This window comes from Paenibacillus sp. MER TA 81-3, from assembly GCF_023713585.1.
Classification (GTDB): domain Bacteria; phylum Bacillota; class Bacilli; order Paenibacillales; family Paenibacillaceae; genus Paenibacillus_B; species Paenibacillus_B profundus.
The window spans coordinates 230686-331287 of sequence record NZ_JAMAWB010000007.1; the positions used below are offsets into that span (position 1 = coordinate 230686).

88 protein-coding genes, 9 tRNA genes, 1 other RNA gene and 1 pseudogene (1 of these 99 only partly in view) are annotated in these 100602 nt (G+C 48.6%); 18 read left to right on the top strand and 81 right to left on the bottom strand.

Annotated features, from left to right (window positions below):
* Both M3650_RS12210 and M3650_RS12215 read right to left on the bottom strand, forming a co-directional pair.
* Positions 1 to 256, bottom strand: the 5' portion of a protein-coding gene (locus M3650_RS12210) for a hypothetical protein (protein ID WP_157259447.1). The gene continues 179 nt to the left of window position 1, outside the view; the window shows 256 of its 435 coding nt (coding positions 1-256); the start codon lies at positions 254 to 256; the stop codon falls past the left edge of the window.
* A 213-nt stretch (positions 257 to 469) separates the two neighbouring features.
* Positions 470 to 2239: an oleate hydratase gene (locus M3650_RS12215; protein WP_019419824.1), complete on the bottom strand. Its 1770-nt coding sequence runs from the start codon at positions 2237 to 2239 to the stop codon at positions 470 to 472.
* Between the two features lie 176 nt (positions 2240 to 2415).
* On the opposite strand from M3650_RS12215, the gene M3650_RS12220 reads away from it, so the two are divergent.
* The 3 genes from M3650_RS12220 (at position 2416) to M3650_RS12230 (ending at position 5028) form a co-directional block, all read left to right on the top strand.
* Complete coding sequence (locus M3650_RS12220; RefSeq protein ID WP_019419825.1) at positions 2416 to 2613, top strand: TetR family transcriptional regulator; 198 nt, start codon at positions 2416 to 2418, stop codon at positions 2611 to 2613.
* Positions 2614 to 2628: 15 nt separating this feature from the next.
* Positions 2629 to 2967: a TetR-like C-terminal domain-containing protein gene (locus M3650_RS12225; protein WP_251575062.1), complete on the top strand. Its 339-nt coding sequence runs from the start codon at positions 2629 to 2631 to the stop codon at positions 2965 to 2967.
* A 555-nt stretch (positions 2968 to 3522) separates the two neighbouring features.
* Positions 3523 to 5028, top strand: coding sequence for an IS1182 family transposase (locus tag M3650_RS12230; protein WP_251575063.1), 1506 nt, complete (start codon positions 3523 to 3525; stop codon positions 5026 to 5028).
* Positions 5029 to 5424: 396 nt separating this feature from the next.
* Here the strand turns inward: M3650_RS12230 and ssrA are convergent.
* From ssrA to M3650_RS12310, 16 genes are all read right to left on the bottom strand, one after another.
* Positions 5425 to 5789: a transfer-messenger RNA gene (ssrA, locus tag M3650_RS12235) on the bottom strand.
* Positions 5790 to 6057: 268 nt separating this feature from the next.
* Positions 6058 to 6531, bottom strand: a complete 474-nt coding sequence (gene smpB / locus M3650_RS12240) for an SsrA-binding protein SmpB (RefSeq protein WP_019422025.1) — start codon at positions 6529 to 6531, stop codon at positions 6058 to 6060.
* Positions 6532 to 6678: 147 nt separating this feature from the next.
* Entirely contained in the window at positions 6679 to 7515 is an 837-nt protein-coding gene (locus M3650_RS12245; protein ID WP_019422024.1) for an MgtC/SapB family protein, read from the bottom strand.
* 516 nt (positions 7516 to 8031) lie between these two features.
* Positions 8032 to 11193 carry a ribonuclease R gene (rnr, locus tag M3650_RS12250; RefSeq protein WP_251575065.1) on the bottom strand — a complete coding sequence of 1054 codons (3162 nt, stop codon included), beginning with the start codon at positions 11191 to 11193 and terminating at the stop codon, positions 8032 to 8034.
* A gap of 334 nt (positions 11194 to 11527) precedes the next feature.
* Positions 11528 to 11764 (bottom strand): preprotein translocase subunit SecG, encoded by a 237-nt coding sequence (secG, locus tag M3650_RS12255; protein ID WP_251575067.1) that lies wholly within the window; start codon positions 11762 to 11764, stop codon positions 11528 to 11530.
* Positions 11765 to 12035: 271 nt separating this feature from the next.
* The gene (gene pdxK, locus M3650_RS12260) at positions 12036 to 12857 is read right to left on the bottom strand and encodes a pyridoxine/pyridoxal/pyridoxamine kinase (RefSeq protein WP_251575072.1); all 822 of its coding nucleotides are present in this window, start codon (positions 12855 to 12857) and stop codon (positions 12036 to 12038) included.
* A gap of 79 nt (positions 12858 to 12936) precedes the next feature.
* Complete coding sequence (locus tag M3650_RS12265; protein ID WP_251575073.1) at positions 12937 to 13794, bottom strand: DUF4097 family beta strand repeat-containing protein; 858 nt, start codon at positions 13792 to 13794, stop codon at positions 12937 to 12939.
* The gene (locus tag M3650_RS12270) at positions 13795 to 14490 is read right to left on the bottom strand and encodes a DUF1700 domain-containing protein (protein ID WP_251575074.1); all 696 of its coding nucleotides are present in this window, start codon (positions 14488 to 14490) and stop codon (positions 13795 to 13797) included.
* Positions 14491 to 14502: 12 nt separating this feature from the next.
* The gene (locus tag M3650_RS12275) at positions 14503 to 14877 is read right to left on the bottom strand and encodes a PadR family transcriptional regulator (protein WP_483311740.1); all 375 of its coding nucleotides are present in this window, start codon (positions 14875 to 14877) and stop codon (positions 14503 to 14505) included.
* Positions 14878 to 14958: 81 nt separating this feature from the next.
* Entirely contained in the window at positions 14959 to 15165 is a 207-nt protein-coding gene (locus M3650_RS12280; RefSeq protein ID WP_251575077.1) for a hypothetical protein, read from the bottom strand.
* An 11-nt stretch (positions 15166 to 15176) separates the two neighbouring features.
* On the bottom strand, positions 15177 to 16463 hold the full coding sequence (eno, locus tag M3650_RS12285) for a phosphopyruvate hydratase (protein ID WP_019422016.1): 1287 nt from the start codon (positions 16461 to 16463) through the stop codon (positions 15177 to 15179).
* 72 nt (positions 16464 to 16535) lie between these two features.
* The gene (gene gpmI / locus M3650_RS12290) at positions 16536 to 18077 is read right to left on the bottom strand and encodes a 2,3-bisphosphoglycerate-independent phosphoglycerate mutase (protein ID WP_251575079.1); all 1542 of its coding nucleotides are present in this window, start codon (positions 18075 to 18077) and stop codon (positions 16536 to 16538) included.
* Position 18078: 1 nt separating this feature from the next.
* The gene (gene tpiA / locus M3650_RS12295) at positions 18079 to 18831 is read right to left on the bottom strand and encodes a triose-phosphate isomerase (protein ID WP_019422014.1); all 753 of its coding nucleotides are present in this window, start codon (positions 18829 to 18831) and stop codon (positions 18079 to 18081) included.
* Positions 18832 to 18910: 79 nt separating this feature from the next.
* The gene (locus M3650_RS12300) at positions 18911 to 20092 is read right to left on the bottom strand and encodes a phosphoglycerate kinase (protein ID WP_251575081.1); all 1182 of its coding nucleotides are present in this window, start codon (positions 20090 to 20092) and stop codon (positions 18911 to 18913) included.
* 316 nt (positions 20093 to 20408) lie between these two features.
* Entirely contained in the window at positions 20409 to 21413 is a 1005-nt protein-coding gene (gap, locus tag M3650_RS12305) for a type I glyceraldehyde-3-phosphate dehydrogenase (protein WP_019422012.1), read from the bottom strand.
* A 36-nt stretch (positions 21414 to 21449) separates the two neighbouring features.
* Positions 21450 to 22505, bottom strand: a complete 1056-nt coding sequence (locus M3650_RS12310; RefSeq protein WP_251575083.1) for a sugar-binding transcriptional regulator — start codon at positions 22503 to 22505, stop codon at positions 21450 to 21452.
* A gap of 344 nt (positions 22506 to 22849) precedes the next feature.
* Between M3650_RS12310 and M3650_RS12315 the strand changes: the two genes are divergently transcribed.
* From M3650_RS12315 to M3650_RS12330, 4 genes are all read left to right on the top strand, one after another.
* Positions 22850 to 23434 carry a TetR/AcrR family transcriptional regulator gene (locus M3650_RS12315; RefSeq protein ID WP_019422010.1) on the top strand — a complete coding sequence of 195 codons (585 nt, stop codon included), beginning with the start codon at positions 22850 to 22852 and terminating at the stop codon, positions 23432 to 23434.
* Between the two features lie 243 nt (positions 23435 to 23677).
* On the top strand, positions 23678 to 24013 hold the full coding sequence (locus tag M3650_RS12320) for a DMT family transporter (protein ID WP_019422009.1): 336 nt from the start codon (positions 23678 to 23680) through the stop codon (positions 24011 to 24013).
* The gene (locus M3650_RS12325; protein ID WP_019422008.1) at positions 24013 to 24327 is read left to right on the top strand and encodes a DMT family transporter; all 315 of its coding nucleotides are present in this window, start codon (positions 24013 to 24015) and stop codon (positions 24325 to 24327) included. The genes M3650_RS12320 and M3650_RS12325 overlap by 1 nt, the downstream gene beginning before the upstream one ends.
* Positions 24328 to 24514: 187 nt before the next feature.
* Positions 24515 to 24589: transfer RNA gene (locus tag M3650_RS12330), tRNA-Arg, on the top strand.
* 668 nt (positions 24590 to 25257) lie between these two features.
* Here M3650_RS12330 and M3650_RS12335 read toward each other — a convergent pair.
* Together M3650_RS12335 and M3650_RS12340 are read right to left on the bottom strand one after the other, a co-directional pair.
* Complete coding sequence (locus tag M3650_RS12335) at positions 25258 to 26010, bottom strand: heparinase II/III domain-containing protein (protein ID WP_251575085.1); 753 nt, start codon at positions 26008 to 26010, stop codon at positions 25258 to 25260.
* Entirely contained in the window at positions 25985 to 27145 is a 1161-nt protein-coding gene (locus M3650_RS12340; RefSeq protein ID WP_251575087.1) for a hypothetical protein, read from the bottom strand. The genes M3650_RS12335 and M3650_RS12340 overlap by 26 nt, the downstream gene beginning before the upstream one ends.
* 124 nt (positions 27146 to 27269) lie before the next feature.
* On the opposite strand from M3650_RS12340, the gene M3650_RS12345 reads away from it, so the two are divergent.
* Positions 27270 to 29612, top strand: coding sequence for a helix-turn-helix domain-containing protein (locus tag M3650_RS12345; RefSeq protein ID WP_251575089.1), 2343 nt, complete (start codon positions 27270 to 27272; stop codon positions 29610 to 29612).
* Positions 29613 to 29759: 147 nt separating this feature from the next.
* Here M3650_RS12345 and M3650_RS12350 read toward each other — a convergent pair whose 3' ends face one another.
* From M3650_RS12350 to M3650_RS12360, 3 genes are all read right to left on the bottom strand, one after another.
* Positions 29760 to 30635, bottom strand: coding sequence for a carbohydrate ABC transporter permease (locus M3650_RS12350; protein ID WP_251575090.1), 876 nt, complete (start codon positions 30633 to 30635; stop codon positions 29760 to 29762).
* 81 nt (positions 30636 to 30716) lie between these two features.
* Positions 30717 to 32252, bottom strand: a complete 1536-nt coding sequence (locus M3650_RS12355) for an extracellular solute-binding protein (protein ID WP_251575091.1) — start codon at positions 32250 to 32252, stop codon at positions 30717 to 30719.
* A gap of 84 nt (positions 32253 to 32336) precedes the next feature.
* Positions 32337 to 33296 (bottom strand): ABC transporter permease, encoded by a 960-nt coding sequence (locus M3650_RS12360; RefSeq protein WP_251575092.1) that lies wholly within the window; start codon positions 33294 to 33296, stop codon positions 32337 to 32339.
* Positions 33297 to 33611: 315 nt separating this feature from the next.
* Between M3650_RS12360 and clpP the strand changes: the two genes are divergently transcribed.
* The gene (gene clpP / locus M3650_RS12365; RefSeq protein ID WP_019422002.1) at positions 33612 to 34193 is read left to right on the top strand and encodes an ATP-dependent Clp endopeptidase proteolytic subunit ClpP; all 582 of its coding nucleotides are present in this window, start codon (positions 33612 to 33614) and stop codon (positions 34191 to 34193) included.
* A 212-nt stretch (positions 34194 to 34405) separates the two neighbouring features.
* Entirely contained in the window at positions 34406 to 35440 is a 1035-nt protein-coding gene (locus M3650_RS12370) for a LacI family DNA-binding transcriptional regulator (RefSeq protein ID WP_251575184.1), read from the top strand.
* A gap of 123 nt (positions 35441 to 35563) precedes the next feature.
* Here M3650_RS12370 and M3650_RS12375 read toward each other — a convergent pair whose 3' ends face one another.
* The 7 genes from M3650_RS12375 to M3650_RS12405 all read right to left on the bottom strand — a co-directional run bounded on the left by M3650_RS12375 (position 35564) and on the right by M3650_RS12405 (position 42316).
* Positions 35564 to 36283 (bottom strand): MgtC/SapB family protein, encoded by a 720-nt coding sequence (locus M3650_RS12375; protein ID WP_251575094.1) that lies wholly within the window; start codon positions 36281 to 36283, stop codon positions 35564 to 35566.
* Between the two features lie 48 nt (positions 36284 to 36331).
* Entirely contained in the window at positions 36332 to 37174 is an 843-nt protein-coding gene (locus tag M3650_RS12380) for a sugar ABC transporter permease (protein ID WP_019421998.1), read from the bottom strand.
* Positions 37174 to 38475: a carbohydrate ABC transporter permease gene (locus M3650_RS12385; protein ID WP_285848427.1), complete on the bottom strand. Its 1302-nt coding sequence runs from the start codon at positions 38473 to 38475 to the stop codon at positions 37174 to 37176. Before M3650_RS12385 ends, M3650_RS12380 begins: the two co-directional genes overlap by 1 nt.
* An 86-nt stretch (positions 38476 to 38561) precedes the next feature.
* On the bottom strand, positions 38562 to 39857 hold the full coding sequence (locus M3650_RS12390; protein WP_251575095.1) for an extracellular solute-binding protein: 1296 nt from the start codon (positions 39855 to 39857) through the stop codon (positions 38562 to 38564).
* 35 nt (positions 39858 to 39892) lie between these two features.
* Complete coding sequence (locus tag M3650_RS12395) at positions 39893 to 40516, bottom strand: histidine phosphatase family protein (RefSeq protein WP_233695612.1); 624 nt, start codon at positions 40514 to 40516, stop codon at positions 39893 to 39895.
* Positions 40517 to 40573: 57 nt separating this feature from the next.
* Positions 40574 to 41206, bottom strand: coding sequence for a histidine phosphatase family protein (locus M3650_RS12400; RefSeq protein ID WP_251575096.1), 633 nt, complete (start codon positions 41204 to 41206; stop codon positions 40574 to 40576).
* An 84-nt stretch (positions 41207 to 41290) separates the two neighbouring features.
* Complete coding sequence (locus M3650_RS12405) at positions 41291 to 42316, bottom strand: LacI family DNA-binding transcriptional regulator (RefSeq protein WP_251575188.1); 1026 nt, start codon at positions 42314 to 42316, stop codon at positions 41291 to 41293.
* A gap of 449 nt (positions 42317 to 42765) precedes the next feature.
* Between M3650_RS12405 and M3650_RS12410 the strand changes: the two genes are divergently transcribed.
* Positions 42766 to 43221 (top strand): hypothetical protein, encoded by a 456-nt coding sequence (locus tag M3650_RS12410; protein WP_251575097.1) that lies wholly within the window; start codon positions 42766 to 42768, stop codon positions 43219 to 43221.
* A gap of 81 nt (positions 43222 to 43302) precedes the next feature.
* Here the strand turns inward: M3650_RS12410 and M3650_RS31955 are convergent, their stop codons facing one another.
* From M3650_RS31955 to M3650_RS12430, 5 genes are all read right to left on the bottom strand, one after another.
* The gene (locus M3650_RS31955; RefSeq protein WP_285848428.1) at positions 43303 to 43431 is read right to left on the bottom strand and encodes a hypothetical protein; all 129 of its coding nucleotides are present in this window, start codon (positions 43429 to 43431) and stop codon (positions 43303 to 43305) included.
* A gap of 191 nt (positions 43432 to 43622) precedes the next feature.
* The gene (locus M3650_RS12415) at positions 43623 to 44291 is read right to left on the bottom strand and encodes an ABC transporter ATP-binding protein (protein ID WP_251575098.1); all 669 of its coding nucleotides are present in this window, start codon (positions 44289 to 44291) and stop codon (positions 43623 to 43625) included.
* A gap of 19 nt (positions 44292 to 44310) precedes the next feature.
* The gene (locus M3650_RS12420; protein ID WP_251575099.1) at positions 44311 to 45600 is read right to left on the bottom strand and encodes a hypothetical protein; all 1290 of its coding nucleotides are present in this window, start codon (positions 45598 to 45600) and stop codon (positions 44311 to 44313) included.
* A 357-nt stretch (positions 45601 to 45957) separates the two neighbouring features.
* Positions 45958 to 46176: an aspartyl-phosphate phosphatase Spo0E family protein gene (locus M3650_RS12425; RefSeq protein ID WP_251575190.1), complete on the bottom strand. Its 219-nt coding sequence runs from the start codon at positions 46174 to 46176 to the stop codon at positions 45958 to 45960.
* Between the two features lie 162 nt (positions 46177 to 46338).
* A complete protein-coding gene (locus tag M3650_RS12430) occupies positions 46339 to 47625 on the bottom strand; it encodes a helix-turn-helix domain-containing protein (RefSeq protein WP_251575101.1) in 1287 nt (428 codons plus the stop codon).
* A gap of 266 nt (positions 47626 to 47891) precedes the next feature.
* Between M3650_RS12430 and M3650_RS12435 the strand changes: the two genes are divergently transcribed.
* From M3650_RS12435 to M3650_RS12450, 4 genes are all read left to right on the top strand, one after another.
* Entirely contained in the window at positions 47892 to 48533 is a 642-nt protein-coding gene (locus tag M3650_RS12435; RefSeq protein ID WP_251575102.1) for a M23 family metallopeptidase, read from the top strand.
* 57 nt (positions 48534 to 48590) lie between these two features.
* Positions 48591 to 49169: a hypothetical protein gene (locus M3650_RS12440; RefSeq protein WP_251575103.1), complete on the top strand. Its 579-nt coding sequence runs from the start codon at positions 48591 to 48593 to the stop codon at positions 49167 to 49169.
* A 432-nt stretch (positions 49170 to 49601) separates the two neighbouring features.
* Positions 49602 to 51902 (top strand): helix-turn-helix domain-containing protein, encoded by a 2301-nt coding sequence (locus tag M3650_RS12445; RefSeq protein ID WP_251575105.1) that lies wholly within the window; start codon positions 49602 to 49604, stop codon positions 51900 to 51902.
* An 863-nt stretch (positions 51903 to 52765) separates the two neighbouring features.
* Positions 52766 to 52927, top strand: coding sequence for a hypothetical protein (locus M3650_RS12450; protein ID WP_251575106.1), 162 nt, complete (start codon positions 52766 to 52768; stop codon positions 52925 to 52927).
* 437 nt (positions 52928 to 53364) lie between these two features.
* Here M3650_RS12450 and M3650_RS12455 read toward each other — a convergent pair whose 3' ends face one another.
* From M3650_RS12455 to M3650_RS12480, 6 genes are all read right to left on the bottom strand, one after another.
* Positions 53365 to 54972, bottom strand: coding sequence for an extracellular solute-binding protein (locus tag M3650_RS12455; protein WP_251575107.1), 1608 nt, complete (start codon positions 54970 to 54972; stop codon positions 53365 to 53367).
* A 122-nt stretch (positions 54973 to 55094) separates the two neighbouring features.
* Positions 55095 to 56006 (bottom strand): carbohydrate ABC transporter permease, encoded by a 912-nt coding sequence (locus M3650_RS12460; RefSeq protein WP_019421970.1) that lies wholly within the window; start codon positions 56004 to 56006, stop codon positions 55095 to 55097.
* 16 nt (positions 56007 to 56022) lie between these two features.
* Complete coding sequence (locus M3650_RS12465; protein WP_019421969.1) at positions 56023 to 56988, bottom strand: ABC transporter permease; 966 nt, start codon at positions 56986 to 56988, stop codon at positions 56023 to 56025.
* A gap of 436 nt (positions 56989 to 57424) precedes the next feature.
* The gene (locus tag M3650_RS12470) at positions 57425 to 57706 is read right to left on the bottom strand and encodes a hypothetical protein (RefSeq protein WP_251575109.1); all 282 of its coding nucleotides are present in this window, start codon (positions 57704 to 57706) and stop codon (positions 57425 to 57427) included.
* 38 nt (positions 57707 to 57744) lie between these two features.
* Positions 57745 to 58476 (bottom strand): hypothetical protein, encoded by a 732-nt coding sequence (locus tag M3650_RS12475; protein WP_251575110.1) that lies wholly within the window; start codon positions 58474 to 58476, stop codon positions 57745 to 57747.
* Positions 58477 to 59161: 685 nt separating this feature from the next.
* A complete protein-coding gene (locus M3650_RS12480) occupies positions 59162 to 61453 on the bottom strand; it encodes a helix-turn-helix domain-containing protein (RefSeq protein ID WP_251575112.1) in 2292 nt (763 codons plus the stop codon).
* A 234-nt stretch (positions 61454 to 61687) separates the two neighbouring features.
* On the opposite strand from M3650_RS12480, the pseudogene M3650_RS12485 reads away from it, so the two are divergent.
* Positions 61688 to 62047, top strand: a pseudogene (locus tag M3650_RS12485) (alpha/beta fold hydrolase); the annotation flags it as partial.
* 242 nt (positions 62048 to 62289) lie between these two features.
* Here the strand turns inward: M3650_RS12485 and M3650_RS12490 are convergent.
* The 5 genes from M3650_RS12490 to M3650_RS12510 form a co-directional block, all read right to left on the bottom strand.
* Positions 62290 to 63333, bottom strand: a complete 1044-nt coding sequence (locus M3650_RS12490; RefSeq protein ID WP_285848429.1) for an ABC transporter substrate-binding protein — start codon at positions 63331 to 63333, stop codon at positions 62290 to 62292.
* Positions 63334 to 63391: 58 nt separating this feature from the next.
* Positions 63392 to 64210: an ABC transporter permease gene (locus M3650_RS12495; protein WP_019421962.1), complete on the bottom strand. Its 819-nt coding sequence runs from the start codon at positions 64208 to 64210 to the stop codon at positions 63392 to 63394.
* On the bottom strand, positions 64207 to 65058 hold the full coding sequence (locus tag M3650_RS12500) for an ABC transporter permease (protein WP_251575114.1): 852 nt from the start codon (positions 65056 to 65058) through the stop codon (positions 64207 to 64209). The genes M3650_RS12495 and M3650_RS12500 overlap by 4 nt, the downstream gene beginning before the upstream one ends.
* Positions 65055 to 66026 carry an ABC transporter ATP-binding protein gene (locus M3650_RS12505; RefSeq protein WP_285848430.1) on the bottom strand — a complete coding sequence of 324 codons (972 nt, stop codon included), beginning with the start codon at positions 66024 to 66026 and terminating at the stop codon, positions 65055 to 65057. Before M3650_RS12505 ends, M3650_RS12500 begins: the two co-directional genes overlap by 4 nt.
* A gap of 374 nt (positions 66027 to 66400) precedes the next feature.
* Entirely contained in the window at positions 66401 to 67171 is a 771-nt protein-coding gene (locus M3650_RS12510) for an SIMPL domain-containing protein (protein ID WP_251575118.1), read from the bottom strand.
* Between the two features lie 368 nt (positions 67172 to 67539).
* Between M3650_RS12510 and M3650_RS12515 the strand changes: the two genes are divergently transcribed.
* Positions 67540 to 68031: a hypothetical protein gene (locus M3650_RS12515; protein WP_251575119.1), complete on the top strand. Its 492-nt coding sequence runs from the start codon at positions 67540 to 67542 to the stop codon at positions 68029 to 68031.
* 715 nt (positions 68032 to 68746) lie between these two features.
* Here the strand turns inward: M3650_RS12515 and M3650_RS12520 are convergent.
* The 16 genes from M3650_RS12520 to M3650_RS12595 all read right to left on the bottom strand — a co-directional run bounded on the left by M3650_RS12520 (position 68747) and on the right by M3650_RS12595 (position 84390).
* A complete protein-coding gene (locus tag M3650_RS12520) occupies positions 68747 to 69013 on the bottom strand; it encodes an HPr family phosphocarrier protein (RefSeq protein ID WP_019421956.1) in 267 nt (88 codons plus the stop codon).
* A 138-nt stretch (positions 69014 to 69151) separates the two neighbouring features.
* Positions 69152 to 70084 carry a DNA-binding protein WhiA gene (gene whiA / locus M3650_RS12525; protein ID WP_019421955.1) on the bottom strand — a complete coding sequence of 311 codons (933 nt, stop codon included), beginning with the start codon at positions 70082 to 70084 and terminating at the stop codon, positions 69152 to 69154.
* A gap of 6 nt (positions 70085 to 70090) precedes the next feature.
* Positions 70091 to 71077, bottom strand: a complete 987-nt coding sequence (locus tag M3650_RS12530) for a gluconeogenesis factor YvcK family protein (RefSeq protein WP_019421954.1) — start codon at positions 71075 to 71077, stop codon at positions 70091 to 70093.
* Between the two features lie 11 nt (positions 71078 to 71088).
* Complete coding sequence (gene rapZ, locus M3650_RS12535; RefSeq protein ID WP_233695582.1) at positions 71089 to 71985, bottom strand: RNase adapter RapZ; 897 nt, start codon at positions 71983 to 71985, stop codon at positions 71089 to 71091.
* A 28-nt stretch (positions 71986 to 72013) separates the two neighbouring features.
* Positions 72014 to 72964, bottom strand: a complete 951-nt coding sequence (locus tag M3650_RS12540; RefSeq protein ID WP_251575121.1) for an ROK family glucokinase — start codon at positions 72962 to 72964, stop codon at positions 72014 to 72016.
* A gap of 194 nt (positions 72965 to 73158) precedes the next feature.
* Complete coding sequence (gene trxB, locus M3650_RS12545; protein WP_233695581.1) at positions 73159 to 74124, bottom strand: thioredoxin-disulfide reductase; 966 nt, start codon at positions 74122 to 74124, stop codon at positions 73159 to 73161.
* Positions 74125 to 74226: 102 nt separating this feature from the next.
* On the bottom strand, positions 74227 to 76185 hold the full coding sequence (locus M3650_RS12550) for a tetratricopeptide repeat protein (RefSeq protein WP_251575122.1): 1959 nt from the start codon (positions 76183 to 76185) through the stop codon (positions 74227 to 74229).
* Positions 76186 to 76390: 205 nt separating this feature from the next.
* Complete coding sequence (locus M3650_RS12555) at positions 76391 to 77341, bottom strand: ribose-phosphate diphosphokinase (RefSeq protein ID WP_251575124.1); 951 nt, start codon at positions 77339 to 77341, stop codon at positions 76391 to 76393.
* Between the two features lie 370 nt (positions 77342 to 77711).
* Positions 77712 to 78407 (bottom strand): bifunctional phosphoribosyl-AMP cyclohydrolase/phosphoribosyl-ATP diphosphatase HisIE, encoded by a 696-nt coding sequence (gene hisIE / locus M3650_RS12560; protein WP_251575128.1) that lies wholly within the window; start codon positions 78405 to 78407, stop codon positions 77712 to 77714.
* Positions 78404 to 79162 carry an imidazole glycerol phosphate synthase subunit HisF gene (hisF, locus tag M3650_RS12565; protein ID WP_251575131.1) on the bottom strand — a complete coding sequence of 253 codons (759 nt, stop codon included), beginning with the start codon at positions 79160 to 79162 and terminating at the stop codon, positions 78404 to 78406. The genes hisIE and hisF overlap by 4 nt, the downstream gene beginning before the upstream one ends.
* A 19-nt stretch (positions 79163 to 79181) precedes the next feature.
* The gene (hisA, locus tag M3650_RS12570) at positions 79182 to 79928 is read right to left on the bottom strand and encodes a 1-(5-phosphoribosyl)-5-[(5-phosphoribosylamino)methylideneamino]imidazole-4-carboxamide isomerase (protein WP_251575133.1); all 747 of its coding nucleotides are present in this window, start codon (positions 79926 to 79928) and stop codon (positions 79182 to 79184) included.
* Between the two features lie 49 nt (positions 79929 to 79977).
* Complete coding sequence (hisH, locus tag M3650_RS12575; RefSeq protein WP_019421945.1) at positions 79978 to 80601, bottom strand: imidazole glycerol phosphate synthase subunit HisH; 624 nt, start codon at positions 80599 to 80601, stop codon at positions 79978 to 79980.
* A gap of 3 nt (positions 80602 to 80604) precedes the next feature.
* The gene (gene hisB, locus M3650_RS12580; protein WP_251575136.1) at positions 80605 to 81213 is read right to left on the bottom strand and encodes an imidazoleglycerol-phosphate dehydratase HisB; all 609 of its coding nucleotides are present in this window, start codon (positions 81211 to 81213) and stop codon (positions 80605 to 80607) included.
* Between the two features lie 53 nt (positions 81214 to 81266).
* A complete protein-coding gene (hisD, locus tag M3650_RS12585; RefSeq protein WP_251575137.1) occupies positions 81267 to 82544 on the bottom strand; it encodes a histidinol dehydrogenase in 1278 nt (425 codons plus the stop codon).
* Positions 82545 to 82599: 55 nt separating this feature from the next.
* The gene (gene hisG, locus M3650_RS12590; RefSeq protein WP_251575139.1) at positions 82600 to 83238 is read right to left on the bottom strand and encodes an ATP phosphoribosyltransferase; all 639 of its coding nucleotides are present in this window, start codon (positions 83236 to 83238) and stop codon (positions 82600 to 82602) included.
* Positions 83239 to 83265: 27 nt separating this feature from the next.
* Complete coding sequence (locus tag M3650_RS12595) at positions 83266 to 84390, bottom strand: ATP phosphoribosyltransferase regulatory subunit (protein ID WP_251575142.1); 1125 nt, start codon at positions 84388 to 84390, stop codon at positions 83266 to 83268.
* A 709-nt stretch (positions 84391 to 85099) separates the two neighbouring features.
* Here M3650_RS12595 and M3650_RS12600 point away from each other — a divergent pair.
* A complete protein-coding gene (locus tag M3650_RS12600; RefSeq protein WP_251575143.1) occupies positions 85100 to 85297 on the top strand; it encodes a hypothetical protein in 198 nt (65 codons plus the stop codon).
* Between the two features lie 86 nt (positions 85298 to 85383).
* Here the strand turns inward: M3650_RS12600 and M3650_RS12605 are convergent, their stop codons facing one another.
* The 19 genes from M3650_RS12605 to M3650_RS12695 all read right to left on the bottom strand — a co-directional run bounded on the left by M3650_RS12605 (position 85384) and on the right by M3650_RS12695 (position 100408).
* A complete protein-coding gene (locus M3650_RS12605; RefSeq protein ID WP_251575145.1) occupies positions 85384 to 86568 on the bottom strand; it encodes an acyltransferase in 1185 nt (394 codons plus the stop codon).
* 45 nt (positions 86569 to 86613) lie between these two features.
* A complete protein-coding gene (locus M3650_RS12610) occupies positions 86614 to 87858 on the bottom strand; it encodes a polysaccharide deacetylase family protein (RefSeq protein WP_251575147.1) in 1245 nt (414 codons plus the stop codon).
* A gap of 188 nt (positions 87859 to 88046) precedes the next feature.
* Positions 88047 to 88541: an acyltransferase gene (locus tag M3650_RS12615; protein WP_251575148.1), complete on the bottom strand. Its 495-nt coding sequence runs from the start codon at positions 88539 to 88541 to the stop codon at positions 88047 to 88049.
* Complete coding sequence (gene ppaX / locus M3650_RS12620; RefSeq protein WP_251575151.1) at positions 88538 to 89191, bottom strand: pyrophosphatase PpaX; 654 nt, start codon at positions 89189 to 89191, stop codon at positions 88538 to 88540. Before ppaX ends, M3650_RS12615 begins: the two co-directional genes overlap by 4 nt.
* A gap of 3 nt (positions 89192 to 89194) precedes the next feature.
* Positions 89195 to 90364, bottom strand: coding sequence for a prolipoprotein diacylglyceryl transferase (lgt, locus tag M3650_RS12625; RefSeq protein WP_251575157.1), 1170 nt, complete (start codon positions 90362 to 90364; stop codon positions 89195 to 89197).
* A 45-nt stretch (positions 90365 to 90409) separates the two neighbouring features.
* Positions 90410 to 91348 carry an HPr(Ser) kinase/phosphatase gene (hprK, locus tag M3650_RS12630; protein ID WP_019421934.1) on the bottom strand — a complete coding sequence of 313 codons (939 nt, stop codon included), beginning with the start codon at positions 91346 to 91348 and terminating at the stop codon, positions 90410 to 90412.
* Between the two features lie 417 nt (positions 91349 to 91765).
* A complete protein-coding gene (locus M3650_RS12635) occupies positions 91766 to 92887 on the bottom strand; it encodes an ABC transporter ATP-binding protein (protein ID WP_019421933.1) in 1122 nt (373 codons plus the stop codon).
* Between the two features lie 103 nt (positions 92888 to 92990).
* Positions 92991 to 94103, bottom strand: a complete 1113-nt coding sequence (locus M3650_RS12640) for a PucR family transcriptional regulator (RefSeq protein WP_251575160.1) — start codon at positions 94101 to 94103, stop codon at positions 92991 to 92993.
* 147 nt (positions 94104 to 94250) lie between these two features.
* Positions 94251 to 95672: a VOC family protein gene (locus M3650_RS12645; protein WP_251575161.1), complete on the bottom strand. Its 1422-nt coding sequence runs from the start codon at positions 95670 to 95672 to the stop codon at positions 94251 to 94253.
* A gap of 110 nt (positions 95673 to 95782) precedes the next feature.
* Complete coding sequence (locus M3650_RS12650; RefSeq protein WP_251575162.1) at positions 95783 to 97447, bottom strand: RNA polymerase sigma factor; 1665 nt, start codon at positions 97445 to 97447, stop codon at positions 95783 to 95785.
* Positions 97448 to 97629: 182 nt separating this feature from the next.
* Positions 97630 to 99177: a chitinase gene (locus M3650_RS12655; RefSeq protein WP_251575164.1), complete on the bottom strand. Its 1548-nt coding sequence runs from the start codon at positions 99175 to 99177 to the stop codon at positions 97630 to 97632.
* 458 nt (positions 99178 to 99635) lie between these two features.
* A tRNA-Lys gene (locus tag M3650_RS12660) sits at positions 99636 to 99711 on the bottom strand.
* 6 nt (positions 99712 to 99717) lie between these two features.
* Positions 99718 to 99803 (bottom strand) — tRNA-Tyr (locus tag M3650_RS12665).
* 9 nt (positions 99804 to 99812) lie between these two features.
* Positions 99813 to 99888, bottom strand: a tRNA-Phe gene (locus tag M3650_RS12670).
* Positions 99889 to 99943: 55 nt separating this feature from the next.
* Positions 99944 to 100020: transfer RNA gene (locus tag M3650_RS12675), tRNA-Asp, on the bottom strand.
* Between the two features lie 9 nt (positions 100021 to 100029).
* A tRNA-Thr gene (locus tag M3650_RS12680) sits at positions 100030 to 100105 on the bottom strand.
* Between the two features lie 7 nt (positions 100106 to 100112).
* Positions 100113 to 100188, bottom strand: a tRNA-Val gene (locus M3650_RS12685).
* Positions 100189 to 100219: 31 nt separating this feature from the next.
* Positions 100220 to 100296: transfer RNA gene (locus M3650_RS12690), tRNA-Met, on the bottom strand.
* A 23-nt stretch (positions 100297 to 100319) separates the two neighbouring features.
* A tRNA-Ser gene (locus M3650_RS12695) sits at positions 100320 to 100408 on the bottom strand.
* Between the last annotated feature and the right edge of the window lie 194 nt (positions 100409 to 100602).

A 100602-nucleotide genomic window follows, 5' to 3' on the forward strand; every position in this document is an offset into this window, starting at 1 on the left:
TTTCTGAGATATTAGGTCTATATTTTTTCTTAACATAAAGTTTATTAGCAGTATGATCGATTATTACTTTTTTTAATCGCTCCCTTTTAGTAACGAATACCGGTGTGTTCAGAATAATTGCTAGCCAGATTATATTATCCAATTGAGGCTTATTGGTTCCTTTTCTCCATCCCCATATCTTAAAGGGCATTCTTTGTACGTCTCTAGCAAACTCCGCAAGATTATTATCATAATGTTTGTAAATGATCTTTTCCAATATTTTTTGAATGGAGTCTTTTGTATCATTATTTTTTAAATACTGAGTAGTAAGGATTATCTGTTTCGACCATTAGATAAACTTTGCAATCTATTAAGGCAGATAGTAGGAGGATCAATCTTGTTTTAATAAAAAAATGAGGCTGAAGCACGGTGATTTGATTCTCTCACCATTGTGCAACAACCTCATAGCTTTACATCTATTCGTTTTCGTTTAGATCAACTTATACTCTTTAAGCAGCTGCATGATTCTGGTGTGAGAAATTTTTTGCACACCCGTCATTGATGCTAATTGGATTGCTGGAGGCAGCTCCATATCGGTTAGTTTCTTGCCGTCCATCATTTTCGCTGTGGAATCCATCAACACGCGGACATCATAAGCGGATCCAAATACTTCTGGCACGCCGCGGTCAATGTCAAGAAGCGTGTACACAGCTTCCATGGCGGTACGTACCGAATACTCTGTGGTGAATACCGTGTCTCGCGGTGTTTCGGCAAAGTTACCGATAAAGGCAGCGTTGACACAACCATCAGGAACTACATTCGGACGATCTCCCGCAGCTCTTGGCATGAAGTAAGATGTAACATAAGGCATCATGCAAGGGACACAGTTTGCGGAGTTTACGGCAAGATCGTGAATCTCTGCTTCAGGTACGCCGATGTGGTAGAGCCATTCTTTCGTGATCTCGATACCCGTGCAGTCCTTCATCGGTTTCTTGATGTAGTCACCTGGCACGTCGCAATACAAGCTGTATACCCATACGACAAGCTGGTCTTTTGGCTGGGATTTGAAGTGAGGCTGTCGGTTCAAGGTAAAGCTCATCAGCCATTTCGAATCTTTTACCGTCACGATACCGCCGGTAACGACCTTTCCGCTGAATGGATCGCGCTTGCAGATTTTTTCGATATAAGGCGGAATCCGGTCATCTAGCGTTGTAATGGTGGCAGACTCCCAGTTGCTTTCCGCAATGTTGCCACAGAATTTGTCTGGACGGCCAAAGGCAGGATCTTGCTCCGCGATCTTCTTCCAAAGCTCCCAGCTTCCCCCGAGGGAGGTGTTCATAATGGCGGGAGTGTTGTTGTCGCCTAAAGTGGAGCTTTCGGTATTGCTGCCATTGGTGATGAATACCAGATCATTTTCAGTCAGGTCAATGTGTTTTTCTTGTCCGTTTTGAACATAGACCAGCTTTTTAGCAACTTTCTTGTTCTCCGTAATATCAAACTCAACATTAGCTACGGTCGTTGCATATTGGAAGGTGACACCATGGCCTTTCAAATACTTCATTAGCGGCAGTGCAAGAGACTCGTACTGATTATATTTTGTAAATTTCAACGCTGAGAAATCTGGCAATCCCCCGATATGATGAATGAATCTAGCGATATATCTGCGCATTTCCATGGCGCTGTGCCAAGGCTCAAACGCAAACATCGTCTGCCAGTAAAGCCAGAAATTCGAGTTAAAGAAATCTTCCGAGAAGACATCTGTAATTTTCATATCTTCAAGCGCTTCTTCTGGAGTAAAGAACAACTTGATAATTTCCATCGAAGCGGTTTGAGTAAGTGTGAATTTGCCATCGGTATGTGCATCCTCACCACGATTGAGGATAGCACGCTGCAAGGAGAAGTTCGGATCCTCCTTGTTGAGCCAGTAAAATTCATCTAATACCGATGCACCCTCTGTTTCAAGTGAGGGAATAGAGCGGAATAGATCCCAAAGGCATTCGAAGTGGTTTTCCATTTCCCGTCCACCGCGGATAATGAAACCCCGGCCGTCATCGTAGATGCCGTCTAATCCACCTCCGGCAATATCGAGTTCCTCAAGAATATGAATGTTTTCCCCCTTCATCTGACCATCACGTATGAGGAATGCGGCTGCGGACAGTGATGCAAGACCAGAGCCGATCAGATAGGCGGATTTTTGATCAACACCGAGTGGTTTCTTTGGACGGGCAAAAGCTTCATAGTTACCATTGCTATAATACATCCTTATAACCTCCTTTAGTGTTCCTGACACCTCCACTTTATAGGAGTGTGAATGGAATAAAAATAGACAGTAAAAGCCCTGTGTCTAAAATTTAAACTTCAGGTGCCATGTGTCTAAAAAATCTATAGGTTATGGCAAAATAATAAGAAACATTACACCCTAAGGAGAGGTTTCCTATGCATCCGTACACCAAGCATGCATTGGCTGATGCATTGAAGGATATGCTGGGCACCAAGACTTTAGATAAAATAACGGTTAAAGACTTGGTGGAAGCCTGCAAGTTGAATCGCCAAACCTTTTACTATCATTATCAGGATATTTATGACCTGCTTGGATGGATATATAACGGAGGCACTCGGCGCTATCCAGAATAACAAATCCTATGCGACTTGGCAGCAGGGGCTATTGATCATTTTAGATATGTGGAAAGCAACAAGGCGCTTTGTATGAACACATGTCGTTCTCTTGGAAAAGAGCATTTGGAGATGTTTTTAAATCAAGTTTTGTTTGAACTTCTGAGCAATGTCATCAATGAAGTTTCGGATTCCCGTGCGATTTCGGAAGAGGACAAGACGTTCATCGTTCAATTTTACAGCCATGCCTTTGCAGGAACGCTGCTGGATTGGATTGAGGATGGGATGAAAACGCCTTGTGAGGCGATCGTGAACCACATCGTTCGACTGATGGATGGGCGTTTTATGGATGCAGTGGAGCGTTTTAAGAATTAGTACACCCATTTATCATGGAATGTCAGGTGTTTCGCTTGTTGTTCCCTCCACACATGTGTTCTTCATAGGCATCCCCATTGCCACGAAGCTTCATTGATCTATTTTTGTTGGAGATATTTATGGTAATAGTCCGATGTCCCCAAGGAAACTCTATATGAACGAATATCCTCATACGAAAAACGAAAGACCTTTTAAATAGAACCCCTATAATTTGTTTCTAGAATAAATGTTCAAAGAAAATAAAGTATTTTCTTATTGTTCTGATCCATTTAAGGATTTATATATTAACGACATGCTGCTTGTGTATATGCTTTAATAGATCTTAAAACAAGTTCGGCTCATGAAGCTTTCCTGGGCGAGGTGCAAGAATAGAAAAGTTGTAAACCAACGATAAAAAATGACGAAGTTAAGATAAAGAACCGACTTTTTATAGTCGGTTCTTCCAGACTGTCGACAAAGCCCTGTCGCCAGTCTTATTTTATTGAAAATACTTCATCCATTCACCGCATTAATATGGTATAATATAGGTAAATAACTAGTGCGGGAGTGTTGGATATGTTGCGAAAAACGGGTTACGAAGGACGTTCCCAAATCTCCATGGTCTCCTTGGACGAGCTTGTACCTGAGGATCATTTGGTCCGTAAAATCGAATACGCCATCGACTTTAGCTTCATCTATGACTTGGTTCGAGATGTCTACTGTGAAGATAACGGTCGCCCTAGCATTGATCCGGTGGTTCTTATTAAGATTGCGCTCATTCAATGCCTTTTTGGTATTCGCTCCATGCGCCAGACCATGAAAGAAATTGAAACCAATGTCGCGTACCGTTGGTTTATTGGATATGACTTCAGTCAGCCCGTTCCTCATTTCTCCACGCTGGGTAAGAATTATGTGCGCCGTTTTCGGGATACGGGACTCTTTGAGGGGATTTTTAATCGCATCCTCGAAGAAGCTGCTCGTCATGGTTTCATTGAACCTGATGTACTCTTTATTGACGCGACACATGTTAAAGCAAGCGCGAACAAAAACAAATATGTGAAAGAGATTGTTCAGGAGCAAAGCCGAAAGTACCAGGATCAGCTTGATGAAGAGATCAATAAAGATCGAGCTGTACATGGAAAGAAACCATTCGAAAAAAAGTGGGTAGTAACGCAGAAGGAGGTGAAGGTTAGCACGACTGACCCGGAGTGTGGTTTATTCGTAAAGGGAGAGAAAGAACGTGTTTTCGCCTACAGCTTTCACACCGCGTGTGATCGGAACGGGTTTGTACTCGGCGTCAAAGTAACGCCTGGAAATGTCCACGACAGCCAAGTCTTTGAAGATGTTCTAAACGAGGTTACTCGCCTGGTTCCGGCTCCACGAGCGGTTGCCGCGGATGCGGGTTACAAGACGCCAGCCATCTGCAAAACGCTGCAAGAGCAAGAGATTCGTCCCGTCCTGCCGTATACACGTCCTCAGACGAAAGAAGGCTTTTTTAAAAAGCATGAGTACGTTTACGATGAACACTACGACTGCTACCTATGTCCGGCAAATGCGGTACTGTCTTACGAAACAACGAACCGTGACGGTTATAAAATGTATCGCTCAAATCCGACAATCTGCCAAGCCTGTCCTTTCCGGACACAATGTACAGAGAGTAAAGATGCAGTGAAGCGTATCAGTCGACATGTTTGGGCTGAATATGTTGAAGAGGCGGATCACCTCCGCCATACAGAAGAAAACAAACGAATTTATGCGGAGCGAAAAGAGACAATAGAGCCAGTTTTTGCTGATTTAAAGGAGAAGCATGGTATGTGGTGGACGACCTTGCGAGGATTAAAAAGAGTCTCCATGCAAGCGATGCTTGTTTTTGCTGCCATGAACCTCAAAAAAATGGCGACCTGGCTCTGGAAGACCGGTCGCCCATCTGATAAATTCAATTTCGTATTTGAAATATGGATAAAAAACATAAAGAACTCCCGCGTCTGCAGTATTTCGCGGGAGTTTGTCTTCAATCTGAGAAGTCGCTATTTAGCGACTTCTTTTAATCATAAATATGTAGTGCTGAAATTTGAAGTTTAATGTTGCCGTTGTTGTTTTGCAGCATAAACTTGCAAGTTCGGCAATGTCATAGTTCAAAGCACAGTATCTCATTCGCTTCCTAGGCGAACCCGCTCAGGGGTTCAACTCCCTTTATCTCGCCTCCAATGCAAAAAGCCGACCTCGTGCGGTCGGCTCTTTCAGGTTTTTGGTGGAGGCGAGGGGGTGTTGATATCTCCATTATACTGCTACCGAAGTCTATCCTCTGTCGACGATATTAGAGGTTGGATATCAACGCCGTGCTCGTTCGCTGAGGCTTTCCTTCGTAGCTTCTCTTTCGCTACCTGTGCGCGGGCGAACCCGCTCAGGGGTTCAACTCCCTTTATCTCGCCTCCAATGCAAAAAGCCGACCTCGTGCGGTCGGCTCTTTCAGGTTTTTGGTGGAGGCGAGGGGAGTCGAACCCCTGTCCGAAGATAACGCAACAAAGGCTTCTACGGGTGTAGTCACAGTTTTGATGTCACCCTAGCATCGCCCCGTAACCGGCTATGCTTTGGGTCAGCCTGATTGTCTTCTTCAGCACACCCCAGGCGGAGATGTGACAGCGTATCCCACTAAAGTTGAGCCCCTATCCCGCCACATGGGCGATGGAAAGTAGAAGCACGCTAACAGGTTATTAAGCTGCTAAAGCGTAGTTTGTTTGTTGTTTGCCGTTTAAATTGGCGTTCGCGTTGTTGAAGTGGACGCAGCCCCACTACCCGCTACCCGAGCCCGAACTATCCCCGTCGAATCCAAGAACGCCCCCATAATGATAAGCGACACATCTCGCCCATCTGGGGAGTTGGGTCTTGAATTAGAGAAAAAGTTAAGACATAGATAGTGTAACATTCCACACTATTCAGTTGTCAAAGTGTAGCACTCGTTGTCAGCAACAATCGGATGACTAATCTTCTTATCGTTACCGATACGTTTATTATAACACATGAGAGGCGAAGATGTTAATCAACTTGTTGCCAACGTTACATGCCTTTTCCTTGGTTACTTCTGAGAACTGAGCCCCAGCACCATAACCCTTAATACTTCTGCCTCTCACGCAGCGCCCGCTGAATCTGGCGGTCCGCATCACGCTTGGCTTCTGTTGCGCGTTTATCATAATTCTTCTTACCGCGACCGAGGCCAATCAGCAGCTTCGCAAAGCCGTTGCGCACATATATCTTAAGCGGAACAAGCGTATACCCTTCCTGCTTCGTCTGCCCGATGAGCTTGCTAATCTGCGCCTTGTGAAGCAGCAGCTTGCGCGCACGCGTCGGATCCGTAGGATTGTACCGATTCCCTTGCTCAAACGGACTGATGTGCATATTATGGATAAATATCTCACCTTTACGAATGGTGGCGAACGAATCGCTAATATTAGCTTTCCCCATCCGCAGCGACTTAATTTCCGTACCTGTCAGCACCATGCCTGCTTCATAAGTGTCCTCGATAAAATAATCATGGGACGCCTTCTTGTTTTGGGCCAGCACTTTATTCTCACTTTTTTTACCCATGATTGTCCTCCAACGTTACAGCGAATTACATGCTTCCAGCGAGAACATAATCTCGCTTACGTTACTGCTCTATATACAACCTCTTATATTGTATCAAAAAAGATCCATCAGACTCAAGAGATTAACCATCTTTATCAAAAACCTACTTTACGAAATCATGCGCACATCCTTGACACCTTTCATACTGAGCAACGCCTCACAACATGCCGCTATCGATTTCATATCCTCAGCCAACACCTTCAATTCGATACTAATCTGGTGCGGTTCATTCGAAGCATCCGATCGTTGAACGCTAGCAGTACTCGTGTCACCTTCGCCTTCCATATCGACCTCATCGTCATTCTCTTGCTCATGTTCATCTAAGTGCTCTTCTTCCTTCTCAGGACTCAGCCGTTTCGCCCAAGACTTCAATCCGGCCCCCTCTTTGCGCATCCGGATGCTGCGAACCGACATTCCCTGCTGCTCCACCTGAGTTGTCATCTCCGTCAGCCATCCTTCTCGCTCTTCCGCGATTACTTCCAGCTGATGAATGCGATGCGCCACCCGGTTCTTAAAGTCATATTTGTTCAATACCCATAACGCTACAAGGGATAATCCACACCCAACAAGTGCAGCCGAAAAAAAACCTGAGCCGCAAGCCAAGCCGATAGCAGCCGATACCCACAGTGACGCTGCCGTCGTCAGCCCTTTGACGCTTGTGCCATTACGGATAATAGTGCCCGCTCCCAAGAACCCGACACCGCTGACCACCTGAGCAGCAATCCGCGCAATATCGACGTCTGCCTTGTCATCAGCGCTAAGCTTTGGGAAGCCATAAACCGAAATAAGCATAACTAAAGCCGATCCCAAGCTGACCAACATATGAGTGCGAAGCCCAGCAGCCTGACTTCGTTTCTCCCGTTCCAACCCGATAAAGCCACCCAATATTAAGGCTAACACCATGCGCAGCACGACGTGGTAGACGGAAATATCTGAAGGACTCATCTGGCTTCACCCCATTTCTGTTACTTTAATGTAAAGTATGTACATTATATCATAGGTATGCAGAAAGGGCTTACATGATAACGGAGATTCGCATCATCCACACCTTTGCTTCATTCTCCCCTTCCATCAGAAATACACAAAGTCCGAAGATGACAATAAACTTTGCCAAGTAAATGCGCCATCACGACTCAGACTTTTCATGTCATTACGTCTATACAAAATTATGACTTGTCCTCAACGCAAACCTTTCTGATGGTACGGGAGAATGATCATAAGGACTAGCTACGGACCGGAAGACCGACATCTATGAAAAATACGCAAATGCATGAACGTATGCTCGGCTCGCTGTTCTGAATGAAGGGGAGAGTGAGACAAGAAGGAATCGACAACCCTTCTCCGAAGCATCATGACACACGTCAGAAGGAGAAACATCTTCCATCATAAAAACGGCCCTCCGTAGAGGACCGCTCCTTGTTCATTTACGAGCCATGAGTTACGAGTTACGAACTGCTTGCTTTACCGCTTCTTACGCACAAACTTAGCGGTATTGCTGTTAACTTTGCCTTTCTTGCGCGCAGCTTGCCCTGCTTCCTTCGTCTGCTCGCGTGCTTGGGCGGCAGATTCACCGATGAAAATGCCGCTCTCGGATGTTTTGCGGCCTTTCTTGCCTGCGCCTAATTTGCTGCCCCGGCCTGAACGATAGTCCCCGCCGCGGCCGCTGTTCCGGTCGCTCCGATCGTTATCTTCTTGACTCGAACGGCCATAACCGCCGCGCCCCGAACCGAAGTCAAAATTGCGCGGACCGCGATCCACTTCATTTTCTGCATTCGTGATTAGGCGATCAACCCAGTTCGCATTATCTTGGTTTTGATTACCACGGGAACGCTGAGACTGATCGGCACTATTACCTTGGCCAAGGTGAATACCACCTTTGCCGCGCTGGTGCGATCCTGAAGGTCTATGTCCATTTCCCTTGTCAGCGGGTTGATGGGAAGCTCCAGCTCCTCCACTGCGGCGCCCATTATGACCATTCCGGTTCTGGCGCGCCCGGAATTCGCCTTGGTTATACCAATCACCATCGAACTCTTCGGCCTCGGGCGTATGAGGCACCTGCCCTTCAAGGCGTTCCGGAGCATGCTCATCTCTCATGTGTCCTTTCGCATGAGAGCGTCCTTGTCCGCCGCGGACATGCTGCTGCTCACCGCCTGCACCGTACTCGTTATACACGGTATCGTCCGTACGCGATGGTCCGCGTCCTTCTTGATGAGTCGCTTGTGGCAGGTTCGCTTCATGCCGATTCGTGCGTCCACGATCCGTGGATCCACTGCGCCCTGTTCGAACTGTCTGTCCATTTCGCTGGGAACTACCGCGTCCTCCACGCTGCTGCTGGCCACCGCGCCCGTCACGCGATGTTCCGCCCCCACGGGTTTCGCGTCCATTGCCGCGGCCTCTTCGTTCTCCGCCGCGCTGATCCGTACCAGCACGACCGCGCTTGCGCTGCTCAAAGCCGAATTCCCGCGCATCACGCCCACCATAACGCGGTGTGCTTGCAACAAGCTCGAAGTCAATCGTATGTTCCTCCATATTGACGCGGCCCACTCGGATGCGGACCTCATCGCCAATCCGGAACATTCTTGACGTACGCTCGCCAATGAGCACCATATGCTGCTCATGGAAGTGATAATAATCGTCGGACAGTTCGCTGAGGCGAATTAATCCTTCTACTGTATTATCCAGCTCCACGAACATGCCGAAGCTTGTCACGCTGCTAATAATACCGTCGAATTCTTCGCCCACCTTGTCCAGCATGAATTCAGCCTTCTTAAGAGCTTCCGTATCCCGTTCGGCATCAACCGCAACGCGCTCCCGTTCCGACGACTGCTGTGCAATATCCGGCATACGCGCATGAAGCTGCTCCAACCGCTTCTCCGGCAGCGCTCCGCCATGGTCGATAACTTCGCGAATAACACGGTGAATGACCAAGTCAGGGTAGCGCCGAATCGGCGATGTAAAGTGCGAGTAGAACTCTGCAGCCAAGCCGAAGTGGCCTGTGCTCTCCGCATCATACTTCGCTTGCTTCATCGAACGGAGCATCATCGTGCTAATGACGGTCTGCTCGCGTGTCCCTTCAATTTCCTCCAGCAGCATCTGCAGCGCGCGTGGATGGACCGAGTTGCCCTTGCCGCGCACGACATAGCCGAAGTTGGCAGCAAAGGACATGAAGTTGAACAGCTTCTCGCTATTCGGCTCCTCATGGATCCGATATAAGAACGGTACGCGCAGCCAATGAAAATGCTCTGCAACCGTCTCGTTCGCTGCCAGCATGAATTCTTCAATCATTTGCTCCGCGATCGAGCGCTCGCGCTTAATAATGTCGACCGGCTTGCCCTGTTCATCCACAATAACTTTTGACTCCTGGAAGTCAAAGTCAATGGCGCCGCGGTTCATACGTTTGCCGCGCAGCTTCAGCGCAAGCTCCTTCATCAGCATGAAGTTGTCGACCAAATACGCGTACCGTGCCGACACTTCCGGATCCTCATCCTCGACAATCAGACGAACGTTATTGTACGTCATCCGTTCCACCGTACGGATAACGCTTGAAAAGACATCGTGCTTGACGAGCTTCGCCTTCTCGTCGAACTCCATCTCACAGGACAGCGTCAAGCGGTCCACACGCGGATGAAGCGAACAGATTCCGTTCGACAGCCGATGCGGCAGCATCGGAATGACGCGATCGACCAAGTACACGCTGCATCCGCGCGCGTACGCTTCACGGTCGAGCGCCGAACCTTCACGGACGTAATAGCCAACATCGGCGATATGGACCCCGAGCTTGTAATGGCCGTTCGGGAGCTTCTCCACATAGACGGCATCGTCCAAGTCCTTCGCATCCTCACCGTCGATCGTCACAATATTCAAGCCGCGCAAATCTCTGCGGCGCTGGCTTACAATTTCCTCTTCCGTAATGGCATCCGGAACCGACTCTGCTTCCGCCATTACTTCATCCGGGAATGCCTCTGGCAGCTGGTGCTTGCGGATGATCGACAAAATGTCGACGCCCGGGTCGTCTTTATGCCCGAGAATCTCAATGACCTCTCCTTGCGCAGCCGCTCTGCCTTCCGGATAATTTACAATACGGGCTACGACCTTCTGTCCGGTCACGGCTCCGTGCGTATCTTCCAGCGGAATAAATACGTCGCGGTTAATCCGCTTGTCGTCCGGCACTACAAAGCCGTAAGTTTCATAATGCTGAAACACACCGACGATCTGTTCTACGGCTCGTTTCACGATGCGTATTACTTCACCTTCCATACGCGTACTTTCAAATGTTTTATTTGTCACGCGAACAAGCACCGTATCCCCATGCATCGCTGTCTTCAAATCATTCGCATGAATATATACGTCGGGATGACCCGTTTCTTCCGGAATAAGAAAGGCGAATCCTTTCGCATGCGCTTGCAGACGTCCCCGCAGCAAGTTCATGCGCTCCGGGACGCCGTAGCGATCCGAACGGGTACGAATGATCTTCCCCTCTTCCTCCAAGCGATTAAGCATAATTAAGAAGGCTTTAAATTCAGCCGCACCTTCAATCGTAAAATGCTGCTCCAATTCCTGATAGGTCATCGGCTTATAAGCGGTTTCACGCATAAAGTCCAACAACTGTTGTTCCGATATCATTACCTCACCTCACACCTTGCCATGACCTGCATGATACAGTATACCAATATATAACCTAGTATACACGAAATTAAATGGTTACATCCCGGCTCTTTGCCACCATGTTAAGCCCATTAGGACAAAAACCTGAAATTGTTCTTATTTGCACCAATAAGGCCCCTTACTTTTCCATAATCTATGCCATAGGATGGTAATGTATGGACCAGCCAGCAAGGACTTGTTTCATTTTTTCCACGATCATCGCCAACTATCCTCATGCATTCCTCTCATGATTCCGTGTTGATAAACAAAAAAAGCGAGGATCTCGTCCCCGCCTTGCGTTCGAATTTATACGTTATACTTTTACAAAGTAAGCCACAATCATAGAAAGGATAAAGAATCCAGCCGCAAGACCGACTGTCGCACGTTGCAGGAACAACTCCAGACCGCGTGCCTTTTGCTTTCCGAAGAGATGTTCCGCACCGCCGGAGATGGCGCCTGACAGACCGGCACTTTTCCCTTTCTGCAGAAGCACAATGCTAATCAAGCCAATCGAAAAGATGACAAGCAGAATCTTCAAAAAAATTGTCACATTTACACCTCCTAATGCGTGTTACACGTTCGAAAAGCATAAAAACAGTATTATTATTGTAACACAAGGCTAAGCAACAGGCAAGGCCTGCCCGCTCTGTTCTGTTTATAGTTCTGTAATAATGCCACTATCGTACCGCCAAAGGGAAAAACAGGGGGCTTGGGCGCTCTAGCCTCATCTTCACTCCAACTTGGTCAGCCATCGACCTTGAAAAAGAAAAGCGAGTTCTGCGCTGCCACGCAAACCCGCTGCGCTAGAGGACATCGCCTCTCTATTCTTCTCCGTGTTCCACCAAGCGCAATGCATTATGGCGCACAGGGCCCACATATTGGTTCAGTCGGAAAGAATGCCGAATCGCCTCTGTAATGAAGCGCTTGGCCGTATGGATGCTGTCGATAACACTATGCCCCTTCGCAAGCTCTGCTGCCACTGCCGCCGAGTACGTACAGCCTGCCCCATGCGTATACGTTGTATCGATTAAATCGGCCTCAAACACTTCAAAGCCCTTGCCATCATATAACAAGTCGATCGACGTCGGGAGGCCAATTTTGGATCCGCCCTTCACCAGCACATAACGCGCGCCTTGCTCCTGAATAATCGCAGCAGCCTGCTTCATATCGTCCAAGGAGCGAATTGGCGCTGTGCCGGCGAGCTGTGCCGCCTCGAACAGGTTCGGCGTAACTACCGTTGCCTTCGGTACGAGAATGTCACGCAGCGCATCATTCGTCTCTGGATGCAGCGCTTCGTCCGCGCCTTTGCATACCATAACCGGGTCAACGACAATATTTGGAATGTCGTGCTTCTCAATCGTACGTGCCGCAAGCTCAATAATATCGATAGAACCAAGCATCCCAGTCTTCATCCCTTGGATGCCAATGCTTAGAATCGTCTTCAACTGCTCCTCTATCGTGGATAGCGCCACCGGAAAAACGCGATGCGCCCAATTGTCATTCGGGTCCATCGTCACAATTGTTGTCAACGCGGTCACACCGTATACTCCGCGTTCTTGGAAGGTTTTCAAGTCCGCTTGAATGCCGGCGCCGCCGCTGGAATCCGAGCCTGCTAACGTAAGAACTTTCATGATTGGTTTCATCGTTTCGTAACCCCTTTATATGCCGCATTGTATACATCCATTATAACCGAATTATAGCGGCATATCTCGAGTTGACAAGCTATTTTTCGACAATGGAAATATTGCCGGCGTCCGTCCGCACTTGAATGACCATATTGCTCTTCATCTTCGATTCCGGCGAGGATACATTGCCCAAGTTCGCTCTTGCATCATACACGCCGTCGAACAAAGGGGAAACCAATATTTTGATGTTGCCTAAATTGCTTGACGCCTGTATCGGATGAGGGTTCTGCTGTTCAATAAATACGTTGCCCGCACTCGCATCTATATCGACCGGTCTGGTCGTATTCAGCAGCTTCACTTCACCCAGCGAAGCATTAACTGTAATCGCGGCATCCACGTTCTCGGTTACGATTTTCCCGGCATCCGATTTCAGCTTCACCTGCTCACCCTTCACCTGCTTCACAATCACCTGGCCCAAGTTGCTCTCGACATCGAGCTGCTTGACCTGTCCGTCCGTCATCACGAACGAACCCATCGCTAGCCTTGCTTGAAAACGATCCAGAACCAATTCCTTCGGCGCATGAATATGAATCTCATGGTGCTGTTGACGGGAATTGAACTGGAATAAATTCAACCATTCCGCACTTTCGGTATCATTATAGTCCAGTCGAAGCACACCGTTCTCAACTTTCGTCTTGCCGAGCTTCTGTATCGTCTGTTCAGGCGCTTGTCCGGATAGTTCAATTTTACGTTGCTCATCAAAGTGCCAATTCACTTTGATCTCGCTCCGGTTCGCCTCCATTTCAATCTGCTCCAAATCAGGCTCTATAGCAATGCTGTAGTTATAGCCGGGAAGCTGGGAATATAATAGCTTATCCATTCCGAAGTAAAACAGGCCTGCGATGCCTGCCACAATGCAGCCGATGCCCAGCAGGTTTAACCATACTCTTCTCATCTATCTTCTCTCCCTTCCCACATGAGCAACCCAGCGGATATAGCTCATATTGAGCCGCGCATAATTGCGGAACAAAGCGACCATTGCTTGAGTCAGGAAAATGCCAATTCCGAACGCGAGAACGATCAATGACATTTCTGCCCCATAAAAAACTCCGCCCAACGCCAGCTTGACAACATACAGAAGCGGAGAAACTAAAAAGCTGATTGCTGCGCCGCCTATGCCAATGCATACTCCCCAGCCCGCGATTAAGAACGGTACGATCAGTATGCTGGCAAAGATAACGCCGATGATGCCGAATACGGTGCGAGAACGAATTGCGCCCGCTTCAGGCCCCGGAGGATACGGCATGGAGTGGTTCCCTTGCCCATTATCCCATCGGCTGTCATAACCATGCTGCATTCCTGGCTGATGATTCATCTCTTGCCAAGGCGGCGGCATTTCATTGCTCCCGTTCATATGGGCGGCGTTCATAGGTCCATTGGAGAAGGAAGGCTTCTCATCACGGTCCCCTAATAGCTCAACAGCAAGCTCTTCTGGATCGCCTAACTCCTTCGCGATTTCTTCCTCTGTCCGTCCCTGCTGCTTGCCGAATTCAAAGTGTGCATCATATTCCGCTAGTATTTCATTCCTGTCTTCCTCAGGAAGCGGCAGCAGTCCAAGCTTCAGCTTTAATAGAAAATATTCTTTATGCACCTTATCTCACCCCTAGATCATATCGTTTGTATTCTTGTTCATTTCCACATTTGCTTCTGGATTAGCTTCTGGATTTGCTTCCAAATTTACATCTGAAGATACATCTGCATCTCCGTCCACGGCTTCCGCCAGTAATGTGGCTACACCCGATACGAAGCTCTCCCATTCCGACACCAGTTCATTCATGTACGCTTTGCCTGCTGGAGTAAGCTTGTAATACTTGCGCGGCGGCCCTTCCGTCGATTCCTGCAAATAGGTCGTGCAGTGTCCGTCCCCTACCATGCGGCGGAGTACCGGATATAAGGCACCTTCCGCGATTTCCACATGCTTCGAAATTTGCTGCGCCAGTTCAAAGCCGTAGCGGTCGCGTTGATTAATGAGCACCATGACGCATAGACCAAGCACGCCTTTTTTAAATTGTATGATTTCTTTCAACCCCGTCACCCCCTAAACGATTCGTTATATACATCATTCAGTATTGTTCATTAAATAGTAGCTAGCAATAATTATATCGTCCTCACTTCCATTCAACAAGAGATTTTCATCAAAACTAGCCTCAGGTCCAGCTCGATCCCGTCTTGCGACGAGTGTGTCCGTAATAGCGCCCATGCTGGGCGACACCAAAGAAGCCGAACTCCAATGGAGTCCGGCTTCCAAATCTAACGTTCCGCTCATGCGGATACGTCTTATTTCTTCAAGTTGTAGAAGGATTTCAGGCCTTCATAGCGAGATACGCTGCCCAAGTTGTCCTCGATGCGGAGCAATTGGTTGTATTTCGCCACACGGTCCGTACGGGAAGGAGCACCTGTCTTGATTTGACCCGCATTTGTCGCAACTGCGATGTCTGCGATTGTGCTGTCTTCGGATTCACCGGAGCGGTGGGACACAACTGCAGTGTAACCTGCGCGTTTTGCCATTTCGATCGCTTCGAACGTTTCTGTCAGCGTACCAATTTGGTTCACTTTGATCAAGATGGAGTTACCGATGCCTTCGGAAATACCTCTTGACAGACGCTCTGTGTTCGTAACGAACAAGTCGTCACCCACGAGCTGAACTTTGCTGCCCAATTTGTCAGTGAGCAATTTCCAACCTTCCCAATCGTCCTCGGAGCAGCCGTCTTCGATAGTAAGGATAGGGTATTTGTCCACCCAAGAAGCGAGCAAGTCAACGAACTCAGCGGAAGTGAAGGATTTGCCTTCGCCTGCCAACGTGTATTTGCCATCTTTGTAGAACTCAGTGGAAGCTACGTCCATACCCAAGAATACTTCTTCGCCTGGTTTGTAGCCGGCTTTTTCGATCGCTTCGATGATGATTTGGATTGCTTCTTCGTTCGAACCCAGGTTCGGTGCGAAGCCGCCTTCGTCACCTACAGCCGTATTCAAGCCTTTGCCTTGCAGTACGGATTTCAGGTTGTGGAAGATCTCAGCGCCCATGCGAAGCGCTTCTTTGAAGTTCGGAGCGCCAACTGGCAGAATCATGAACTCTTGCACATCCACGTTGTTGTCCGCATGCTCACCGCCGTTGATGATGTTCATCATTGGAACTGGCAATTGCTTCGCATTGAATCCGCCAAGGTACGTGTACAGTGGCATATCAAGCGCGTGAGCTGCTGCGCGTGCTACTGCCATGGATACAGCCAGAATTGCGTTTGCACCCAATTTGCCTTTGTTCGGCGTGCCGTCAAGCTCGATCATTGTACGGTCGATCAATACTTGATCCAAAGCGTCCATACCGATAATTTCAGGCGCGATAATTTCATTTACGTTTTTAACAGCAGTTTCAACGCCTTTGCCCATGAAACGGCCTTTGTCACCGTCGCGAAGCTCAACGGCTTCGTGAGCGCCTGTGGATGCGCCGGATGGCACGATAGCGTGGCCAAAACCGCCGGATTCCAATTTCACTTCTACTTCTACTGTAGGGTTACCACGAGAGTCAAGCACTTCGCGTGCGTAAACGTCCATAATCATTGTCATGGTTGTACAACTCCTTTATTCTTTGTTGAATTTATTATAATGCAAGATAGGCAACGTACAAAATCCATACAGTTATTTCTTGGAAATCATCGATGTTCCGGTCATTTCCTTCGGCTTCGGCAGCTGCATCAAATCGAGAATCGTCGGTGCGATATCGGCCAAAATGCCGTCTTCACGCAAGGTGACGTTCTTGTCCGTTACGATGAACGGAACCGGATTTGTCGTATGCGCCGTGAACGGACGGCCCTCTTCGTCGAAGACCATATCCGCGTTGCCGTGGTCCGCCGTAATCAGGCAGACACCGCCTTGAGCAAGCACCGCTTCTACGACCTTGCTCATGCATTCATCCGTTACTTCCACCGCTTTGATCGTCGGCTCCAGCTTCCCGGAGTGACCGACCATATCCGGATTCGCAAAGTTCAAAATGATCGTGTCGTGCACGCCGGATTCGATCTCGCGCACAGCCGCTTCCGCTACTTCATATGCGCTCATTTCCGGTTGCAGATCATATGTGGCAACTTTAGGCGACGAGATAAGCACTCGTTTTTCGCCAGGGAGCTCCACGTCGCGGCCGCCACTGAAGAAGAACGTAACGTGCGGGTATTTCTCCGTCTCCGCAATACGCAGCTGCTTCTTGCCTTGTTGGACAAGCACTTCGCCAAGCGTATTGTCGAGCTCTTTCGGTTTGTAGGCTACGAAGCCCCCGACCGTTTCTGCGAACAGCGTCAAGCAGACGAAGTACAGATCTTTCGGACATTTGTCTCCACGATCAAAGCCGCGGAAGTCTTCGTTCGTGAATACTTGCGACAATTGGATCGCGCGGTCCGGACGGAAGTTCGAGAAGATGACTGCATCGCCATCTTGTACAAGACCGACCGGTTGATCGTTCTCGTCCACAATAACCGTCGGCATGACGAACTCGTCAAATACAGAGTTCTCGTACGATTCCTTTACGGCTTGGATCGGATCGCGGTATGTCGGGCCGTCGCCGTATACCATGGCGCGATAGGATTTCTCCGTACGCTCCCACCGTTTGTCGCGATCCATTGCATAATAACGGCCTTGAACCGTTGCAATTTGTCCGACGCCGATATCGTTAATCTTCGCTTGCAGACGCTCGATGTATTTAATTGCACTGTCCGGAGCTACGTCGCGGCCGTCCAGGAAGGCGTGAATGTAAACATTCTTCAGCCCTTCTTTTGCTGCCAGCTCCAGCATGGCCAACGTATGGTCAATGTGGCTGTGCACACCGCCGTCAGACAGCAGTCCGTACAGATGCAAGTTTTTGTTGTTGTCTTTCGCATGGCGTACTGCGCCGAGCAGCGTGGCGTTATCGAAAAACTCCCCTTCACGAATCGACTTCGTAATCCGGGTCAAGTCTTGATAGACGATACGACCGGCGCCGATATTCAAATGTCCTACCTCGGAGTTGCCCATTTGCCCTTCAGGCAAGCCCACCGCTTCGCCGCAAGCTGTTAGTGTCGTGTACGGGTACATGTCCATATAGCGGTCATAGTTCGGTTTGTTCGCTTGAGCAACGGCGTTGCCCTCAGTTACATTTCTAAGTCCGAAGCCGTCCATGATGATGAGTGCAACAGGTCTAGGTGCAGACATTCTACTTCGCCCCTTCCACCAAGGAGACGTAGGAAGCCGGCTGCAAGCTAGCGCCACCTACCAATGCGCCGTCAATGTCGCTTTGCGCCATATATTCACGCACGTTCTCCGGCTTCACGCTGCCGCCGTATTGAATGCGGACCGCTTGAGCCACTTCATCGTTGTACAAGCCTGCAACAACGCTGCGGATGTAGCTGATGACTTCATTCGCATCTTGCGCTGTAGAAGATTTGCCTGTGCCGATCGCCCAGATTGGTTCATATGCGATGACGACTTCTTTCGCTTGTTCCGCAGACACGCCTTGGAACGCCGCTTCCGTTTGCACTTTGCACACGTCGTTCGTCTTGCCGGATTCACGCTCTTCGAGCGATTCGCCCACGCATACGATTGGCAGCAATCCGTTACGGAATGCCGCGTGCACTTTCTTGTTTACGATTTCGTCCGTCTCCGCGAAATAAGCGCGGCGCTCGGAGTGGCCGATAATAACATAATGCACGCCAAGATCCTTCAGCATAACACCGCTGATCTCACCTGTGAATGCGCCGGAATCTTCAAAGTGAAGATTTTGGGCGCCAATTTTGATGTTCGTGCCTTTCACTGCTTCAACAAGCGCAGGCAAGTTCGTAAATGGCGCGCAGATAACGCTTTCCACGCCGTCTACTTCCGCTTTGCCCTTCACTTCTGCTACAAAGGCAGTCGCTTCCGGTACCGTTTTGAACATTTTCCAGTTCCCTGCGATAATCGGTTGTCTCACGTGAATCACTCCTCTACACGTAAGGGAAGCGGCTCATTAGCCGCTGTCGCTTACTTGTTTAGTTGCTAACTGCTTACGATTACTTATCGTTCAATGCCACAACACCTGGCAATACTTTGCCTTCCATGAACTCAAGGGAAGCGCCGCCGCCTGTGGAGATGTGGTCCATCTTGTCTTTCAGCTTGAATTTCTCTACTGCCGCTGCAGAGTCGCCGCCGCCGATAATGGTGTAGCCTTGCGTTTCCGCACATGCTTCAGCTACCGCACGCGTGCCGTGAGAGAATGGTTCAATTTCGAACACGCCCATTGGTCCGTTCCATACGATGAGCTTAGAGTCCTTGATTACGTCAGCGAAAATTTCACGCGTCTTCGGTCCGATGTCAATGCCTTCCCATTCTGCAGGAATGCTGTCGACTGGCACGATTTGCGTGTTCGCATCTGCACTGAAGTCATCAGATACGACGATGTCAACGGGCAGGTACAAGTTTTTGCCGAGCTCTTTTGCCTTCTCGATAAAGCCAAGCGCAACATCCAGCTTCTCGTTGTCGACCAACGATTTGCCGATTTCGTGACCTTGCGCTTTGAAGAACGTATACGTCAAGCCGCCGCCGATGATTACGTTATCAGCAATCTCCAGCATTTTGTTGATAACATCGATTTTGTCTTTTACTTTCGATCCGCCAACGATAGCGGTGAACGGACGTTCCGGGTTGGACAAAGCTTTGCTCAATACCGACAATTCTTTCTCCATCAACAGGCCGGACACGGCTGGCAAGTGATGCGCAATACCTTCTGTGGACGCATGGGCACGGTGCGCTGCACCGAACGCGTCATTCACATACAGATCCGCGAGCTCCGCGAATGCTTTCGCCAATTCTGGATCATTTTTCTCTTCGCCTTTGTGGAAACGCACGTTCTCCAATACGATCACGTCGCCGTTTTCCATTTTTGCAATCTCGGCCTTCACGTTCTCGCCAATCGACTCATCGAGCTTCTTGACTGATTTGCCGAGCAATTCGCCAAGGCGCGCCGCAGCAGGCGTCAGGCGCATGGAATCAACCACTTCGCCTTTGGGACGACCCATATGGCTGGCCAGAATGACTTTCGCACCTTGCTCCACCAAGTATTTAATGGTTGGCAGCGTTTCTTGAATGCGTGTATCATCCGTAATCTTTCCGTCTTCCAATGGAACGTTGAAATCTACCCGCATAAATACGCGCTTACCTTTTACGTCTACATCACGTACGCTTTTCTTGTTCATCCCCGTGTTCCTCCTATCGTGTGCTTGAACCGCTTCACGCCTCTCTTAGAAAGAATCGTTATCAGGTTCTGTTATTCTGTATGGTTCCATCATTCTTTCTCTATATCATCTGTATTTACATTACGGTGTTCGATATGTGTATGATTCTGTATCAATCGGTTCTATCTATAATAAAAATTTCGTTATCATCGCATAATGACAGGCTTCGCTATGACTATGGCGATGTAATATTCCGTATCGGTTCTCGACATGCCTTGCTTATGGATCAAAGAGGAGACCGCAACGGTTACTCCTCTTTGATTGTCAAGCTATATAATTACAGACCTTTTTTAGCGATGAAAGCTGCCAAGTCTACAACGCGGTTGGAGTAGCCCCACTCGTTGTCGTACCAGGAAACAACTTTAACCATGTTTCCGCCGATTACCATCGTCGTCAAAGCGTCGATTGTGGAGGAAGCTGGGTCGCCATTGAAGTCGCTGGATACCAATGGCTCTTCGGAGTAGTTCAAGATGCCTTTCAAAGGACCTTCAGCTGCTTCTTTCAAAGCTGCGTTAACTTCTTCAACCGTTACGTTTTTCTCGAGTTCTACAACCAAGTCTGTAACAGACACGTTAGGTGTAGGAACGCGCATGGACATACCATTCAATTTGCCTTTCAATTCAGGCAATACGAGGGATACCGCTTTAGCAGCGCCTGTCGTAGTAGGAATGATGTTTTGAGCTGCTGCGCGTGCACGACGAAGGTCTTTGTGCGGCAGGTCAAGAACGTTTTGGTCGTTAGTGTAGGAGTGAATGGTGTTCATCATACCTTTAACGATACCGAATTTGTCGTTCAATACTTTAGCGAATGGCGCCAAGCAGTTCGTTGTGCAAGAAGCGTTGGAGATGATAGTATGGCTAGCTGCATCATACTTGTCTTCGTTAACGCCCATAACGATTGTGATATCTTCGTTCGTAGCAGGTGCGGAGATGATAACTTTCTTCGCGCCGCCTTTCAAGTGCATTTCAGCTTTGTCTTTCGCTGTGAAGATACCAGTGGACTCAACAACGATTTCTACGCCGTTAGCGCCCCAAGGCAAGTTTTCAGGGTTGCGCTCTGCAAATACTTTAACTTCTTTGCCGTTAACGATAAGCGCGCCTTCTTTAGCTTCAACCGTAGCGTCAAGAACGCCATGAGTTGTGTCATATTTCAACAGGTGAGCCAGTGTCTTTACATCTGTTAAATCGTTGATTGCAACGATTTCTACTTCCGAGTTGTTCAGAGCCGCGCGGAATACGTTACGTCCAATACGACCAAAGCCGTTAATACCAACTTTCACCATGATGATTCCTCCCATTTCCGTAAAAGGTTTAATTATCTATTGCTCAAGACGGCCCGAAGGCACATCGAGACCACATTGGTTCACAACTTCTTCTGCTGCCGCTTCGTCGATGACCAGAATATCTTCATGGCCTGAGCGCAAGACTGCGGTAATCGCCTCACCTTTGCTCTTACCCCCGGCGACAGCAATGACGACCTCGGTGCGGGAAATATCTTCTAGACGCAAGCCTAATGTAAGCATCGTATGAACGACACGCCCGTCTCGGTCAAAATAGTATCCGAACGCTTCGGCGAGCGCTCCCGCTTGCACTAGCTGCTGCACAGTGGCATCGTCCACACTGCGCCGCTTCGCCATCACCAAGGCATCGCCGATTCCGTGCACGACGATGCGCGCTTGACGGATGACCTGCAATATATCTTGGATATTCGGTTCTTGCTTCAATGACTGGTACGCTTCTTCACTCAGCAAATCTGGCACGTGCAGTAATCGATAATGTGCGCCTAGACGCTTTGCCATCGTGGAAGCGATGGTGTTCGCTTGATGCTCTAAGCTCTCGCCAAGCCCTCCACGCGCAGGAACGAACCAGATCCCTTTCAGCGGCGATGAACTCGTCAGTTGGTCTGCCATAGCAGCCAACGTGGAGCCGCCGGTTACTGCGACAACATCTTCCTTGCCCATAGCGCTGTTGAGCGCTTTGCACGCCGCTTGGCCCAACTCTTGCTTCACGGCAGCTGATACATCCGAATTGCCTGGTACGACAATAACCTGCTTCAAACCGAATGCTTGGCGGATACTTTCCTCTAGCTGACGCATACCGAGCAGCTCGCCCATGAAGGGCTCCAGTTGTTGAACAAGTTGCCGTCCCTCTTCACTGATTCGCATACCCGTGCTATCCGTTTCAATCAGGCCCTGCGCCTTCAAGAGGTCGGTTTCGGCACGAAGCACACGCTCGGTCATCTGCAATGATGTCGCCAGCGTTCTTCTTCCGATGCTTTCGGACAACATGATTTGATGCAGGATGGTGTAACGCTTCTTCAACAGTTCAATGAGTTCGGGCAGAAGTCGTTTCTGTATCTCTAGCCAATCACGCATTCTCTCCACTCCTGATCTCCCAACCATTGGACTCAAAACGTCCCATCGCAACATTTTTTGTCCCACCACTATTCTACCGAATAATTGTGCATCTTGCAAGTATCCCGCATCTAGAATGTACAAGCATCATGAAACTTATTCATAGCTTTACATCTTAGCTTTCTGGGACGAAGGGACCTATGACTTACTTAACCGTTTTTCTGTGTCAAAACGACAAATTTATTTCATTTTTTTATAATTTAGTTTTGGATAGCACACAATGACTTATTCCTGCTTTACTTTTTATTTCGCATATTTTAAAATGAATGACAGTCAGTCATTTTTGAAAGATGGGCGGTGTATACGTGAATTATAAGAAAGAAGCAAAATACGAAGCGCTGCTGCAATCCGCAATCGCACTTATTTCCGAAAAGGGCTTTCAGAAGACTTCCGTCGGTGACATCGTGAAACAGGCAGGCGTCGCACAAGGAACCTTCTATATCTATTTCCCGTCGAAGAATGATATCGTTCCGGCCGTAGCTGAGCATATACTTGAGCATTTGTTGTCGCTGGTACAGGCAGAAGCCGAACCACTGGATAGTTTCTGGGATAAATTGAAGGCGGTCATCGACGCGTCCTTTGACATGACGTCCAAGTACAAGGAGGTCATTCTCTTGTGCTACTCCGGTCTCGCGCTCCATCATTCCTTTCCGAAGTGGGAAGCCATCTACCAGCCTTATTATGACTGGTTTGCGGAGCAGCTTGCGGCAGCGCGGCATCATGGGGAGGTGTCTCTGCAGTCCGATAGCAAGTCCGTCGTGCGCATGATCATTAATATGATCGAGCAGACGGCGGAAACCTACTTTTTCGTAGATATTCAACAAGGTCGTGTGGACCCGCAGCCGTTGAAGGATGAACTGTTCTCCTTTATACAGCGCTCTTTGAAATAACTAACGGCTGTCATGTTTAATGCGTGTTCAAAAGGGCCACTTTTCAGCACCGAGAAGATTACAAGAACTCGAAGAAGGAGGAGCGCAATGTAGGCGAGACTACATGAGCACCGGACTTCGAGAGTGAATGCAAGATTCGATGTCGAATCACATCTTGGGATGCATCGTGATCTAAAGGGGGCTTTTGAACAACTTCGTTCACACTAATCATCCGGATTGACACAAATACAGGAGGTAATATACGTGGCTTGGCTACTCGTGCTTGGTTCTGCGATACTGGAAATCATTTGGGCGTCCGGTCTGAAGTATGCGACCCACACTTGGGAATGGATCATCGTCATCACCTTGATTACCGTGAGCTATTTAATGCTCATCCAATCGTACAAGAAACTTAACGTCGCAATCGCCTATACAGTGTTTGTCGGCATCGGAACGATAGGCACTTATGTAACAGGGATTTACTTAGGTGAAGATTTCAACGCCCTGCAAATTATGTTCTTACTCATTCTGCTCGGGGGCATCGTCGGCATGAAGATGGCTACTCCCAATGAAGAGAAGAATGGAAAGGAAGGCGCATAATGGCTTGGTTATATTTGATACTGTCGGGATTTGAAGAAATTATTGCGGTCATTGCCATGAAATATGTAGATGGATTCAAGAAAAAAACTCCATTAGTCATCATCACTCTCGGACTGGCCGCTTCCATCTGGCTGCTCACGCACGCCATGTCCGTTATCCCGTCCGGAGTGGCTTACGCAGTATGGGCCGGCGTCGGCGCGGTCGGCATTACGCTGGTCAGCTTGTTCTGGTTCAAGGAGAAATACAGCCGGACGCAATTCGTTTATTTAGGACTCATAGTCGTCGGCATTATCGGTCTTCGCCTCACGACATAATTACTAGTCACACCGGTCGAACGGGTATAGAGGTTGGTTTTAACGCCATAAGGAATGTTTGCTTTCACTTTATCGCTTCACGAAGCTCAAACATTCCTTAATGGTCAAAAGGGAGCTTTTTGAACAACCTCTACTTGCAATTCACACATAGTTGTTTTATAATAATTCTTGCACCTTTTATACAAATGCGCCCGTGGTCCAATGGATATGACGTAGGCCTCCGGAGCCTGAGATCAAGGTTCGATTCCTTGCGGGCGCGCCAATAGTATCTTGTTGGTGCCTTAATATGAAGCACTCGTACGTATATAGGCTACATAAAGTCGAAAGCATCTTGATCCTCTCCTTACGCATAGGGGGACGGAGAAGGGTGTTTTTTTCATTTTATACCGCTCTGCCGGGACACTCACTGCAACAGCATATCTCCTTCACGCCTTACGCATACGCGCCCATCATCGCTGCCATGCAACACAAGCCCTCCGAGTATTTCAGCTCCTTTATTGTACTGGTCGCATGTAGACACCTATTTTTCATTATTATCACGAAAAGTAGACCTCGAAGCTGTAGATGTAGTTTTACAGTTCATAGGCTTAAGCATGACTTATTGCAAAGCGTAAGCTCCGCCCCTTTTCGTATTTTTACTACAACTATATAGGTAGCTGCAAGGTAGGCCGGTGTCGAAGTTAGCCCATTGGAAAATGTACAATAGAATATAAGGTTTCGGTCGCTCAACGGCCTGTAGACTGGATTATGTCCAGTGAATCGGGCTATTTTCCTTAACTGATGTAGAAAAAGTGCCAAAGCACTGTATAAAATCCAATAGAACCTGCCGTAAAAGGCATACACGCCGGTTCTATTGCACAAAATCCAATAAAGTGAGGCAAGTAGAGAGGACTATGCCGGCTTCTTCACCAACTCTTCTTCCTTTCTCCTCTATCCCCTTTCCAGCACAAACTGCCAACGCTCTGATTGCACCGGACACCGCACGGTCATGCTCAGACGATAGAGCGTGTCGCCCCAAGCGACGCGCAGCTTCTCGTCTTCCAATGCAATCGTCTCCACCCGGATATCCCACATCGTCTCGTCATACGACATGTGCGCCTTCACTCCGCCCGCTTCATCATGCAGCGCAATGACGCTGCGATGAACGTGCGGTTCATAAGCACACATCCAGTTCAGCACCACGTTCCGGCATGGCTCCGCGAGCTGCACCGCCTCTTCCAGAATGATGCGGGACGGGGTGTCCGCCTCCCGCTGCAACGTATACGTGCGTGTCCATTGACGTATGCCGGAATCGGCCGGATAGGCCGGAGCAATGTCCACAGTAAGCCGGGACACCACGCCGTCTGCCTCATGACGAACTTTACGCGTTCGATATTGACCACCATCCGCTTGCTCTATTCCGTTCACTGCCGGAACATTATGATAGCCGGACTGCATCGTCCAGATCGAATAGCGCTCCGGGCTGAACGTCTTCGCTGTATACGTGCCGACCCCTGCATCGATCCATAGCGGGCTGCCGTCGGCATACACGATGAAGCTGCCGATATCGTTATGGTTATGGCTTTCTCCGTTATGACCGCCCTTGGCAGCAAGGAACCAGCCCTGATCGCCGCCCCGCTCCCGTGCGACCATCACTTCTACGCCAGCCATCCATATATCAAGCCAGATCCAGTTCCGATTCAAGCTCATCCGCTTCCGGCATCGAGAAGAGCTCAGACAGCATACGCTGCAAACTAGGAATCTCCTCTCCTTCCCAGTGACGGTATTCATGCTGCTGCCGATATGCGTGCAGCCCGAATGCCTGCAGCTGCGCATCCCCGATCACATGTCCGAATTGGGCGATTAATCCGGCGGGTACAGAAAGCTTGGCAGCCGAATCTGCAAAATTCACATACGCCTCGCCTCCGATGTGCATATGAAGGATGTATTTTGCCATGTTCCGAATTTTAGTGTCATCGAACACCGATACTGCTCCGTCCGTGGCGCTATGCAACAATTGCAAAGCATCATACAACGATGCAGCAGCACGCCCCCAATAAGCTGGCCCTTCATCGCATCCCCCGTCCTCTTCATAGGAAGCGATAAAGCGGTCCAAGCTGCGAAGCGCCTTGTGAACCAAGGAGACGCGGCGCCGCTCGTCCTCCTCGATAAGCAGCAGAACAGCCAAACAGTTGGATTTGCACCAAGGATTCCAATTGTTTACGAGCATATCAGGCTGGAAGGACATCCACCAGTAATTATCCTCCCGCTCGTACGAGTCCAGAATGCGCACATGAAGCTCCCGGCGCACACGCCTCCCTAGCTGCGGACAATGCGCATCCAACGCTTCTCGGAGCAAATAGTACGACCAAGCTACCAACGCAGCCGTCTCTCCCGCACCCAAATCGATGACCGGGTCATCGATATCAGGAAGCGAATAGACCTCTTTGCGGCTAATATCGCTTAAATGGGCCGGCCAGCACCAAGTGCTCTCCTCGCATACCGCCCAGATGGCGTTCACGATATCGTCGAGAAAGCGTCCATTGTATTCCATGCTCTCGGCCAAGACGAGGCGGACCAACGCCTTACGGCGCGCAAAGTAGGCCTCCTGGTATCGTGTGCGGTTGCCTGTCCGCACATAATCCATATACAACGAGGCCGGCAGCACGGGCCACTCCGCATGAAGATAAGTCTCCCCTTGCGCTATCCAGAACGCCCGTATATCATCCGCAAGCCGCAGCCAGCTCTCCCGGCGTACAGCCTTGGGAAACGGCTCATATGCATAGGATGGAATCAGCTTCTCTTGCAACAGGTCCAGACTATACCGTTCTATAAGCATATACAATCCTCCCATTTTTCTCTTTCTGAATTGCTTTGGAATTTAACGCAAGCGCTTACATTTATGCTATACTAGAGCATGTTTCACCCCAACATCTTAAGATCATGTTAGGAGGGGCCGTACGTTGCTTGCTGCCATGACCAAAAAAGTCTCCCATCTGCTGCGTCCTGTCTATCACAAGCAAAAGATGCTTATTTCCATGCTGCTGCTGGCGACCATCCCCGTGCTTGTGTTGGGGCTGACCATTTCTAACGTCCTGACTTCTACAATACGGGAACAAGCCACTCTATATAATACGACTTTGCTCCAGCATGCCCAGAGCAAGATGAACGATCAGATCAAAAAAATTGATGAACTCCTGCTTCAATATACGTATTCCGATAAACGTGCCTATCCCGGCATTCTAGCTCAATTCGCGATGAAAGAACTGTCCGCGCGCCATCCTGAAGTGGTGCGTCAGCTTCAGAACGTGCTCGTTAACATCCGCAGCGGTATGGAGCATGTCATCGAGCTCGATTTTTATTCCTTCCAGTCTGCACGCATTCTGACCTCGGATAATCACTTGCTGAGCGAGGAAGAGTTCCGCGACCCGCTCGCGCTGGATATGGCCAGACACATCTCACTGCAAGGCGTGTGGATCGATACGCGCACTAGCATTCCAGCCAACAAGCGCATTGACCGGAACGTACTGACATTAATCCGGCCCGTAGCCGAAGATTCTACCGAGAAGAAGTCGATTACAGGTGCTATTATTGCCTACCTCGATGCCGACACGCTCGGCAATCAGATGTCAGCGAAGAATAGCTATTCCACACTCTCCCTCTTCGTGGTGAACGGGCACGGTCAGATCATTCTGGATACCGATCGCAGGCAGATCGGCAGAGCGATCAATCTCGACAACTTAGAGCAGATCAAGAACGCCGAGCCGCTGGCACAGATTCGCACCCGGCTGAATGGAGTCTCCTCCGTCCTAAGCGTTCTGCCTTCCCGGAATCAGGATTGGTACTACATATCGGCGATCTCGGAAGACGAGCTGAACCGAAGCGCGAATCAGGTGCAATGGTTAACCATCGGCATTTCGTTAAGCTTCGTCGCCATCGCCGCATTCCTGTCTCTGCGCGCAGCATCTAACTTGTACCGTCCGGTCCGCAAGCTGACCCAGGCCATTCAGCCGCTCCGCTCGTCAGATCAGCCAGCAGGACAGGAAAGATGCAATGAAATGGAGCAGGTGCACCGGGCCATCGAAGCGATGATACGCGAGAACCAGCAGCTCGAGAGCAGCCTGAGCCGCTATCGGGATAAGATGGAGCAGCATACGCTGCATCAATATTTGCTCGGCAGCATCCAAGAGCACGATGCGCGCGCTGACATTCAGTACGGTCAGGATGCTTCCTATATCGCTATCATGCTGCTCACCTTCGATACGTGGAAGCTGCATGCCAAATATCCGCACGATGATCAATACTTGCTCTACTTCGCCGTAGAAAATATGGCGCTCGAGCTTGCTGAGCGTTATGGTCAGGCGCACTCGCTCATGATGAAGCCTGGACAATTCGCCGTCTTTATTTCCAGTCAGGAACCGCTCGAGCCGGAGGTGCTGAAGCAAGCCAGCGCCGACTTGCTGCATGCCATTGAGACGTATCTGCAGTTAACCGTCACCTTGTCCGTCTCCTATTCTCTGCAAGGACTCGGCGGACTCCCTGACGCCTACAAGCAAGCGGAACAAGCTTCACGTTACCGGTTCGTGCTGCACGAAGATCAGGCCATCTTCATTCATGAATTGGACCCTGCCATGAGCATCCAGCTGGAGGATATTGCAGAGTCCACCTACAAGATTGTGGACAGCTTGAAAGCTTCGAAGCTCGAGCCCGCGCAGACCGAATTCATCCATCTCATGGAAGGCCTGAAGGAAGGTGCCGTCTTCTCCGTAGATTCGGTGCACGGCTTCTTCTCCCAGCTGCTGGGCTCGATTCTCCGCTGTATGCAGCAGCATCACAGCATGGAATTCAAGCCGGAGCTGCAGCATCTGCTGCTCAGCAGCTTGTCCGCGCAGCAGACGCTGGGCGATGTGGAAGCGTTCTTCCTTAAGGAAGTGTTCCAACGGCTGAAGGTGGCGCTCGATGAACAGGCTCATCCGAAGCATACAGAGCTTATCCAACGCATCGTCACCTACATCCATGAGCATTACGACCAAGACATCTCGCTGCAGCAATGCGCAGATGCCATCGGCTTGAATACGTTCCAGGTCAGCCGATTATTCAAGAAGCATACAGGCCGCAACTTCGTAGACTACGTCATTACGTATCGCATCGATCGGGCGAAGGACATGCTCCTCCATACCGACTTGCGTATTCAGGACATTGCCGAGAAGCTTCGCTATACGTCGGTGCAAAATTTTATCCGCACGTTCAAGAAGACGACGGGAACGACACCGGGGCAATATCGCAAGCACATGTCAGAGCAATAGCCGGACGCCTGGCAGCTCGCGCGTCGCGCCGTTAAGCTTCCGTCGCGGTCCGCTTCCGGATCGCTTCCCGAGCTCACGGTGCCCTTACACCTCCAAGCCAATAAGCAGCAGGCGTAATGTCGGAACGCCTGCTGCTCAGCACTTTAACTATCCTTTTACCGCGCCAAGTGTCAACCCCTGCACAAAATAACGCTGCAAGAACGGATAGAGCACGACGATCGGGAACGAAGCCAGCACGACCGTCGCCATCTGAATCGATACCGAAGGCGGGAGCGGAACATTCGGATCCAGGTTGGAAAAGATATCGGCCTGTCCGATGAGCACCACTTGACGCAACAGAATTTGCAGCGGCCATTTGTCCGGGTCGTTCAAATACAAAATCGCAGAGAAATACTGGTTCCAGTTCCCCACCGCATAAAATAGAGTGAACGTCGCTAAAATGGGCAGCGACAACGGGAATACGATATGGCCCAAAATTCGCAAATCTCCGCAGCCGTCGATGCGGGCCGACTCGATGACGCTCTCCGGCAGCGATTCGAAGAAGTCGCGCATGACCAGCATGTTGAAGGCAGAAATCGCTCCCGGAAGGATGAGCGCCCACAAAGAGTTAATCAAGCCCGTCCCCTTGACCACCAGGTACGTCGGAATCATGCCCCCGCCGAACAGCATCGTGAACAGCACCATGAACATAATGACACGCCGGGCGCTGAACTGCGGTCTGGAGCACACATAGGCCAGCAGTGCGGTCAGGATGACATTGATGAGCGTCCCGATAACGGTCAGCCACACCGTGTTTTTCAAGGAAATGAAGAATACGCCCGTATCAAAGATGTAACGGTATGCCTCGGTCGTCCATGTCGACGGCCAGAGGATGAACCGGCCTGACAGCGATTCCTCCGTCGTTGCGAACGACATCGCGAATACGTGAATAATCGGAAGTATCGTGACCACGGCCAAAACAGTAAGCAAAGTCATGTTGATGGCGTTAAACCACCGATCCCCGCTCCTCATGCGCTGTAACAATGATGCTCACTCCTTTCATGCCGCCGCACGCGTTCAAGCCAATCCGCACGACGGCAACGTGCTATTGCCTAGCCTTATCCATCAGCCTTGCTTGCGCTTCTGGTAAGCCTCGTTGAATTCCTTAATGACCTGTTCCCCGCCTCTGCCTTTCCACTCTTGGATGATCTTGTCGTAATCGTCCACCGGGCGCTCGCCAAGAATGATTTTGTTCACTTGATCCGTCAGGAATTGATCCAGTTCTTTTCCTTTTTCGCTGTATGTCGGCGAAAAGAGGCCAATCGACTGATCGCTGTACGGTTCGCCCTCTAAGGCGACTTTGAAGTTCTCATCCTTCATTTTCTTCAATTCGTCCCAATCATCCGGGTTGTAGATCCATTCTCCCTCTGCCGCGTGGTTGGTCAGCACATATTTACCTGTGCCTTCGGTCAAGCCTTTGTCGGTCAGGACGTTCTGGCCGTTCTCCTGCTTATGATGCTCGTTCTCCACGCCCCACTTCATGAACTCGGCCCCTTCGTCACCGATCTGATCGTCCAGAATGGAGAGCAGCTTCTTCACCTTATCCTCATCTTTGCCAAGGCTTGCCGGCATAACGAAGAACCCATAGAAACCGTGATACTTGCCATAGCCCTTATAGCCGTCCGGACCCGTCAACGGCGGAACCGAAGTGACACGGAAGTCTTTGTTGACGCTATAGGCTTTGTCGAAGCGGGCTTTGCTGAAAGCGGTATACGCCCAGTTGCCAATAATGCCTGCTTTGCCGGTCAAGAAATCCTCATCGGCCTGTGTGCCTTTCTTAATCGTATAGTCCGGGCTGAATAGGCCATCCTTATAAGCTCTTGCCAGGTATGACACCGCATCCTTCGCGTTCGGCATCAGGTACCCGTGCGTGATGCCTCCCTGGCCATCTTCGAACCAGCCGAACCGGAGCGCCCGGTAAGAGCCGAACAGGCCGTTGAAGCCGCTGAACGTGCCGTCCAATGCGAAGCCGTACGTATCTTTTTTGCCATTGCCGTCTGGATCGTTAAGCGTGAAGGCCTTCATCACTTCATACAGCTCATCGTAATTGGTCGGCATCTTCAAGCCCAGCTTATCAAGCCAATCTTGACGAATGACCATCGCGTGGAACGGAATGCCGCGCAAGCGCGGAATGCCGTAAATATGTCCTTCATACGTCAGCATGTCCCAGATTTCTTGCGGAATCTTGCTCAAATTCGGATAATCCTTGATGTAATCTTCGATGGGCAAAAACATGCCGCTCCCCGCCCAGTTGAAGTAATTGGCGTTCGGATCTTCCATCAGCATCATATCCGGCATGTCCCCCGAGGCCACTGTAACGCCGACCTTATTCGTGTAATCGCCCGCTGCCACAGGAATATATTTATACTCAATGCCGTATCTTTCCTCAATCGCCTTAATGCCCGTGCTGTTCGTCGTCGGAGGCGCCGCCCCGTACAAAATGTTCATCGCCGAGACACTGTACTTCTTGCCGGCATCTCCCGTGCTCTGATCTCCGCTTGCATTCGATTCCTTGCCGCCGTTGCCGCAAGCCGCCAGCATACTGGCCGCCATTGAGCACGCCAAAATGAAAGACAGCACTTTTTTACCCGGTAATTTCATGATTACATCCTCCCTAGGTTCATTGTTGAATCATGATGGGTATTCTATGATGTAAGCACTTACAAATGGCGGAAGCAACCGGTTTTAGAATACGCCGCGCTCCCCCATGCGTTTCGCCAGCTTGTTGGCGCCGAAAATCATAATCAGCCCAATCAAGCCCTTCAGCAGCCCGACCGCCGTCGAGAAGCTGAAATTGCCGTTGACGACCCCCGCTTGATACACATACGTCTCGATGACTTCCCCGACGTCCCTGACGGACGGGTTCAGCATCAGGAAGATTTGCTCGAAGCCGACATCCAACACACTGCCCAGCCGCAAAATGAACAGGACAACAATCGTGCTGCGTATGCCCGGCAACGTGATGTTCCATATCTGGCGCAGCCGTCCGGCACCATCCATCTTCGCCGCTTCATACAGCTCCATATCGATGCTGGAGAGCGCCGCTAAGTAAATGATCGTGCCCCAGCCCGACTCCTTCCAGATGACCTGCAGCACCAGCATGAACCGGAAGTTGTCCGAATTGGACAAAATATCGATTTTCGACAACCCCATATCCAGCAACATGTTGTTCACGGCACCGTCGCTTTGGAACATCAGGTAGAAGATACCGGCCACGACAACCCAAGACAGGAAGTGAGGCATGTAGAAGACGGTCTGCAGCACGCGCTTGAACGACCTTTTGGATACTTCATGAATCATAATCGCCAAGAAGATCGGAATCGTGAAAGCGAATACAATTTGATAGAAGCTAATAATGAGAGTATTCAAAAAAATGCGGCCGATATCCGGATTTTCAAATATGCGGTAAAAATGCTTCAGGCCCACCCACTTGCTGTCCCAAATGCCAAGCATCAAATTGTAATCCTTAAAGGCGATTACTACACCAAGCATCGGAAGATACTTATACACAATAAAAAACAATAGGCCTGGCAGCGCCATCAGCCACAAAAACCTCTCGTTCCAAAACACCTTCCATATGTGGCTCCATATTCCGTTCCCTCTTGCCTGAATGTCCGGAGTGTAAGAGGATGCTCTTGCTGACATTGACGTCACCTCCTTTGTGTCCCCATTCTAGGTCACAAGCTCATGGCATGGAAACGTTCACTTTTTGATGCTCATTTTTTGTACCCATACAAATACACTGCAAAAAATGATAACATAAGCGGCATGTCTTTTTTTGTTAATAGGAACACATTTGTCCCTATTTCGTAAACAAAAAAAATAGTTTGACCATCTTTGACTTTTTAAAAAAAATTCGTTATGATATGGCTATAGTTCATGATTCATTGGACCCGACTTACGTTTAACGGTCCAAGATTTGGTTAATATTCTAGTTAAGGAAGCTGAGGAGGGATTATCGTGAGTTACGTTCCTGTAGTTGTCGAACAGACGAATCGAGGAGAACGATCCTATGACATTTATTCCAGACTGCTGAAAGACCGCATTATCTTTCTCGGAACTCAAGTCAATGACGTAGTAGCGAATTCGATTATCGCACAGCTGCTCTTCTTGGCTGCTGACGACCCGGAGAAAGACATTCATCTGTATATCAACAGTCCAGGCGGATCCATCACGGCCGGCATGGCCATCTTCGATACGATGCAGCATATTAAGCCGGACGTATCTACGATTTGCGTAGGTATGGCCGCTTCGATGGGCGCATTCTTGCTGAATGCCGGAGCGAAAGGCAAGCGGTTCGCGCTACCGAATAGTGAAATTATGATTCACCAACCGCTCGGCGGTGCCGAAGGGCAAGCGACGGATATTGAGATCCGGGCGCGCCGCATCCTGAAGATGCGCGACAAGCTGAATCATATTTTGGCCGATCGCACGGGGCAGCCTCTCGAACGGATTGAAAAAGATACGGATCGCGATTACTTCATGTCGGCGGAGGAAGCGTTAGAGTACGGTCTAGTAGATAAAGTGCTCGGGAAGATCTAATCTTTCACATTAGCTTCATCTTTCATACAGCAAAATAACATAAATAAGCTGCTCGTGTTGCGTATTATCGCAGACGGCAGCTTTTTGTTTGACTGTATGCTGAAATATCAATGGACCTTCCATGCGCTTTCACCGTATTACAATATATGATTAAATAATAGTGATGCTCAACGATAATTCCGTGAAGAATAGGAGGTGGGAACTTGCCAACTGTGAGAGAGATAGCACGTGCAGCAGGTGTGTCACCAGCGACCGTATCGCGGGTGCTTACGGGCAAGGGGAACACATCCTCCGAAGTGAACGAAAAAGTGGCAAAAGCGATACAGGAGCTCGGATACGTACCCAATCAAAATACACAGCAGAGGTTCCCGGCAGCCGGACCTCGAACCGTGTGCTATACGATCGCACGTGATCCCAGTGAAATTTTCGGAAATCCATACTATGCCAATGTGCTCCTAGGCTTATCCAACGCTACCCAAAAATACGGATACGACTTGCAAATTTCCACATTTCGTTCTGTCGAGCAACAGGTCGAAAAATGTTTGAAATTGTATAAAGATAAAAGAGTGGACGGTTTTATTTTGTCGGGAGTGCTATCAGCAGATAAAAGCACGCTCATTCAAAACCTGCAGAAGCATTCCGTTCCGTTTGTCATGATCGGCCGCAGTCTGCAACACAACATCTTTTGTATCCATAGCGATAATTTCCGTGACGGATATGTAACCGCGCAGCATTTAATTGATGAAGGATACCGACACATTTTGTTTTTGACTGAAAGCTTGGATTTGGATGTTGTGCGCGATCGGATTGCGGGATATAAGCAGGCACTGCATAACAATGGCTTGGAGGCTGGCGACGACAACGTTATCTTGTTCGGTTCGGAAGAATCGCACATGATGGAGGCGCTGGACCAGTACAATTCTGACGGCAGAGCATTTGATGCAATCATCGCAGCCGATAGTGTCATGGCGCTCGGTGTGCTGAAATATTGCCGCGATCGCAACTTACGCGTGCCGGAAGATGTCGGTATTATTGGCTTCAATGACGCCGCATTCCTCAATAAAATATCACCATCGATTAGCTGTACCACCATTCGAGGAGAACACCTCGGATTAGAGGCGCTTGAAATGCTAATCGAGCTGCTGGACGACCCCGATCGCATTAACAAAAATAAAACGGTCACTCTGCCTTCAGAGCTCATCGTGCGCCAATCCACACAGCGAAGAAGCAGTCTATCCAAGGCCTAATATAGGAAATAGACGCCGAGATACGATACTCCCGGCGTCTTGTCGCATTACCACTGCAATTCAATCAATCGATCACGAACACCTGCATCGAATCCTCCCACTCCCACTCTCCTCATCATTTGTTCAATCGACCTTGACCGCCTTCACACTCGGTATCGCTTTCAGCCGTTCGACAAACTTGCAAATCGGGGTTTGCTTAGGAAGCACGACCGTCATCGTAATGTGCAACGGCGGCAGCGGCTCTATCTCTTCCCGCGCTGCAGCGGCGTCCACTGTGCCATCTTCCACGTTCAACTTCTTAATCTCTATCCGTTCGCCGAGCAATTGCTCCGATATCGTGCCTAGCGTCTCGGTGCCGCCAGCAGAAATAATGTGGACCGAATGGGCTTTATTCGCCACGAGATACCGAAGTTCTACCTTGTTCAGCACTTGTAAGGAGACAAAGACGAGCCCGCACGTCAAAATTGCCGGAAAATAAAATCCCGCACCCACCGCCAAGCCAATCGCGGCCATCACCCAGAGCGTTGCCGCTGTCGTCAACCCTTTTACCGAGGTTCCTGTACGAATGATCGTTCCAGCGCCGAGAAACCCGATGCCGCTAATGACCTGCGCAGCAAGACGAGCCGGATCGAGCCGGACATTCGGTTCATCGACGAAGGTGTTAAAGCCATAGATGGACAGCAGCATAATGAGTGTAGAACCGATGCATACCAATATATTGGTGCGGAATCCAGCGGCGTGCTGATTCAACTCTCTCTCAAAACCGATAATTCCTCCGAGCACAAGCGAGAGAATAAGCCGTAAGCATATGCTTGCTGGATCCGCGATCCAAGGGCTTGCCACCCCATCTCCCCCTTTCTCCCGCCAATCCTAATGCCAGCCTAATATCTGTTAGGTCTTCGTCGCGCCCGCCGTCAAGCCGGAAATGAGGAACCGCTGCAGGAACAAGAATACGGCAGCAATCGGAATCGCAATCAGCATGGATCCCGCGGCAAAACGGGTAAAGTTGTTGCTGAATTCCTGATTGACCAGATTGAACAAGCCAACGGCAAGCGTATAGTTTTCCGAACTGCGAATGACGATGCGCGGCAGCAAAAAGTCCATAAACGGCGTCATAAAATTAAACAAGGCGACGACAGCCAAAATCGGTTTTGCCAGCGGCAAAATAATTTGGAAGAAGATTCGGAAATGCCCTGCGCCGTCAATTTTCGCAGATTCATCCAAGTCACGCGGTATCGTGTCGAAATAACCTTTAATCAAAAACGCATGCATCGGAATCGACGACCCGACGTAAATCAAGATTAAGCCTGCCAACGTATCCAGCAGTCCCAAAATGTTCAGCAAAATGTATAGCGCGACCATCCCCATAAGCACTGGGAACATTTTGATCAACAAGATCGCATACAAGCCATGCTTGCGCCCTTTGAAATTATAACGGGAGAACGCATACGCTAAAAATGTCGTCACGATGAGCGACAGCACGGTTTTCCAGCTAGCCACAATGAGCGTATTTTTGTACCACAGCGCATACTGGCTGCTAGGGTCCATGAAGAGCCACGAATAATGTTCAAGCGACCAATTTTCCGGTATAATCTTGGCGCTGTATAAGCTTGTACCTGGATTAAGCGAGACACCTAAAGCCCATATAAGCGGATACATAATGACGATAAACATGAACAGAATGAATGTATATATCCCGGTAAGCTCCAGTCTTGATTTCCATTTCGCACTCATTAGACGTTACCCTCCTCCTTGAACGAACGAGTCTTCCTAAATTGGAAAAAGGCGACTGTCGCCACAATCAGACCAAGGATAATGGATATGACCGCAGCCATATTATAATTCAACGTTTCAAAAGTAAGCTTGTATACCCACGAGATAACGATATCCGTCGAACCTGCCGTCTGGCCGCGAACCGGAGGTCCACCTTGGTTGAACAAGTAAATCAGGTTGAAGTTATTGAAATTGCCTGTATATTGCATAATGAGAAGCGGCGCAGTCGCGAACAAGACGTGTGGAAGCGTAATAAAGCGGAATCTCTGCCATTTGGTTGCTCCGTCGACCTCTGCAGCCTCATACCAGTCACTCGAAATACTTTGCAGCACACCTGTAAACAAGGCGAACACAAAGCTGAAGCCTAGCCATACTTGCACGATAATAATCGCAACTTTCGTCCATAGCGGATCAGACATCCACGGAATCGATAAGCCGAACGGGGCCAGTATTTGCCGGTTAATCGCTCCGAATTGATCGTTGAACATGGCGGCAAACACGAGAATGGAGACGAATGCGGGCACCGCCCACGGCAAAATGAGCATCGTCCGAATAAACTTTTTAAATCTCACGCGCTTGTCATTAACGATGACCGCTAAGAACAGCGCCAGCGAAATCTGCAGCGTCGTCGCTACAAACGTCCACACGATCGTCCAAGATAGGACCGAGAAAAACGTATTCCGCCAAATCGGAACCGCAAAAATATTTTTGAAATTGTCTAGTCCTACCCAATCCAATAGAAAGCGAGGGGGCGAGTTATAAATGTTATAGTTCGTGAACGCCAAAGAAACCATGAACAATAGCGGCAAAATAAGCACGAAAATTATCATGAAAATCCCCGGTCCCACGAGCACGTACGGAACCCCTCTATCCCATGCTTGCTTAAATCCTTCACGAATCGAGGTAATCCTCCAGCCCTCGCGAATCTTGCGGGCTTCGTTCCGCGCATCGGTTAGGTTGATCCAATAAAACAGGATGAGAAACACCGTCAATATAACGGAGATGATGCCTTGAATAATCAGTGACCGGGAATCATCAACACCTTGAATCGTTCCCAGCGTATATAACCCCCAGTAACCAATATTCAAAAAATCGGCGAATGCGACCAGAAACGACAAAAATAAAACCAAAAATAGAGAACCTTTCATATATCTTCGGTTATACAATTGCCCCAATCCCGGAATGATGGATAGCAGCATCGCCAATTTCGGATTATGTTTGCTTATTTGCGGCTTGTCGGTTCGCGCATGTTGTTCTCCCAATCTAATCAAGCCTCCTCATTTACATCCGTTGCAGCGTCATGATGCGGGTTGGGATACGCAAGAGTATCCCAACTCGACATTACGTCCTATTTATTTGCATTATTAATGGCGATTTGTTCTTTAATCTGAACGACTGCTTCATCCAACACCTCTTTGGTGTTCTGTCCCTTCGTCAAGAAGACGAGCGCATTTTTCATAGGTTCCCATGTTTGGGAGATTTCCGGATTGTTCGGTGTCGGCGTAGCGTATTTCGCTTGCTCCGCAACCGCCGAGAAATACGGATGCTTCGTTACTAAATCGCTTTCAAGAATGCCAGGACGCGCTGGGATTTCACCAGCAGCTTGGAAGTGGCTCGCCCCGTTTTCATCGTTCGTAATGAACAAGGCCAGTTCGGTAGCCCATTCTTTATGATTGGAGAAAGGAGACAGCACCAGACCTTTCACACCGAGGAAAGAAGGAGGACGTTGGCCGTTGGCCAGCTTCGGCAGCGGAACTGCGCCAAGCTTGTCTCCAAGCGCATCTTCATAGTTCTTGATCGACGATGGAACCGAGATGACGGCTGCTACTTTCCCTTCCTTGAATAATCCATCAAGGACGTCTCCATTTATCGATGCCGGGATGAGCCCTTTTTCGAACCATGACTTCACCAGCTCTGCACCTTTTACGGAGCCTTCATTATTCAATCCGATATCATCGACGTCGTAACCTTTATCCTTGTCATATCCGAAAATGTAACCGCCATTGCCTTGTAAGAACATGTTAGAGTAGTAAAAATTCGTTGCATCGAATAAGAAGCCGTATTTATCTTGCGACGCATCCGTAAACTCAACCGCGAATTTCTCCAACTCTTCCCACGTTTCAGGAGCTTTCGGCATCAGCTCCTTGTTATAGAACAATGCTGTCGTTTCGACAACCATCGGCATGTTATAAATTTGGCCATCCACCGTAACAGCTTGAATAGCTTCTGGAGAATACTGGCTAATTTGCTCCTCACTGATTTTGAATGGCTCAGCCAAGCCTTGCAGAACATTGCGGCCCATCGAATTATGCGTTGCGCTCCATAAGTCAGGACCACGGCCTGAAGGACCATCGAGTGAAAAGGCTTTCGCTTGTTGGCGCGGGTTGAACGGAATGACCTCGACCTCAATGCCGGTCTTCTCCGTGAACTTCGCCGTAATGGCCCGCAGCGATTTTAATTCGGGCTCATTTTCCGCCCCCCATACTTTAAGCTTGTCCGGTTTTGCAGGCATGTCGCCTTCCTGTTGCTGCTGATTCGTGTCCGCATTCGGCTTCGCTTGTTCAGCGTCGCGCTTCGGACCGCAAGCAGTAAGTGACAAGATGACAGACAATGAGAGCAGCAGCAATACCATTTTCTTAGCCATGATTTAGTTGTCCCCCTTGAAATGAATGTCGTTTTTTATTCGTACACGTGCTGACCGAGGTGGTCTTTATGCAACGTTACCGATTCACATTTGCCTTCCGAATCAAGAATAAATTGCACAACACCCGCATTGTACACGGGATAGGTGTCGCCTGGATTGGCGATTTGTTTCATATCTGCAGTCGTCTGGCCATGTCCGAATACGGCAATATGCGCTTCCGTTCCGCAGTAAGCCTTGAGCTTCGCATCGAAAAACTTTTGTACGCGCTTTCGTACAATTGCATGATTTTCCGGCCAAGTCGGCCACCACTTTTGCTTTACATCTTGGTAGTCTGCAAATTGCACATGCGGGAATTCCGTTAGCACTTGCTCACAGCTTTCCCAATCATAATCGCGATAGTCTTTCCATTCCTCATTGAAAATTTCAGACATTTCGGGAATAAGCACGATGTCCAAGCCTTTGGCCTTGGCGAGCGGTGTCGCCGTCTGAATCACTCTGCGCAACGGGCTGCAGAAGATAGCCTGCAATGGAATATCTGCGAAAAAGGGCGGGATTTGATCCGCCTGCCATCGCCCTAATTCCGACAAGCTGCAGTTCGGTCCGCCTCCCTGTCCAATATTCATCGTCGATTGCGCATGTCGAATTACATATAAGTGCATAGTAAGATGTTCTCCTCTTCATTGAAATCATCATCCGCTTGGCGGGCAGCTCTCTTTTTATACGCTGCTCTGTTGATAGGATAGTTGACCGGCTTCAAGGTGAGTCGTATCATTCAACTTGATTAGCTCTGTTGCATACTCACGGAAAATGATATGGTTCATACCCGTATTCGCTTGGGGGAATCGAATATGCGCCGATGAAGCGATACCTAACGCCTCACGAATCAAATACTCGTTGAAGTTCCCATGGCAGAATACCGCAATCCGCTCCTCGCCGCACATTCGCAGCTGCCGCAGCACTTCGCGCGCACGCTGTACGACGAGCTCGTGATAGTCTCCTCCCGGATACACCCATCCGTCTTTCTCTATCGTGTCCTGGAATGTCGCTTCCGGAACGTAGTCCAGTAACGATTCCAGTGAAGGCCCCATGTACAGGTCGCCTTCTCTCACTTCGTATAATTCCTTCCGTACCTGAACCGGCAAATGAAGCATTTGGGCCAGAGGCTGCGCCGACTGCATCGCCCGAATTAACGGACTGGCGAATATGGCGGTAATGCCTCTGTCTCGTAAATACATCGCCGCGTGTCCGGCTTGTACGAGGCCACGCTCTGTTAGAGGCGAATCAGGCATATCCCGGTCCGGCATCGTATTGCCGACCGACTGCCCGTGCCGCACAAGATAAAGTTCCATAATCGCTCCCTTGCTAACTTCAATTACTTTATATTTCCGCTTACATCTGCTGCCGAACACCTTTGCTCTTATGTCGGCTGTGCCTTATTCGCCCTTGAATTCGTACCTGTCGGTCGATTGGCGAACAACTAATTCTGACGGCAGCGTTACATTTTTTTTAAGGCTCATCGCTTGAGGCTGATCAATAATCTCATTCAATAAATGGAATGCTTCCGCTCCCAAGCTAGCCCCATTCATCTCCACACAGCTTAGCGTCGGAGACACTTTGACTAGATATGGCGCATCATTAAATCCGAGAATCCCCACATCTTCCGGCACGCGCAATCCTTTAAGCTGGCAGAACTTCAATACGCTGAGCGACATCACGCTATCTGTCGCCATAACGCTATCGAAGGCAATTCCTTCATCCAGCAAGTGCTGCAGCGCTTCCATAATGTCGTCTTCTTCCGCACCGACTTGAACGATACGATTAGGGCCGACGTCCAGCCCGAATTGCTGCACGGCTTGTCTGTAACCGGAAATTCGCGCCCCAAATACGTCCAGCTGCGTATCTTGTGTAAATACGACGATATTCCGGTACCCTGCTTCAATAAGATGTCTGGCAGCCATATATCCGTCTCGCATATTGTCGTTATGCACGGAGAACACCTCGTGATGGAACGTGCGTCCGATTAGCACGAAGGGAATATGCTCCTCATGAAGCGCTTTCAACAGCTTCTCCTTGTCGATAGATAGCACCCCGGTCAATATGAATCCGTCTACCTTCTGTTGCTTGTACAATCGCAAGCATTTCTGTATCTGCTGCTCCACACAATGAAACACAGCAAACTGCAAATCCATGTTATGCTGTTCGACTGCACTCGATAGCCCGTACAGCACACTGTCAAAGAACGGGTTCCCGAAAATGTCCATCGAGTTCCTTGCGATGGTTAAGCAGATGGTCCTGCTGTTGGTAGACGCAGGCTTTGCGCCCGCAGGAGGCACATAATTCGTCTCCCGTATCGCCTTTTGGACTTTAGCCCGTGTTTCTTGCGATGTGTTGCCTTTATTCGACAATACTCTTGATACAGTTGCTGGAGATACACCAGCCAATTTTGCGACATCCTTCATATTGGCCACGAAATACCCCCTACATTGCCATGAAACAGAAATCTGAAATAAATGAAACATGTTTCATTCACATTAAACCACACATCGACATAAATGAAAAGAGTTAATTTATTTTAAGCTATATTTCCGTGAAAACTAAATGAGAAACGTCCCTTTTTCCATGAAACAAGTCATGTTTCCGTTGCATGAATAATGAAACAATTTTACTTTTGAAAAGAAAATTGATTCCCTACAGCAGACAATACAAAGTTTAACTGAACTAAATAAAAGCATGAACAATAACAAGCAAGGCCAAGAAACGGTATTTTTACTTGTTTATTGGTTTTTCTGGAGGATTTTTATATTACCGTATCGAAACTATAAGGTATCTACCCGTAAAAATACTATCGGCTTTGAAGAGGGGGAATATCATTTCGTTAAACTTTAATTACAAGTTATGGAGGTTTTTTATGATACGTCGTTTACTTATATGTGTTTGTACACTAATTGGTACGGTCATTATCTTAAATTTTCAGGATATTCAAAACTTAATGGATCCTAGAACTACTTTTAAGAAAGAAATTATGGATAATATAGAAGACAAAAAAGTTTCATCTTTAGAATTTTATTTTTCCTCTAACGAGAATGAAATAATCACAAAAGACAAAAAGGATATCAACCGAATTTTGGAGATATTGTCTGAAATGAATTTGAAGAGAGGTAAAAATACTACTGATAAAGAAATTTGGATAGATGTAAGAGTACAAGGTGAAAGAAGGTATCTGTTGGCTCTGAGCGACGATAAAAGTCAAATAACAATAATTAATTACAGGGATAAAAAAAATATAATAAATCATTATACAATAGAAAATAATTTTGATTTAGATAAAATAAAAGTCATACTGAATAAATTAAGCCCAGAGTAAAAGGACTTTTTTTAGCCCCTCCTCTTCAAACCATACGCGAGGTTTCCCTGGCTCCAGTCTGTGGAGTTCACCTTTTCGATATCACGCCATCCAAACTTTCAACTGTGTCACATTTCGTATTCCGAGCTGATCCATGACTTCTCGTACCGGAACACCTGCCAATCTCATCTTGATCGCCTGCATTTTCACTTCCAGTGGGCTTGTTGCCAACGCAAAAACACCTCCAAGGTTGTCTCCATATCTTACGACACGGTCGCATTCTCTCGAAGATGTTTTAATTTGTCTCACGTTATGGGGTCAGTCCCTTAACGAGTTCGATCTTTTTTTACTTCTTTATTGTGAGTCTATCCAGCCACTTTTTGATACAATTTTCTTGTTGCTTCTTATGATATGTAGTACGACTAATTCACAAGATGCAGTCTCTTATGGTGAAGCTCATATATATGTTGACATTGACTTGAAACAGTATCATCGTGAGTAACGATCACCATTGTCATTCCGTTCTGATGAAGGGCATTGAATATCCTTAATATAGATTCTTCGGTTACCTCATCCAATGAACCAGTAGGTTCATCAGCTAGTAATATTGAAGGTTCTTTAACTATGGCACGGGCTATTGCTACTCGCTGACGTTCTCCACCTGATAAAGATGCTATGTCTTTTTTGATGTGACTTTCCATATCCAAATCATGCAAAACTTCTTCAACCCTACTTTTTATTTCTCCTCTAGGTATCCTGAGATATTGCAGTGGCAGTGCAATATTATCGAAAACATTTCGATCATCTAGTAAGTGGAACTTTTGCGTTATATAAGCAACGTGATTCCTTCTGTATTCTGCCAGTTGCTTTGCTGTAAACCGTGAAATATTGGTTCCGTTAAAAAGCATATCACCTTCTTCGAATGGAAGCAGGCCTGCTAAAATATTGAGTAAAGTAGATTTCCCACAACCGCTCTTACCCTTAATAGCGATAGATTCTCCTTGATGGATTTGAATATTTACATTCTCTAAGATGTTCGTATACTGTTTCCCATCCATAAATCTTTTTTTTATTCCTGCGAGTTCAATCATCGTATTGGTTTTTACCTCCTTAATCCCCGATATTGATATCTTTCATAATTGGGCGGAACAAAAGCTTACTCGCCAGCAAGAGGCAAATGATAATACTCATAGAGATACAAATTAAAAACATAATAAACTGTGTCTGAAAATCACCGATTTTAAGAATCTGATCTAGAACAATGAAGCTTGTTACATAAGCAGCCAGTATAATACTAAATATTTCGATCCACTGCATTTTTATAAGTCCAACTTTAGTAGCCCCATTGATATAATGAATGGCGAAAAATGATAATCTCTTTTTCTGTTGTAGAAATAAAATGATAATGATAATAATTAAATTTAATAGAGCTGTAGAGAGAAATACAGTTTGGACTAAGGTTTTATCTTCTTGTAAAACGGTCATTAAACCCCTGTATTTTAGGAAATGTGGATTCAGACCGATAAAAGAATAACTTCCAATAGATGATTTTTGAGCAATCGCGTTAATTCGCTGCATCATTGATTGGCTACTTGATGGGTCATTGTCTGTTACAATGTAGCCATTTATCATAGCAAAATAGACAGCTTGTTGGAATAATTCATCTACTTCCGAAGTAGGCTTATTATCATACTCTCTATAAGGAAGCAGGATATATTTGTCCAAGTAAAACTCCGTATCATTATTAAAGTAAAGCTTACTGTTTTCCTTCAAAAATCCAATAATTCTGATATTAAATGACTTATTATAAAAATTGATAGTAGTTTCATCGCCAATGTGAAGCACATTTCGATAGGAAGCTCCCAACAATACTGGTACAGTATCCTCGAAACCCTTAAAATCATGTTCACTCCAAGTCGTTCCTTCTGCTGCAACTAAGCCAAAAAAGTCAAGTGCCTGCTTATTCATTTGAAACGATTTAACAGCGGTAAATGTAGCATTTTCTATCTTTGTCTGGTACTTCCTGTTGCCTTGCTCATAACCCTCAATAAACTCATTAGGTAGCCCATTATCCTTTAATAGGATATGGTGATTGAACATAGCTAGATAGTCAAAATCATTTGTATGATCTAATTCATTGTAATAGCTTTTTAATCGTTCGAGATAACCCGGTTGGCTAACAAAATTCTGGTACTCTTCGCCATCATAATAACCATCAAGCAATTGATAGATGGACTTTCCTTCATAGATCTGTTGAAGGCCATTACTTTCGTAATTAAGCTGTTCGATAAAAGAAATGAAGGTTCCTATAATGATAAAAAATAAAGTAAGCTGAAGATAAAGAGCCATCGTTAATAATTTATGCTTTTTTAAATAAATTTTCAGTTCGTTTAGGATCATTTGCTGATTGCACCACCTTTTGATGAAGAAGCAGCTCTGAGAAACAGGCTTAACAAAGACCAGGCGCTAATCAGAAAAAGAATGACGATCCATATCATTTGTTTAAAAAATGATCCGGAATCAAAAATAGAAATGAATAAACACATCATAACTCCCGGGACAGTAATATACATGAAGACTTGACAGAATAACTGTTGAATAATTTTATTTTTCGCAATGCCCATGATGAATAAAATATACAACTTCTTCTTTTCTGATTCGTACCAATACCGTATAAATGCTAATACACTAAGGAACAAAAGGAGATATATCTTTTCTTCTCAGTGTATACATCTGCTTTCCTCATTTCACTACAGATTAAGGTCCTGCTTTTCTCTTATCTTTTAGTCTAAGAGAGTAATTCTTTTTTTGAAGCTGTAAGATGTATGTATCAAGCTCTTGACTAAGTTCAATAACATACTCATCATTGAAACTGTTGATATCTAATACTGCATTTATTAAGTGTTGGCGCAGCTCTTCAATTTTATGAACAATTATAGATTCCTCTTCATTGGGAATATGATTTGAAATAATCATACCCACCTTTCTTAAGTGAATCACTTAGATGAATTCATATTCTTGATAACCTCGTAATCTGTTGATTGTGTAATAACCTTGAAATAGGTTTCGTCTATTCGCCACAATTTTCCATTCACAAAACCTTTCGACATTTTCTTTGTAACTTAGACATTTTCTGACTTAAATAAGAGAACAAAAAAGGAAGTGACAGTAATCAAAGATTACTGCCCTCCCCCTAAATGGATGACGCACCACCTGTTGCCGTGCCCATATGGGCAATATAAATACGATTAAATTGAAACAATCATTCGCTCTGATACGGGCATCTACATCTACATAATGCAGTGCGCTTAACATATAGCAATCAATTGCATCTTCATATTGCTTTATTAATATGAAATAACCGGCTTTTAATTTAAAATATAAAGCCAACTCTGATTTTTTAAACGGTGTATAATAATGAGCGTTCAGTATTCGAGTTTCATCTCCTATCAAGTGTTCTATTACTTCGGTATCTTTATTCTGGAGGTATAGTTCGAGAAGTTCGTTAACAACATGAATTGCAGTATTTGGTGAGGATTGATCTAAACATATTTTAAGTTGTAATATGGCCTGCTCACTATTTCCCTTTCTACCCAGTATACAAGCACCAGTGAGTTTAACATTTTCTTGTATTTCTGCGAAAGGGTACTTTTTACATTCATACAGATACTGCTCCGCCAAAAAGTAATCGCCTAAATAGTAATATGAATTGCAAATAAGAAGCAGGGCACGCGCTTTCGTGAGACGATCGCCATCATTCCCTTTAATGATATAAGTACACAGATGGATGCACTTCTCATAAAGTTGCAGCGCGTAAGCATTAAAACCTAGTTTGAAATGTAACAGTACCTTCTCTTCTTCCGATAAAAAATTGACGTAAAGTAATAAATATGTTCCGGCTTGAAAAGTAAGATCCAGTTTGCTGAAATCATTTCGTTCAATCAAGTACTTTTGGAATAAAGCTTTCGCCACAAAAGGTTGTATTCCGTGCTCTCTGGCATATTTGGCGATAATTTCAAATAAACCAAGTTTGATCATTTCATCAGTCACCGAACCGGTTATGTTGTAGAGTTCCTCTACTAAGTCATAACTATCCACACCGTCGCATTCTAGAAAACGATCGGCTACCTTCGCAATGATATTCATGTCGCTAACCCGAACGGCCTCTAACAGCATATGATGCAAAATATTTTTTCGTTTCTCCATTACAACATAATGATTCACAACATCTTCATATGAAATCGATAATGGAGATGATAACGCCAGAACGGTGCCCAATTCAGGGTGCTTCGTCTCGCCTCTCTCGATTTTCGATATCGTTCCTTTCGGGATACCTGACAAGGCTGACAACTGATGTAAGGTGTATCTTGCTCTCTTCCGATGATCGTGAATCAATTCACCTACGCGCCTCAGCTCAGAACCCACATCATCACCTTCTTTCGAGCCCCAATTTTACATACAAATATTCCCTATTCATTTATTAACACCTTACTATAAATCCCAATCGCTGTAAACGTCCACTGGTCGATAAGCACATCAAAAACCACATGCTTTCAACCCATCAAGAGAACTTTTCATTCTCTACTCACCGATAAAAACATTCAATAAATTTAAGCCAAACAAATGATATACAGACACAAGCAGTACCCATTATGATATGGGTAAATTTAACTACAAAGGAGGTATTCGTTATGATAAGAAACCTTGTGGCTGTGTTCGCACTGATTGCATTAAGTTTTGCTTCCCTTTCTGCAACGACATCCGCAGCGAGTACATACAATTGGCCAGTGCCTGATTCAACCCGAATCACACAAGGTTTTAAGGGAGCTGCTCACAAAGGCATCGATATCGGAGGCAGAAGGGCCGGCGTAGCCGGCGACACTATCGTGGCCTTCTATGGCGGAAAAGTGGCGCGAGCCGGCTGGTCCACCAGTTATGGATGGGTTGTCTACATTCATCATTCCATTAATAATACAAATTATCAGTCCAGATATGCACATATGAACAAAACCCCCGTGGTATCAACAAATAAAAATGTGGCAAAGGGAGCCAAGCTGGGGGAAATGGGAAACTCGGGCCAAGCGCAGGGGGTTCATTTGCATTTCGAAACGAGAAGATGCAGCGGAGCTTGCTTGACAGATAATTCTTCAACTGCAGTAGATCCAATCTCTAACTTCTTTCCTGGATATAAAAATAACGTTCCTGCCTCCACTGCCCCCGGTGAAAAAGCCGATCACGACAATGAACTTGAAGTGTTCTACAGCATGGAGGAGATTCTTGACATGAGCATGGAAGAACGAGTTGCCAAAGGCATTCCGTTCGAATCACATTAGAATAACATTGCCATTCCCGTCCTCTGATGGGTACGGCAGAGCCGAGGTGCATGAAGAATGAAAAAAATAATTGCGGTATGTATGGCAATCTTGCTTATTGCAGGGTGCAGTGCCTCCGTGCAAACGGGCGCGAAGGAACAGAAGAACACATCCGTAACGGTCGCCACTATTTTAGATGTGCTTCGTGTGACGGCTCCTGACAAGCTAGCAGGCGAACTGCTTCAAACATCGAACAAAATATCCTTATTCTTATGGTTGCGGGACGTGGAGAATTGGACAAATCAACTGCTCCGTTACTCGCAGCGTCTCACATTGACGGAGAAAGATAAACAATTACTCACGGACTCGCTGCAGGATTATTATAGCGGGGAACAAGCTCTGCGAATATTTGACTCCTACTTTCAGAAGGGATCTGACGGAACATACACGTTCAAAGAACAGGAATCGTTCGGCGTGCTCACTTCCATTCAATTCGCCTTGCAGGTCAATCTGAAAGAGGCGGATGGACGGTATCACATCGGCATAACAGGCAAATACAGCGACAGCCTCGAGGAATTAATGGAGTCGGAGGTTGAAGAGCGCATAGCGGTGCTGCAAGACAAATTGCTGATCGATAGCGTGGAACCCGTAAGATAATATTGTTGAATGAATAAACAAAAAAAGGGCCGCATCGCTTCCGAGACGATGCGGCCTATATATGTTCTAGGGGTAAACTGTAAACCATGAGAAAGATGAAACGGATTTCCTTGTGCAACGGATGACTCCGGCTAACCAAGGTCCAAGATCAATAATCGATTGCTTGGCAACCCTCCTTTACAAGAACTCATCTGTCATTCGGTCCATAATCAGAATACTAGAGCTACATTAAAGAAATCTGAAGTGAACCTTAAAATTAGATAAAAGAGGATTATAAGCCTTGCCATTCCCTTTACAGGTGCAATCGTTTACAATAAAAGTGTTGCGTTTTTATAACAACCTCGCCTCTTTGCGCACTTTATCGGATACCGACGAGTTGTCGGACACATCCGTTTTTTTGTATACAGCTATGATACACAGGGGGATGCGGAAATGAATTGGAATCACTTCAAATCGAAGCTGTTGTTAACGTACATTTTCTCGTATGTCTTAATCTTTCTCATCCCGTTGGTGGTGCTGACCTTCTTCATTTATCAGAACGCCGTCAATAACTTGCGCTCTGAAATCGAACAATCGAATGTCAATCAATTGAACCAAGTCAAGCTAAATATCGACGCCCGCATGACCGAACTGCGCGATATCGCCACCCGGATTTCCTACGACGATCAGTTGACTCCATATATGGTGCGCCATCCTTACTATACGCGCGAAGCGATTCAAGCGCTGGACAAGTACAAGGCGAATAGTTCAATACTGGACGAGGTCTTCTTGTATTTCCGCGGCGACGATGTCATTTATTCCTCCCGAGGGTTAACGAGCCTAGATGTGATGTTCGATCAATCGTACCTCTTCGAGGATTGGAGCCGAGAAGACATTGTCAAGGATTTGAATCAGGTTACTTATCCAACGGTTCGCCCGGCGGACTCGGTGAGTACGAACATGCACCTCAAGAAGTCGTTGCTCGCTTATCTCGTGCCTGTTACACCGAACAGCTCGTATCCGCATGGAACCGTACTGTATTTAATGGAAGAATCCAAGCTTACGGGACTAATGGACTCCATCCTGAATGACTTTAATGGCAATAGCTACATTTTCGATCAAGACGGCCGGGTTCTGGCTCGCAACAATAATGGGACCGCAATTCCTGCAGATGAGGTGCACGTCCTGACAGAACTGGGCCCTGGCATCCACAGCTTGGCGTTGGACAACAATCCGCATTCCGTCGTCGCGGTCAAGTCCGAATTGAACGGCTGGACGTATGTGACCGCTATGCCGAGCGATCAATTTTTCGGGCGCGTCTTCCATATCCAGACGTTTTTCCTGCTTGCCTTCGTCGTGGTGGTCTTGGCCGGTATTTTGGCGGCTGTCCTCCTGGCCAAGAGACAATATCATCCGATCCATGATCTGATGGAATTCGCCAAGCTGAACACAGACTCCAACACACCAGCTCCGGCGAAATCACGCAACGAGCTGGAATGGATACGCCAGATGCTGCACGAGTACAGCACCCGTGTCGATATCCAGGAACCGTATGCGCGGAACCAGTTCCTGCTTATGCTCTTGAAGCATGGGACACCTGAGGATCAGGAATCGGAGCGGCTAATGGAGATGTTCGGCATCGAACTGCCTGGCAGCCATCACTTCGTCATTGCTATGGCGTGGGACGAATATCCAGGCATACCGCAAACGGCTCAGGATCGCCAAGAAATCAGTCAATTGTTGACCGAGGTGGAAATTCCAGAATATAAGGCGCACGCTTACGGCGTCGAGCTGCCGCAGTCTGATCAGATCGCGCTTATCGTCAATATGTACGGGGAAGAGGAAGACAAGCTGTCGCCGAACTACCGGATGGAGCAGATCGTCGAAGCGTTGCGCGTCATCGTGATGGAGAGCTCTCACCTTATCCCGTCATTCGGGATCGGCACTAGCTATCCCAGTCCAGCGTTGCTGGATCAATCCTACATTGAGGCAGCTTCCGCGCTGGAGTGCCGCATGGCGAACGGCAAGGGCAGTACGACCTACTTCGAGAAGCTATCCCAGACGCCTAATGACACCTTCTGGATACCGAAGGATGCGCTGCTCAAGCTCGTCCAAAGCTTGAAGCACGGTAATGAGATCGTCGCTGTGCAAATGATCGGAACCATTTTTGCCAATGTGAAAATGCAGTCGTTGTCCGTGTCGCTCTTGCGTTGCATCTGCTTCGACATTTTAAACACGCTGCTCAAATCAGCATCAGAGCTTGGCATGGACGAGTTCGTTCATGATATACCGAACTTGACTTCCTTCGAGTCTCTGGAGGAGCTGGAACAGAAGCTGTGCTCGCTCGCATCCAAGATCTGTAAACAAGTGGAACAGAAAACGGAATCCGAACAGCATTCGCTCATGGATGAAATTATTGCCCATGTCGATGAGCAATATGCCAATTACAATCTTAGCCTGGAGCAGCTCGCGCAGAAATACTCTATCTCTTCATCCTACTTAAGCCGCGCATTCAAAGAGAAGACAGGCAGCAATTTCTCGCAATATATCTGGCAGCGCCGGATGGATGAAGTCATCCGGCAGTTGCTGACGACCAGCGATCCGTTGAAGGATATCATTGTGCGAGTCGGTTATTTGGATACGCCGAACTTCATCCGCAAGTTCAAGAAGGAAACCGGGTATACCCCAGGTCAATACCGAAAGCTGCATGCCACCGATGCGACAGCGGCAGCAGCGGACGCCGACGAAGATTGATATAAGCTTATTAAAAAATAACCGTTCGCCAATCCGTTCTAGCACACTGTCCAACCTTCCAACAATATTTCCAGGGTTCAGGACAGAAAGTGGGCGAGAATTTGCCTTGTCGCACCGTGCTTCAAGAGATTAGGGCAAGTGTAGTGCTCATTAGTAGCTGTGGACATTCTACGTACGAGTTGGATTAGCGAATCGTTGCTTCCAGGTTATACTTTAGCATCAAGCGACGAGGTACAAAACGATGACAACGATCCGAAATCCGACGTAGTGCCGGTTATTCTCGCAAACCACCGATACATCAGAAAAAGGCGTGAAAAGGGACTGGGAGCAACGTGGATCACATGCACACGTAACTAAACCCTATTTCCTTGTTACGATTACCAAAGATTCATGAGAATTTCGCAGAGCTATTTTATCTCAATTCACTAGGAGCACCCGGCTCCATTTTTTATATATTTTCCTTAATATAATATAAAACATGGTATATACTTTTCTTGTAATTAATTCAAAAATATTGAGATGGCTGTATGAAAAAAGTATTGAAATATCTTCAATTGCATTAGCTTTAGCGTTTAATATGTTTGCATTAAGCGCATCAGCGGAATCTACAAATGATCAGGAAGTAACCGGTAATTTTAGAGCCCTAGTGTTGAATATACTGTTAAAGGGTATCACAAAGCTGAACTTAAGACTGCATGTAAAGCTATAAAAAGAGATTATGAATACTTAGATAAAGGTTGGTTTAGAGATACTTTATATACGGCTTCAAGTTATGATAATAATGGCGGGACTGAATATTGGTTGTATGATAATCCGTTGTAATAGTCATTAAATCTCCCCTCAGTGAGGGGGGATTTAAAAAAATGAAAGCCACTTTAGAGAATAATAAGATAATTATATTAGATACAGGACAATATTTTTTAGAAAAATTTGAAGAATTTGAAGAATTTGATTATCCAAAAAATAATATGGAAGTTGCTATAATAATCAAATATGAGCCCCTCGGACTCCCTTCCTGCAGATAACTCACTTCACTTTTGTGCTTATAGAGTATCTCTTTACAGTTTTAATATCTGTGCAGGGGTGGGTCTCCCCAGTTCACTGCATTATCTTTTTATCCCATGCCGATCCCCGTACGCCGGAGGATTCTTCACTGCTGCCTATACAGTTTCCTTGGCCTTCGCCCATATAAACGGGGCTCGGCTTCCTCTCGTCCCTCTTGCGAGGCCTTTTTGACGACGCGGCAGGATTCACTTCATGTTACGGCCTGGCATATTGCTCGCCCTGTCTCTGACAAGTACTTTCGTCGATACGCTTCTACACACGGGTTTCGTCATACGTAGGTCCCTAGTTACAAAGGTGGCTTGGCCCCTCCTTCGGCTGGACTTGCACCAACAAGATAATGCGTGCCTCTGGGCGCGCCTGAAATTAAAAGGCCGGCAAATCTGCCGGCCCGACTTTATTACTTACTGGAGTTCCATTGGTCATAGGCAGCTTGGTAAATTTCAACGATGCGCTCGCCGCCCATTTTTTTGCAAGTTTCAATATATTTATCCCAGTTGCTTAGAGGTTCTTGTCCCGTTACGAATTTCGCTTCCATTTGCTTCACATACGTATCCAAGTCGGAACGCAAGCTGGACGCTTCTTGCTGATCTTCCTGAGACAAGTAGACGCTAGGGAAAGGCACTTTACTGATCGGAGCTATTTTTTCTGCCGTTTCCTTTTTGAGCCATGCTTCGAATTCGCCCTCGAAACCGCGCTTCACATTGTCATTCGACAATTTTGGAACAACGGTAGCATAGTCAGGCGTTAATGTCGCCCGATATTCTTCACGATCACCGCCGCCTGGTACAGGCAACCATTCCTTCGTATGATCGTCTTTGTTCACATACTTCCAGAGGATGCCTTCAGGACCATTGCTAAGCAGTTCAGCACCTTCTTCGGAGTACAAATAATCAACCCAACGAATTGTAGCTTCAGGATTTTGGTTCTTGTTCGTGATAGCGAATGCGCCTTTAGCCAGACCCGGGTGCTTCGCAGCTACTGCCGGAACGTTACTATTCACTGGAGCGTACATTGGATCCGTCATGTTAGGTTCTCCGCCCAATGTGAAGTAAGCATGGTAGTCAGCGAACAAGCCGACTTGGTTGTTTTTACCTTTCGCTTTCTTCTGTTCGTCCGTTTGCGAGAATGTTTCCTTATCCAGCAATCCTTCGCTCCACAACTTGTTCAGGAATGTCAGATACTCCTTGTATCCTGGTTCCATCGGCGTATAGTGGACTTTATTTTCCTTATCGGCATAAATGACTTCGTTATAAATCCCCCAGGAACCCAGCAGCCACATACGGAGATCGTCCAGTTTAACGGAAGTGAGCGGAATTTCATCTTGTTTGCCGTTTCCATTCGGATCCTCTTCTTTGACGCGTTTCAAGTAGGTGTACAATTCGTCAGTTGTGGACGGAACCTTGTCCATGCCGAGCGCTTTCAAGAACTTGCCGTTGTACCACATTGGACCGCGATACCAGCCAGCATCCAAATCAATGTTCGGCAAGGAATAGATATGACCGTCAGGTGTTGTAATCGATTTGCGGATATCTGGATTATCGTCAAGTATTTTCTTAAGGTTTGGCGCATAATTCTCAATCAAGTCTTCCAATGGAAGCAAGACGCCCTGTCCGCCGTAGTTTACTTCGTCTGAAGCCTGCAGTTGTCCTGAGAAGAATACATCCGGATAGTCACCACTTGCAAATACTAGGTTTCTCTTTGTATCAAAGCTGTCGATTGGAGCGTTGCGGAATTCAAGCTTGACGCCCGTCATTTCTTCCATCTTTTTAAAGAACTCCATGTCCTTCCAGTTTTGAATACCTGCATCTTGACCCATCATCGTCAATGTGATCGGTTCTTTTACGATTGGGAAGCCTTCCTTGTTTACATTGCTTGCGGTTTCTTCACCGCTCTTGTTGCCTCCAGCAGCAGGCGTGTCCGATGACCCGCTTCCGCAACCGGCGAGAAGTGTGAAGATCATGGTCATGGACAACAGCATTGCCCACGTCTTTTTTAGCTTTTGCATTGCAAGATCCTCCCTTTTTATGAATATCATTATACCTCTTGGACTTGCATATTTATAATAATCAAAGACAAGAAATCTTTGGTTATCATTTTCGGCAACCTATTGCATAGGAGATATAGCTATTAACCTTTGACGGAACCAATCATGACCCCCTGCACGAAGTAGCGCTGCAGGAACGGATAGACAGCGATTACCGGCAAGGTTGAGACAATGATGACCGCATACTTGACCAGTGAAGCCACCTCTGCCTTGTTGTTGAGCGCCGCAGCGACCGATGCGTTAACCGCCGCACCTGTTGTCTCCGCAGACATTTCCTGCAGAACGAGAATCTGGCGCAAAATCATCTGCAGCGGATATTTTGCCTCTTCGTTCAAATAAATGAGAGCTCCGAAGTAACTGTTCCAATGACCGACGCCATAGAATAAGGCCATAACGGCGATAATTGGAGCCGACAGCGGCAATACGATCTTGATGAACAGCCTCATGTTGGTACAGCCGTCGATATGCGCTGCCTCCTGCAATTCCTTCGGTATCGTGGACTGGAAGAAGGTCCGCGCCACGATGATGTTCCATACAGAAGCTGCCCCCGGCAAAATTAACGCCCACATGCTGTTGATGAGTCCCAAGTTCTTAATCAGCAAGTAGCCCGGTACGAGACCGCCGCCGAAGAACATCGTGAACATGAACATTGCCATGAAGAAGCCGCGACCGATGAAGTCTTTACGGCTCAACGCATATGCCGCAGGCAAGGTCACGAGCAGGTTAACTGTCGTGCCGATCACCGTATAGATAATGGTATTTTTATACCCCGACCATATTTTGGCATTTTCAAACACTCTCAAGTAGCCGTCGAACGTAATTCCTTTCGGCAATAACCACATTTCACCCGAGTTGACCAGCTTAGGATCGCTGATGGATGCACTGATGATGTACAACAGCGGATACGCTACAATTACGAATGCCAGTAAGAGATAAATATAGTTGCATACAATAAATATTTTGTCCGATCTTGTTTCTTTCACGACAGCAGCCATGTGCCACTCCCTCCTTCTACCACAGACTTGTTTCGCTAGTACGACGCGCAATTTGGTTGACTGTGACGAGCAAGATTGCGTTAACCACCGAGTTGAACAAGCCTACAGCGGTGGAGAAGCTGTATTGAGCATCTATCAGACCGGAACGGTATACGAAGGTCGAAATAACGTCTGATGCTTCCATGTTAAGCGGGTTCTGGAGCAGCAAGATTTTCTCGAAGCCAACACCCAGAATGCTGCCCATGTTCAAAATGAGCAAAATCGTAATCGTCGGTACAATGGTCGGAATATTAATGTTCCAAATCCGTTGCCACCGGCTCGCACCATCCATAACCGCCGCTTCATGCAGCTGCGGATCGACACCGGACAGAGCAGCCAAGTAAATGATGGTTCCCCACCCCGTACTCTGCCACACACCGGACAGGACGTACATAGTCTTGAACCACGCCGGGTCCGTCAGGAAGGATGGCGCGTCTATACCCAAGAAAGTCAGAATGTGAATGATAATACCTGACGAAGGCGACAAGAACGTAATGATAATACCAGCCATAACGACCACGGAAATAAAGTGTGGCGCGTATGTTACCGTTTGCACAGTTCTCTTGAAGAAGCCGTCCTTCACTTCGTTAAATGCTAATGCCAATATGATGGGAAGCGGGAAGCCAATCGCCAATTCGTACAGGCTGATGCTGAGCGTGTTCCACAACAGATCCCAGAAATAGTAGGAGTTAAAAAATCGTTCGAAGTGATCGAATCCTACCCAAGGGCTCCCCATAATACCCTTTGCCGGGATAAAGTTTTTGAAAGCAATTTGAATCCCGTACATCGGACCATAGTGGAAAATGAGGAAGTAAAAAAACGCAGGTGCTATAAACAAATACAGCTCCCAGTTTTGCAGCATTTTTCTCCAGGTTGATTTCTTTTTAATTATAGTTGTCGGTTCCACGTTCATTGAAAGGGCACTTTGTCCGTTTCCTTGCATCGTGTCCACTCCCTCCTTTCAAAGTTTCGCGTATCTATAATTGTCGCTGCGCTGGCAGTGCTTGCGATTTTCCGTTTCGTTCCTGCTAGCGCTTACATGTATTATTGTAGGCATCCGCCTGCTGTACCGTAAATATGTCGATTCCGCATTGTCATTTTAAAAGCGCTCTCAACCCGCGTGGTTGCTCGCTTTTCAATATTTGGAGAGCACTACAAACAAGCAGCTTTCTAGTGTAAAATTGGTCAAAATTGATGTTAGCGATAACACAACAAATTCAACACATTTGCATATTTGCTGATTACAATGGCCCCCCGAGCGCGCAAAGAGACCGCCGGAAAATAATCCTTGGCGGTCTGACGATTCAACATTTATTCGTATCTTCCGTTGCGGCAGCTTTCACGAATCCGATTGTCTTTTGCTTATTATCATTTATCGTTCAGGTTATGATTTTACATACAAACACAAGCACGATGACGACCAATCCAAAAGAGATAACACCTGCAACCTTAGTAGGGTGAGTTAGTTTGTAGCTGTTAAACGGAGTTATTCGATTTACAGTGAACCAAAACAAATAGGTGCCTAATAATAGGATCAGACCCCCTAAAATCATATTATCCATTGAATTAGCAAGGCCCAAGACATGCTCAACAAAAAGAACCCATAGATAACCTAAAAAGGCATGTATAACGATTGAAAGCGCCCATTCTTTAATGTTCATAAACATCCCCTTATTTAAAGGTGAAAGCAGAAATATATTCAATCCTCAACAGGACACCTGCTATTCCATCTCCCCTCTACACATATTTTATACGGGGGTACGTAACAACCTATAATTGTTGCCCCGGCGCATATAAGTTTTCCGTAGGGCACTTTGTCTGCAAATATACAGGCCGTCCCTACCATCGCTGCACATTTTCCATCATAGTTGTCCCCTCTGTCCTCATATTTTGTACATTGCCAGCAATAGGTATCAGATAAGATAGTATCGCTGTTTAATTCTTGTAACTCTTGAGCTTCATTAGTAATAGCCGAGAAATATTTTTTGAGGTTTTCATTGACTGCGTAAGAATGCAGGATACTTTCAGCATGATCTCTCAGGTATACTTTTCCATCAGAATATGAATTACTATAGTCTATTATGAAAGTTTCGACTTCTTGTTTGTTACTATCATAGGTAAAGGTGAGGAGCGAAGCTAATTGAATTGTATTCTTTACCTCTAACCCATATTCAAATTCAAATTGAGCAATATAGCCGTATGGTTTATTGTTCTCATCACGAAGATCATTCACTAGCTTAGGTTCAACGTGTAGTAAATTATTCTTGTATTTTACATAATTCAAATCACTTCTTACCATTTGCAGAAACTCTTCCTTACTAGGAAATGCACTACTTTCGGTTGCAAAAGAATTTACACTGAAAAAGACACCGCTGATCACAAGCACAGCTAACAACATACTTAACGTTTTTTCGATAATATTTCTCCTCATTTGTACTTGCCTCCTTTTTAATTGTTAAATATGGAAACCAAGCCCAAATCCCTGTATTATTTACGTTGAAAAAGGAAGGAGAAATGAGCTTTAACGCCTACCACCAGTATTCTTTCAGCTTTAAAAGTCCGGAGTGCTTCTGTAATGTGGAACTAGAACGCTCAGCACTGCAAGAAAAAGAGAAGTAGCACATATGCGTTACTTTGTGTGATATAAACGATTCAGACTAACTAACGTTTATGAAGTTCTTTGATAAGAAAGTCTAAGGGGATCATTCATGGTTAATGTGTATATTATTTTCGATATTCTTATGCGCTCAATAACAGGGGGGAATTAAGTTGAGTAAATGAAGTGGGTTCAATTATTACTTTTATCGTGTTTATTGGAGTTGTAAAAAACATACCATATATGCCCAAAAATGTAAAGCGGGATAGCGATAAAGATAACTGCTCGATGGGTAGCTGAGCCTGTGACGAGGGAATAGTCTTCTGACGGATAGTGTCATGGACTTTAACAGCAAATAGAGGTTTTTCGGTAAGTCCGCAGAAAGAGAATTTCAATTCATAATTTAGAACGATAGCCTGTATGTGACATATTATCCCCTCCTGTGATTAGCGTTGATGTGATGACTTAGCTTGACCACAAGGAGGAGAATACGTCGATATTTTTATATTCATACGATTGCCTAAATTCCATCCTCATCCAAGCCGGCAGAGACTTCGCCTGCCCCGTACAGCTTCCGGTATTGTCCCGGTGTATACCCGGTTTCCTTCTTGAACTTGCGGATAAAGTTCGGCACGTCCAAATAACCGACACGCAAAATAATGTCCTTGAGTGGCTCGTCACCGCTCTTCAGCTGGCGGACGACCTCATCCATGCGCAATTGCCACACATATTGCGAAAATGTCTGACCGATCTTCTCTTTAATCGAACGGCTCAAATAGGAGACTGATACTCGATAAACCCCTGCTAGCCGCTCAAGGCTAAGCTCATAATCTGAATAGTGCTGCTCAATGTACGCAATGACTTCATCGGTGAGCGAGCGCTGCTCCGTCTCTTGCAGCTGTTCCACTTGACCACAAATGTAGATAGCCAGCTCGCACAGCTTCGCTTCCAGCTGCTCTAACGTCTCGAAGCTCGTCAAATCCGGCACACGCTGCGCCATCTCCGCAAGCCCTAGCTCAGATGCGGCCTTCAGTACCGTATTAAGCAAATCAAAGCACATGCAGCGCAGAAGCGCGATCGACATATCTTGACTATGCAGCTTGCTGAACAGGGCGCCAATAGTGGCGACCGCCACGTTGGCGTTGCCTTGCTTCAAGCTCTGGGCCAGCTTAATGAGCGAGTCCTTCGCAATCCAGAAGTCATGATCCTGTTCATGAGACAGGTTGGAAAAGAAGGTGACGCTGCCCTTTCCGTTCACAATCCGATATTCGAGCGCAGACGCAGCCTCGATGTAGGATTGGTTCAATTGTTCGGGACCGGCATAGCAACCGCCGATTCCCATCGTCGGCACGAACTGAGTATGCTCCAAGACCATGCTCTGCATCTCTTCGATGATCGATTCCACACAGATTTGTTCATTATCAGCCTCATCCGCAGTCATGCTGACAATAAGAGCAAGCTGATCGGGCTGCGACAATTCCACCCCATATACAGTCGCTTGCGCATGGCTTAGTTGAAGTTCGGCAAGCTTCTGCCACAGCGCCTCCCGACTGTCCACGGAAAAAGGCAATTCCTCACTATAATCCCAAGCCATAATAATGACGAACAAGCGGTTGCCCGGCGTGGAGGCGCCGATCATACGCAGCATGTCTTCCGCTTCCTGGCGGCTTGGAGCCCCGCGTTTCAGCAGTGTCAGAAGACACTGGTTCCGCGCATACGGCTCTTGCAGATCGACTTGATTCTGGTAGGACAACAGCGTTTCCCGTATCCATTCCAGCTCGGTTTTCCCTTTCGGCAAGACGTGCTCTGAATTCTTCTTTAGATTGGCAAACTCCATCAGATCGCGGATCGGGTGGTACTGCCGCCGAGCCAGCTGCACGGCCAAAATAGAGCCAAAGATAAGGACGACGCCAAATATCATGAAAATAAACGTTTGGATATGCACGACACGGCCAAAAAACTGTTCCGATGGCATCGCTGTAACATAGGTCCAGCCATTCGCTTCCGATTTGACGGCTACGACGGAGTGGTCCACATTACCGAAATTGGCGCTATGAATGCCGGAGGGTATTGAGGCTAGCTTAGCCATGTCAGCCTCAACCATCGCATCCCCACGGCTTGTCGCGGCAAGTACTTGGCCATCCGCACCAAAAATATAAGCGTTTCCTTCGAAGTTACCGAGAACCGAATTCATAATTCCAGTAAGCATTGACTCTTCAATGAGATACATGACCGTACCGTGGGAATAAGTCTGATTCGGCGGTATTGGAACGAGATAAGCAAGCATTCGGTTTTTCGCATTCCTGTTCACCGTAACCGAATCGGACGGACGAAGCGTCGGGAGGTTGACCGCGTTCAAGTCCTTGCTGAATGTCTCCTTGTCCCAATTCATAAACGAATAGCTGTGATCGATGAGCGTATCGATGGACATCAGTCCTCTCGAAGAGTATATGATGTCATCGCCGCGAAAATATAAAAACAGCTCATTGATGATGGAACTGTTCGCTTTGTACTTATCCAAAGCCTCGATCGCTTCGCCGCTATAATAGAAGTGCTGTACCATATAGGGTGTCAGCTTGTTGTCGAAGCTTATTCGCGCGGCGATTTCGCTCAATTCCGCCATCCTGCCATCGATGTTCATTTTAGCTTGTTCCAGGTGGCTAATGCCAGATTGTTCAATTTCGGAGCGCAAGTTATTGACCGCGTTCTCATAGATAATAACCGTCATAATAATTATGGGAACCAGAAAGATCGATAAGTACGACAAAATATACTTTATCAGCAGCTTGGATTTAAAATGATTCCATCGCATCTTCCGGTCCCCTCCCATAGTTCTATGTCAATGCGTGCAAGTTGTAGGAAAAAGGCTGACTTTTATTGTAAGCGTTTTATATTATACCATACTGAAACCTATTCTTATATAAAATTCGACAAATTATGACTCTCACCATTCGACAAGCATATGTTAATTGTTGCTTAATTACAAGCTTTGTATTATTATTCCACTATATTCGAACAATCGAAATTGTGAGAGGGGATTTTATCGATGGCAAGCTTTGTGTTGGTGCATGGCGCATGGGACGGCGGCTATGTGTAGAAGGACGCAGCGGCGCTGCTGCGCGACGCGGGACATGAGGTATATGTCCCTACTCTGACCGGACTCGGTGAACGAACGCATTTGGCGCATCCCGATGTAGGACTGACCACTTTTATTCAAGATATAGCCGGGGTCATTCAATACGAAGATTTACAAGATGTCATCCTGGTCGGCCATAGCTACTCCGGAATGGTCATTTCAGGGGTAGCCGAACGATTGCCTGACCGCTTGAAGCATCTTGTCTATGTTGATGCGGTCGTTCCTTATGACGGCGAGCCCATAGCGAGCATATCGGGCCCCCATATGGCCGGAACATCGTTCCGGCAGCCTCGTCAACCTTCATATTGCCTGGCGTCTACCACCAAATGGCTGAAAAGTCGTAGCCCACCAACATCAATGTTCTGAATCTATCGAAATCTGCGACAATTTTGTCTTTTCCTTTGCTGGTGAAGCTTAAGATGCCCCAATTCCCATTGCCAAAATCTTACAAAAAGAAAGAAGCTTGATAACGCAGACTTTGGGTCTACGCCACCAAGCTTCTTGAATCTCTATTATCGGCCGCTCTTCAGTTCTGTCCAGAGACGATCGTACAATTGAAGGTGCTTGCCCACATCAATCAGCCACTCCGTCCGTTTCAACTCGTCTTCCGACAGGTTGATCATTGGATTATCCAAATATTCCTTGCTATGGAATTCCTTTGCCTTCACGATCGGGTTGCTGTAGCCGATCGATTCGTAGTTCTTGGCGCTGTTTTCCGGATCCAGCATGAAATTAATGAACTTTTGCGCCAGCTCTTTATTTTTCGTTCCCTTTGGGATCGCATAGTTATCCGACCAGATCGTGCCGCCCTCTTCAGGCACCACATACGCCACATCCGGGTTCTCTGCTGCGATTACCGCCGCGTCCCCAGACCATACCGTTCCGATCCAACCCTCTTCCGCAATCATCTTCTGCTTAATGTTGTCGGTGTCGAAGGCCAGCACGCTTGGCACCAGCTTGCGCAAATCGTCAGCCGCCGCATGGATGTCCGCCTCTGCTTGCGAGCTATTCGACTTGCCGGCTTTCTTCAACGCCATGCCGATAATTTCACGGTTGTCATCGAGCAGCAGCACTTTGCCTTTATATTCGTCCTTCCACAGATCGGACCAGCTCGCAGGCGTTTCTTTCACGTATTTTTTGTTATACGCGATCCCCGTAACGCCCCATGTATACGTGATGGAATATTTGTTGCCCGGATCAAATTCAGGGTTCTTGAAACGATCCGCTGCGTATTGGAAATTCGGAATTTGATTTAAATCAAGCGGTTCAAGCAGATCCTGCTTAATCATGCTTGCCACCATATAATCCGAAGGCTGGATTAAATCATAATTCGCCCCGCCGGCTTTCAGCTTCGCCAGCAGTTCCTCGTTGTTGGCAAAAATGGCATAGTTCACTTTTACGTTATTCTCCGATTCGAACTGCTTAATCATGTCCATATCGAAGTTGTCCGCCCAGCTATACAGATTGAGCGTCTCTTGCTTCGAAGAGCAGCCTGCCAGTGCGGTAAGTGCCAACATCCCGGCCAATACGACCGCGAACCATTTCTTTTTGTTCAATTTACTACCCCTCTCTGATCCTGCATATTCCTGCAGATTTTCATCATGAAAAAATATATTAGAACGGCAACATGGAACTCCGTTCGTTTCCGTTGCCGCGGTTCAATAACCACTGCGCCAGCACAATGAGCGCAACGCTGACGATAATCATCAGCGTGCACAGCGCATTGATCTCCGGTGAAATTCCCCGCTTGACCAAGCCATAAATATAAATAGGCAAAGTGGTCGAATTCGGTCCGGCGACAAAGAAGCTGATCATAAAGTCATCAATCGACAAGGTGAAGGCCATAATCGCACCAGCCAGAACACCCGGCCAGATAGACGGCAACGTCACGAAGCGGAACGTCTGCCACGGCGATGCGCCAAGGTCGGAAGCTGCTTCCTCCAGCTGCTTGCCCATATTGGCCAAGCGCGACGATACGATAACGTACACATACGAGATGCTGAACGTAATATGGGCGATAATGACCGTCAGCTTTCCAAGCGGGACTTGAAATTGGCTGAACAGAACGAGCAGCGACAGCCCCATAATAATATCCGGCACAATAATCGGCAAATATAGGAGCCCGATGACGCCCTTCTTCTTGCGGCTTGCCATACGGCGAAGCGCAAGTGCAGCCATCGTACCGAACACGGTCGACACAACCGTTGAAATGACGGCAATTGTTAAGCTGTTCCCAAGTGCTTCCATCACTTGGCGGTTATCGAACAATGAACCGTACCATTTCAATGTGAATCCGCTCCAGTTCGAATTGATGCGCGAGTCGTTGAACGAATAGATGATAATCATCAAGACAGGCACATAAATGAACAGAATCAACAAAGCCGAATGGAACGCGAGCAGCGGATGCTGCTTCCCTTTGCCTGCAGCCTTCATACTCTCGCCTCCTTCGATGCTTCATAACTGGAGCGAAGAGCCCGATTGAACAGCCCGATAATAATAAGCGAGCTCAGCACGAACAAGACCGATAGCGCAGATCCATAAGGCCAATCGCGCGCGCCGAGGAATTGGTTCTGAATAATATTGCTGAGCATCTGCGCTTTGGCGCCGCCGAGAATATCGGTGACAACGAACATACCTGCCGTTGTAATGAACACGAGCACACTCCCGGTCATGATGCCCGACTTCGTCTGTGGAAGCGTAATATGCCAGAACGACTTCCATCGCGTGGCTCCTAGGTCACTTGCCGCATCCAGCAAGCGATTGTCCATCTGCTCCAGAGCGACATAAATGGGCAGCACCATGTACGGAATGAACGTGTAGACCATCCCGAGCAGAACAGCTCCCTTCGTATAGAGCATCTGAAGCGGTTCCTCTATAAGCCCAATATCGATTAAGGCATTATTCACCACGCCTTGCGTGCGCAACAACAGCACCCATGCGTATGTCCGAATGAGGAAGTTAATCCAGAATGGAACCGTAATCAGAATAAGCCACAGCTTCTGCCGATTCGGACTTGCGTTCGAAATATAATAGGCTAGCGGATAGCTTAGCAATAAACAGATTGCCGTCGTCAAGACCGACAGCCACAACGTATCCCAATAAATACCCAAGTATAGCGGGTCAAAAAAGCGAGCGTAATTATCCAACGTAAACGAATATACGACATTGCCTAACTCGTCGCGTTGCATGAAGGACACGGCAATGACGGCCACCATCGGCACGACGAGAAAGACCGTTAGCCACAACACGACCGGCGCAATGATGCCGAAGGAGCGTTTCATGGGCCGATCATCACCTCATCCTGAGCGTTCCAGTTCACACCGACGCGCTGTCCAATTTCCCACTTCCGTTCATCCGTGAAGTCCAAGGCGACGGTCACATTCGTCTGCTCATGCGCAAGATGCACGATCAGCTTATGAATGTTCCCTAAATAGACGATATCTTGTATAATGCCAGATTTGCGTGCATCCTCCGGTTCAGCCGCAACACGAATCTTCTCCGGACGAACGGCAAACATATGCTCTTCATGAAAAACATTGTTCTCCCCAACGAATGTTGCTGCAAACAACGTCTCCGGGCGTTCGTATATCTCTTTTGGCGAACCCACTTGTTCCACGCGTCCATTATTCATAATAACGATACGATCAGACATCATCATCGCTTCTTCTTGATCATGCGTCACATAGACGAAGGTAATCCCTAGATTGCGCTGCAGTTGTTTCAATTCACCCTGCAAATTTTTGCGCAGCTGCAGATCCAATGCGCCGAGAGGCTCGTCTAACAGCAATACCTTCGGATGGTTCGCAATGGCACGCGCAATCGCGACACGTTGCTGCTGTCCACCTGACAGCTGATGCGGAAAACGCTTTGCCAGTGGTGTAAGCTGGGTCAGACGAATCGCATCCGCAATCCGCTCACGCTGCTCCGCTTGCGGGACTTTTTTCATTTTAAGGCCAAACTGAATATTCTGCTCCACGGTCATATGCGGGAACAGTGCATAATGTTGAAAGACTAGATTCAAGTTGCGCTTATTCGGAGGTAAATCGGTAACATTTTCTCCATCAAGCCGAATCTCGCCTGTCGTTGGTTGTTCAAATCCTGCAATCATGCGTAAAATGGTCGTCTTACCACAACCACTCGGACCGAGCAGCGTTAAAAATTCCCCTTCGTCAATCTTAAGCGACAAAGGATGCACAACGGGTTGCCCGGCAAAATGCTTTTCCACATTTACCAGTTCAATCATTAGCATCAACCCCTCATATCGTCAGCCTATCATGTAGAAACGATGCTGTATTGTGAGAAATGTAACGTTCTTATCCATTAAGCAAAAAAAGCCATATCCATTGGTATGGCTTTCCGTCCAGAGCACGTTGGCGTTTTTGCATATCCAATATACATCGTTTTTTCTGACGATACAACTATTTTTACGTAATTTCGACAAAAACATACATCCAACTTCAAGGGATTGACGCATTTCCACCATGTTAAGGTCTGCAATCCACTTATTTGAACGAAATCGGTATTTTCCGAATCCCCTTTCACATTCTAGGGCTTATGGCATCAAAAAACAACCCCCAAACCGCATTCTGTTGATCTGCGCGTGGGGGCTGCCATCGTTCCGTATTATTTCATTTGAAATTGTACTTGCACTTGCGAGCGCAGCTTCACTAGTCCCCCTTGCGGAGACGACACGCTATTCGATGCGCTGTCTGCTACCTTCATCTGCTCCGACATGATTCTCACTGGAGTCCAATCTGCGCCGGACTCGACAATCGTGATCGCCATGCCTGCTTCCCGATTAGCTGCTTTCGCTAACGCTTGAGCTTTCTTCGTCGCATGCTGTACCGCTTTCTCCAGCACCTGAGTCTCATAATCCGATCGTTTCTCTGTGTCATAATTAATCTGCATGATGCGGTTCGCCCCTGCACTCGTAGCGGCATCGACCAGACTGCCCAAGCGGGCAAGGTCGCGATAAGTCACTCGTACCGCATGCTGCGCTTGATAAGCGACAACCTTAGGCTCCGTATTCTCGGCGTATTTGTATACCGGATCTACAGAGAAATTGGTTGTTTTCAAATCTTTGTCCTGCACCCCGTATTTTTGGGTGAGCACCTGCTTCACCTTATCGAATGCAGCCGCATTCTTCTGCTGTGCTTCCGCAGCCGTATTGGCACGGGTCTCCACTGCGATATCCACATACGCCACGTCCGGTGTCACTTCTATCTCACCTGTACCCGAAACACTAATCGTATCCTTCAGCATCACTTGTTCCCCTGCCGCATGAACTGGATTAGGCGCAATCACCCCTGACACTCCCACCAACATCGCACCAACTAACACGACAGCTGCCGCCGTCCGACGCCAAGACGTCATTTGCACCCTAACCTGACCCATATCCATTCCCTCCGCATCGTTTAGATTTAAGATTGACTAACCTCTTGTCTTCTAAACGTTACCAAGGGAAATTATGTTGCAAAGCTTGCGACGAAATATCGAAATGAATTTGCGATGATCTTATTTTCCGGACGCCATCGTTTTTTAATTCAATGTTCCACAACAATTATCAAGAATTAATTACCATTTCACAGAAAAACACAAACTTCAAACACTCGCGCGATATACGTTGTCAATGATATAAAATATTTGAAATAGAATACATAAATTTTCATATTTTACTTTGATTAACCTATTTCTAGCTTGCAGGTCGTGGTATGTTATAGGCGCAAACATATCCTAATTGTTGATAGAGGAGGTAATTTTTGTTGTTTAAGAACAAAGTGAAACAAACTCTATTAGTTGCGCTTGCCGTCAGCATGCTGGCGCCTGCCTCTCTTTTTGCCAAGTCGGCCAATCAAGAACAATTGGACCGCATATACGGTCCCGACAGCGGCTATTCCGCGATTTACAAGAAACCGTTTCAGACGCTCGGACCCGCTTTATATTTATGGTCGTCCTCATTTTCAACGACAACCAGCCATCAAATTAAAGAGGATATAACGATTCCAAGCGACTCCGTCCGGAGTACCATTTATGTGAATGCCAGCTCGGAGAAAAATACAGGCAGCAACAGCACTTATGAAATGCATTTAGAAATGTATGTTCCGTGGAGCGGCTGGATCCTTCAGCAAACGAAGTCGGGTGAAGTAGGTTGGCAGAATGAGCCATTTTATTTCTATAAAGTGAAGGCCGGAGAAACGTACCGTCTGCGCATCAAAGGAAACGTCAAAGGCTCAATCGATGTATTCAATCAATAAGTCATACACATAACTTGAACGGCAACAAGGACCTGGGTATTCCCCAGGTCCTTGTTATGTTCTACAGCGGTTTCCAGAACAGTTCACCCGCCAGCATCCCCCCGATGCCTTCGATCGCTGTCCGCGCCTCACTATTCGAAAAACAACAGTTCTCTTCGCACCTGCCAACGCTCTCCAGAAATCGCCTTGAGGCATACTTTCCCTCAAATAGGTAGAACATTGACTCTTCTCATTAACGAAATGTTCCGTTCGTGCAGTGGCATGCGCAGACTGACGGTGATCCGCATCAACCTCCGCTTTGTTTCATTCTCCCATTCCGTCAGGAAACGGCACGATCAATTTACCACTCTCATTGACTTCCAATCTTAATCGCCGCTTCATGCCATGGTATACGGACACGGCACGTGCCTTTTCCTCGACGTTATCCCTCCTGACTGTACGGGAGAATGGACATAAGGGCCATTACATATTCCCGTTTGAAAGGGACGAGGGCTGCCAGCTTCCATTCTGAATGAAGGGGAGAGTGAGGCAATGAATGGAACAGGCATGCCTTCTCCGGCATGGATAAAGTTACGTTTTGATTTTCGCTCCACAGAACTTAAACAGTCCTTAAAAACAAAAAAAAGAAAGAGCCTTGAGGCTCTTCTCTTCTGTGGGTAGCTGTGGGTAGCAGCTGCGTATCATTCATACGTAAATCAAATCGCGTTAGTAACGATTAGTTCTCCAATTCTTCCTTGCTCACGAGCACGACTAAAGCGCTTACAGCCTGATCGGCGTCCGCACCGTCGGCCGTAATGGTAATGGTCGTACCGGAGCTGATTGCGAGACTCATGATCCCCATAATGCTCTTCGCATTCACTTTCTTATCTTCTTTCTCAACGAAGATATCCGAAGAATATTTATTCGCTTCTTGAACGAACAAGGCCGCAGGTCTAGCGTGCAATCCTGTCTTCAAACGTACGACAACTGGTTGTTGAGCCATGCGAATCATACCCCCTATATTTCATGTATAGTTTACTTTAACACAAATTTACGCCGCTTTGCTTCATTTTATCACATTATAGCATTATAAACGATTTTAAACTAGGAATAAAGTTGTTTCACTTCGTTTCCCAAACCGTTATCCGTTGCGAATTCGCTCGGCCAGCTCATCGATTTTGCGCAGGCGATGGTTGACGCCTGACTTGCTCACCTTTCCTTTAAGAAGCTCTCCTACTTCCGTCAGGTTGATATCCGGATGCGCCAGACGCACTTCAGCCACTTCTCGCAGCTTCTCTGGGAGCTGTTCTAAGCCCAATTCCTTCTCAATCAAGCGGATATTATCAATCTGCCTTACAGCAGCACCTATTGTCTTATTCAAGTTTGCGGTCTCACAATTCACAATGCGGTTCACGGAATTGCGCATATCGCGCATAATCCGGACATCCTCGAATTTGAACAGTGCTTGATGCGCCCCGATAATATTAAGGAACTCGATGATCTTCTCGCCCTCTTTAATGTACAGGACGAAGCCCTTCTTCCGCTCAATGAACCGCGCATTCAGATGGAATTCATTGGCCAAGTCCACAAGCGCCTTGCAGTGCTCTTCATACATCGAAGAAATCTCCAGATGATAGGAGGATCCTTCGGGATTGTTCACCGAACCTCCTGCCATGAATGCTCCGCGCAAATAAGCCCGCTTACAGCAATTGTGCGCGATTATCCGTTTCTCTATACCATCCGTGAACTGAAATCCTTCCGATACGATGTACAGCTCATGGAGTATCTCCTGCACGCGCGTCGGAATGCGCACGATATAGACGTTATTTTTCTTCAAGCGCATTTTTTTACGAACGAGAAGTTCAGTATGCACCTGAAAATACTTTTTAATCAATGTATAAATGCGGCGGGCAATCGCTGCATTTTCCGTCGAAATATCCAAAATGATTTTGCGATTCGAGGAGAGCTGTACTGAACCATTCATACGCATAAGCGCTGACAGTTCCGCCTTTTCGCAGCACGGTTCGGATTCAACCATTGTTAATTCTTTTTTCGTCTGTGCCGCAAAAGACATCGTCACTCACCTCTTTCGTAGCATCCAATTCTCCACCAGCTGATATATATGATGGCTAAGTTTATCCGCATCATGACGCAAATACGTTCGGAATAATACTAACGAGTCCGCAATGACCTTGTAGCCTCGATTCGTCACTTCCTCCAAGTCCAAATGAACCGCCTTTGCCCCTTGTTCGGCATAACGATCCTGTACTTGCGGCGGTATTTCTCCGTCGTTGACAATGACATAGTCGAACATCTGAGTGCCGACATGCTGCTGTACGGCCATCAAGTGATCGCTCACCGCGTAATCATCGGTTTCTCCCGGCTGAGTCATTACGTTGCATACAAATATTTTCACCGCATCGGATTCCCGTACCGCCTGAGCCAGCTTCGGAACAAGCAAAGTTGGAATAATGCTGGTGTATAAGCTGCCTGGACCCATCAGAATGGCATCCGCTTGTTCCAGCGCCGCTACCGCTTCCGGCAGCGCCTCCACGTATTCAGGCTCAAGAAACACCCTGTTAATTCGTTGCCCTGCCTTTGGAATGGACGATTCCCCTTCGATAATCGTTCCATCGGCCATCTCTGCCTTCAGCACCACTGCCTGATCAGCCGCCGGAAGCACACGTCCCCGGACAGCCAACACACGGCTTAATTCTCGTATTCCAGATACAAAGTCTCCGGTAATATCGGTCATTGCCGCAAGAATCAAGTTCCCCAAGCTGTGACCAGCCAGACCGGAACCGTTCTGGAAGCGATACTTCAACATTTCAGACAGAGAGGGCTCGACATCGGCCAGCGCTGTCAACACGCTGCGAATATCCCCCGGAGGCGGCATCTGTAATTCACTGCGCAGAATGCCTGAGCTGCCCCCATCATCCGCCACTGTAACGATGGCAGTAATATCAAGCGGCTTCTCTTTGAGCCCGCGCAGCATGACGGACAGCCCCGTTCCGCCACCCATCACCACGATACGCGGAAGTTCACGCTCTTCTCCTTTACGTGCCATAGCGACCTCCACTAATGTCGATCCCGCTCGGCATCACGGTGACTCACACGAACGACTTCCGTGTCGCTGGCGCCGATCATACGACCCAAATATTCTGCCACGGCAACGGAACGATGCTTTCCACCGGTACATCCGATACCGATTACGACCTGACTTTTCCCTTCCTTACGGTACTGCGGCAGCAGGAAATTAAGCATATCGAGCAGCTTCGTCAAAAAAGCCTGAGTCTCCGGCCATTTCATGACGTAGTCGTATACTTCAATATCCTGTCCCGTTCGAGGACGCAGCTGTTCAACATAGTGCGGATTTGGCAAAAAGCGTACGTCAAATATTAAGTCCGCATCGATTGGAACACCGTATTTGAAACCGAATGAGGTCACATTCACCGACATCGTGCTCTGATCCGTATGCGTGAACCGGGACACGATTCGCTCTTTCAGCTGCGCGGGCTTTAGATTGCTCGTATCAACGACCTGCGTCGCCCATCCTTTCAAATCCTCCAGCAGCTTCCGCTCCTGCTTGATGCCCTCAAGCGGCAGCCCGTTCGGATAGAGTGGATGACGACGGCGGCTTTCCTTGTAACGTTGCACTAATACCGCGTCGGTCGCATCCAAGAACAAAATTTCACAATTAATCGTATAGTGCTCTCGGATATAATTTAAGGATTCAGATAAGGCCGTAAAAAATTCACGCCCTCGCAAGTCAATAACGAGCGCTACTTTCCCGATCTTCCCTTTGGATTGCTCAATAAGCTCTGCAAACTTCGGTATGAGAACCGGAGGCAAATTGTCCACACAGAAAAATCCAAGATCCTCCATGCTTTGAACTGCTATTGTCTTCCCTGCACCGGACATCCCTGTAATAATGACGAGTTTCGCGAGTGCTGTCATCTCTGTCGATTCGATCATCGTTCGTCCTCTCCCTTACCGTCGCCGACTACGAACGCAAGAACAAACCTGCCGCACCAATCATACCTGCATCATTGCCAAGTTCCGCTGGAACAATCGATACGCCGCGCGTAACCGGATCAGGTGTTAGTTTCATGAACGTTTCACGGATTTGGTCAAATAAGAACTCGCCGGCTTTGGACACGCCGCCGCCAATAATAAACCGTTCCGGATTCAGTGTCACTGCAACAGCAGCCATCGATTTCCCCAAATAATAAGCAGCGCGGGAGACGATTCGGCTGGCCACTTCGTCGCCGGCTTTGGCAGCGTCGAATACATCCCTGGCCGTAATGTCTTCCACTAAGGAAAGCGAAGTGCGATCACCGCGTTCCACGGCATCTTTCGCCATGCGAATAATACCTGTTGCCGAAGATACGGTCTCCAGACAGCCCATCTTGCCGCATCCGCACTGAATCGCTTCCAAATCCGGAATAACGGCGATATGGCCGAGCTCTCCAGCTAATCCGGCGAAGCCTTGAACGATCTTCCCATGAATAATAATCCCACCGCCAACACCTGTGCCCAGCGTGTAGCAAACGCAGTGGTCGATTCCTTTGCCCGCTCCGCTCCATGCTTCGCCAAGCGCGGCAACATTCGCATCATTATCGATCTTGACCGGCTTGCCAAGACGTTCTTCCAATATGGAACGAATCGGCACATCCTTAAATCCTACGTTGGGCGCCAGCACGATAACGCCTTCCTTTACATTCGTAAATCCTGCAACTCCCGCGCCGACTCCAGCCACTTGGCTCCAATCGTAAGGCGACTCCTCCACGATTTGGCGAATATATTTCTCGATGTTATCCATGACGATATCGGGACCTTTGGGAACCTCTGTCGGCCCTTCAAACGTTTGCAGAAGTCGTCCTTCCGCATCGCAAATACCGACTTTGATTGCCGTACCTCCCAAATCGACACCCACGTAGATTTGCTCAGACATGCGTCATCCACCTTTTACTCATAATCGTATGGTACTTCAGTACCCACTATACGCGAACCCTTTAGTCAGGTCAAGAGAACGGCCTGCCGTTGAAATGGATCCGAAAATCGGAAAATCATGATGAAAAATACGGAGCCCGCGGGCTCCGTTCATCCAAAATGTAATAGGAAAAACCGACGGAACGGACCGCTGATTTAGTTGCTCAACGTGCTGCTCCAGTCATGCGTCATGCTGCCTTCGAGGAATTTCTCGCAGTCGAGGGCGGCTTGGCATCCGGAGCCCGCGGCGGTAATTGCTTGGCGATATTTCATATCATGAACGTCGCCGGCTGCGAATACGCCTGGAATGTTCGTCTCGGACGTGCCTGGCTTCACGACGATATAGCCTTGGTCGTTCAACTCAACGTTCCCTTTCAAGAAATCTGTATTCGGCTTATGGCCGATAGCGACGAACAACCCGTCCGTTTCAATTATTTCCTCGGCACCTGTTTCGTTGTTCTTCACTTTCAATCCGGTAATGCCCATACCGGTTCCAACGACTTCAAGCGGCGTTCGGTTCAAAGCCCATTTGATCTTGCTGTTGTCCTTTGCACGATCCTGCATAATCTTCGAAGCGCGCAGTTCATCACGGCGATGCACTAGCGTCAGCTCGGAAGCAAAGCGAGTCAAGAAGTTCGCTTCTTCCATCGCCGAGTCCCCCCCGCCGATTACGACAATTTTCTTCCCGCGGAAGAAGAAGCCGTCGCAAGTCGCGCAGGCACTTACGCCTTTACCCAAGTTCTCCTGCTCGCCCGGGATGTTCAGATATCGTGCGGAAGCACCAGTCGCTACGATTAACGATTCAGTCACAATCTCTCCGATGCCTTCCACTTGAAGCGTGAACGGGCGCTTGGACAAGTCCACGTTCGTAACCCAGCCCGACTTGAACTCCGTGCCGAAGCGTTCGGCTTGCTTGCGCATGTTGTCCATCAGTTCAGGACCCATGATGCCTTCAGGGAAGCCTGGGAAGTTCTCTACATCGGTCGTCGTCGTTAACTGACCACCTGGCTGCGGACCTTCGATTACGAGCGGGTTCAGACTGGCGCGCGCCAAGTAGATTGCCGCAGTATATCCTGCAGGACCCGTGCCGATTACAACCGATTTGTATACTTTGTTTTCCATAGAAGTGAGGCCTCCCTCAGTATAGTGTGGTGTAATAAATACTTGTTAAAAAAGTGAATTTTCAGCACCAAGAAGGAACTTGCGAAACAACCTCTACAATAATCAGGTTAAAGTTTGCTTCAATCTATCTTCCACCTGACAGGTATCTTCCATACGTTTTACGTGCTTGGCGACCGTCGCCGCGGATACATCGTACCGCACAGCAACATCCTGATAAGACAATGGGCGACGGTACATCTTCGCTATGATATATTCCAATGCGGCCGCCCAACTCGAAGCCTTCGTAATACGAGGCACTTCATCGGGATAGAGGTGCGTAATGAACTCAATCCACAGCGTCTCCGCATCGTGCATTTGAAAGAGGTCGTATTCCTCTTTCATATAGTCGCGCACCATATCCAGCACTTGCTGCCAATGCGGCTCCCAGGTTGGCAGACGATTGGCGATATGGTTGCTGCTTATTTGTATCCGTTCACCGTCCCACTGCACATCGATAGGACCCTTAACCCCTAACATGCGCAGGACATATAGCGTAACCTGCTTGATATAAGCATCTTGGTCCGGGTCAAGCAGCAGCGTCCGCAGCGCTTCCTTCGCTTCCTCGTCTGCCAGCAGGCTCATTGCTTGCAGCGCCTGAAGCCTCACTTCCGGCTCACCGAACCGAAGCGCCCAGAACAGAGAGGAGCGCACGAGCGGATCGGATTTGATCTGCTGCTCCCAGTCCTCCTCATAATCCATCGTGGATGCCGATTCCTCCATCCGCTTCCGGGCTGTGGAGCGAGTGGCGCGTTCCTGCGCCTTCCGGCTCGTCTCCTCGTACGGAAGTCGATAATGATAGCTTGGCATCGGATCGAGTCCGCCTTCTCCCCGCTGCTGCAATTGTTCCAAAAAGTATGTCGCAACGCCAGATTCAGGATCCAGCCGGCGGCAAGATGCCCACCATCGGGCCGCCTCGTCATATCGGCCCATATGGCATGCTGCCACCGCTGCATAATGATACAAGCTTGGCTCACGCTGCATCCCCCTTGCGACCAGGCGGTGCAGATGGCGATAGGCTTGCTCGTGTTCGTCGAGTATACCCATCGTCGTGGCTAACTTGAACACATGTTCACGGTGGAACGGCTCGATCTTGACCAGTATATCGATCAGCGCCCGCACCGTATCCTCGTGACCGGCATGGCGCTCGAATATGGCCAAATTGCATAATGCATGCAAGTTGCCCAAGTCCCGCTCCAATACCCCGTTCAGCATCTCACGCGCTTCATCGAATCGGCCCATGTAATAATAGGCTAGCGCTAAATTGTTGCGTGCAGCCAAAAAATCGGGATCGGCCTCCAAAATTCGCTGCAGAACTTTCTCCGCTTCGACAAATCGCCCTGCTTCCAATAGAAGGCGGGCCTGCTCATGATCCTCTACTGTCTGTTCTAGTCCATCCGGAGCATCCGGCGCATTTGCCGTTCCATTCGCATCCCCGGCAGCATGCATACCTCCAGCAGCTTCGTAATCATTTCTTTCTGCCAAAAATTCATCTTCCGCTTCACCGTTCAAAGACCCGGAAAAAGACTCTTCCACAGAAATGTCCTCTGCCGAATTCGTTCGGCGAGCCGGATTAAATGGGCGATTCAATTCGTAATGAATCATTTCCAGCATCTCTTCCGCCTCTTCGGCGTATACGCCGTGACGATCTCGAGACAGGTACATCTCTAGCATTATTTCGGATTCCTCGAATTGTTCCATATAAGCGAGGTTGTTCGCCATATAGTAATAGCACTCATTCATCTCCGGATCGAGTTCATTTACAATATAGGCTAAGATTTGATTCGACTCTTCGAAGCTCCCTGTTTCCGCGAGCGCCCCAGCCAAGTTGCATTGGTGAATCGGGTTATCCGATTCACATTCAACCGCCTTGCGAAAATATCTCAATGCCTTGTCGTAGTGCAGCCGATCCAGCGACTTTACCGCGCGCTCCGAGAACGCGACAGCATCGGCCGGGAACCCTACCACATTGTCCTGTTCCATCACGTAATCCTTTTTTGTACACAGTGGCTTCTGTTCTGCCATCGCCAAGGCACCTCCTGACACGTCATTTTTGTACACATACCCCCCAGTATAACATAATGACGCGCATTTCCCTCATCCCTTTCACGAACCTTCATAAGGAAAAATAGAGCCCTTAAAACTGCGACAGGCGGACCAATTACGGAAGACGCCTGCGTTAGCAACGAGCAAGTCCCATCGCTGAAAACGATCCCCTGCTATTAATTACCTACACGCCTTTGTACTTAAACAGCGTGCTGATCGATCCGCCGTTCGTAATGATGCGCGTCGCTTCCGCAAGCAGAGGCGCAACGGACAATACGCGAATGACATCGGAACGCTCTTCCGGAAGCGCTATGGAGTCCGTTACGATAACCTCGCGAATGTTCGGGTGTTGAAGCTTCTGCAGCGCCTCCCCGCTGAACAGCGGGTGCGTGGCGCATACGAATACATCTTCCGCCCCGCGTACCTTCAATCCATCGACTACGTTCACAATCGTGGAACCGGTATCAATTAAGTCCTCGATTATAATCGGGGTGCGTCCCTTCACGTCTCCGATGACATGCGTAATGACCGCTTCATTGTGGGCAGGGCGCTTCTTAATCATAATAGCGAACGGTGAATCCAGTTGATCGGCAAGCTTCTCCGCGGTGGATGCCCGTCCAGCATCCGGCGACACGATAATCGGGTTGGCTATCTCTTTCTCCTTCAGGTAGCCGCTGATTAGATCTAGCGCTGTCAAGTGATCGACCGGAATGTTGAAGAAACCTTGGATGGCGGACGCATGCAAGTCAATCGTAATAACGCGTCCAGCGCCAACCGTCGTCAAGACATCCGCTACCATCTTCGCCGATATCGGCTCCCTTGGCGCTGACTTGCGCTCCTGACGGGCGTAGCCGTAATAAGGAACGATAATGTTCACCGTACGGGCAGAAGCCCGCTTCGCCGCATCGATCATGACGAGCAGTTCAACAAAGTGCTCGTTAATCGGATGGGAGAAGGATTGAACGAGAAATACATCGCAATTGCGGATCGTCTCTTCAAAGTGGACGTAAATCTCTCCGCTCTGAAAGCGGGACAGCTTCACATTTCCTAGCGGCACACCCAATTCCGAGCAGATATGTGCGGCGAGCTTCGGATTGGATGAGCCAGAGAAAATGCGTAATTTACTACTCGGCATACGGTAAGGTTCCCCCTCATATTGAGAAAATGAATACCTCGGCCTCAAACTCCACTCGTCTACATGACACCTTATGCGTTGGGACCATTCTAAATGATTCCTGTTTTCAGTTGATAATAATTCTAATCTTATTATACCGATAATCTCGTGTTCTATCAACGAACAAACACGACATTTGTCCCCCTCGCAAGCAACCTTCACAACTTGTTCAATCACAGCCGCTGCCTTTGAACACGATTATGCAAACGGCTTCAGTTCATCCTCTATTCTCCGCTCCATAATGTCATGACAAAAAAGGCAATTCACCCGTTATCTTCTTAGTTGAGAAGACAGCTAGGGCTGAATCGCCTTAAAAAGGAAGGTAATCCTCTTACACTTTTCCGTGCTCGTCATACGTATCCCGTCGTGGCGCCTGATGTCTCCGTTTCAGCTCAGCCAGCACGTCATCCAGAGGCAGCTTGCGCTCGCGAAGAAGGACGAGCAAGTGGAACAACAGATCGCCTGTCTCATTCCGCAGCTCGGTGTTATCGCCGTTCTTCGCAGCAATGATAACCTCGGCTGCTTCTTCACCGACTTTTTTCAATATTTTGTCGATGCCTTTATCGAACAGATACGACGTATATGCCCCATCCGGGCGCTCCGCCTCACGCTCTGCGATCATGCGTTCCAGGTCGGAGATGATAGACAGCGGCGGGGCAGATTCGCTGCTCTCCTGCTCCGCGCATACATCGAAGAAGCACGTATAGCTTCCCGTATGACAGGCCGGTCCGTTCGGCACCACCTGCACGAGCAGGGTGTCCCGATCGCAATCCGCTGATACCGATACGATGCGCTGCGTATTGCCGGAGGTCGCGCCTTTATGCCATAACTCTTCACGGGAGCGGCTCCAAAATACCGTCTCTCCCTTTTCACACGATAACTTCAGCGACTCCCGATTCATATACGCCACCATCAGCACTTGCTTGGAAGCCGCATCCTGCACGACCGTCGGAATCAAGCCTTGTTCGTTCCATTGCAGCTGATCTGCAAGTTCTTCCCGCTGGATAGCGGTCTGCATTGCTGTCATCGCACATTCACCCCTTGTTCTCGCAGCGCTGTCTTCACTTCTGCTATCGACACTTCTTTGTAGTGGAAAATAGAAGCCGCAAGCGCCGCATCTGCATGCCCTTCTGCGAAAGCTTCTACAAAGTGCGCCGCATTCCCTGCTCCACCGGAGGCGATGACAGGAATGCCAACTCCATCCGACACAGTACGGGTAAGTCGAATGTCAAAGCCATCCTTCGTTCCGTCCGCATCCATGCTCGTCAGCAGAATCTCGCCGGCCCCGAGCTGCTCCGCTTCCTGCGCCCATGCCACGGCACGAATACCAGTCGGAGTGCGCCCTCCATGTGTGTATACTTCCCAATCACCCCATGCATCGTTATACCTTGCATCAATCGCGACGACGATGCACTGAGAACCGAAGCGCCGCGCACCTTCCGTAATAAGCGATGGCTGCTTGACCGCGGCCGTGTTGATGCCGATCTTATCCGCTCCTGCGCGCAAAATTCGCATCATGTCATCTACATGGGAAATACCACCGCCAACGGTAAATGGAATGGAGATTTCCCCTGCTGTCTGACGAACGACCTCTATCATCGTCGTTCGCCCTTCCACCGAAGCGGAAATATCGAGAAAGACCAACTCGTCAGCGCCTTCACGGTCATACAGCGCCGCTAGCTCTACCGGATCACCGGCATCGCGCAATTGGACGAAGTTCACGCCTTTGACGACCCGGCCGTCCTTTACATCCAAGCATGGAATTATCCGTTTCGCTAACATGTCAGCCCCTCCGTTTCATCTATCCGTTGTCGGTGGCAAGCGCAAGCTTCACCGCTTCTGCTAAATCGATGCTTCCCGTATACAGCGCTTTGCCGACAATCGCTCCTCCGACGCCATCTGCCGAATGCGCGGACAGCTTGCGCAGATCATCCAGATTGCTGACGCCTCCGGAGGCGATAACCGTCTGGCCGGATGACTTCGATAAAGCGACGATTGCCTCGACGTTCGGGCCTTTCATCATGCCATCGCGCGAAATATCGGTAAAAATAAAGGTTTCTGCACCGGCACCAGCAAGCTCGCCAGCGAGCACTTCAGCCTTGACCTCCGACGTTTCGAGCCATCCACGCGTGGCAACATATCCGTCACGGGCGTCTATCCCGATCGCGATGCTCCTGCCATAACGCGCAAGCGCTTCTTCCACAAACGCACGGTCTTCAATGGCAGCCGTGCCGAGAATGACGCGCGCCACGCCGGCTTCAAGCAGACGTTCCACATCGGGAAGCGTGCGCAGGCCGCCGCCGACTTGAACAGGTACGTTGACGGAACGCGCAATGTCGGCAATAAGTCCGTCATTGACCGGGTGTCCGGCTTTCGCGCCGTCTAGATCGACAAGGTGGATCCAAGCAGCCCCGTCTGCTTCCCAACGCTGGGCTACCTCTACAGGTTGATCGTCATAGACCGTCTCCCGGCCGTAATCGCCTTGCACTAATCGCACGCATCGGCCTCCTCTAATATCAATGGCCGGATATATCGTAAATGCCGCCATAAGCTGTTTCGCCTCCTAGTTTAGATGTAACCGAGTCATTTCCGCAGATCTAATTCCTTGCGTTGCCTGTTAGCTTCAGGAACCGAGCGAGAAGCTGCAACCCGAGCGATCCGCTCTTCTCCGGGTGGAACTGCATGCCGTACACATTATCCCGCCCGACGATGGATGTGACCTGCTTCCCGCCATATGAGCAGGTTGCGATCACATCGCTTGCCGAGCCCGGAAGCACGTGGTAGGAATGGACGAAATAGACGTGTCCCTCTTCCAGCCCTTCCGTCAACGGGTGTGCCGGCTGCCGCCACTTGAGCGGATTCCAGCCCATATGGGGCACTTTATAGGAGCCCCCTTCGAATCGCGTGACGCGCCCTGGCAGAAGTCCAAGCCCTGTATGCTGCCCGTGCTCTTCACTTACATTGAAGAGAAGCTGCATGCCAAGGCAAATGCCGAGTGTCTGCTTCCCGGCTTGCACCGCCTTGCGCAGCGCGTCATCCAAGCCGCTGTCCTGCAAGGCTTGCATGGCATCGCCGAAGGCTCCGACTCCAGGAAGAATAATGCCGTCCGCGGCAAGCATCTCTGCAAGCGAATCCGTAACTTTGACGTCATATCCAAGCCGTTCAACCGCTTTGCTCACGCTGTGCAAGTTACCCATCCCGTAATCGATGACGGCGATCATGGGCTAGAGCACCCCTTTCGTAGAAGGCACGCCCTGCACCCGGGGATCGATGGAAGTTGCTTCGTCTAATGCACGGCCTAACGCTTTGAATACCGCTTCAATCATATGGTGCGTGTTCTGCCCGTAATGCACGATGACATGCAGCGTAATCCGGGCCTCCAGCGCCAGCTTCCATAGAAATTCATGCACAAGCTCCACAGTGAACGCACCGACCTGTGCAGAAGGATACGAAGCCCGATACTCGAAATGCGGACGATTGCTTACATCAATAATGACTTGCGCCAATGCCTCGTCCATCGGCACGAATACGGACGCGTAACGTCGAATGCCTGCCTTATCCCCCAGCGCTTCCTTCAGGGCAAGTCCAAGGCAAATGCCGATATCCTCCACCGTATGGTGATCATCAATGTCGATGTCTCCCACCGCCTTGACCTGCAAATCGAAATGTCCGTGCTTCGTAAACAAATCGAGCATATGATTCAAGAACGGAACGCCGGTGTCGTGCCGGCTGTTGCCTGAGCCATCAACGTGAAGCGATAATTGTATATCCGTCTCGTTCGTCTTGCGAGCCATGTCCGCTTGGCGAACGCGATTTGCAGCATTTTGTGTCATGTGTGGTTCCGCCCTTCTATCCGAAAATGATCTGTAGATTATCGCAACAAGGTTCAATCCCGCAGTCGTACCTCTATCGCACGCGCATGCGCCTCAAGGCCTTCATGACGCGCCAGCTCCATAATCGTCTTGCCGTTCGCCAGGAGCGCTTCCTTGCTGTATCGAATCAGACTTGATTTCTTCATGAACATATCGACATCGACCGGAGAAGAGAACCGGGCTGTCCCGTTCGTCGGAATAATATGATTCGGTCCGGCAAAGTAATCCCCGACCGGCTCGGAGCTATAAGCGCCGAGGAAGATGGCCCCTGCGTTCTCAATCGATCCGACCCATTCCATCGGGTCTTCCGTCAAAATCTCCAAATGTTCAGGCGCTATCTCGTTGACCATCTTTACGCCTTCGCGCAAATCGTCCACGATGAGGATCGCTCCGTATTGCTCGATTGATGCCGCCGCGATATCCCGACGCGGCAGCACCGCGAGCTGGCGCTCTACTTCCGCCGATACCGCATCGGCGAGCGATGGGGAATTCGTAATAAGCACCGCTGACGCCATCTCGTCATGCTCTGCCTGCGAGAGCAGATCTGCCGCGACGTAAGACGGCCGGGCGGTCTCATCGGCCAGCACCACAATTTCGGAAGGACCAGCGATGCTGTCGATATCGACGACGCCGTATACTTCCCGCTTCGCGAGCGCCACATAAATGTTGCCTGGTCCGCAAATCTTGTCGACCGGCGCAATCGTCTCCGTGCCGTATGCGAGCGCGGCGATGGCCTGTGCGCCGCCGACCCGGTACATCTCCTTCACGCCCGCTTCCGCCGCGGCCACGAGAATGTATGGATCGATGCCATCTGTGCCGCCGGTTGCAGGCGGCGTAACCATGACGATCTCCGGCACCCCCGCCACCTGGGCGGGAATGACATTCATGAGAACGGAGGACGGATAAGCCGCTTTGCCGCCAGGCACGTAGACGCCTACCCGCTTAAGTGGACGTACAATCTGCCCGAGCAGCGTACCGTCTGGCTGGAATTCCATCCAAGAGGTGCGCTTCTGCTTCTCATGGAAGCGGCGAATATTATCCGCGGCCTGCCGGATAGCCGTCAGGAACGATTCTTCCACCCGCTTGTATGCCGCTTCCACGTCCGACTCCGTAATGCGCAGCTGTTCGGAAGAGATTTCAACCTTATCGTGCATTAAAGTATACTCCTGGACAGCCACATCTCCCTTTTGCCGCACATCACGCACAATACGCTTCACCGTTTCAATCTGCTCAGGGGTGCCATAGTCCACTTGGCGCGTCATTCCCCAGTCAGCCGCCTTCACTATCCGCATCGTTTCTCCCTCCATTTTGACCATGAGTGTATATCTATAGTTCCAATTCCTACAATTACAACGTTATTTGCGGTGAAATGACCGCTTGAAGCCGATCGCACAACCCTTGAATGAGTTCATTTTTCATGCGATAGCTCACTCGGTTCGCGATAAGGCGGCTCGTGATGCCGAACATCTCTTCCAACTCGACCAAGCCGTTCTCCTTCAGCGTCTTCCCCGTCTCCACCATATCTACAATCCGATCCGCAAGCCCGATGAGCGGGGCCAGTTCTATCGATCCGTTCAGCTTAATCACTTCGACCTGCTGACCCCGTTCACGAAAATATTGGGAAGCAACGTTCGGATACTTCGTTGCGACCCGCAAATGAATGACCGGCTTCCACAGAGGGAGTCCGATAACCGACATGCGACAGCGGGCAATGCCGAGATCCAACAGCTCGTATACGTCCTTACTTTCCTCCATCAGGACGTCTTTGCCCACGATACCGACGTCCGCTACACCATACTCCACATATGTCGGCACATCCACCGGCTTCGCCATGATGAATTGCATCTGCGCCGCAGGGACATCGATAATTAATTTGCGCGAATCATCCTCATCCTCAGGCACTGACAGCCCGGCTTCTCGAAATAAAGCCGATGCTTGCTTATAAATACGCCCTTTCGGCATAGCTACCTTTAGCCAGTCTTGCATAAGTGGCACCCTCTTTCCGTATTGCGGTCAATTCAACTGATCCACACGCTGCGTGATGACAATTCTGCCTTCGGCCCGCAGCCGGGCCGCTTCCGTCAACGCCTCTCTGCGGCACAGTTCGTCATAATGGATGATCGTGGCGGCTGCTCCACGTTCGTTATCCTGCTGATCGGACGATATAGCATCCATAATGCGCGTCGTCTTAAGTGCGAAGCCCGTAGCTGGCGCTGAACGCCCGAATTGCTGCAGTAAATTATCATACCGCCCTCCGCTCATTACCGGAAAGCCCATCTCGGCTGCATAGCCCTCAAAAATCATGCCTGTATAATATGAAAAGTCACCCATCATCGTCAGATCGAGTACAATATGCTCGCTGACACCGTAAGCTTCAAGCACTTCCCACACCTGCTCCAAATGAAGGAGGGAAGCCTCCATAGCGGGCTCATCGGCTATCCCCCGTGCGGCTGCCAACACGCTTCGACCGCCCCGCAGCTGAAGCACGGCTTCCAATCGTTCCTTCTGTTCAGCCGTCACCGTCAAGGCGCTCACCTGCTCGCGGAAGCCGACCACATCCCGCTGTACGAGGCACTGCTTAAGCCGTGTCTGCGGCTCTCCGCCCTGCGGCAGCGTATATTCAAATAAACCTTGCAAATACCCGTGGTGACCGAGAGCAACCTTAAACCGTTCGATTCCCGTCGCCTTCAGACACGCTATCGCCAGCGCGATCACTTCCGCGTCAGCTTCTGGAGCTCCATCACCGACCAATTCGGCTCCCGTCTGATAGAACTCTGCTTCCCGACCCGCCTCTTCCTCCATGGAACGAAACACGTTAGCGTGATAAGACAGCCTAATCGGAAACGGTTCCTTGCCCAGCAGCGAGGACACGACGCGCGCTATCGGGGCCGTCATATCGGAACGAAGCACCATCGTCGTTCCCCGTTGATTCAAGAGCTTGAACAGCTTATGATCCGAAGTGGAGCTTGCCGTGCCTACCGTATCATAGAACTCCATCGTAGGAGTAATAATCTGCTTGTATCCCCAGCATTCCATCGTGTGGAGCGCTTCACGCTCGATATACCGCAGCTTGCGCACGGCTTCAGGCAAATAATCACGAACACCTGAAGGTTTCTCGAACATTCTTGGCTTTGTCATCCTGTCACCCCGCCCTTGATGCTTTAATGTGTTAATATATTACCAAGTTACCTTATTAGCAAATTGAAGAAATTAAAAGTATATTATCACGGAACGAACGACGCGTCAATCCTTTCCATTCTTCAGTTCCTCTCAAAACTCCCTCCTACAGAAGGACCTTGCTCAGGCAGTCCACTTACGGAAGCATCCTCTCGACCAGTGCATGCTCAGACAATTGTGCGCAACCGCTTGCTCTCCGTTAAGGAAGTCTCCTTTAAAAGCCCTTTTGACCACTCTCCCAACTATTCAGAAAATGAGCACAATATCATTGGCCGATTGACAAAGCTCATCCTTACTTAACAGTAGTTATTAGCCTATTCCTCCATCATAACAACAATATTTTTTACCAATCCGTATGCATCGGCCCCAACATTCACACACCATGCGTCTATTAAACTTCAACATATTTTCAAATGTTTTTCTCGCATGCAGAATAGACCATCCGATTGAAGATGATCTCTAAACAACTCAAATATAAAACAATATTGATTCCACGATGCAACCTCGGTCGACTTGGCTGCGCTCACCATGCACTTTGCAAATACCAGTTGACTTGGCTCACAGTACCATGGCTCGCCTTCCTGCTGTCAACTCCCTAGCCATTCACTACATGTCCGAGTCAATCATTACGTACCGAGCCTTTCATCGCACAGTCTGAAGCATTGGGAGAGTGGCCAAAAGGGTAAATCGCTACAGGATGGCGTTCGAACGCGAGAGCGAGTTTTCCGAAATGCGCACACGGAAGAGAGAGACCGCAGCATTCGAGTCCACACCGATTGACTGGCCTGCGTATTTTGTCGAGAAACCAGTTAACGCCGCATTCTTCTCGGCTGAAGGCACCTTCGGAACGCTTTATGAGGATGAATAACCGTATTCAGAGAATGGTTTTATCCAACGCTAAAAAAGCCGCCTGCGCATTTGCACAGACGACTTATCCTCCTTCTCGAACCCTTCTCAAGCGCCCGAGCTGGTTGAGCTTACAGATACCCTCGAGCTTCGGCGTCTATTAGCCAACGATCGGCTTGGAGGGGCGCCCAACCCTACCCATGCAAAGGGAATAAAGCTGAACGCAAGCGATACAACGAGCCACGACATGCCGAGGGCAAACATATATCCACCGGCTAAATAGATCGGATACAGCAGCGATTTGCCCTGATGCCAAGGCACCTGTCGATAAACGGCAAGAAAGATGGGATGCACCAAATAGATGCCAAAAGACAACTCCCCCAATCGAACCATCGCACGGCGCAATAACTCCGGCAGCCGGCGTTCCAAATAAAAGGCCAACTGCATGAGAACGATAGCCGACAACAGTGTATGAACGTTCCATAATAGCTCGTAAACTAGCGAATCCATAATGCGCCCTGTAGAACGGGTCCAGAACCAAATCTGTACATGCAGAAGCGCGCATACGAGCCAGCTTGCCCACAGAAGAGCCGTTCCGATACGGTAAGACCTTTGCACGCCCTTTATTCCCAACGAGCTTAACCATGGTCGCACGCGCTCGTAATTCAATCCCAAATAAGCACCCAAGAAATAATAGCTCATATACGACAACGCAATGCTGCCTTTCGATACAACTTGCAAATCATATTTATTCCATACGACAAATCCCCACTGGAGCAACAACCCAAGAGGAATCGCCCAGGCCGTTATTTTCCGTGAGCGGAACAGCTGCAGCACTAGCGGGAACAAAAGATAGAACTGAATGCTGATGAAAACAAAATATAAGTGGGTATACGCTGAACCGGTCAGGATTTGAGTGACAAACGTCCGTATCATCTCATCCCAGCTTCGATCCGTGTAGATCGTCGTATGTACGAATGTAAAATAAAAGATTGAACTAAGGATATACGGAATAATGACATACCGCAGTCGATTGCGATAAAATTTCTTGAGCACGGACGACTGGAGCATTTCCCGCCCGCCATAGTTATAAAATAAGACAAAGCTGCTCAGCAAAATGAACGTCGGTGTACCGTATTTGAAAAAAATATTAAAAAACGTGTACCCATAATACATTTTCGATCGAGTCATTTCTACAGCCGCATCCGACGTTGCATGGACGCTTATTACACCAAGCATGGCCAACGCACGAACGATAGGTATCGCTGTTATACGCTCCTTGCGTGCCGCCATCTTCATCCCTCCCTTTGAAGCTTGTCCTCTATACCTTTATTGTTATTATCCAGTAAATAAGCGTACTCTTTGCAAAGAGGAATCGATTTGGAAGTGCAGTCCGAAGGAATCCCGAATCAAGCTTAGTGGTAAATACCACTTTCCGTTCTTTACGATAGGTGTACGATCCAAGCCCAGTGCCGTACCATTCCATTTGACGACATACGGCGATTTGGCACGGGACAGCTTCGTCCTCAGGCCCCGGTTGCGCATTTGCTCAATCAAGTCAGCCGAATGAATCTGCTGATTGCCAGCATTGATGCGGTAACCGTTCAGCTTCGAGCGCTGGTTAATGCCCGGCTTTACCATAAATGTTATGTGGATCCCAAGTTCCCTGCACGCCTTAAGCACATCCTGGGTATAAGCCCCGTATGGAAATGCAAGCACGCTCTGCTTGTTTCCGAGCATCTCCTTCAGCCGCAGTTCGGCGGTGCCCAGATCACGCTTGATTCGGGCTATATATTCCTTGTCCGTTTCCAACCTCTGCTCCTTCGCTAGATACAGATGGCGGGTCAGCATCGGTCTCTGTTTTCCTCGTTGATCAATCGAAGCGTAGGCGTGTGAATCATATGTATGGCTATAAAAGCTCATCCCATGCTGTTTCATTTCCCTCATTTGCTCCCAAGTCAATTTGGGACGCCCTATCTGCTTGCGGTTGTCGATCGAGGATACGATGACGAAATTGGTAGCCGTTATACGATATTTTAACAAGATAGGATACACTTCGGTATAAAAACTCTCATACCCATCGTCAAAGGTCACTAAAACGGCATTCGGCGGTACCGTTCCCCCGTGCAGCATAAAATTTATGTATTGCTCCATCGTAATAAAGTGAAAATTGTCATTTAGCATGTGCTGCAGTTGATCTTCCAACTGGTCTGGTGAAATGAACGTCATGTGACTCGGATTTTTCTCTATGTTGTGGTACATCACAGTAATAACTTCATCCCGATAATAAATAGGCTCGTAATTCCAATGTGATTTCCCATTCGCCGTTGATGACAGCTGCAACTCGTTGCCCCTGGCCTGGACTTTAATCCCGTAGGCTTGGGCCAGCACATCGGTTGGAATGTACCACTCATCTCCCATCTGCACTGCGAACCTGTCTTCGTGTGCCTTCCCTTCCCATTCAATCTGGTACGATAATGCTCTAGCTCCATCCTCTTCTGTGAGCACGGTCGAGCAAAGGACAGCTAAGAGCAGTAGGGCGACTGCTGCGCGTTTCATCCACATCACTTTAATTTCCCTCATTTTCCTGTCATTACATACATAACAAACTAGCATAATTCTTCTGTATTGTCATTCCTATTTTTCATACAGGATACCCAAACTCCTTGAATTGCTAAGACCCACAGCATCTCAAGTAAAAAAACCGGAAGCTCTGGCTTGGCCATTTCTTCCGGTCTACAGTTATGCTATTCTGCCTGCTGCTGTGTATTCTAAGTTGAGTGAGAGGATTCGCGGATGACCTGCATCGGATTGCCGCCTACCATTTGTCCAGGCAAGACGTCCTTATGCACAATCGTTCCCGCAGCTACTACGGCGCCGTCTCCAATGGTCACTCCGGGCAAAATCGTACTGTTTGCTCCGATCATGACGTTGCTGCCGATCCGAACGGTTCCGAGTCGATACTCATGGATCAAATACTCGTGCGCCAAGATTGTGGAATTATACCCGATAATGGTATTGTCTCCGATCTCGATGCGTTCCGGAAAAAATACATCCACCATCGCCATCAGACCGAACGCCGTGTATTGCCCCACTTTCATATGAAGCAATCGGCGGTAAATCCACAGCTTGACCCGTAAGGAAGGGCAGTACCTAGCCACTTGGATGCATATGAAATTCCACATGCCTTTCCAAGGACTAACCGTGCGGTATATTTGCCACAAGCTGTTCGGGCCTTTTACAGGATGCCGCTCAACGTCTCTCACCCTTCATCCCGCTCCAATCCGACGATCGCGTACAAGTCGCGCATGTCATGAATAATATGGCGAGGCTCATACTGACGCAGAACCGATTCTCCCTTCAACGACCACGCCACGCCGCAGGATATCGCACCCGCCGCATTGGCGGATTGAATATCTGCAGGGCTGTCCCCCACCATAAGTGTGGTAGCCGGATCGGCCTGCAGCGCCTCGATAGCCTGCAGCACCGGTTCAGGGTGCGGCTTAGGCTGCTTCACGTCCTGAATGGTAACAATCGTACCCATTTGCTCGTACAGCCCGAACATGCGCAGCGCCCGCTCGGTCGTAAGACGCATCTTCGTCGTTACGACCCCGAGCCGTATTCCATGGCGATGCAGCGCTGCAATGACTTCAGTGACGTGGGGGAATTCGCGCACCAGCTCATCATGGCGGGCAATGTTATATTCCCGATAAGCCTCTACAAGATCATCCACCTGTTCCATCCCCGTAAAAATACGGATTTGATGGTCCAATGGAAGCCCCATGCTCGGAATAATCTGCTCGCGCGCGAACGGAGACGGCGTCTTGTCTTTCAGCACATGCAGGAAAGTCTGGATGATAAGCTCATTCGTGTCGATAATGGTGCCGTCCAAATCAAATAATACCGTTCGAATCATATGCTAAGTCTCCTTCGTCTGACTGTCAGCCTCCGGCGCGTTCATCGAAGCATCGTCCGTCGCAGGCTCATCGCTCTCTTGCTCAAGAGCATCGTCCGCCTCGAGGGACCCGGAATCGGAATCCGATATACGATCCGGCTCCTGCCTTGGCTTATTCTCCTGCATTGCCGCAGAATTCACGGCATTGTTCTTCGCGTCACTAGCTTGAGTGCTGCTGGTGCTAGTTCCTTCGCTCTGTTGAGGCGCAGCATTTGCCTGCATACGCGCAGATGTAATTGGCGAACTGTACAGGGTATTCGCCGCTCCTGTTGCACGCCGGACAATGATCAGAATAATTCCCGCCACGATGAGGAAGATGGCGAGCAGCTGCGAAATACGCACGTTTCCGTAGTCGGGATCCAAGAAACCTGGTTCAAATAAGACGTACATCGGTGACCATAATGCATCCACCAATGATACGACCCAGTCCGAGCCTTGATAGGCCAAGCTGTCTGTACGCAAGCCTTCGATGAAGAAACGGCCAATCGAATACCATATCAAGTAGCTGATGAACACCTCTCCGCTGCGAACACCGCGCAGCCGGCGCAGTCCGAACAAGAGCAGGACGCCGACGAAGCTCCATACCGATTCATATAAGAATGTCGGATGATGAAACGTCCCGTTCACATTCATTTGATTGACAATAAAGTCGGGCAGATGAAGCGTGTTGCGCAAGAAGGACTCAGAGGCTGGTCCGCCGTAAGCTTCTTGATTGACGTAATTGCCCCAACGTCCGATCGCTTGTCCGATAAGCAGCCCGGGCGCGCAGAAGTCAGCGATGCGCCAGAAGCTGTACCCCTTTTTCCTTACATAGATAAGGGCACAGATGACCGCACCGATTAAAGCGCCGTATATCGCAATGCCCCCATGCCAAATTTTAAAGATTTCAAGCCAGTCATCCTTATAATCGTCCCATTTGAACGCGACGTAATACGCACGCGCGCCCACAAGGGCGGAAGGTACGCCGAACAATAATAAATCCATGAAAAAATCTTGAGAAATGCCGAAGCGTTTCCCTTCACGAATAGCCAACAACAGACCGACCAGTGCTGCCGTACCAAGAATTAGGCCGTACCAATGCACCTTCAGCGGTCCAAGCTGAAAGGCTATCGGATCGAGCAACAATGTTGCCATCCTTCACACTCCTTCATTCATCCCATTTACACGCATGCAGCGAAATCAATCGAAATCTTCCATATCCTCTGCGATCGTTTCCGTCAGCTTATTGGTGAACTGCAGCGCCGCGTTGTAGCCCATGCGCTTCAGCCGATAGTTCATCGCAGCCACCTCGATAATTACAGCCAAGTTCCGTCCGGGACGCACCGGAATCGTCACAAGGGGAACATCGGTATCAATGATGCGCGTCTTCTCCTCGTCAATTCCGAGACGGTCATATTGCTTATCTTGCTGCCAATTCTCCAACTTAATGACCACGCTAATGCGCTTGTTATTACGAATCGCCCCTGCCCCGAACAAGGTCATGACGTTAATAATGCCGATACCGCGAATTTCAAGCAAATGGCGAATCAGTTCTGGTGCGGAGCCATGCAGTTGAAAATCAGAAGTTTGCCGAATCTCTACGGCATCGTCGGCGACAAGCCGGTGTCCCCGTTTGACAAGCTCCAGTGCGGTTTCACTTTTTCCGATTCCGCTGCCTCCCGAAATGAGCATTCCAACACCGTATACATCGACCAGAACGCCATGAATCGTCGCGGTCGGCGCTAACTTTTTCTCCAGAAAGTTCGTAATGCGGCTCGATAGAATCGTCGTCGCCATTTGTGAGCGCAGCAAGGGAACCTGCTGTTCTTGACAGACGTCAATCAGCTCCCGGGGCACATCAAGCCCTCTCGTCACAATAATGCACGGCATCTCCTCGGAGCAGAACAATTGCATCCGTTCTCGCTTCGCTTCCGGCGATAACGTCTCAAAGAAAGATAATTCCGTCTTGCCAATGAGTTGAACCCGTTCTTTCGGATGGTATTCAAAATACCCGGCCATCTCCAGCCCAGGACGATGCAGATCATCGACTGTAATCGGTCGTTTCAAGCCTTGCTCGCCAGCCAATACCTCCAGGTGGCACTGCTCCACCATTTCGGCAACTTTCACCTTCTTGGCCATCGTCGTTCACTCCTTCGTCTGGCGGCACTTCATTCATCTGTAATCCCATTGCGGCGAAGTGCCCTTACCTCATTGTAATCATCGTAAAGGAAAACGACGTGCAAATCAATGTGCCAGTTCTCGCAATGACAACCTGCTCGGGACAAGAACCGTACAGATAGAACAGAAAAGGACTCCTAAGTCGTTCTCCAATCTAATTGTGGGCTAAATAGGTTCAACTTAAATAGATCGCTTTTTCAATCTATGAAAAATACTCGTTTACAAGGGAATGAGTTGCTGCTGTTCTGAATAAAGGGGAGAGTAGAGCAAGGCTCGAACGGGCGTACCTTCTCTGGGAGGGAACATGACTCCGAGGCGGAAACATGCACTATCCAAAAAAAGGCTAGCCGGAATGGCTAGCCTCTGTATTTTCGTTGATTAGTTTTCGAACAGGTTCAATTCTGAGTCTTTATCAAAGACATGAACTTTATTCATATCGATGGCAAGCTTCACATTTTGACCTTCTTTCGAGTTGGAACGTCCGTCAACACGTGCGATGATCGTCTCTTTGCCTACGCCTGTCAAGTAAAGGAACATTTCATGACCCATGTTCTCCGTAACATCAATGGAAGCCGTGAAGATGCTGTTAGGCGATGCTTCCAAGAATACAGGCTCTTCGTGGATATCCTCGGAGCGAACGCCGAGAATAACTTCTTTGCCGATGAAGCCTTTTTCTTTCAGCACTTGTGCTTTACCTGCAGGTACGACAACATCCAATCCCGGTGCCTTGAAGCGGAAATTACCGCCTTCTTCAGACAAGGTGCCATTAATAAAGTTCATTGTCGGAGATCCGATAAATCCTGCAACGAACATATTCAATGGGTTATTGTAGAGGATGTCTGGTGAAGCCGCTTGTTGAATGATACCATCTTTCATAACAACGATACGGTCACCCATCGTCATTGCTTCGATCTGGTCATGGGTTACATAGATAACCGTCGTTTGCAGACGTTTTGCCAGTTTGGAAATTTCAGAACGCATCTGACCACGCAATTTCGCATCCAAGTTGGAAAGCGGTTCGTCCATCAAGAATACTTGAGGCTCACGGACGATAGCACGGCCGAGGGCAACACGCTGACGCTGACCACCGGACAATGCCTTCGGTTTGCGGTCAAGCAAGTGCTCGATGTCGAGAATGCGAGCTGCTTCACGTACACGTTTATCGATATCTTCTTTTTTGAATTTACGCAGTTTCAGACCGAACGCCATGTTCTGATACACGTTCATGTGCGGATACAACGCGTAGGATTGGAACACCATCGCGATGTCGCGGTCTTTCGGAGCCACGTCATTAACTAGGCGATCGCCGATGTACAATTTACCTTCGGAAATTTCTTCAAGACCCGCAATCATACGGAGTGTTGTAGATTTACCGCAACCGGAAGGACCTACCAATACGAGAAATTCCTTGTCTTGAATGTCCAGATTAATGTCTACTACCGTTGGATTGTCGGAACCCGGATACTTTTTGTAAATGTGCTCTAAACGTACGCCTGCCATGTGCGTTTCCCCCTTAAACATTTTTATCATGAAATCGGTTACTTATATCTTAACTAAACCCTGTACAAATAACTATACACAAGTTGCACAAAAAATGAATGTCCTATTTCGTTACTTTGTACAATAGCAAAATGAGCTTCACTAATACGGCGTCCGTAAACTTGCGCACATCCAGTCCTGTTTCATGCTTTATTTTGTCCAGACGGTACAGCAAAGTATTACGATGGATATATAATCTTTTGGCCGTCTCGCTTACACTGCAATCATATTGAAAAAAAGTTCCAAGTGTTGCCATCGTCTCTACATCTGTGAAGCTGTCCGCCTTCGTCACAACACGTTGCAGGAATTGCTTGCGCACTTCGTCCGAAATACTGTTCACGAGACGCTCTAGGTGTAGCTCCCATGGCAAATGTATATTGTCCGTTACATGAAACGTACGTCCCAAATAAATGGTCTCCCGCAACTGAGCTACGACGCCTGGCATACCTTTCACCGGTGAGAATGGGTATCCAATAGACAAATGGCTTTCGCCAACCCATTCATTCGCGAGCAGCTCATACAATCCGAGGCAGAACGATGTCAGCAGTTCTTCCATCGTTTCCCTCTCGTCTTCGTCATCATCTGCTTCATTCGCTTGGGTCAGCTGTTCCGGACACAAAATAAACCATTCTTTTTCAGATAGCGGAAGCAGAATGAGATCGCCTCCAAAATAGGATTTCATCAATCTATATAAATCCTTGTAACCAGGACCTTCCCGGTGCGCATGTTCTGCAACAAGCAGGAACGGTACGACTTGGGTGAACATTTTGTTTTTCCAGGAAAATGTATCAGGAACCTCTGCGCTTCCATCGCCTTCCCTCATACGTTCGATAATCCATTGTCCCAACATTAGCGCCTGCTGCTCATCGCCCAAATGCGTGCTGGGAAGCACAGGCTTCGGCTGGTGCTCCATCCAGAGGATGAGCTCGATCCATTGCCGTTCCTGTTCCGTTAAATCATGTTCATCTACCTGCATGAGTTCTGTTGTCGATGTACCTGACTTCCACAGCAGCACCCAGTTGCTGTTACGCTGATGCATGACTACGGGAGCCGATGACTGCCGCTCGAAGTCCTGCGCCTTCGTCCAATCGTGCCACTCTTCGGTTGGTACTGACAACGGCACCAACTTCTTGCCGAGAATTCGTTCGATATGCAGCTGCAAAGCTTGCTTTTCCATGATTGTTCACTCCGCCCATTCGTCCGTCTTCTTTTGTCTCATTGTATCATAACTGAGCGTATCCCTTCAGCATCCCCCATTTGTACAAAAAAAGCAGCCTGCTCCTCTACTTAGAGTCACAGGCTGCTGCACATTATGATAACGATACTATATTAACGTTACAACTTCCACCGACTTTACAACAAGCGCGCTTCCTTGATCAGGTCCGATACCAAGCCGGAAGCTGCACCCGGAGAAATCCCCTGTATGCTCTAGCCTAACTTCTCCATCCACAGTAATCGTCGCGCGGTCCGACTCCATTTTCCAGATCACTTCCGTCCATTTATTCGGCAGTGCCCCCTTGCCCTCCGCCCAAGTCTCCTCTTTGGTAATCGGATCGATGAAGCTAAGCGCTCCGCCCGTATGGAATTTCACCTGTGCAGAGGCGCCTCCATACAGTACGAGCGAGTTCGTATCCGTCCGGATGAGACTCCGACATTGAAAAGGCACTGAGTATGCCGCCTTCGTACGCGCATCTCCCCATTGATCATTATAAGACAACCACAGCCCATCTCCCGTTATGACTGGATGACAGACCTCAGCCGGGATCAATTCGTCTATCGGCTCTCCCTCGCTTGAGACGGCAAGATGCGTAACCCCTTCTGACACCGCAAGCGGCTCGACGAAGAAGGAACGTACCGTCACCTGACCATTATCACACCCAACACCGGCAAGTCCGACCGTATCTCCGAAGTAACCCTCTTGGGCATGAAACAATTGCCCGTCGAGATGTATTTCCATGGAACGTTCCCGGATCGTCCACTCGACACGCACCCATTGTCCATACGGTACAGTCCCTTTTCCCGTGTAGCTGAACGTTTTATGCAAGCTCGGGTGATTGACGTAGAACTCTTCGCCTGCTCCCCCGCTTGCAGATGGGCCATAGTTGAATGTTAATTCTCCATGAGGGCCAAACAGCAAGCGTAAACATCCAGCCTCCAGGCGAAGCGTTGTCTCTATCCGAATTGGAGTGCGGAAGGATTCATCCGTTACCGCTCTTCCCGTTAGCACCAAGCCTTCTGGCGTCAGCTCTCCCTGTGTCAAGTTACCACTTACCGCAAGCCAAGTCCCGCCGCCATCATATCGGACAGCCGCGGCCTCCATTGGTTCCGATCCGTTTCCACTCTCTGTCTCACCCGGATTTCCGCATACCATGAGCAGATTGCCATCCGGATCGCGCAGCGTAAAGAACGCCATGCCTGGATATTGTTCAATCTCCCACTCGATCGGGATGCCATTCTGCTTCGCGAATCGGTATGCGGCATGCACGTCTGGAGATTGGAACATAAGGAGCGGCCGCTCTGCCATCGATAGTCCGCGATCATATCCGTGCTGATCGAGCACGAGACCGCTCCCCCCATCCATTGTGATCTCGTGAACCTTGTCGGTTACAGACGATCGGTCGGGCAAGCCGAACAACTTGTGATACCAATTGACAGAGCGCTCCATATTGCTAACGTGCATGAATACTCCACCGATACGGTTTTTTACTGGATGAATTTGTTCTGCTGCCTTTGTCGTTTGATTCATAGTTACTCCTCCTATACGGAAATGATTCAGCTTCGAAAGCCTTCATTTCATATGGATGCGCCAAGCTCACTATTTCTTACATCATATCATTGAATATTTAAAAAAAAGATTCAGCTTCGTCCGACCTTACGCTCCAGCCAATCTGCCGCTTCTTCCAGCGCGTCTACCGCTTGCCGTTCTTCTGCAACCGCCCGTTCCAACAGCCGTACGGCTCGTTCAGCAGGACCCGGTCCAAGTGAATTGCCGCCGAACGGCAGAGGAAACAAGCGCGATAGCGCAGCCCACGCTTCCGCAACCGTCGTGTAGCTAACATATGCATGATGAACGGCCGGCTCCGCTTCCCTGCAGACATTATTCATTGTGCCATCTGTTAATCTTGCTTGGAGGAACCGCGCTGCGTTGCGTCTCGCTTCAGCCGTATAGGCAGCATGATACGCTACCGATAGCGGATCGGCTATCTTGCTTTCTCGAAAGGCTTCTATCCATGTCACATATGCGTCCAATCCGACGGCGCAGTCTGGCAGTATGGCCTTCTCGTGACCGCGTATATGGCGGACGGCTTGCACGAAGACACGGTTTAGCGTATCGCGCCATGACACCGGATGACGTGTCCCAGGGATGACTGCAAACCATTCGGCATCCGGATGATTGCGGCCAAGCTTATCGTATGGCAGCCGTTTGCCGCTTACCGTCGTGTCCGTCACCATCCATTCGCTGGCTCTGTCATCGAAGCCGCAGATGAGACCGAACTCGGCGCTTGCTACGTTCCATGCTACAATCGGAGTGCCGCGCATAATGGAGTCCTGCATCTGCTCCATCGCTCCAATCAGCTCGTCCGGCTGACGCAGAGTCAGCCCGGATCCGCCAAATATGACCGCTGAATAGCCTAGATTGCTCCAACCAAATCTCATTGTCTTCGCCCAATCAAAGGCATATGCGCTGCTCAGTCCAATATCGGGAGTCGCATATAGGCTGAAGGCGTGTCCAGACAGCCCCATCACATCGGTTAAGGAGACATTGCGGACGCCCGTAGCCAGAAGCGTCTCCAATATCGTAGCCGCCATCGTGTTATGCGCAGCAGCGAACCAATGATACCTTGCCCCGCTTACAATCCCGGATTGTTGAAGCCCCCGTTGACGGCGGCCAGTTACATATTGCGATACCTGCACTTGAAAATTCGCATCGCTCAGCTTACGCCGCGCTCGCGACAATGCGGTATAGACGGCTCCACTCTTCATCCCAAGCCGGGCAGCCACTTCCGGAATCGGCAATTCAGCCAATGCATGCGCTTGCAATACAGCACGCTCCCGCTCACCAAGCCGCTCGAACAGCCGTTCAAATTCAGCCAGTGCTTGCCGCTTAAGTTCAGCATCGGCAGGGTCTACCAGGTTTGCACGCAGATCAACTTCCTGCTGAGCCAGGTGCATCGTCTGCTCCGTATCCATACCGTCATCCATTGCCCAGCTTGTCCACCCAGCAGAGCGTGCTCTAGCAGTGCTCCTCAACTCCATCAGAGCACGATTGCGCACGATCATCCGCAACCAGGGAACGAATTTATCCGGATCCCTCAGCGTGTTAAGCTTCTGAAGCGTCTGCAGAAGCGCATCTTGCACAATATCTTCGGCCGACACAGCGTCACCTATAACGCGGCGAGCCCACATAACCATCTGGGCCCGATGGCGTCGAACCAACTCGCCGAATGCTTCCCGGTCTCCAAGACGCGATTGACTAATTAACGCCGTCAGTTCTTCCGTTCGCAAGCCGTCAATTCTCATGATGAACCCCTCCGTTCTCCACCACCAAGCCGTATCTGTCTTCCTACGTTCTTGTCTTCGTACTTATATTTAACGCCAAGTGCCCATATCCTTCCGCAACACGTTCATAAAAACAAAAAAAGCCGGACTTGATTATTCTCAAGTCCGGCTGCCATAATAAACCGATATCCACGTTCATGTTCTCATTGTTCAAAGTTGAAAGCCGATTTTACGTTGTTGGCGAACGCGTATCCGCTCGTCGCATCCCAATTGATCGACCAGGTCATCACACCGCGGAAGTTCGGATAACCTGCCTTTCTTTGCATTGAATACGTTCCGCCATACGGCGTACCCTTCACAAGATATTGGAGCGCTTTGGACACGTCCGCCGCCGAGGTGTATCCGCCCGACGGCGCGGCGCTCGGTACGGAAGGCAGGCCGATCGCCACCTGGTCCTCCCGCAGCGGTTGGAATATGTTGTTCGGATTGCGGTTAATCGGGAAGCCATACAGCAGCATTTCCGCCATGGCAACCTGGAAATCCGCCGTACCCTGATTATAGACTCGGCCGTCCAGCGCCTCATTGCCGCCAGCGTTATAATGCTGCACATGTATAAATGTCAGCTTATCACGCAGCCCGTGGATAACGGGCAAGTACGCCCCCCACGGCCCAGCGTATGAGACAATACCTCCTTGCACGTACGCGGTTTCCGGCGCCATTGTCAGCATAAAGTTCGGTCCGATATTATTGCTAAGCTGCCGGACGGCGGTAATCAGGTTTACGATTTTCGGCGTCGTCGGATTGCGGTAATCCGTATCCCCGCCGCCAAGAGAAATCGAGCCTCCCTCCAAATCAATGTCAAGCCCGTCAAACCCATAGGTTTGAATTATATTCGTCATCGAATTCACAAAATTTTGTATGTCGGTATTGTTATGAAGCTCGACCGAGCCGTTCTGCCCGCCTATAGATATAAGCACCTTTTTGCCTTGACTGTGAAGGTGTGCAATATCCGCCTGGAATTCGGCGACAGTCGCATTGTATGGCGTAAAGCTTAATGTCGAGTGGTTCCCTCCCGTCGCTTCGGCGAAAGCGACTTGAATGACATCGTACTGCGGGGATACGTTCCTTAACTTTAAAGCTGTCGAACCGTTATCGAAATTATGCCAATATCCGATCAGTAATTTATCTGGAATCGGATCAGGATTCGGCCCCACGGAGCCTGTCGTCACGGTTACGGCATTACTTGAAGCGGAGACGTTGTCCGCCGCATCCTTTGCCTTAACCGTGAATGTATAAGACGTATTCGGCGTCAGCCCGGTCGCCATATAAGAAGTGAAAGTCGTCGTTCCGGCAAGCGTCCCGTTCTTAAACACATCGTAGCCGGTTACGCCGACATTGTCCGTCGCGGCGCTCCAGCTCAACGAAACGGTCGTCGAAGCGGACCCGGTAGCTACGAGGTTCGCCGGAGCAGACGGCGCCTGGGTATCCGGGTCCGGATCGGGATCTGGATCTCCTCCTCCTTGCGCCGACCATAGTGCAGGCACGTTCGGCGGCTCCCAACCTGGAAGCGAGGTATGTGGCTGCAAGCATTTATAAGCAGTGCCGCTGTAATTGACCACATCGCCAGTCTGATAATTTGTGTTCGGTGACCATTGCTGCGCTGCAAAAGCGCTTACAGGTATTAAGGAAAACAACACGATCAACACGAACAGAAAAACAAATGTTTTTTTCTTCGTTGTCTTCATTTTCATCATATTCCTCCCTCAATCAAGTCGTTATCTTGCCAATTGGCATGGTTTCAGGCTCAAACTGTCTGGATACCGATGATTTTTCACATCAACTCTTCTAGTTCACCCTACCATGTCTCTAAGGATGCTGGCCTTCAGCCGTATATATCACCTCCCCGTCAGAATGGCATTCGCTTCCGAAATGCCGCTAATATGGCTTGCGGCTCTCCGAAGACATCTCCGAAAGTTCACAGTTTGGTCACAAAGGTTGTATCTCTAATAAACTATTTTTCAAGTGCCTGTTTCAAGGATAAATATCTACAGCAAGGGATATTATTCTATTAATCCGGACAATATCAAAAAGCCGGACTTGATTGTTCTCAAGTCCGGCTGTAAGTAATCATATTCATATATCGTGTACTGATGGTGCAATACCGTATAAAACAAAAAAACTTCAATATTATTGAAGTTGATTGTATAACTGGTGAGCCATGAAGGACTCGAACCTTCGACACCCTGATTAAAAGTCAGGTGCTCTACCAACTGAGCTAATGGCTCTTACTATGGTGGAGGATGATGGATTCGAACCACCGAACCCGGATGGGAGCAGATTTACAGTCTGATGCGTTTGGCCACTTCGCTAATCCTCCAAATTTACATGGTGGCTCGGGACGGAATCGAACCGCCGACACGAGGATTTTCAGTCCTCTGCTCTACCGACTGAGCTACCGAGCCGTATTTAGTTGAAAATACGGTTATATATCGTCCATCTTCATTCAAAAAATAAAAATGGCGGAGCTGACGGGATTCGAACCCGCGATCTCCTGCGTGACAGGCAGGCATGTTAGGCCTCTACACCACAGCTCCTTGGAAAAATGGTGCCGGCGATAGGAGTCGAACCCACGACCTACTGATTACAAGTCAGCCGCTCTACCAACTGAGCTACACCGGCATAATTATGGTGGACGCTGACGGGATCGAACCGCCGACCCTCTGCTTGTAAGGCAGATGCTCTCCCAGCTGAGCTAAGCGTCCACAAATGTATATGTTACTTTAGAGAAAATAATGGTAGCGGCGAAGGGAATCGAACCCCCGACCTCACGGGTATGAACCGTACGCTCTAGCCAGCTGAGCTACACCGCCACACTATAAACTTGTAATCACTCTGGCGGAGAGAGAGGGATTCGAACCCTCGCGGCTGTTACACCCTAATGCTTTAGCAAAGCATCCCCTTCGGCCTCTTGGGTATCTCCCCACATAGTTAAGGTGTGAAATCGCTTGTCCACCGTATTATAAGTGATTTACGAGTTACATACAAGGTTTTGCACCTTGAAAACTGAACGCGAAAGTTTCAACTGCTTCGAATCATATTGCTTAGGATAAGCCCTCGACCGATTAGTATTCGTCAGCTCCACACATTGCTGTGCTTCCACCCCGAACCTATCTACC

Bases quoted from the DNA above. Each gene is read 5' to 3' on its own strand.
- M3650_RS12215 (WP_019419824.1), bottom strand. From the start codon at position 2,239: ATGTATTATAGCAATGGTAACTATGAAGCTTTTGCCCGTCCAAAGAAA.
- M3650_RS12220 (WP_019419825.1), top strand. From the start codon at position 2,416: ATGCATCCGTACACCAAGCATGCATTGGCTGATGCATTGAAGGATATG.
- M3650_RS12230 (WP_251575063.1), top strand. From the start codon at position 3,523: ATGTTGCGAAAAACGGGTTACGAAGGACGTTCCCAAATCTCCATGGTC.
- smpB (WP_019422025.1), bottom strand. From the start codon at position 6,531: ATGGGTAAAAAAAGTGAGAATAAAGTGCTGGCCCAAAACAAGAAGGCG.
- M3650_RS12245 (WP_019422024.1), bottom strand. From the start codon at position 7,515: ATGAGTCCTTCAGATATTTCCGTCTACCACGTCGTGCTGCGCATGGTG.
- rnr (WP_251575065.1), bottom strand. From the start codon at position 11,193: ATGATATCGGAACAACAGTTGTTGGACTTTATGCGTGAAACCGCTTAT.
- pdxK (WP_251575072.1), bottom strand. From the start codon at position 12,857: ATGAAACCAATCATGAAAGTTCTTACGTTAGCAGGCTCGGATTCCAGC.
- M3650_RS12265 (WP_251575073.1), bottom strand. From the start codon at position 13,794: ATGAGAAGAGTATGGTTAAACCTGCTGGGCATCGGCTGCATTGTGGCA.
- M3650_RS12275 (WP_483311740.1), bottom strand. From the start codon at position 14,877: ATGGTGCTCATTAATCAACGCGACCGCTACGGCTTTGAACTGGCGCAG.
- M3650_RS12280 (WP_251575077.1), bottom strand. From the start codon at position 15,165: ATGAGCGGAACGTTAGATTTGGAAGCCGGACTCCATTGGAGTTCGGCT.
- eno (WP_019422016.1), bottom strand. From the start codon at position 16,463: ATGACAATGATTATGGACGTTTACGCACGCGAAGTGCTTGACTCTCGT.
- gpmI (WP_251575079.1), bottom strand. From the start codon at position 18,077: ATGTCTGCACCTAGACCTGTTGCACTCATCATCATGGACGGCTTCGGA.
- M3650_RS12300 (WP_251575081.1), bottom strand. From the start codon at position 20,092: ATGAACAAGAAAAGCGTACGTGATGTAGACGTAAAAGGTAAGCGCGTA.
- gap (WP_019422012.1), bottom strand. From the start codon at position 21,413: ATGGTGAAAGTTGGTATTAACGGCTTTGGTCGTATTGGACGTAACGTA.
- M3650_RS12310 (WP_251575083.1), bottom strand. From the start codon at position 22,505: ATGCGTGATTGGCTAGAGATACAGAAACGACTTCTGCCCGAACTCATT.
- M3650_RS12325 (WP_019422008.1), top strand. From the start codon at position 24,013: ATGGCTTGGTTATATTTGATACTGTCGGGATTTGAAGAAATTATTGCG.
- M3650_RS12340 (WP_251575087.1), bottom strand. From the start codon at position 27,145: ATGCTTATAGAACGGTATAGTCTGGACCTGTTGCAAGAGAAGCTGATT.
- M3650_RS12355 (WP_251575091.1), bottom strand. From the start codon at position 32,252: ATGAAATTACCGGGTAAAAAAGTGCTGTCTTTCATTTTGGCGTGCTCA.
- M3650_RS12360 (WP_251575092.1), bottom strand. From the start codon at position 33,296: ATGTCAGCAAGAGCATCCTCTTACACTCCGGACATTCAGGCAAGAGGG.
- M3650_RS12380 (WP_019421998.1), bottom strand. From the start codon at position 37,174: ATGAGTGCGAAATGGAAATCAAGACTGGAGCTTACCGGGATATATACA.
- M3650_RS12390 (WP_251575095.1), bottom strand. From the start codon at position 39,857: ATGGCTAAGAAAATGGTATTGCTGCTGCTCTCATTGTCTGTCATCTTG.
- M3650_RS12395 (WP_233695612.1), bottom strand. From the start codon at position 40,516: ATGCACTTATATGTAATTCGACATGCGCAATCGACGATGAATATTGGA.
- M3650_RS12400 (WP_251575096.1), bottom strand. From the start codon at position 41,206: ATGGAACTTTATCTTGTGCGGCACGGGCAGTCGGTCGGCAATACGATG.
- M3650_RS12405 (WP_251575188.1), bottom strand. From the start codon at position 42,316: ATGAAGGATGTCGCAAAATTGGCTGGTGTATCTCCAGCAACTGTATCA.
- M3650_RS12410 (WP_251575097.1), top strand. From the start codon at position 42,766: ATGATACGTCGTTTACTTATATGTGTTTGTACACTAATTGGTACGGTC.
- M3650_RS12415 (WP_251575098.1), bottom strand. From the start codon at position 44,291: ATGATTGAACTCGCAGGAATAAAAAAAAGATTTATGGATGGGAAACAG.
- M3650_RS12420 (WP_251575099.1), bottom strand. From the start codon at position 45,600: ATGATCCTAAACGAACTGAAAATTTATTTAAAAAAGCATAAATTATTA.
- M3650_RS12425 (WP_251575190.1), bottom strand. From the start codon at position 46,176: ATGATTATTTCAAATCATATTCCCAATGAAGAGGAATCTATAATTGTT.
- M3650_RS12435 (WP_251575102.1), top strand. From the start codon at position 47,892: ATGATAAGAAACCTTGTGGCTGTGTTCGCACTGATTGCATTAAGTTTT.
- M3650_RS12440 (WP_251575103.1), top strand. From the start codon at position 48,591: ATGAAAAAAATAATTGCGGTATGTATGGCAATCTTGCTTATTGCAGGG.
- M3650_RS12445 (WP_251575105.1), top strand. From the start codon at position 49,602: ATGAATTGGAATCACTTCAAATCGAAGCTGTTGTTAACGTACATTTTC.
- M3650_RS12450 (WP_251575106.1), top strand. From the start codon at position 52,766: ATGAAAGCCACTTTAGAGAATAATAAGATAATTATATTAGATACAGGA.
- M3650_RS12455 (WP_251575107.1), bottom strand. From the start codon at position 54,972: ATGCAAAAGCTAAAAAAGACGTGGGCAATGCTGTTGTCCATGACCATG.
- M3650_RS12460 (WP_019421970.1), bottom strand. From the start codon at position 56,006: ATGGCTGCTGTCGTGAAAGAAACAAGATCGGACAAAATATTTATTGTA.
- M3650_RS12465 (WP_019421969.1), bottom strand. From the start codon at position 56,988: ATGCAAGGAAACGGACAAAGTGCCCTTTCAATGAACGTGGAACCGACA.
- M3650_RS12470 (WP_251575109.1), bottom strand. From the start codon at position 57,706: ATGAACATTAAAGAATGGGCGCTTTCAATCGTTATACATGCCTTTTTA.
- M3650_RS12475 (WP_251575110.1), bottom strand. From the start codon at position 58,476: ATGAGGAGAAATATTATCGAAAAAACGTTAAGTATGTTGTTAGCTGTG.
- M3650_RS12480 (WP_251575112.1), bottom strand. From the start codon at position 61,453: ATGCGATGGAATCATTTTAAATCCAAGCTGCTGATAAAGTATATTTTG.
- M3650_RS12495 (WP_019421962.1), bottom strand. From the start codon at position 64,210: ATGAAGGCTGCAGGCAAAGGGAAGCAGCATCCGCTGCTCGCGTTCCAT.
- M3650_RS12500 (WP_251575114.1), bottom strand. From the start codon at position 65,058: ATGAAACGCTCCTTCGGCATCATTGCGCCGGTCGTGTTGTGGCTAACG.
- M3650_RS12505 (WP_285848430.1), bottom strand. From the start codon at position 66,026: ATGCTAATGATTGAACTGGTAAATGTGGAAAAGCATTTTGCCGGGCAA.
- M3650_RS12510 (WP_251575118.1), bottom strand. From the start codon at position 67,171: ATGGGTCAGGTTAGGGTGCAAATGACGTCTTGGCGTCGGACGGCGGCA.
- M3650_RS12520 (WP_019421956.1), bottom strand. From the start codon at position 69,013: ATGGCTCAACAACCAGTTGTCGTACGTTTGAAGACAGGATTGCACGCT.
- whiA (WP_019421955.1), bottom strand. From the start codon at position 70,084: ATGTCTTTTGCGGCACAGACGAAAAAAGAATTAACAATGGTTGAATCC.
- M3650_RS12530 (WP_019421954.1), bottom strand. From the start codon at position 71,077: ATGGCACGTAAAGGAGAAGAGCGTGAACTTCCGCGTATCGTGGTGATG.
- rapZ (WP_233695582.1), bottom strand. From the start codon at position 71,985: ATGATCGAATCGACAGAGATGACAGCACTCGCGAAACTCGTCATTATT.
- M3650_RS12540 (WP_251575121.1), bottom strand. From the start codon at position 72,964: ATGTCTGAGCAAATCTACGTGGGTGTCGATTTGGGAGGTACGGCAATC.
- trxB (WP_233695581.1), bottom strand. From the start codon at position 74,124: ATGGAAAACAAAGTATACAAATCGGTTGTAATCGGCACGGGTCCTGCA.
- M3650_RS12550 (WP_251575122.1), bottom strand. From the start codon at position 76,185: ATGGCAGAACAGAAGCCACTGTGTACAAAAAAGGATTACGTGATGGAA.
- M3650_RS12555 (WP_251575124.1), bottom strand. From the start codon at position 77,341: ATGCCGAGTAGTAAATTACGCATTTTCTCTGGCTCATCCAATCCGAAG.
- hisIE (WP_251575128.1), bottom strand. From the start codon at position 78,407: ATGACAGCAATGCAGACCGCTATCCAGCGGGAAGAACTTGCAGATCAG.
- hisF (WP_251575131.1), bottom strand. From the start codon at position 79,162: ATGTTAGCGAAACGGATAATTCCATGCTTGGATGTAAAGGACGGCCGG.
- hisA (WP_251575133.1), bottom strand. From the start codon at position 79,928: ATGGCGGCATTTACGATATATCCGGCCATTGATATTAGAGGAGGCCGA.
- hisH (WP_019421945.1), bottom strand. From the start codon at position 80,601: ATGATCGCCGTCATCGATTACGGGATGGGTAACTTGCACAGCGTGAGC.
- hisB (WP_251575136.1), bottom strand. From the start codon at position 81,213: ATGACACAAAATGCTGCAAATCGCGTTCGCCAAGCGGACATGGCTCGC.
- hisD (WP_251575137.1), bottom strand. From the start codon at position 82,544: ATGCGGATAGTGAAGGCGGCTGACTGGGGAATGACGCGCCAAGTGGAC.
- hisG (WP_251575139.1), bottom strand. From the start codon at position 83,238: ATGCAAGACTGGCTAAAGGTAGCTATGCCGAAAGGGCGTATTTATAAG.
- M3650_RS12595 (WP_251575142.1), bottom strand. From the start codon at position 84,390: ATGACAAAGCCAAGAATGTTCGAGAAACCTTCAGGTGTTCGTGATTAT.
- M3650_RS12605 (WP_251575145.1), bottom strand. From the start codon at position 86,568: ATGGCGGCACGCAAGGAGCGTATAACAGCGATACCTATCGTTCGTGCG.
- M3650_RS12610 (WP_251575147.1), bottom strand. From the start codon at position 87,858: ATGAGGGAAATTAAAGTGATGTGGATGAAACGCGCAGCAGTCGCCCTA.
- ppaX (WP_251575151.1), bottom strand. From the start codon at position 89,191: ATGATTCGAACGGTATTATTTGATTTGGACGGCACCATTATCGACACG.
- lgt (WP_251575157.1), bottom strand. From the start codon at position 90,364: ATGGCAACATTGTTGCTCGATCCGATAGCCTTTCAGCTTGGACCGCTG.
- hprK (WP_019421934.1), bottom strand. From the start codon at position 91,348: ATGGCCAAGAAGGTGAAAGTTGCCGAAATGGTGGAGCAGTGCCACCTG.
- M3650_RS12635 (WP_019421933.1), bottom strand. From the start codon at position 92,887: ATGGCAGGCGTACGTTTAGAGCACATTTACAAAAAGTATCCGGGTTCC.
- M3650_RS12640 (WP_251575160.1), bottom strand. From the start codon at position 94,103: ATGGAAAAGCAAGCTTTGCAGCTGCATATCGAACGAATTCTCGGCAAG.
- M3650_RS12645 (WP_251575161.1), bottom strand. From the start codon at position 95,672: ATGAATCAAACGACAAAGGCAGCAGAACAAATTCATCCAGTAAAAAAC.
- M3650_RS12650 (WP_251575162.1), bottom strand. From the start codon at position 97,447: ATGAGAATTGACGGCTTGCGAACGGAAGAACTGACGGCGTTAATTAGT.
- M3650_RS12655 (WP_251575164.1), bottom strand. From the start codon at position 99,177: ATGAAAATGAAGACAACGAAGAAAAAAACATTTGTTTTTCTGTTCGTG.